This is a genomic window from Hymenobacter coalescens (assembly GCF_054783195.1).
This window is the reverse complement of the sequence record NZ_BAAGRA010000014.1, coordinates 337,735-453,077: the sequence shown is the minus strand read 5'-3', so window position 1 is coordinate 453,077 and position 115,343 is coordinate 337,735. Positions and strand designations below refer to the sequence as shown.

The 115,343-nt window shown below is 66.7% G+C and carries 88 protein-coding genes and 1 pseudogene (1 of these 89 running past the window's edge); 38 read left to right on the top strand and 51 right to left on the bottom strand.

Features of this window, described 5'->3' with window-relative positions; genetic code table 11:
- The first annotated feature begins 621 nt into the window (after positions 1-621).
- Positions 622-1,959, top strand: a complete 1,338-nt coding sequence (locus ACYVKQ_RS11135; protein WP_460578239.1) for an aspartate kinase — start codon at positions 622-624, stop codon at positions 1,957-1,959.
- Positions 1,960-2,077: 118 nt separating this feature from the next.
- A complete protein-coding gene (gene lysA, locus ACYVKQ_RS11130; protein ID WP_460578238.1) occupies positions 2,078-3,220 on the top strand; it encodes a diaminopimelate decarboxylase in 1,143 nt (380 codons plus the stop codon).
- Positions 3,221-3,357: 137 nt separating this feature from the next.
- On the opposite strand, the gene ACYVKQ_RS11125 is transcribed toward lysA, so the two are convergent.
- Both ACYVKQ_RS11125 and ACYVKQ_RS11120 read right to left on the bottom strand, forming a co-directional pair.
- Positions 3,358-5,031, bottom strand: coding sequence for an ArnT family glycosyltransferase (locus tag ACYVKQ_RS11125; RefSeq protein WP_460578237.1), 1,674 nt, complete (start codon positions 5,029-5,031; stop codon positions 3,358-3,360).
- Positions 5,032-5,087: 56 nt separating this feature from the next.
- On the bottom strand, positions 5,088-5,450 hold the full coding sequence (locus tag ACYVKQ_RS11120) for a hypothetical protein (RefSeq protein ID WP_460578236.1): 363 nt from the start codon (positions 5,448-5,450) through the stop codon (positions 5,088-5,090).
- Positions 5,451-5,878: 428 nt separating this feature from the next.
- Here ACYVKQ_RS11120 and ACYVKQ_RS11115 point away from each other — a divergent pair, with 428 nt between their 5' ends.
- The 4 genes from ACYVKQ_RS11115 (at position 5,879) to ACYVKQ_RS11100 (ending at position 12,247) form a co-directional block, all read left to right on the top strand.
- On the top strand, positions 5,879-7,372 hold the full coding sequence (locus ACYVKQ_RS11115) for an SDR family oxidoreductase (RefSeq protein WP_460578235.1): 1,494 nt from the start codon (positions 5,879-5,881) through the stop codon (positions 7,370-7,372).
- A gap of 165 nt (positions 7,373-7,537) precedes the next feature.
- Positions 7,538-9,409: a prolipoprotein diacylglyceryl transferase family protein gene (locus ACYVKQ_RS11110; RefSeq protein WP_460578234.1), complete on the top strand. Its 1,872-nt coding sequence runs from the start codon at positions 7,538-7,540 to the stop codon at positions 9,407-9,409.
- 19 nt (positions 9,410-9,428) lie between these two features.
- A complete protein-coding gene (locus ACYVKQ_RS11105; RefSeq protein ID WP_460578233.1) occupies positions 9,429-10,160 on the top strand; it encodes a hypothetical protein in 732 nt (243 codons plus the stop codon).
- A 356-nt stretch (positions 10,161-10,516) separates the two neighbouring features.
- Positions 10,517-12,247 (top strand): NHL repeat-containing protein, encoded by a 1,731-nt coding sequence (locus ACYVKQ_RS11100; protein WP_460578232.1) that lies wholly within the window; start codon positions 10,517-10,519, stop codon positions 12,245-12,247.
- 9 nt (positions 12,248-12,256) lie between these two features.
- Here ACYVKQ_RS11100 and ACYVKQ_RS11095 read toward each other — a convergent pair whose 3' ends face one another.
- The 6 genes from ACYVKQ_RS11095 to ACYVKQ_RS11070 form a co-directional block, all read right to left on the bottom strand.
- On the bottom strand, positions 12,257-12,487 hold the full coding sequence (locus ACYVKQ_RS11095) for a DUF2905 domain-containing protein (protein ID WP_460578231.1): 231 nt from the start codon (positions 12,485-12,487) through the stop codon (positions 12,257-12,259).
- A 5-nt stretch (positions 12,488-12,492) separates the two neighbouring features.
- Entirely contained in the window at positions 12,493-13,449 is a 957-nt protein-coding gene (locus ACYVKQ_RS11090; RefSeq protein ID WP_460578230.1) for a DUF6438 domain-containing protein, read from the bottom strand.
- 36 nt (positions 13,450-13,485) lie between these two features.
- Positions 13,486-13,818, bottom strand: a complete 333-nt coding sequence (locus tag ACYVKQ_RS11085; RefSeq protein WP_460578229.1) for a hypothetical protein — start codon at positions 13,816-13,818, stop codon at positions 13,486-13,488.
- 11 nt (positions 13,819-13,829) lie between these two features.
- Positions 13,830-14,819 carry a hypothetical protein gene (locus ACYVKQ_RS11080; protein WP_460578228.1) on the bottom strand — a complete coding sequence of 330 codons (990 nt, stop codon included), beginning with the start codon at positions 14,817-14,819 and terminating at the stop codon, positions 13,830-13,832.
- Positions 14,820-14,835: 16 nt separating this feature from the next.
- The gene (locus ACYVKQ_RS11075; protein ID WP_460578227.1) at positions 14,836-15,627 is read right to left on the bottom strand and encodes a hypothetical protein; all 792 of its coding nucleotides are present in this window, start codon (positions 15,625-15,627) and stop codon (positions 14,836-14,838) included.
- A 128-nt stretch (positions 15,628-15,755) separates the two neighbouring features.
- Positions 15,756-18,314 (bottom strand): type IA DNA topoisomerase, encoded by a 2,559-nt coding sequence (locus ACYVKQ_RS11070; RefSeq protein WP_460578226.1) that lies wholly within the window; start codon positions 18,312-18,314, stop codon positions 15,756-15,758.
- Between the two features lie 485 nt (positions 18,315-18,799).
- On the opposite strand from ACYVKQ_RS11070, the gene ACYVKQ_RS11065 reads away from it, so the two are divergent.
- Positions 18,800-19,360 carry a hypothetical protein gene (locus ACYVKQ_RS11065; RefSeq protein WP_460578225.1) on the top strand — a complete coding sequence of 187 codons (561 nt, stop codon included), beginning with the start codon at positions 18,800-18,802 and terminating at the stop codon, positions 19,358-19,360.
- Here ACYVKQ_RS11065 and ACYVKQ_RS11060 read toward each other — a convergent pair.
- From ACYVKQ_RS11060 to ACYVKQ_RS11040, 5 genes are all read right to left on the bottom strand, one after another.
- Entirely contained in the window at positions 19,357-19,953 is a 597-nt protein-coding gene (locus ACYVKQ_RS11060) for a hypothetical protein (protein ID WP_460578224.1), read from the bottom strand. The genes ACYVKQ_RS11065 and ACYVKQ_RS11060 overlap by 4 nt on opposite strands.
- Positions 19,954-20,324: 371 nt before the next feature.
- On the bottom strand, positions 20,325-21,080 hold the full coding sequence (locus ACYVKQ_RS11055) for a carbonic anhydrase (protein WP_460578223.1): 756 nt from the start codon (positions 21,078-21,080) through the stop codon (positions 20,325-20,327).
- 125 nt (positions 21,081-21,205) lie between these two features.
- Positions 21,206-22,837, bottom strand: coding sequence for a SulP family inorganic anion transporter (locus ACYVKQ_RS11050; protein WP_460578222.1), 1,632 nt, complete (start codon positions 22,835-22,837; stop codon positions 21,206-21,208).
- A 215-nt stretch (positions 22,838-23,052) separates the two neighbouring features.
- A complete protein-coding gene (locus ACYVKQ_RS11045; RefSeq protein WP_460578221.1) occupies positions 23,053-24,438 on the bottom strand; it encodes a sensor histidine kinase in 1,386 nt (461 codons plus the stop codon).
- A 109-nt stretch (positions 24,439-24,547) separates the two neighbouring features.
- On the bottom strand, positions 24,548-25,225 hold the full coding sequence (locus ACYVKQ_RS11040) for a response regulator transcription factor (RefSeq protein ID WP_460578220.1): 678 nt from the start codon (positions 25,223-25,225) through the stop codon (positions 24,548-24,550).
- Positions 25,226-25,533: 308 nt separating this feature from the next.
- Between ACYVKQ_RS11040 and ACYVKQ_RS11035 the strand changes: the two genes are divergently transcribed.
- From ACYVKQ_RS11035 to ACYVKQ_RS10950, 18 genes are all read left to right on the top strand, one after another.
- Positions 25,534-26,322 carry a polysaccharide biosynthesis/export family protein gene (locus ACYVKQ_RS11035; protein ID WP_460578219.1) on the top strand — a complete coding sequence of 263 codons (789 nt, stop codon included), beginning with the start codon at positions 25,534-25,536 and terminating at the stop codon, positions 26,320-26,322.
- 51 nt (positions 26,323-26,373) lie between these two features.
- Positions 26,374-28,752, top strand: a complete 2,379-nt coding sequence (locus ACYVKQ_RS11030) for a polysaccharide biosynthesis tyrosine autokinase (RefSeq protein WP_460578218.1) — start codon at positions 26,374-26,376, stop codon at positions 28,750-28,752.
- Positions 28,753-28,815: 63 nt separating this feature from the next.
- Complete coding sequence (locus ACYVKQ_RS11025) at positions 28,816-30,393, top strand: lipopolysaccharide biosynthesis protein (protein ID WP_460578217.1); 1,578 nt, start codon at positions 28,816-28,818, stop codon at positions 30,391-30,393.
- Positions 30,390-31,679 carry an O-antigen ligase family protein gene (locus ACYVKQ_RS11020; RefSeq protein ID WP_460578216.1) on the top strand — a complete coding sequence of 430 codons (1,290 nt, stop codon included), beginning with the start codon at positions 30,390-30,392 and terminating at the stop codon, positions 31,677-31,679. Before ACYVKQ_RS11025 ends, ACYVKQ_RS11020 begins: the two co-directional genes overlap by 4 nt.
- Complete coding sequence (locus tag ACYVKQ_RS11015) at positions 31,666-32,934, top strand: glycosyltransferase family 4 protein (protein WP_460578215.1); 1,269 nt, start codon at positions 31,666-31,668, stop codon at positions 32,932-32,934. The genes ACYVKQ_RS11020 and ACYVKQ_RS11015 overlap by 14 nt, the downstream gene beginning before the upstream one ends.
- A 43-nt stretch (positions 32,935-32,977) precedes the next feature.
- On the top strand, positions 32,978-34,009 hold the full coding sequence (locus tag ACYVKQ_RS11010) for a nucleotide-diphospho-sugar transferase (RefSeq protein ID WP_460578214.1): 1,032 nt from the start codon (positions 32,978-32,980) through the stop codon (positions 34,007-34,009).
- Positions 34,006-35,298, top strand: coding sequence for a glycosyltransferase family 4 protein (locus ACYVKQ_RS11005; protein WP_460578213.1), 1,293 nt, complete (start codon positions 34,006-34,008; stop codon positions 35,296-35,298). Before ACYVKQ_RS11010 ends, ACYVKQ_RS11005 begins: the two co-directional genes overlap by 4 nt.
- Positions 35,299-35,360: 62 nt before the next feature.
- On the top strand, positions 35,361-36,200 hold the full coding sequence (locus ACYVKQ_RS11000) for a glycosyltransferase family 2 protein (protein ID WP_460578212.1): 840 nt from the start codon (positions 35,361-35,363) through the stop codon (positions 36,198-36,200).
- Positions 36,201-36,219: 19 nt separating this feature from the next.
- A complete protein-coding gene (locus ACYVKQ_RS10995; protein WP_460578211.1) occupies positions 36,220-37,128 on the top strand; it encodes an O-fucosyltransferase family protein in 909 nt (302 codons plus the stop codon).
- Positions 37,129-37,140: 12 nt separating this feature from the next.
- Positions 37,141-38,322, top strand: coding sequence for a glycosyl hydrolase (locus ACYVKQ_RS10990; RefSeq protein WP_460578210.1), 1,182 nt, complete (start codon positions 37,141-37,143; stop codon positions 38,320-38,322).
- Between the two features lie 678 nt (positions 38,323-39,000).
- On the top strand, positions 39,001-41,193 hold the full coding sequence (locus ACYVKQ_RS10985) for a hypothetical protein (RefSeq protein WP_460578209.1): 2,193 nt from the start codon (positions 39,001-39,003) through the stop codon (positions 41,191-41,193).
- Positions 41,194-41,543: 350 nt separating this feature from the next.
- Entirely contained in the window at positions 41,544-42,656 is a 1,113-nt protein-coding gene (gene gmd / locus ACYVKQ_RS10980; RefSeq protein ID WP_460578208.1) for a GDP-mannose 4,6-dehydratase, read from the top strand.
- A gap of 119 nt (positions 42,657-42,775) precedes the next feature.
- Entirely contained in the window at positions 42,776-43,741 is a 966-nt protein-coding gene (locus tag ACYVKQ_RS10975; protein ID WP_460578207.1) for a GDP-L-fucose synthase family protein, read from the top strand.
- Between the two features lie 34 nt (positions 43,742-43,775).
- A complete protein-coding gene (locus ACYVKQ_RS10970) occupies positions 43,776-45,020 on the top strand; it encodes a glycosyltransferase family 61 protein (protein WP_460578206.1) in 1,245 nt (414 codons plus the stop codon).
- 58 nt (positions 45,021-45,078) lie between these two features.
- The gene (locus ACYVKQ_RS10965; RefSeq protein WP_460578205.1) at positions 45,079-47,085 is read left to right on the top strand and encodes a glycosyltransferase family 2 protein; all 2,007 of its coding nucleotides are present in this window, start codon (positions 45,079-45,081) and stop codon (positions 47,083-47,085) included.
- A gap of 62 nt (positions 47,086-47,147) precedes the next feature.
- Positions 47,148-48,503, top strand: coding sequence for an NAD(P)H-dependent oxidoreductase (locus ACYVKQ_RS10960; protein ID WP_460578204.1), 1,356 nt, complete (start codon positions 47,148-47,150; stop codon positions 48,501-48,503).
- A 49-nt stretch (positions 48,504-48,552) separates the two neighbouring features.
- Positions 48,553-49,671 (top strand): NAD-dependent epimerase/dehydratase family protein, encoded by a 1,119-nt coding sequence (locus ACYVKQ_RS10955; RefSeq protein WP_460578203.1) that lies wholly within the window; start codon positions 48,553-48,555, stop codon positions 49,669-49,671.
- The gene (locus tag ACYVKQ_RS10950) at positions 49,668-50,963 is read left to right on the top strand and encodes a UDP-glucose dehydrogenase family protein (RefSeq protein WP_460578202.1); all 1,296 of its coding nucleotides are present in this window, start codon (positions 49,668-49,670) and stop codon (positions 50,961-50,963) included. The genes ACYVKQ_RS10955 and ACYVKQ_RS10950 overlap by 4 nt, the downstream gene beginning before the upstream one ends.
- A 211-nt stretch (positions 50,964-51,174) precedes the next feature.
- Here ACYVKQ_RS10950 and ACYVKQ_RS10945 read toward each other — a convergent pair whose 3' ends face one another.
- The 24 genes from ACYVKQ_RS10945 to uxuA all read right to left on the bottom strand — a co-directional run bounded on the left by ACYVKQ_RS10945 (position 51,175) and on the right by uxuA (position 88,606).
- Positions 51,175-52,569: a glutamate-1-semialdehyde 2,1-aminomutase gene (locus tag ACYVKQ_RS10945; RefSeq protein WP_460578201.1), complete on the bottom strand. Its 1,395-nt coding sequence runs from the start codon at positions 52,567-52,569 to the stop codon at positions 51,175-51,177.
- Between the two features lie 113 nt (positions 52,570-52,682).
- Positions 52,683-53,912 (bottom strand): class I SAM-dependent methyltransferase, encoded by a 1,230-nt coding sequence (locus ACYVKQ_RS10940; RefSeq protein WP_460578200.1) that lies wholly within the window; start codon positions 53,910-53,912, stop codon positions 52,683-52,685.
- A 38-nt stretch (positions 53,913-53,950) separates the two neighbouring features.
- Entirely contained in the window at positions 53,951-55,312 is a 1,362-nt protein-coding gene (locus tag ACYVKQ_RS10935; RefSeq protein WP_460578199.1) for a DUF4910 domain-containing protein, read from the bottom strand.
- Entirely contained in the window at positions 55,278-56,549 is a 1,272-nt protein-coding gene (locus ACYVKQ_RS10930) for a methyltransferase domain-containing protein (protein ID WP_460578198.1), read from the bottom strand. The genes ACYVKQ_RS10935 and ACYVKQ_RS10930 overlap by 35 nt, the downstream gene beginning before the upstream one ends.
- A gap of 90 nt (positions 56,550-56,639) precedes the next feature.
- Positions 56,640-57,293 (bottom strand): PIG-L deacetylase family protein, encoded by a 654-nt coding sequence (locus tag ACYVKQ_RS10925; RefSeq protein ID WP_460578197.1) that lies wholly within the window; start codon positions 57,291-57,293, stop codon positions 56,640-56,642.
- Between the two features lie 5 nt (positions 57,294-57,298).
- Positions 57,299-58,132 carry a sugar phosphate nucleotidyltransferase gene (locus tag ACYVKQ_RS10920; protein WP_460578196.1) on the bottom strand — a complete coding sequence of 278 codons (834 nt, stop codon included), beginning with the start codon at positions 58,130-58,132 and terminating at the stop codon, positions 57,299-57,301.
- A 61-nt stretch (positions 58,133-58,193) separates the two neighbouring features.
- The gene (locus ACYVKQ_RS10915) at positions 58,194-59,522 is read right to left on the bottom strand and encodes a methyltransferase domain-containing protein (RefSeq protein ID WP_460578195.1); all 1,329 of its coding nucleotides are present in this window, start codon (positions 59,520-59,522) and stop codon (positions 58,194-58,196) included.
- A 52-nt stretch (positions 59,523-59,574) separates the two neighbouring features.
- Positions 59,575-60,120 carry a dTDP-4-dehydrorhamnose 3,5-epimerase family protein gene (gene rfbC / locus ACYVKQ_RS10910; protein ID WP_460578194.1) on the bottom strand — a complete coding sequence of 182 codons (546 nt, stop codon included), beginning with the start codon at positions 60,118-60,120 and terminating at the stop codon, positions 59,575-59,577.
- Positions 60,121-60,172: 52 nt separating this feature from the next.
- Positions 60,173-61,270 (bottom strand): NAD-dependent epimerase/dehydratase family protein, encoded by a 1,098-nt coding sequence (locus ACYVKQ_RS10905; RefSeq protein WP_460578193.1) that lies wholly within the window; start codon positions 61,268-61,270, stop codon positions 60,173-60,175.
- A 94-nt stretch (positions 61,271-61,364) separates the two neighbouring features.
- Positions 61,365-62,255 carry a glucose-1-phosphate cytidylyltransferase gene (gene rfbF / locus ACYVKQ_RS10900; RefSeq protein ID WP_460578192.1) on the bottom strand — a complete coding sequence of 297 codons (891 nt, stop codon included), beginning with the start codon at positions 62,253-62,255 and terminating at the stop codon, positions 61,365-61,367.
- A gap of 187 nt (positions 62,256-62,442) precedes the next feature.
- Positions 62,443-63,234 carry a WecB/TagA/CpsF family glycosyltransferase gene (locus ACYVKQ_RS10895; protein ID WP_460578191.1) on the bottom strand — a complete coding sequence of 264 codons (792 nt, stop codon included), beginning with the start codon at positions 63,232-63,234 and terminating at the stop codon, positions 62,443-62,445.
- 231 nt (positions 63,235-63,465) lie between these two features.
- Entirely contained in the window at positions 63,466-64,863 is a 1,398-nt protein-coding gene (locus ACYVKQ_RS10890) for an exopolysaccharide biosynthesis polyprenyl glycosylphosphotransferase (protein WP_460578190.1), read from the bottom strand.
- A gap of 417 nt (positions 64,864-65,280) precedes the next feature.
- The gene (locus ACYVKQ_RS10885) at positions 65,281-67,935 is read right to left on the bottom strand and encodes a glycosyl hydrolase 115 family protein (protein ID WP_460578189.1); all 2,655 of its coding nucleotides are present in this window, start codon (positions 67,933-67,935) and stop codon (positions 65,281-65,283) included.
- A 191-nt stretch (positions 67,936-68,126) separates the two neighbouring features.
- The gene (locus ACYVKQ_RS10880) at positions 68,127-69,230 is read right to left on the bottom strand and encodes an endo-1,4-beta-xylanase (RefSeq protein WP_460578188.1); all 1,104 of its coding nucleotides are present in this window, start codon (positions 69,228-69,230) and stop codon (positions 68,127-68,129) included.
- 211 nt (positions 69,231-69,441) lie between these two features.
- Positions 69,442-70,959, bottom strand: coding sequence for an alpha-N-arabinofuranosidase (locus tag ACYVKQ_RS10875; RefSeq protein WP_460578187.1), 1,518 nt, complete (start codon positions 70,957-70,959; stop codon positions 69,442-69,444).
- A gap of 281 nt (positions 70,960-71,240) precedes the next feature.
- Positions 71,241-72,572, bottom strand: coding sequence for a xylose isomerase (xylA, locus tag ACYVKQ_RS10870; protein ID WP_460578185.1), 1,332 nt, complete (start codon positions 72,570-72,572; stop codon positions 71,241-71,243).
- Positions 72,573-72,657: 85 nt separating this feature from the next.
- Entirely contained in the window at positions 72,658-74,541 is a 1,884-nt protein-coding gene (locus tag ACYVKQ_RS10865; protein WP_460578184.1) for an endo-1,4-beta-xylanase, read from the bottom strand.
- Positions 74,542-74,637: 96 nt separating this feature from the next.
- Positions 74,638-76,842 (bottom strand): beta-D-xylosidase, encoded by a 2,205-nt coding sequence (locus tag ACYVKQ_RS10860; protein WP_460578183.1) that lies wholly within the window; start codon positions 76,840-76,842, stop codon positions 74,638-74,640.
- Between the two features lie 349 nt (positions 76,843-77,191).
- Positions 77,192-79,147 (bottom strand): sialate O-acetylesterase family protein, encoded by a 1,956-nt coding sequence (locus tag ACYVKQ_RS10855; RefSeq protein ID WP_460578182.1) that lies wholly within the window; start codon positions 79,145-79,147, stop codon positions 77,192-77,194.
- An 81-nt stretch (positions 79,148-79,228) separates the two neighbouring features.
- Positions 79,229-80,983, bottom strand: a complete 1,755-nt coding sequence (locus ACYVKQ_RS10850) for a RagB/SusD family nutrient uptake outer membrane protein (RefSeq protein WP_460578181.1) — start codon at positions 80,981-80,983, stop codon at positions 79,229-79,231.
- Positions 80,984-81,030: 47 nt separating this feature from the next.
- Entirely contained in the window at positions 81,031-84,183 is a 3,153-nt protein-coding gene (locus ACYVKQ_RS10845) for a SusC/RagA family TonB-linked outer membrane protein (protein WP_460578180.1), read from the bottom strand.
- A 61-nt stretch (positions 84,184-84,244) separates the two neighbouring features.
- On the bottom strand, positions 84,245-85,081 hold the full coding sequence (locus ACYVKQ_RS10840) for an SDR family NAD(P)-dependent oxidoreductase (RefSeq protein WP_460578179.1): 837 nt from the start codon (positions 85,079-85,081) through the stop codon (positions 84,245-84,247).
- A gap of 38 nt (positions 85,082-85,119) precedes the next feature.
- Complete coding sequence (locus ACYVKQ_RS10835; RefSeq protein ID WP_460578178.1) at positions 85,120-87,240, bottom strand: alpha-glucuronidase family glycosyl hydrolase; 2,121 nt, start codon at positions 87,238-87,240, stop codon at positions 85,120-85,122.
- A 100-nt stretch (positions 87,241-87,340) separates the two neighbouring features.
- Positions 87,341-88,606, bottom strand: a complete 1,266-nt coding sequence (gene uxuA / locus ACYVKQ_RS10830; protein ID WP_460578177.1) for a mannonate dehydratase — start codon at positions 88,604-88,606, stop codon at positions 87,341-87,343.
- A gap of 338 nt (positions 88,607-88,944) precedes the next feature.
- Here uxuA and ACYVKQ_RS10825 point away from each other — a divergent pair, with 338 nt between their 5' ends.
- Together ACYVKQ_RS10825 and ACYVKQ_RS10820 are read left to right on the top strand one after the other, a co-directional pair.
- The gene (locus ACYVKQ_RS10825) at positions 88,945-90,123 is read left to right on the top strand and encodes a LacI family DNA-binding transcriptional regulator (protein ID WP_460578176.1); all 1,179 of its coding nucleotides are present in this window, start codon (positions 88,945-88,947) and stop codon (positions 90,121-90,123) included.
- A 174-nt stretch (positions 90,124-90,297) separates the two neighbouring features.
- Complete coding sequence (locus tag ACYVKQ_RS10820; RefSeq protein WP_460578175.1) at positions 90,298-91,224, top strand: pirin family protein; 927 nt, start codon at positions 90,298-90,300, stop codon at positions 91,222-91,224.
- An 84-nt stretch (positions 91,225-91,308) separates the two neighbouring features.
- On the opposite strand, the gene ACYVKQ_RS10815 is transcribed toward ACYVKQ_RS10820, so the two are convergent.
- The gene (locus ACYVKQ_RS10815; protein WP_460578174.1) at positions 91,309-91,695 is read right to left on the bottom strand and encodes a DUF3037 domain-containing protein; all 387 of its coding nucleotides are present in this window, start codon (positions 91,693-91,695) and stop codon (positions 91,309-91,311) included.
- Positions 91,673-92,464, bottom strand: a complete 792-nt coding sequence (locus ACYVKQ_RS10810) for a HipA family kinase (protein ID WP_460578173.1) — start codon at positions 92,462-92,464, stop codon at positions 91,673-91,675. Before ACYVKQ_RS10810 ends, ACYVKQ_RS10815 begins: the two co-directional genes overlap by 23 nt.
- Positions 92,465-92,880: 416 nt before the next feature.
- Between ACYVKQ_RS10810 and ACYVKQ_RS10805 the strand changes: the two genes are divergently transcribed.
- Both ACYVKQ_RS10805 and ACYVKQ_RS10800 read left to right on the top strand, forming a co-directional pair.
- Entirely contained in the window at positions 92,881-93,618 is a 738-nt protein-coding gene (locus ACYVKQ_RS10805; protein WP_460578172.1) for an SDR family NAD(P)-dependent oxidoreductase, read from the top strand.
- A gap of 53 nt (positions 93,619-93,671) precedes the next feature.
- Complete coding sequence (locus tag ACYVKQ_RS10800) at positions 93,672-94,502, top strand: hypothetical protein (protein WP_460578171.1); 831 nt, start codon at positions 93,672-93,674, stop codon at positions 94,500-94,502.
- Positions 94,503-94,526: 24 nt separating this feature from the next.
- Here the strand turns inward: ACYVKQ_RS10800 and ACYVKQ_RS10795 are convergent, their stop codons facing one another.
- Entirely contained in the window at positions 94,527-95,336 is an 810-nt protein-coding gene (locus ACYVKQ_RS10795; RefSeq protein WP_460578170.1) for a universal stress protein, read from the bottom strand.
- Between the two features lie 208 nt (positions 95,337-95,544).
- On the opposite strand from ACYVKQ_RS10795, the gene ACYVKQ_RS10790 reads away from it, so the two are divergent.
- The 7 genes and pseudogenes from ACYVKQ_RS10790 to ACYVKQ_RS10760 all read left to right on the top strand — a co-directional run bounded on the left by ACYVKQ_RS10790 (position 95,545) and on the right by ACYVKQ_RS10760 (position 103,221).
- The gene (locus ACYVKQ_RS10790; RefSeq protein WP_460578169.1) at positions 95,545-97,086 is read left to right on the top strand and encodes an MBL fold metallo-hydrolase RNA specificity domain-containing protein; all 1,542 of its coding nucleotides are present in this window, start codon (positions 95,545-95,547) and stop codon (positions 97,084-97,086) included.
- 18 nt (positions 97,087-97,104) lie between these two features.
- Positions 97,105-97,851 (top strand): DUF1003 domain-containing protein, encoded by a 747-nt coding sequence (locus ACYVKQ_RS10785; RefSeq protein ID WP_460578168.1) that lies wholly within the window; start codon positions 97,105-97,107, stop codon positions 97,849-97,851.
- A gap of 11 nt (positions 97,852-97,862) precedes the next feature.
- Positions 97,863-98,879, top strand: coding sequence for a 2-hydroxyacid dehydrogenase (locus tag ACYVKQ_RS10780; RefSeq protein WP_460578167.1), 1,017 nt, complete (start codon positions 97,863-97,865; stop codon positions 98,877-98,879).
- Between the two features lie 56 nt (positions 98,880-98,935).
- The gene (locus ACYVKQ_RS10775; RefSeq protein ID WP_460578166.1) at positions 98,936-100,687 is read left to right on the top strand and encodes a T9SS type A sorting domain-containing protein; all 1,752 of its coding nucleotides are present in this window, start codon (positions 98,936-98,938) and stop codon (positions 100,685-100,687) included.
- A gap of 14 nt (positions 100,688-100,701) precedes the next feature.
- Positions 100,702-101,247: pseudogene (locus ACYVKQ_RS10770) on the top strand (L,D-transpeptidase scaffold domain-containing protein); the annotation flags it as partial.
- Between the two features lie 38 nt (positions 101,248-101,285).
- Positions 101,286-102,164: a L,D-transpeptidase family protein gene (locus ACYVKQ_RS10765; RefSeq protein WP_460578165.1), complete on the top strand. Its 879-nt coding sequence runs from the start codon at positions 101,286-101,288 to the stop codon at positions 102,162-102,164.
- 187 nt (positions 102,165-102,351) lie between these two features.
- Positions 102,352-103,221 (top strand): universal stress protein, encoded by an 870-nt coding sequence (locus tag ACYVKQ_RS10760; RefSeq protein ID WP_460578164.1) that lies wholly within the window; start codon positions 102,352-102,354, stop codon positions 103,219-103,221.
- Positions 103,222-103,803: 582 nt separating this feature from the next.
- Here the strand turns inward: ACYVKQ_RS10760 and ACYVKQ_RS10755 are convergent.
- Positions 103,804-103,971, bottom strand: a complete 168-nt coding sequence (locus ACYVKQ_RS10755; RefSeq protein ID WP_460578163.1) for a hypothetical protein — start codon at positions 103,969-103,971, stop codon at positions 103,804-103,806.
- Between ACYVKQ_RS10755 and ACYVKQ_RS10750 the strand changes: the two genes are divergently transcribed.
- Both ACYVKQ_RS10750 and ACYVKQ_RS10745 read left to right on the top strand, forming a co-directional pair.
- A complete protein-coding gene (locus ACYVKQ_RS10750) occupies positions 103,970-104,179 on the top strand; it encodes a YgaP family membrane protein (protein WP_460578162.1) in 210 nt (69 codons plus the stop codon). The genes ACYVKQ_RS10755 and ACYVKQ_RS10750 overlap by 2 nt on opposite strands.
- 399 nt (positions 104,180-104,578) lie before the next feature.
- Positions 104,579-105,403: a universal stress protein gene (locus tag ACYVKQ_RS10745; protein ID WP_460578161.1), complete on the top strand. Its 825-nt coding sequence runs from the start codon at positions 104,579-104,581 to the stop codon at positions 105,401-105,403.
- 52 nt (positions 105,404-105,455) lie between these two features.
- On the opposite strand, the gene ACYVKQ_RS10740 is transcribed toward ACYVKQ_RS10745, so the two are convergent.
- The 10 genes from ACYVKQ_RS10740 to ACYVKQ_RS10695 form a co-directional block, all read right to left on the bottom strand.
- Entirely contained in the window at positions 105,456-106,451 is a 996-nt protein-coding gene (locus ACYVKQ_RS10740) for an MlaD family protein (RefSeq protein ID WP_460578160.1), read from the bottom strand.
- Between the two features lie 26 nt (positions 106,452-106,477).
- Positions 106,478-107,263, bottom strand: coding sequence for an ABC transporter ATP-binding protein (locus ACYVKQ_RS10735; RefSeq protein WP_460578159.1), 786 nt, complete (start codon positions 107,261-107,263; stop codon positions 106,478-106,480).
- Between the two features lie 31 nt (positions 107,264-107,294).
- On the bottom strand, positions 107,295-107,633 hold the full coding sequence (locus tag ACYVKQ_RS10730; RefSeq protein ID WP_460578158.1) for a hypothetical protein: 339 nt from the start codon (positions 107,631-107,633) through the stop codon (positions 107,295-107,297).
- 132 nt (positions 107,634-107,765) lie between these two features.
- Positions 107,766-108,524: an MlaE family ABC transporter permease gene (locus tag ACYVKQ_RS10725; RefSeq protein ID WP_460578157.1), complete on the bottom strand. Its 759-nt coding sequence runs from the start codon at positions 108,522-108,524 to the stop codon at positions 107,766-107,768.
- Positions 108,525-108,605: 81 nt separating this feature from the next.
- Positions 108,606-111,029, bottom strand: coding sequence for a phosphoenolpyruvate synthase (gene ppsA, locus ACYVKQ_RS10720; protein ID WP_460578156.1), 2,424 nt, complete (start codon positions 111,027-111,029; stop codon positions 108,606-108,608).
- A gap of 48 nt (positions 111,030-111,077) precedes the next feature.
- Complete coding sequence (locus tag ACYVKQ_RS10715; RefSeq protein WP_460578155.1) at positions 111,078-111,965, bottom strand: universal stress protein; 888 nt, start codon at positions 111,963-111,965, stop codon at positions 111,078-111,080.
- Positions 111,966-112,292: 327 nt separating this feature from the next.
- A complete protein-coding gene (locus ACYVKQ_RS10710) occupies positions 112,293-113,189 on the bottom strand; it encodes a universal stress protein (RefSeq protein ID WP_460578154.1) in 897 nt (298 codons plus the stop codon).
- A 46-nt stretch (positions 113,190-113,235) separates the two neighbouring features.
- Positions 113,236-114,060: a universal stress protein gene (locus ACYVKQ_RS10705; protein WP_460578153.1), complete on the bottom strand. Its 825-nt coding sequence runs from the start codon at positions 114,058-114,060 to the stop codon at positions 113,236-113,238.
- Positions 114,061-114,083: 23 nt separating this feature from the next.
- On the bottom strand, positions 114,084-114,302 hold the full coding sequence (locus ACYVKQ_RS10700; RefSeq protein WP_460578152.1) for a hypothetical protein: 219 nt from the start codon (positions 114,300-114,302) through the stop codon (positions 114,084-114,086).
- Between the two features lie 81 nt (positions 114,303-114,383).
- Positions 114,384-115,343, bottom strand: partial view of a BON domain-containing protein gene (locus tag ACYVKQ_RS10695; protein WP_460578151.1) — the 3' portion only. The gene runs 468 nt beyond the window's last position; 960 of the gene's 1,428 nt are visible here — the last part of the coding sequence; its start codon lies off the right edge, out of view; it ends in the stop codon at positions 114,384-114,386.

Sequence of the window (115,343 nt, the reverse complement as noted above, 5' to 3'; positions counted from 1 at the left end):
TCGTCAGGCTGGCATTGCCTTCCGGCGCCTGCAATGGGCTTCCACGTGTCCTTGCCTTTCGTAACCAGCCGGTTCGATGGCTGGCTGCGCCGCATGCGCGCGCCCTGGTTATCGGGCCACCGTCGTGGCAGCCCGAGGCTTCTGCAGCGGCACGCGCCGCGTGACGGCGCCTGCCACCGGTCAGCCGCACGGCAAATCAGCTGTCCTGAAGTCCCTGCAAACCGCAGCCACGAGTGCCCAGGTCACAAAAAGCCGGCCGGGCCGATTCCGATTTGCCGAAATATGTCCGTACTTGCGGCCGCAACGCCGTACGGCCCTTGTCGGGCTTGCACGGCTTGGTTTCTAGTATGCTAGCGTTGACCCCGCGTTTTTCGGCTTTTTCTGCTCCGGCAGCCCTCTTCGCCCCGGCGACGAAGGGCAGCCTGTGTCTGGTAAGCAAGAAATGCAAGGGCGCCAAACGGGTGAAATGTACCCGCAGCTGACCGTCGCCCATTGTTGCTTGTCTTCCCGACTTTCAAGTAGCCAGCGCCGGTTTCCAACCGGCGCTTTTTTTATGCGTTTCACTTTGCAGCCGCCCGCGTCGGCGGTTGCGCACACTGACCTCTCACTTTCGCTGATTCCATGAAAGTTCTCAAGTTCGGCGGCACGTCCGTCGGGACGGCCGAGCGGATGCGGGCCGTAGCCGGGCTGATCCAGGCCCCCATCGGGCCGCGCATCGTGGTGCTCTCGGCCATGTCGGGCACCACCAACGCGCTGGTCAACATTGCCAAGCTCCTGTTCGAGGGCGACCTGACGGCCGGCTCCCTGCAAATCGAGGTGCTGCGCCAGCACTACCACATCGTCACGCGCGAACTGCTGCCCGACGAGGAAGCGGCCGCCGAGGGCCTGAAGCTGGTCGACGACTCGTTTAAGGCCATCTTCAACCTCACGCGCCAGCCGCTCTCGCCGGCCGGCGAGAAGGTCATCCTGGCCCAGGGCGAGCTGCTGAGCACGCGCCTGTTTCACCTCTACCTGACGCGCATCCGCGGCGAGCGGGCCGTGCTGCTGCCCGCGCTGGAGTTCATGCGCCTCGACCAGGACGAAGAGCCCGACGCGGCGTACATCCGGGAGCACCTGGCCGCGCAGCTGGCCCAGCACCCGGGTGAGCAGCTGTTCATCACGCAGGGCTACATCTGCCGCAACCAGCAGGGCTCCATCGACAACCTCAAGCGCGGCGGCTCGGATTACTCCGCCTCGCTGATCGGGGCGGCGGTGGGCGCCACCGAAATCCAGATCTGGACCGACATCGACGGGCTGCACAACAACGACCCGCGCGTGGTGGAGGGCACCTACCCCATTCGCGAGCTGTCGTTCGACGAGGCGGCCGAGCTGGCGTACTTCGGCGCCAAGATCCTGCATCCCAGCTCGGTACTGCCGGCGCGGGAGCACGGCATTCCGGTGCGCCTGCTCAACACCATGCAGCCCGAGGCCCCTGGCACGCTGATTTCGGCCCGCACCGGCGCGGAGGCCATCAAGGCCGTGGCCGCCAAGGACGGGCTGACGGCCATCCGCATCAAGAGCAGCCGCATGCTGCTGGCTTTCGGCTTTCTACGCAGCATTTTCGACGTGTTTGAGCGTTACCGCACGCCCATCGACATGGTCACGACCTCGGAAGTAGCCGTGTCCCTGACCATCGACGACGCGGCGCACCTGCCCGACATCCTGGAGGAGCTGCGCCGCTTCGGCACGGTGGAGGTGGATACCGACCTGACCATCATCTGCCTGGTGGGCAACCTGGTGCAGGAGCAGCACGGCGCCGCCGGGCAGGTATTCGACACGCTGCGCGACGTGCCGCTGCGCATGATCAGCTACGGCGGCTCGCCCAACAACATCAGCATCCTCATCAACACCGCCGACAAAACCCGCTCGCTGCACGCGCTCAACAACGGCCTGTTTCGCTCCGCCACCGTAACTCCGTAGCCGCGCCACCCCCACGTAGCGCGGGCTAAAGCCCGCGCCCCCGGGATAGTACCCTTCCTTACCGAGAGCTTACTATCTGACCTACGCGGGCTGAAGCCCGCGCTACCGCTTTTCCTCTATGCCCCTGCAACTTCCGGCCGACCTCTCGACCCGGCCCACGCCCTTCTACCTCTACGACCTGGCCCTGCTCGGCCAGACGCTGACGGCTGCCCGCACCGCCGCCCAAGCGCACGACATTCAGGTGCACTACGCCCTGAAGGCCAACGCCAACGACCCCATTCTGCAGCTGGTGCGCGAGCATGGCTTCGGGGCCGACTGCGTGAGCGGCAACGAGGTGCGGCGCGCCCTCGACGCGGGCTTCGCGCCCGACCACGTGGTGTTTGCCGGCGTGGGCAAGTCCGACGCCGAAATCAACCGCGCCCTGGCGGCCGACATCTGGTGCTTCAACGTGGAATCGGCCCCCGAGCTGGCCATCATTGATGAGCTGGCCGGGGCGCAGGGCCGCCGCGCCCGGGTGGCGCTGCGCCTGAACCCGAATGTGGACGCGCGCACCCACCACTACATCACCACCGGCCTGGAAGCCAACAAGTTCGGCATCAGCATGGGCGACCTGCCGCAGGTCATCGAGCTGCTGGAGCGCCTGCCGCACGTGGAGCTGGTGGGCCTGCACGTGCACATCGGCTCCCAAATCACCGACTTGGGCGTGTTTGAGACGCTGGCCCACCGCGTGAACGAGCTGCAGCGCTGGTTTGAAAGCCGGGGCCTGCGCCTGCCGCACCTGAACGTGGGCGGCGGCCTGGGCGTGGATTACCACGAGCCGGACGCGCACCTGGTGCCCGACTTTGCCAGTTACTTCGGCCTGTTTGGCCGCCTGCTGCAGCGGCGGCCGGGCCAGCAGGTACACGTGGAACTGGGCCGTGCCCTGGTGGCGCAGTGCGGCACGCTGGTGAGCCGGGTGCTGTACGTGAAGGAAAGCCAGCAGACGCACTTCGCCATTCTCGACGCGGGCATGACCGAGCTGATCCGCCCGGCCCTCTACCAAAGCTACCACCGCATCGAAAACCTCACGAGCCAGGCCCCGGAGCGCGCCTACGACGTGGTGGGGCCCATCTGCGAGTCGTCGGACACCTTCGGCCGCAAGGTGCTGCTGCCCGAAACCCGCCGCGGCGACGTGGTGGTGCTGCGCACGGCCGGCGCCTACGGCGAGGTGATGTCGTCGCACTACAACCTGCGCGACAAGGCCGAGGCCGTGTACGTGTAGCAGCCCCTGGCCGCGTCGTTGTTACCTAAATGAACAGCGCCCGAAACTCCTGGTGAGTTTCGGGCGCTGTCTGTTGATAGAATGGCGGGTTGTTTTGCCCGCTGATGCTGCCAACCGGGGCGCGTGCTCGTGCCCCCTTACCAGCCGCCGTAGTAAATCGTCCAGGGGCCGACGTGCTCGTGCTCGGGCAGTCCTTGCACCAGCCACCGGCGCTCGGCGGGCAGCTCGCCTTTTACCAGGAGCACCGGGTGTTGCCGCAGCAGAGGGCCCAGCACGGTGGTGTCGGCGGGGTTTTGCAGGTTGATCAGGTTCTGGTGCCACGCCTCCCCTGCTTCAAACTGCGTTTCGCGCTGCAGGGCGTGGTTGCCATCGTAGAGCGAGACGGGCAGGCGCTGCTGCTCAAAGGCCAAGGAGGGCAGCAGCTCGTTGTAGACGAGCACCGGGCGGTCGGTCAGCTGCAGTTCGGCCAGTCGCCGGGCTACCGGGCGGCTGCCGTTGGCGCGGGCCTCGATCTGGCCCAGAATGGGCTTGGCCGCCGCCAGCAGGCCCACCGTGAAGAGCACGGCCAGCACCAGCAGACGCGGGGCGATGCGCACTTCTTCCCAGAACATGTGCACGAACAGCAGCAGCAGAATGCCCCCGGCGGGCCACAGCGCGTTGACGGGCTTGATGTTCAGGCCAAAATCGGCGCCGAGCAGCGGCAGCAGGCACAGCCCGCCGAGCAGCAGCCCAAACAGCGCCGTGAAGCCCACGTACCAGCGCAGCAGCACGGCATCGGTGCGGCGGCCGAGCAGCTCCACCGTCAGCAGGGCCACGCCGGGGAAGATGGGCAGCACGTAGAGCAGCAGCTTCGACTTGGAGAGCGAGAAAAACAGCAGCGGCACCAGCACCCACCACAGCAACACCTGCTGCCAGCGCCGCCCGAGGCCGCGCCAGCCCGTGCGCACCAGCTCGGCCAGCAGCGCCGCCGACCACGGCAACGAGCCCAGCGGGGCCAGTACCAAGTAAAACCACCAGGGCTTGCTGCGGTTGAAGGTGGCCGCGTTGGCGAAGCGCTCCACCGTATGCTCGAAAAGAAAGTAGCGGACGAATGCGGGGTTGTCGGCCATCAGCACGAGGTACCAGCTCAGGCCTACCAGCGCAAACAGCACCCCGGCCAGCAAATGGTGCGCGCTCCACGCGCGGCGGGCTGTGCCCTTGGTCAGGTGCAGGCTGATAACGGCCATGGCGGGCAATACCACCGCCACCGGCCCCTTGGTCAGAAAGCCCAGCCCCAGGGCCACCCAGCCCAGGTACAGCCAGCGCGCCGCGGGGCGAGGCGGCGGCGTGCAGTGGTAGCGTACGAAGGAGTAGGCGGCCAGCAGCTCCAGCGTGGCCAGGTAGGCATCGGTGGTCACGTTCAGGGCCGAAATCAGCACCACCGGCAGCGTGCCGTACACCACGGCCGTCGCCAGGGCCCGGCGCCGGTCGCCGCTGAACATGAGCAGGGCCAGGGCGTACATCAGCGCCACCTGCGCCAGCACGGCCAGCACCGGCAGCACCCGTACGGCTCCGGCCGAGCCGCCGAACAGGCCCAGGCCCGCGGCCGTGAGCCAGTAGGTGAGCGGTGGCTTGTGAAAGTGCTGGATGCCAAGCAGCCGCGGGTGCAGCCAGTCGCCGCCCACGAGCATTTCGCGGCCGATTTCGGCGTAGCGGGCCTCGCTGCTTTCGAGCACGCCCCAGGCGTTCAGGTTCAGCAGAAACGCCCCGCCGAGCGCGGCGAGCAGCAACCATAACCACAGGCGCGAGGACATCGGAGGCAAAGCAGGCATAAGCGGAGTGCGGGTGAAGCGGGGCAAAAATAGCCCAAAACCGGCCGTTCCGGCGCTTAGCGCACCCGGTCCCAGACTTCGCCCGTCACCGACTCCATGCGCACGATGCCGTACTGCCGGTCGTAGTACAGACGGTTGATGCGCTTGGTCCCGGCGCAAAACGAGCATACGCTACCCGAGCTGGCTAGAGTAAGAACTTCCCCGTATGCCTGCCCCCGTACCAGCAATGCCCCCGTCGGCGGGTGGGTTGCCCCAAACGTGAAACCGGGAGTAAACAAGTCGTCCAGGTTGGTTCCCAACAAGTCGTCGCCCTGCACCTGTACGCCGAGTACGCTGCCCTGCTGCGGTGGATTGGTTTTATCGATGCCGGCAGGCAAATCCCGCCTGAACCGAATCTGCAGGTACTCCAGCGAATCCACGCGGGCCCAAAGAAGCTCCCGTTGGTCGTAATAGTAACGTACCGTTGCACCGAGCGGCCCGAAGTTTCCCGTGGAATATACCTGCTTCGTTTCCGTCGTTTCCCGCAGCCGATAACGCCGTTGCCGGCCCTGCGCATTTTCGAATACCCATTCAGCGCCGGCTCCGCCCAAGAACCACGCCCGGTCATCAGCGGTGAACTGATAATAGGGTTTGCCAGGCGTCGGCTCCTCCTGCGCACAACTGCTCAGGGCCCATAGCCCGACCACGGCTAACGAATAGGAATGAGGCTGCTGCATAGTCAGTAACCTACCACCGTGGATGCTGGGTTACTATCCGATTTTGTGAATTTTCAGACTTTATCCGGCCATTGTTTTATCGGTCTCGTTTTCAGATAACCCGATTGTCATCAGCGAATAACGACTTCCGCATGCGCATCCTGCTCACCGGCGCCACCGGCTACATCGGCCAACGCCTGCTGCCGCTGCTGGTGGCGGCCGGCCACGAGGTCACCTGCCTCGTGCGCGACCCGCGCCGCTTTGCGCTGCCGGCCCCGCTGCAGGGCCGCGGGGTGCGCATTGTGCAGGCCGATCTGCGCCAGCCCGATACCCTGGCCCAACTTCCCACCGACTTCGACGCGGCGTACTACCTGGTGCACTCCATGAGCACCAACGGCCGGGACTTCGCGCGGGCCGAGCAGGAATCCGCGCGCCACTTCGTGCAATACCTCGACCGCACCCCGGTGCGGCAGGTGGTCTACCTCTCGGGCATCGTCAACGACGAGCACCTCTCGGAGCACCTCCGTTCGCGGCGCGGCGTGGAGGACGAGCTGCGGCGCGCGGCGCGGGCGCAGGCCACGGTGCTGCGCGCCAGCATCGTCATCGGCTCGGGGTCGGCATCGTTTGAAATCATCCGTGACCTGGTGGAAAAGCTGCCCGTGATGGTGGGGCCGCGCTGGCTGAACTCGCGCTGCCAGCCCATCGGCGTGCGCGACGTGATGCACTACCTGCTGCAGGTGCTCGACCACCCGGCCTGTCTGGGTCAGAGCTTCGACATCGGCGGGCCCGACGTGCTCACCTACCGCGCGATGCTGGCGGGCTTTGCCCGCCAGCGCGGCTTCCGGCGGCGCATCGTTACCGTGCCGGTGCTCACGCCGCGGCTCTCCTCGCTGTGGCTGTTTCTGGTCACGCGCACCTCGTTTTCGCTGGCCCGCAGCCTGGTGGACTCGCTGCGCAACGATACCGTGGTCAGCCCGGCCCGCAGCATCGGGCGGGTGCTGCCGCACCGGTGCATGACGTACCCGGAGGCGCTGGCGCTGGCGTTTCAGCGCATCGAGCAGAACGAGGTGGTCAGCAGCTGGAAGGACGCGGCCAGCAGCGGCGTGGCCGACCAGAACTACATGGATTACGTGCAGATTCCGCAGCACGGCATGTTTTTCGACCGGCAGACGCTGCGCTTTACCCGCCCGGCCGACGAGGTGCTCGACAACGTGTGGCGCATCGGTGGGCGGCGCGGCTGGTACAAGGTGGACTGGCTCTGGCGCATCCGCGGCGTGCTCGATAAGCTGGCGGGCGGCGTGGGGCTGCGCCGCGGCCGCCGCTCCCCCTTCGACCTGCGCCCCGGCGACCCGCTGGACTTCTGGCGGGTGCTGGTGGCCGACCGCGCCGGGCGGCGGCTGCTGCTCTACGCCGAAATGAAGCTGCCCGGCGAGGCCTGGCTGCAGTTTCGCATCACCGACCACGACGACGGTTCGCACACGCTGGAACAGCTGGCCGCCTTCCGGCCCGACGGGCTGGCCGGCCGCCTGTACTGGTACGCATTGGTGCCCTTCCACTTCGTCATCTTCCGGGGCATGATTGAGAACATTGTACAGTACCCGCGGCAGATGGCGCCGCAGCCCGCGCCGGGGCCGGGCCTCCGATAATATCCTCCGCCATCAACGACTATGCCTTTTCAATCAAGCAATTACCCGTATGAATCCACTATAAAAAAGTCTGATTCGGGGCAAATTTAGTGGTAGGGCGAAGCAGCCGCGCGGCTATCTTGAATAGCTGCGCGGCCACTGCTGGCGTGTGCCGCCCCGCTGCCTATGCCCCACCTCGACGCCTTGCTGCTTCCCTCCCCGGTGGGGCATGCTTATTACACCACCTGCTACGTCCTGGCCTTTCTCTTGAACCAGGTGTTGCTGCTGTGGGAAGGCCACCGGCGCGGCTACCCGCTGCGCCCCTGGCTGCTGCTGACCACTGGCAGCACCTTGGCGTTCATTGTGGGCACCAAGCTGATAGCCATGTCGGCACCCGAGTGGGCCGCGCTCTGGCAGCAGGGCGAGTGGCCATCCCACACGGCGCGCTCGGTGCTGGGCGGCGCCGTCGGGGGCACGCTCGCGGGGCTGGTGCTGCGGCGCTGGCTGGGCTTCGGCTGGCACGCGTTTGATGCTTTTGCCCTGCCCATGTGCGCGGCCTACGCCCTGCAATGCGTGGGTTGTCTGCTCACCGGCTGCTGCTTTGGCCACCTGGCCCCCGCCGGTTTCTGGGGCGTGCAGTACGCGCCCGGCACTTTGCCCTACCTCGCGCAGCTGCACCAGGGCTTGATAGCGCCATCCGCCGCGCACTCCCTGCCGGTGCTGCCCACCCAGCTGTACACGGGCCTCACGGCGCTGCTCACCGGCGCCATTCTCTGGCTGACGCGCCACCGCCCCTGGCCGGGTGGCAGCTGGCGCCTGCTGCATCTGGCGCTGCTGCTGGCCGCGCGCTTTCTCATCGAGTTTGGGCGCGACCCAGCCGGCGAGCAAGTGGGCGCGGCCCTGCGCCCGATGGCGGACCTGCCACTCAAGCAGGTACAATGGGCTCTGCTGCCCTTGGTGCTGCTCGCGGTTGGCTGGTGGCTGTGGCGTACGCGCGCACGGCCAGGGCGCGTGCCCCCCCCCGAAATCATTCCGCCCAGCCGCCCGCTACGCAACCTGCTGGCGGTAGCGAGTTTGCTGGCGGCTACTGCCCTGCTCGGTCCCGGTGCCCTCACCCTGCCCGAAATGTTGGTGGTGAAAGCAGCCCTGACGGTCGTGCTGGTGCTGGAAGTAGCGGCGCTGCTGCACCGGGGCACCGCCCAGCCCCGCCGGCTGGGGCTGCCGCTGGGCCTGGCTTCGGCCGTGCTGCTATTGACCAACCAAGCTCCGCCACCAGCTGATAGCGCCCGCGCCCGCCATTCCCTGACCCTGAGCGTAGGCAGCAGCGGCGGCGCCTACGACGAGGACCGCGTGGTGACCCCACCAACGGGCTGCTCGGGCTCGGGCGGAGCGCCGGAGCGCCGGGCCTACTACCACCGCTACGCCGTTCACGGCGGCTCAGCGGAGCTGACCATCGACAATCCGCGCAAAGCCGTGAGCGGCGTGGGGCTGGGCGTGTGGCTGGGGCCGGAGCAGCAGGGCGTCCGCACCCTGGTCCCGGGCGGGCCCTTCCTCACCGGCAGCCCCGACAGCAGCAGCACCCGGCGCCTGTTCTCGCTCAATCCCTACGTCGCCTTCCACGAAGCCGACGGCATCGGCCGCTTGTACCTGGATTACCGCCTGGGCCTGCACCTGGGCCAGCTGGCCTATCCGCACCACCGCGACAAGTCCTTTGCGGTGGGCCGCGTGCCGGTGCTGCCCGATATGCTGCTGCGCATCGGCAAGCCCGGCGGGGCGTTCGGGCAGTTTGAAACGGGCTACGGCCCGGCGGCCGTGGGCAATTACTCAGCCCGCCTGGGCGTGGGCTGGGGGCTGCGCGACGCCCGTAGCAGCTACGTGCTGGCGGGCGTCGGCCTCGCCAATCACCACCCGCACGCGGCTATGGGCTTCGTCAGCGGGCGGGTGCAACTGGGCCGTTCGGGCTTTGCGCTGGAGCCGTACGCGGCCACCAACTTCGGCCGGTTGTACCAGCTCAGCGGGCGGCTTTTCTACAGCATTCCGCTGCAGCGCGGCCGCTAGCCGCTCGTAGCTTTGCGGCATGACGCGCCTACGCCTCGGCTTCCTGCTTGCCACGAGTTGGCTGCCCCTGTACGGGGTGGCCCAATCCACCACCCCGGGCCGCACCGTGGAACGCCTGTCCGTAGCGCAGGCGCACGCCTTGTGGGGCAAGCTGCCGGGCACTTTCCCGGACACTTACCGGGCATTGGGCGCCACAGTGGCCTACCGCAACCGCTGGCGCGAGGCCGATGCGGATTACGACACGGACGTCACCATCGGCCTGCGCTTTGGATTGGGCAAGAGCACCCGCACGGGCTACGCGCCCGGCAACCGCTCGGTGGAAACGAGTTTGCGCGGCCTCAATCCCTTCGTGGCGGCCGATGGGCGCTACTTCGGCGCGGCGCTCGGCGCGTGGCTGGGCAAGCTGGGGCGGTTTCGGGGCTCCGGCACCGTGCATGTGGTGCCGCAGGTGCGGGTGCGCGCCGGCCGCCTCGACGGCTGGCACGCCCAAATCGACTACGCCGAGGAGTTGCTGGGCTTCGGCAACCCGCCCGCCCGGCTCGGCGGCGGCACGCGCCTGCCGGGCACGCCGCTCACCGTGCTGGTGGGCGCGGCTATTCCGACGGCCGCGGCCGAGGGCAGCGAAGTACAAGCCTTTGCGCGCGTGGGGCTGCGGCTCGGGCGTACGTTTGAGGCCAGCAGCTACGCGCAGCCGCGCTTCAGCGCGGCCGCCCCGACGCAGCTTGGCTTCTCCTTGGGCTACGTGCCGTGAAACATCCTTTTGCAGGTGCCTCCGCAGACGCACCAGCCCGTTTAACGGCACATCCATGCACCGCGTCGGGTGACGAGGGCGTAGCAGCAGAAGCGGGGTTGTTCGGTGCGGCACCTCAGCACCGGCGGCCCGACCCGAAGAGGAATTAACCATCAGTAACCGTAATCTTCCAGGCGGCCCAGGGTTCGACTGTGCTCAACCGGACGTTCTTTTTTCGATACGACTACTGACCAGCTCTTCGGGAGCCATACGTCGCCCCACCGCTCCCCCGGCCATTACCCGGCTTGGGGCCACTTTCGGCGCGGGTACGTATCTTGAGCCTACACCCATTTTGCTCACCTTAGCCTTTTCTGCATATGCGCCCTTCGCTACTCCTTTTCCTGTTCTGGCTGCTGACTGGTAGCGCTTGGGCGCAGGCGCCCACATTTCAATGGAGCGTAGCGGCCGGCGGCACGCTGGCTGACGAAGCCCGCGGCCTGGTAGCCGACGCGCAGGGCAACAGCTACGTGGCGGGCATCTTCCGCGGCACGGCGAGCTTTGGCACGGGCACGGCGGCGGTGCAATTGGTGGCCACCCCCAGCGGCGGCACGGCCTCCACTTCCGATGTGTTTCTGGCCAAATACAACGCCGGCGGCGGGCTGGTATGGGCCCAGCGCCACGGCGGCTCCGGCAACGACGAGGCCCTGGGGCTGGCCACCGATCCGCAGGGCAACCTGCTGGTGGTGGGCACCTTCACCGGCACGGCTACCTTCGGGGCGGGCGCGGGTGCCGTGGCGCTGGCCTCGGCCGGGGCCGACGACGTGTTCCTGAGCAAGTTCGACCCCAATGGCGCCTTGCTCTGGGCCCGCCGCTTGGGCAGCGCCAGCACCAGCGCCGAAAACGGCTACGCCGTAGCCACCGACTCGCTCGGCCACGTGGTCATTACCGGCGACTACCGCGACGGGGCTACCATTGATGGCTCGACCACCACGCTGGCGGGCGGGGGCGGCTCGGATGTATTCATCGTGAAGTTCGACGCGGCGGGGGCGCTGCTCTGGGCCCGCCGCGGTACCAGCGCCGGCACCACCGACGCGGGCCGCGCCGTGGCCATCGATCGAGCCGGCAACGTGCTGGTGACCGGCTCGTTCCGCGAAACCATGACCTTCGACGGCGGCAGCAGCCCCGCCCTACGCCTTCGCTCGCGGGCTTCCGCCGACCTGTTCGTGGTGAAGTACGACCGCAATGGCGCCGCCCTGTGGGCCCGCCTGGGCACGGGCGGCGCTTCGGAAATCGGGCGGGCCCTAGCTACCGACCGCCGCGGCAATGCTTATTTGCTCACCTCCTACCGCGACTCGGCCTACTTCCTGGGCGCGGCCAACGATTCCGTGCGCGTACGTAACCCCGCCGGCAACGGCGACGACATTGCCCTGGTGCAGTACTCGCGCGCCGGGGCCGTGCAGTGGATCCGCAGCGACGGCGGCGCCGGTTCCGACGAGTCCATCGCCCTGGCTACCGACGAACAAAACAACGTGTACGCGGTGAGCTACTTTCAACTTACGGCCCGTTACGGTCCGGCCGGCACGGGTGTCACGTTCACCTCGGCCGGTACCTCCGACGTAGCCGTGGCCAGCTACACCAGCGGCGGCGCCTTCCGTTGGGCCCAGCGCCTGGGCGGCCCTTCGAACGACATCGGCTACGCCGCCGCCGTGGACGGCACCGGCCAATTGGCCGTGGCCGGCTATTTCACGGCCGGACCCTTCACGGCGGGTGCCGGACAGTTTCCGTTGTTCAGCCAGCCCAGCACCACCCGCGACATCTTCGTGGCCAAAACCACCCGCGTTACCACCGCGGCCCGCCCCGGCGCCGCAGCTACCCGGCCCGTGGGCCTGTACCCAAATCCTGCGACCGGTTCCGTGCGGGTAAGCCCGGCCGGCGCGGCCGCCTCCCTGCTGCTGCTCGACGGCGTGGGCCGCCTGGTGCGGACGGCCTCCGTACCGGCGACGGGCTTCACCCTGAGCACCGCTGGGCTGCCGGCCGGCCGCTACACGGTGCTGCTGCGCTGGGCCGATGGCCAGCAACAGGCGGCTCCGCTGCTGGTGCTGCCCTAGCGCCCGCCGCTATCCGCCCAGCCGCCGCCACAGCCACAGCAGCGCGCTCAGCAGCAGGCTGATGAGCAGCATCGAAACGATGGGCGCGTAGAAGCGGAAGCCCGGCCGCTCCACGCGGATGTCGCCAGGCAGGCGACCAAACCAGCTGAACAGCGAGCCGCCGCCCAGCCAGATGATGGCGCCGAGCACGGCCAGGCCAAGGCCGAGGAGTACGAGAAGCTTACCGAGTTGGGAAGGCATAAGCGTTAGCGGGCGGTAGTGGGTTGCCATTGCTGGGAAAGGCGCAGCTGGTACAGCTTGTCGTAGAGCAGGCGCAGGCCAGCCGACGCAGCCAGGCCGTAGTCTACTACGCTCGTCTGCTGCCCCCCGTCGTAGGTTATGGTCAGCAGCACGGTGGGGTGGTCGGTAGCAGGTACGGCGTAGCGGCCCGTCAGGCTGGGCAACGGCAGGTAGTCGATCAGGGCCGTCAGCTCCTTCCAGGAGGCTGCGTCGATGCTGGCTGCAAACCAGCCGGGCGGCCCCGGACGGGCGCCTGATTCCTCTAGAAGATGGTAGCGGGCCTGGCCTGGCGCATCGATTTCCAGGGTGAACACCGGGCAGGACCCGTAACAGGAGCCGGCCGCAAAACTAATTCGCTCGATGCGGCGCCGCACCGGCCGGGCATTGTACTCGATCAGGCCGCCGTGGCGGAACACCAGTGTGTCGCGCTGCGGCTGCAGCGGCGCATCCGATTCCCGGCCGTTGCGCGGCGTCACGTGGTGGTACAGCACGATGGCCGGCCGGCCCTCCACCCGCGTCACGACGGGCAGCTGGCAGGCCCCCAACCCGCGACTGGTAAACCCCAACGGCTGGTAGCGCTGCGGCCCCACGGCCATGAGCAACTGCGCGCTCGGGCAGTTGCGCGCTTTGCCCAGCACCAGCAAATCGGTGTAACCGTTGCCGTCAACATCCGCCGCGACCCAGGGCTGGGGCCTGCCAGCTACGGTCAGGGGGGCAAAATACCTGGCCGGGTAGCGGACCGCGGTGTCGACTTCGAAAGGTGGATAAGACGGATAGGCCTGGGTCCGCCGGACCAACGCCGTGACCTGCGCGGCGGTGCGCAGCTCGTCGACCTCGTTGGGAATACGCGCCGGTACTACCAGCGGGGTTAATTGCGCCTGGACGGGTGTTCCGGGCAGACAGAGCAGCCCAGCTGCCAGCAAGGCCTTCTTTCCGCGGTTGCTAAAGCTCGCCATCCGCTATGCCACCCACCCGAGGTAAACGGCCGTGATAACCACTACCAGCAGGCTATACGCGCCCAAGGCCAGCCATTCGGCGCGCTGTTTGAAATCGTAGGGAAAGCGTTGCCGGATGCGCTGCTGCACCCACACCGACGCCATGAAGCCCACCAACACGATGGCCAGCGCCACCGAAGCGGGCAGCACCTGCCGAAACAGCAGCAGCAGGGCCAGCAGCGGCACCAGGCCCACGAGGTAGCCCAGCAGCCGGGCGCGGAACAGCGCAGCGGGGCGGACTTTGGGAGGTGGAGCGGGCGTGGGTGTTGGGCGGCGTTGGATGGGTTTCTTAGGCATGCGTCTTGCAATTACTTAATGGGTTGCCACTGCTGTGTTTTGTGCAGTTGGGCCAGCAGTGCGTACAGCCGCATGAGTCCGAAAGTACCCTTCTCCCCATAGTCGAACACTTTCTTTCTGCGCCCATCGTGGTAAGATAAGGTCAGGTAGGTGTAAGGATTGTGATTCATATATACCCGATACTCCGGCTTGAGCTTATCCGGGACGATATACCCAAGCAGCCCATTGATTTCGGCCATAGCAGGGTCGGCTACCTGCGTTTTCTTATGCACGAAGGTCTTTTTCCGCTCATCCGGCACCGGGTATTCGCAGGAACGATATTCTGCCTGCCCCAGCGCAGTCAGCGTCAGTTTCTGCATCAGTACATCGTCGTAGGCGAAATCGGAGGTGTACGTGAGGCTGTCTATGCGCAAGCCGGGGTCAGGCCGTTCATTATACTCCACAAACCCACCAAACTTGTACGTCAGCAGAAACGTCTGCTCGTCTCGTAGGCTATCTATGTAAAGAATCGGCGGCGCGAAATCGTGATACTGCAACAGCGGCCGCCCTTGTCGGTACACCACACGGGCTATTGGGCCGTACCGCTCGTATTCCCGGTTCAGGTTATCGAGCACCAGTGAGTCGCCCATATCCAGCAGGCACACGACCTGACTGGTTTCCGGGTAAGGGGCACCGTAGTCCAGCCAGCCGGTTACTACTACGTCCGTCCGGTCATTGCCGTCCAGATCAGCTTTGTACCAGGCTTTGATACCGGCCTGCCGGTAGCGCCGCTCTACCCGCTTGTCTTGTAGTCGCAGCACGGTATCGATGGTGAACTGATTGTACAGCGTATCGACGCTTCGCAGCAACTGCTGCAGCTGGGCCGCCGTCTGCGCAGCTTCGATTTTGCTGGGTACGCTGAGAGCCTTGTGGTCTGACTGACAGCCGGTGCTGCACCAACTTGCCAGTACTGCCAGCACCAGGCACCCGCTCACGCCTCTTCCCCTAATAGCTGCGTTCATATCGAAAGGCTGCTACTTACTGCTCTATAACTTGCCAGCGCAGCGAATTACGCAGGCCCAGGATGTTTTCATACAGCAGCTCCAGCCCCATCGAGCCTTCGCCGCCGCCGTCATCTATCTGCTTGTAGCCACCTTCGTACGCTACCGTCAGGTAATAATGCGGGTGGTGGTTGCCGCTGCGGGTATATACCGACCGGCGGCGGGCCACTGCCGCGTAGTTTACCAGTGCGGCCAATGCTTCAAATTCCTCCTTCGTCAGCATAGCCACGCGGTTTTTCACCACGCCATCGGTTTCCTCCCGGCAAACGACAAACCCGGCATCGGTGAGGGTCATATCCAGTTTTACCTTCTGGTGGTAGGACATGAAGTACGACAGGGCAATGCTTTCGACCCGCCGGACACCGGGCCGGGTGTTGTATTCCACCAATCCACCGTATTTATAGACCAATCGGTACTGCCTGGACTGCCCGAGCTGACCGCCGAATTTGCGCCGATAGGCTTTGACGGCCAGCAAAGGTTGGCCCCCTTTCCTGATTAGCGTTGGCAGAAAGCAGTACTTGCTGCCGTAGTTCGCCCTCTTGACGGTATACCGTTCGCCGCCGAACGCCATCATCAGCATCACTTCCTGCCGATTATCATCGCCGATAGCCAGCAAATCGGTGTAGCCGTTCCCGTCGAAATCCGCCTTTGTCCAGGGTTGTACCCCCCGCTTGCGGGCTTGGCATTTACAGGCTCGGTTCCGGATGGAAAGCGTATCCGAAATGGTCACGCGGGCAAAATGGCCCGCCGTGTCGGCGGCGTGGAGCAAGGCTGCGGCTTCCTGAGCGGTCTTGATATTATCAATCCGGTTGAGCCCAGGTTGCTGCGCGTATCCACGCACGAGCCCCCACCCGAGCACGAGTAGCCCGACCAGACAGGGAATCTTGCCTAGCCGCCTCACGCCTTCTTCTCAAACACGAACTTCACCTCGCCCTCGGCCGTGACTTCCAGCGCGGCCTCGAACTTCTGCCCCGTGCGCTGCGAGGTGAAGCCGCGAATCACGTCGGACTTGCCCCGGCGTAGGAGCTTGGCCACCTGCGCGTCGGTGAGCTGGCGGCCGCACAGCTCCAGCGGCACGCGGAACTGGCAGTCTTCGCGGAAGCGGGAGCAGCCCCAGGCGGTTTTGCCTTTGAGCATGGTGCCCAGGCGGCACACCGGGCAGGGAATCTGCTGGGGCTTGTCGTCAACGGCGGGCTTGCTTTCGGCGGCGCGCAGCAGCTCCGGCTCGTGGCGCGCGTTCAGGGCAATGGCCGCGTCGAACTTCTGCCCTACGTCGTCCACAAAGCCCTTGATGACGGGCGTGCGGCCCTTGGTGAAAAGGGCGCCGAGCTGCTTATCGGTGAATTTCTTGCCCTCGAACACCAGCGGCAGGCGAAACTTGCAGCCGTCCTTCCAGCCCGAGCAGCCGTAGGCCGTCTTGCCCTTGAGCACGTGACCTTTGCCGCAGGCCGGGCAGAGGCCCAACGCCCCTTCCGGGCCGGGCGCGGCGCCAGCGGCCGGCTTGGCAACGGCTTTGGCCGGGGCCTTGCTGCCGCCGTTCTTGGCCGCCGACGAAGCGGCTTCGGTGGCCGTGGGCGGCAGGGCCACCATGCGGGCGCGGTCCTGCTTCACCTCCTGCACCATTTCCTGCACCAGCGCCTTCAGCTCGGCCAGGAACACGTCGGACTCCAGGTTGCCGGCCTCAATCTGGCGCAGCTTCCGCTCCCACTGCCCGGTCAACTCGGCCGATTTCAGAGTGGGGTTGCGGATCAGCCCGATCAGCTCCACGCCGGTGGGCGTGGGCACGATGCGCTTTTTCTCGCGCTGGATGTAGCCGCGCTTAAACAGCGTTTCGATGATGGCGGCGCGGGTGGACGGCCGGCCGATGCCGTTTTCCTTCATAGCCTGGCGCAGTTCCTCGTCGTCCACGTTGCGGCCGGCGGTTTCCATGCCGCGCAGCAGCATGGCCTCGGTGTACTCGCGCGGGGGCTGGGTTACTTTCTGGTCGAGCTTGGGCTTGTGCGGGCCCGATTCGTCCTTCACGAAGCTAGGCAGCACGGTGTTCACCACGTCGTCGTCGCCCTCGCCGGCTTTGGCGGTGCTGGGGGCCTGCTGCTGCATGGGGTCGCCGTAGACGACGCGCCAGCCCGGGCTCAGAATCTGCCGGCCGCGCACGCGGAAGGGGTAGCCGGCCGCCGCGGCCGTCACCGTCGTGTTCGAGACTTCGCAGTCGGGGTAAAACGCGGCCAGGAAGCGGCGCACGATGATGTCGTACACGTTCGACTCCCAGGTGCTCAGCCCGCCGGGCGCCGCACCAGTGGGAATGATGGCGTGGTGGTCGGTGACTTTGTTGTTGTTGAAGACCTTGGTCGACTTGCGGATTTTCTGGCCCAGCAGCGGCTGTACCAAGCTGTGGTACGGCCCGCTGATGCCCTGCAGGATGCCCGGAATCTTAGGGTACTGGTCGTCGGGCAGGAAGGTGGTGTCCACGCGCGGGTAGCTGACGACCTTCTTCTCGTAGAGCGCCTGCACGGTTTTGAGCGTGTCCTCGGCCGAGAGGCCCAGCTGGTTGTTGCACTGCACCTGCAGGGAGGTCAGGTCGAACAGCGACGGCGGCGACTCCAGGGCCTTCTTGATTTCGACGCCGGTAATAACCAGCGGCACGTCCTTGACGGCGGCCATGGCCTTGTCCGCTTCTTCCTGCGTCACGAAGTAGCCGCGGGCCTTCAGGCGGGCCTTTTCGTCGGGCTCATCGTCCTCGGCCTTGCCCTTCTTGGGCGGGGCCACGTGGCTGAACATGGTGCCGCGGTATTCGGTGCGCAAGACCCAGTAGGGCTCGGGCTTGAAGTTCTGGATTTCGTGGTAGCGGTCCACCAGCAGGGCCAGCGTGGGCGTCTGCACCCGGCCCAGGCTGAGCACCTGCCCGCGGCCCTGGGCGTACTTGAGCGTGAAGAGGCGCGTGGCGTTCAGGCCCAGCAGCCAGTCGCCGATGGCGCGGCTCTTGCCGGCCATGTAGAGGCGGTCGAATTCCTTGCCGTCGCGCAGGTTGGCGAAGCCCTGGCGGATGGCCTCCTCGGTCAGGGACGAAATCCAGAGGCGCTTGAAGGGCTTGCGGTACTTGGCCTCGGTGAGCACCCAGCGCTGAATCACCTCTCCTTCCTGCCCGGCGTCGCCGCAGTTGATGACTTCCTCCGCGTCGGCCAGCAGCCGCTTGATGGTGGCAAACTGCTTGCGCACCCCATCGTCCTGCATGAGCTTGATGCCGAACTGCTCGGGCAGCATGGGCAAATCGTGGATACTCCAGCGCTTCCACTCGGGGTGGTAGTCCTGGGGCTCCTTCAGGGTGCAGAAGTGGCCGAAGGTCCAGGTGACCTGGTAGCCGTTGCCCTCGAAGTAACCGTCCATGCGCAGGCGGGCGCCGAGCACGTTGGCAATTTCGCGGGCCACGCTGGGCTTTTCGGCAATGCAGACTTTCATGACCGCAGATGGGCTGTGATGAGAAACGGATAACTATGAGGAGGCATAGTCAGGCGTTGAATCAACAAAGATAAGGCGAGAAAAAGTCGGTTAAAGCGAGGGAAGTTGGGGCAATACGCTCCGGCCGGCCTTTCTGCCGGGAGCGGCAAAAACGGCTATATTTATTGACTATTCACATCCTGTTAGATATGTCGTATCACTGGCTGCTTGCCTTCTTGATTATAGCCACTGCCTGCGGTCAGGAGGCGGCCCACACCCCAGCAGCCACCGCCCCGTCCCCCGCCGAACCATTACCCCGCCTTCGCCCGGCAGCAGGCCCCGCGCCGGATACGCTGCCCCCGGCGAGGGGCCTGGCCGCGCCCCGTTCCGGCCCGGAAACCAGCACAAAACCGGATGACCTAAGCTAGCCCGTCGATTCGGCGGTTTACGCCTGCCAGTTGCTGCCGGCAGACGAGAGCCGCCAGGATGCTTTCCTTAAGGCCTATTTGGCGCGCCTCATGCACATCGTGGAGGCGCGCGACGTGCGCGGGCTGCTGTCCTTGGTCGATACCCAGACCGTTTCCAGCTACGGTGGGGGCGAAATGGGACGCCATGCTTTTGCCAAAACCTGGAAGCTGCACCGCGGCAAGGCTTCGCCCATCTGGCCGGAACTGCGCCGCATTCTGGCGCTGGGCGGTGTATTCAGCACCGGCGACGAGGGCCGCGAGTTTCGCCTGCCCTACGCCCAGGCCACAGAGCGCATCAGTTGCGAGCTGGAAGACGCCGATTGGTATTCCGTGGCCATCTGCCTGAAGCCCGCCACGGAAGCACACGTTCGGCCTTCGGCCGAATCGACGGTGCGGGTACGCCTGCCGTACAGCGTGGTAAACGTAAATGAGGAGCAGGATGCGGGCAGCGCACCCTGGGTGCGCGTTTCGGATATGCAGGGCCACGCCTTGGGCTACGTTCGCACGGATGACCTGTGCTTCACGGCCGATTACAAGCTGATTTTGACGCCTAAGTCACCGGGCCACTGGCGCATGGCCGCCTACGCGCCCTACGACTAAGCCTTAGACCGGGACAACTTCAGTCGCTCGGCTTCCCCGGTCACCAGGGCCACTTTCAGCTGCTCCATGCTCCCGATGACGCCCGAAAACTGTGCGGCCGCAAACCGCTCGTGGTACTGGTGGTACTGGCGCAGCAGCTTGTCGAGCACGTACTGGGTTTCCTCGGCGTAGCCCTGCTGGCCCACGCACAGCAGCGCGTCGAAAATCAGGGCCTTGATGTAGTCCAGCCGCTGCACCGACCAGGCCAGGCACAGGGCGGTAATGACCTCGCGGCGGAAGCCCGGGGCGCGGGCCATGCGGCGCTTCCACTCGTTGTGCTGCACCTTGTGCGTCATGTACACCACCGCGTCGTTTTCGCCTTGGAAAGCTTTGTTGAGCGTGCCCTGGGCCGAGCGCCAGTCCTTGTACTGGGCTGTGAGGTAGCTCACCAACGGAATGAGCACGGCCAGTAGCGGCGCGTAGCTCCGAAACAACGCCCAGCCCGTGGTTTCGGCGGGCGGGGCCGCGGCGTATCGTTGCCCAAACCCATTGGCGGCTATAAACAGCAGGGGCACGGTCGGCAAGCGGGCGATGATAGCAGTACTGGAAGGCATTAGTCAGACCAAGGCCGCGCAGGGCCGGCTACGTCATAAAACCGGAAGATACAAGCTGCACCCGAAGCTGCCACGCCTGAGGGGCGGTCAACGGACCACAAGCCCGTGCTGAGCCAAGCCAGCCGAAAGAATGGCGGGGCAGCCGTGGGCTTCACGTGACCTTGCTTTTCGCACTTGCGGCAGTGAGTGGATGGCCCGGAAACGTACTGCGGCGGAGCGGGGTCGAACTGCAGGCCGCCCGGGCACAGCGACTGTTACTTGAGCACCTGCGCCCGGCCGGCCACGGGTGGGCACAAAAAAACCTCCGCGCCAAAGGCAGCGGAGGTTTATGGGCGGGTGGGCGAGCTATAGAACCCACTCCGACCCACGGATTAGGCGGTACGCGTAGCTTCTTTTTTGCCTTTTTCTTCGTTGGGGGCCGCTGCCGGAGCCGGCTCGGCCGGGTTGTTGGTCTGCGTTTCCTGCAGTTGCTCCAGCAGTACCTGGGTGCCCGCCGTGAGCACGGGCCGGTCGCGCAGATAGATGTGGCTGAATTCGTCCACCTCATTGGTGTCTACCTCCAGGTCTTTCAGAATGCCCTCGCGGATATCGTAGACCATGCCATGAATCATAGGCGGGTTGGGCCGCTTGCGGGCGTTCTGGATGATGTTGGTCTTGGCCAGGTTGCGCACCTGCTCAATGACGTTCAGCTCCACGAGCCGGCGCACCCGCTCGTCTTCGTCCTTGATGCGCAGCAGCTCGGTTTCGTGCAGTCGGATGACGTCGCGGATGTTCGTCAGCCAGTTGTCGATCAGGCCGTATTGCTTGTTCGACGCGGCGGCGGCTACGCCCCCGCAGCCGTAGTGGCCCACCACCAGGATGATTTCCACCTCCAGCACCTCCACCGCGTACTGCAGCACCGACAGCATGTTCATATCGGTGCTCACCACCAAGTTGGCGATGTTGCGGTGGGTAAACATTTCGCCCGGCATGGTGCCGGTGATGGCCGAGCCGGGCACGCGCGAGTCGGAACAGCCGATGAAGAGGTAGCGGGGCTTCTGGCCCATCGACAGCTTTTCAAAGTACTGCGGGTCTTTGGCGAGTTGCTCTTTTACCCAGCGGCGGTTGCCTTCGAGAATTCGTTTCATATCGGGAGTGGGGGTGTTCGTGGAAGAAGGGGCTACAGCAATGCAGGGGTGATAAGTTGGGAAACGCCGGCAGCAGCTACTGCTACTCTACGCAAATCCCAACAATCGTATCACCCAGAATCCGCTTAGTGGCCCAGTACATGGACCTGCGGAATGTCGCGCAGCTCCACGTTGATGCCGCGTTCGGCGGCACCCTGGCGGAAGCTTTCAATAGCTTCCAGCACGTCGTAATCGATGGTAACCGAATCGGAGCCGTCTAGAATCACGCGCGTGCCGGGGTGAAAGCGGTCGAGAGTGGTGGCAATGGCCGCCTTGTTCAGGAACGTCACGTGCTCCGATAGCTTCAGGTGCACGGTGCCGGGCACGTGGTCGGGCTCGTAGTGGAAGAAGTACGCGGATTCGGCGTGGTCCTTCAGGATGATAAAAGCGGCCACGGCCAGACCGATACCGACTCCTTTGAGCAAGTCGGTGAAGAGAATGAGCACTACCGTGACGAGGAAGGGCACGAACTGCTTCCAGCCCAGCTTCCACTGCGACGCGTACAGGGCGGGCTTGGTGAGCTTATAACCTACCAGCAGCAGCACGGCAGCCAGCGCCGACAACGGAATCAGGTTCAGGACTTGGCCCATGAACAGTACCGCGGCCGCCAGCAGCAAGCCGTGGAAGAAGGCCGAGATGCGCGTTTGACCGCCGGCGTTGATGTTGGCCGACGAGCGCACGATAACCGCCGTGAGGGGCAAACCACCAATCAGGCCGGAAAGCAGGTTGCCCGTACCCTGGGCCAGCAATTCCCGGTTGGTGGGCGTGCGGCGCTTGAGCGGATCCAGTTTATCCACGGCTTCCACGCTCAGCAGCGACTCCAGCGAAGCCACCACGGCAATGGTCAGGGCCAGCGTGTATACGTGCGGATTGGTGGTCAGCACGCTCCAGTCAGGGAAGCGCAACGCCCCAAGCACATCGTCGAAGTTCTTGATGGGCGGCAACTTCACCAGATGCGAAGTCGCTACTTGCCACTCGGGGCGGACGCTGCCCAGCACGGTGTTGATCAGAATGGCCAATGCCACCACAATCAGGGCTCCCGGCACCAAGTTGAGCACTCTGTTGCGCTTGATGAAACCCTGCTCCCAGAGCACAAGGACCAGCATTGATACGCAGCCAATGAGCAAGGCCCCCGGCTGCAGCCCCGCCACGGCCCGGCCAATGGCCGAGAACGTGTTCAAGCCGTCGGGCTGAAAGAAGTTCAGGTCTTCAAAAAAGTCCTCGTCACCACCCAGGAAGTGCGGTATCTGCTTCAAAATCAAGATCAGGCCAATGGCAGCTAACATTCCCCGGATAACCGAGGTAGGGAAGTACATGCCAATAATACCGGCCTTGAGCAGCCCGAGGGCCATCTGCACTACCCCAGCCAGCACCACGGCCACCAGAAAGGCCTCGTAGCTGCCCATCTCGGTGATGCCTGCCAGCACGATGGTCGTCAGGCCGGCGGCCGGGCCGCTTACGCTGAGCGCGGAGCCGCTTACCCAGCTCACTACCAGCCCGCCGACAATACCCGCAATCAGGCCGGAAAGCAACGGGGCCCCGGAAGCCAGGGAAATGCCCAAGCACAGCGGCAACGCCACCAGGAACACGACCAGCCCGGCAGGCAAATCCTTGCCCAGGGTGTTCCCCTTCGGAAGCTGTGGCGCGGCGCTACCCGAACCTGCCGGCTGGGCATGGGTCGGGGAAGGCGACGAAGTAAGAACGGTGGATGATTCCATGCAGTATAATTGCCAAACCATACGCAGGTGTTGCTTGCATTGGTGCAAACGTGACACACTACCTGATTTCGAGTCTAATCTCCCTGTTTGGTCTTAACCTCCGGTTAAAAGCGAATTAAAACGGCATTAAAAGGTCAAAATAAAATGCCTTTCGTAAAAATGGGAGCCTGACGCCGGATTAACTTGGGATTTCTATTACGCCTAGAGTAGCAATTCTACGCGCGGGGCAGTTCCAGCACCACCTGCGTGCCTTTGCCCAGTTCGCTTTCCACCCACACGGCCCCGCCGTGCAACTCCATGATTTTATGGGTGAGCGGCAGCCCGATGCCGTGCCCCGGCACGCCGCGGGCGTTATCGGCCCGGAAAAAGGGCACAAACACTTGTTGGCGGTCGGCTTCCGTCATGCCTACCCCCCGGTCGCGCACTTCCAGCTGCACCCGGCCGTAGGCGCCCCGCAGCGTGGCCAGCACCGGCTGGGCCGACCCTTGTGAAAACTTGCAGGCGTTTTCGAGCACGTTGAGCACCGCCGAAAGCAGCAGGGCCTCGTTGCCGCGCACCAGCGGGTCTGGGGCCTCGGGCGGTAGCTGAAAGTCCAGGTCGATGCGGCAGGTGGGATGGCGGCGCTGCACTTCCTCGTGGGCCTGCAGCAGCAGTTCGTCGAGGTGCAAGGGCTTGAGCGGCACTTGCGAGGGGTCGTCGGAAGCACGCGCAATCTGCAGCAAGCCGTTCGTGAGGTCTTTGAGCAGGCGGGCCGCGTCCAGCGTGTTGCGCAGCACCTGCTGGTAGCCCTCGGTGGTGCGCGACTGCAGCAAGGCCACTTCCAGCTCCCCGATGATGACCGTGAGCGGCGTGCGCAGCTCGTGCGAGGCGTCACGCACGAAGGTGCGCTGGCCCACGAAAGCGGTTTCGAGGCGGTCGAGCAGGCTGTTGAAGGTGCTGGCCAACTGCGACACCTCGTCCTGCCCATCGGCGCCGGAAAGCCGGCGGTGCATGTCCGAAGCGGTGATACTCCCCATTTCCTGCACGGCGCGCCGCATGGGGCGCAGCGCCTGCCCCGCAAATACCCACCCGCCAATACCCGTGAGCACCAAGGCCACAAATAGGCCCACGCCCAGCACGCCGCGCAGGGTGCGCAGCTGCCGCTGGCTGTCCGAATCGACGGACCAGGCGACGACCAAGAAGCGGCCGCGGCCCGGCACATCATAATGAATGCCCACGGTGTAGCGCAAATCGGGGCTGCGCTGCAGCAGCAGCCCGCTGGTGGTGCCCAACCATTCGGCGGGCACGCGGCGGCGGGTGGTTTGCCCCTCCCGAAACAGCACACGTCCGCTGGGGGAATAAATACGCACTTCCTCGTCAGGCAGGGTGCGGTACAGCTGGCGCAGGTAGCGGCTGTAAGCCGCGCTCTGCCGCTCGTCGTTGCGCGGGTGTTGCGCGTCGAAGTACACGTGGGCCACCACCTGCGCGCGGTTGCGGAGGCTGTTGGTGAAGAACTGCCCGCGCGAGTAGTACGTGAAAACGTAAATCAGCGCAGAAAACAGCACCAGTGTAATGGCCACGATGGCCGCAAACTGCAGCGCCAGCCGCAGACGAATGGACATGCTATGGAATGGCTAAATGGTTAAATGGTTAAATGGTTAAATGGCTGATCGTTCGGACGCCCCGTTGAACGGCTAACCATTTGACCATCCAGCCATTTAGCCATGCAAATCACTCGTTGACTTTGGCCACGTAACCCATGCCCACCAGGGTATGGATGAGCTTGGGCGTAAAGTCTTTGTCGATTTTCTTGCGCAGGAAGTTGATGTACACGTCGATGACGTTGGAGCCGGTATCGAAGCTGGTTTCCCAGACGTGCTCCAGGATGTCTACCCGCGACACGACGCGCCCCTGGTTGCGCAGCAGGTAATGGAGCAGCGCAAACTCACGGGCCGTAAGCTGCACCGGCTGGCCCGCCCGCGTCACCACCTTGCTCGACGGGTCCAGCGTGAGGTCGGCCAGGCGCAGTTTCGGCTGGCTCGGGGCATCCTGCCGGCGGCGCGCCAGCGCCCGGATGCGGGCCAGCAGCTCCTGGAACGCGAAGGGCTTCACGAGGTAGTCGTCGGCGCCCGCGTCGAGGCCGCGAATTTTGTCGTCTGTTTCCCCCAGCGCCGTGAGCATCAGGATGGGCACAGCGGAGTTTTGAGCCCGTACTTGCCGGCACACTTCCAGGCCGCTAAGGCCCGGCAGCAGCTGATCCAGAATGATCAGGTCGTAGGGCGTCGACAAAGCTTGGCGCAGCCCCAGCAACCCGTCGGCTGCCACATCAACGGCGTGGGTTTGCTCGCTCAGCCCTTTTTGTAAGAAAGCAGCCACTTTGGGCTCGTCTTCAACCAAGAGAATCTTCATACACGCAGGGAATACGCAGCCGAAGATAGGCAGTTGCCCCGGGTTGCTGGCCGGCTTCGGCGCATTTAACGTGGCTTTAATACCACTCCGGCCCACCCTTACAACAAAAACTATTACAAATATTTATGAGAATAATTTAAGATTAACTTGACTAATAGAAATAAGTCCTATATGTTTATAGAAAAATTCTATCAACACGATCCTCCACCGCTTCCCGTGCTGATTTACTCTTTTGGACCGTCCAGCTGCGCCACCAGCTTTTGGACTGATTGAGCAAACCGGCGGTTAAGCCAAATGCCTCCACCACCATGGCTTACCTGTTGATTCGCCGCTTGCGGCTGGCCTTGCTGTGCCTGCCCTTGCTGCTGGCGTCCTGCATTGCGCAGCGCCGTCTGCCCTACCTGCAGGGCAACGAATACTCGACCCGCACCCCCGTGGCCGTCCCGAATGAACTGCAGCCTTACCGCCTTCAGCCCAACGATGTCCTCTCCGTCCGTGTGCAAAGCGTGCAGCCCGCCCTGAACGACATGTTCAACGTGACGGATTCGCGCAACATCATGGGCGGCGACCCGGGCAACATGTTCCTGGCCGGCTACAACGTGGACGCCGGCGGCACCATCAACCTGCCCACCGTGGGCAAGGTGAAGGTGCAGGGCCTGACCATCGACGAGGCCCAAAGCCTGGTGCAGCAGCAGGTGAGTCGTTACGTGCGCGACGCCAACGTGCTGGTTAAGCTCCTGTCCTTCAAAATTACCGTGCTCGGCGAGGTCAGAAGCCCCGGCCGTTATTTCGTGTACAACGGGCAGGCCACCGTGCTCGAGGCGCTGGGCCTCGCCGGCGACCTAACGGAGTTCGGCAACCGTCAGAACATCAAGCTCATACGGCCGACCAGCACGGGCAACCAAGTCGTGCTGCTGGACCTCACCGACCCGCAGCTGCTGGCTTCGCCCTATTTCTACCTGCTGCCCAACGATGCCCTGTACGTGGAGCCGCTGGCGGCCCGCACCAACCGCGCCAACGCCGGCAACCTGGCCCTGCTTTTCTCGGGCGTTTCGGCAATCGTGCTGATTCTGAATTACATCAAGATTACCAACTAGGGCCCTGCGGGGAGCTGCCTTCCCCGCAAGGCTCCGCAATCTGCTCCGGCCATGGAACCACGCACCGCCCATTCCGATGAACTCGACCTTCACCTGCTCTTCTTCAAGCTGCGGGCCCGCTGGCCCCTGTTTCTGATCGGGTTGCTGGTGGCCGGGGCCGTCGCGTTCCTCTACTTGCAAGTAAAAGCGCCGGTCTACGATTTCCGCGCCACCATGCTGCTGGGCGACCAAAGCTCGGGCTCGAAGCGGGCCCAGGAGCTGCTGGATCTGCTCGAGGTAAAGGACAACGGCATCAAGATGGAAGACGAAATCGGACTGATCAGCTCGGCCGGTATGGTGCGCCAAGCCGTGCAGCGCCTGCCCGAGTTCCAGGTCAGCTATTTCGCGGCTCCGGACAACTGGCTCAACCAGCTCCGGCCCCTGCAGGTGCGCGAGCGGCCTGCCGGCTCGGTTCCCTTCCGCATCGTGCCGGATGCCGCAGCGGCCCAGCTTAGCGGCGTGCGGGTGCAGGTGCAGCCCCTGCCCGACGGGCGCTTTCGCTTGCAGGCCCGGGCCAAAGAGGGCCAGCTGACCAGCCTGCCCACCGGCGAGCTGGTGCGCGAGGTGCTCGGCGTGGACATCGACCAGACGGTGCGGGCCGGCGAGACGCTGCGCCACCCGCTGCTGACGCTGACGGTGCAGGCCGAGCCCGGCGTGCCCGCCGACCCGCACGAGCACTACTACTTTGTGCTGAACGACCTCGGCAGCGTGGCCGGCGACTACCAGGGCCGCTTGCAGGTGCGCTCCATCGACCACGAGTCGCGCATCATCGAGCTGACAACCAAGGGCACGGTGCCGGCCAAGGAACGGCAGTTTCTCGACACGCTCATGCGCGTGTTTATCGACGCGGACCTGCGCGAGAAAAACGTGACCGGCCAGAAAACGGTGGCCTTCCTCGACAGCGAAATCAACAAGCTCAACCAGGCCCGCCAGCAATCGGCGGCGGCGCTGAGCACCTTCCGCGCCACCCGCGGCGTGGTGGACGTCACGGCCCAGTCGTCGGCGGGCATCCAGCAGGCGGCCAGCCTGGAGCTGGAGCGCAGCCGCCTGACCTCGCAGCGCAGCTACTACCAGAACCTGCTGGCCCAGCTGCGGGCCGACCGCACCGTGACGGCCGCCTCGGCCTCGGGCGTGCAGGACGGCGTGCTCAGCTCCCTGATTCTGCAGCTGGCTGACCTCTCCAACCAGAAAGCCGGCTTGGTGGTGAATGCCAGCGTGAACAACCCCTTGGTGACGGTGCTCGATGAGCGCATCAAAACCACTAAGGCTTCGCTGGAGCAGAACCTGGCCAGCATGATCCGCAACATGGACATCCAGATGGCCGACATGGGCGGGCAGCTGGGCCGCCTGCGCACCGACATGAGCCGCATGCCCGAAAACGAGCGGCAGCTGGCCGTGCTCAAGGGCAAGTCGGACTTCAACGACAAGAATTACAACTTCCTGGTGGAAAAACGGGCCGAGGCCGCCATTACGCTGGCCACCAACTCCACCGATAAGAAGGTTATCGACAGCGCGGCCATGAACGGCGACGGGCCCTCCGCGCCCCGGCCCATGTTTGTGGGGCTGATGGCGGTGTTGGCCGGCCTGCTCGGGCCGCTGGGCCTGGCGCTGCTGCTTGACAAGGCCAACCGCCGCATCCAGAGCAAGGAAGACCTGACGCGCGTGACCGACATTCCGATGCTGGGCGTGGTGGCCCACGGCAGCAAGGCCGAGCGCGCCGGCATGCTCAACAACCCCAAGGGCCCCATCGCCGAGTCGTTCCGCTCCATCCGGGTGAACCTGCAGTACCTCTCGGCCGGCCTCGACAAGAAGGTACTGGGCGTCACGTCGTCGGTGCCGGGCGAGGGCAAAAGCTTTTGTGCCGTGAACCTAGCCGTGGAGCTGGCCCACTCGGGCCGCCGGGTGGTGCTGGTGGAAACCGACCTGCGCCGCCCCACCATCGCCGGTTACTTCGACCTGGACCGCGAGGCCCCGGGCCTGGCCAGCTACCTCACCGACCAGGCGCCGCTGGGCCAGTGCCTGCGGGCCAGCTCGGTGCCTCACTTGGATGTACTGATTTGCGGCCCGATTCCCGTGAACCCAACCGAGCTGCTGGAAAGCCCGCGCATGGCCGCGCTGCTGGAGCAGCTGCGCGCCGAGTACGACTACGTGCTGCTGGATACCCCGCCGGTGGGCTACGTGTCGGAGTACTTCGTGCTGCTGCGCTACCTCGACGCGAACATCTACGTGGTGCGCCAGAACTATACCGACCGCTCCTTCATCGCGCAGATCAACGAGCTGCATGCCGAAGGCAAGATCAAGCACGTGTACATGGTCATCAACGACATGCACTTCAACAAAACCTACGAGTACCGCTACAAGAAACAGGCTTATACCTACGGCTACAGCTAACCGCCCCGTCTTTTCCTGCCCTCCCACCGCGCCCTCTCCTCCACCGCCTTTTACCCCGCGCGTATGGCTACTACTGCTACTTCTCCTGCTCCGGCCGAACAAAGCCTGACGGCGGCGGCCGTCCACGGCATGAAGTGGACCACGGCCGCCACCCTGACCACGTCGTTGCTCCAGGTCGGCTACACGGCTGTGATGGCCCGGCTGCTTTCGCCCGCCGATTTCGGCCTGGTAGCCCTGGCCGGCATCCTGCTGCGCTTTGGCTCTTACTTCGCCCAAATGGGCATGGAGCAGGCCATCATCCAGAAGGCCGAGCTGACCGACCGCGACGTGCGTGCCGCCTTTACCTCCTCCGTGGGGCTGAGCGTGGTGTTCGGAGGGCTGCTGGTGCTGCTGGCCCCGGTCGGCGGCCACCTGCTGGAGCAGCCGACGGTGGTGCCGGTGGTGCGTGCCCTGGCGGGCGGCCTGCTGCTCACGGGCCTGCACGCCACGGCCATCAGCCTGCTGCGGCGCCACATGCGCTTCCGCACGCTGGCCGCGGTGGAAGTCACGGCCTTCCTGACGGGCTACGCGGGCGTGGGCATCGTGCTGGCGTGGCGGGGCTACGGCGTGTGGAGCCTGGTGGGCGCGCAACTGGCCCAGGCCACGGTGCTCACGGTGCTGGCCTACGCGGCCACCCGCCACCCGGCCCGGCTGCTGTTTCACTGGCCTACGTACCGCCCGCTGGTGCACTACGGGGGCTGGTCGTCGGTTATCAGTTTCTGCGAGTACATGACCGGCGAGCTGGACAAGCTCAGCATCAGCCGCCTGTGGGGCGCGGCCGCCGTGGGCCTTTACTCGCGGGCCTGGATGCTCATCGGCCTGCCCATCTACACGCTTTCCTCCAGCGTGGCGCGGGTGGCGCTGCCCTCCTTCAGCCAGGTGCAGCACGACCGGCCGCGGCTGCGGGCGGCCTACCTGCGCAGCCTCGTGCTCATCGGCAGCGTGATTCCGCCTATTTGCCTGGGGGCCGCGGCCGCCGCGCCGGAGGTGGTGCGCGTGATGCTCGGCGACAAGTGGCTGGAGGCCGTGCCGGTGTTTCGGCTGGTGTGCGGGGTGTACGCCCTGAGCATGATGAACATGTTCGCCGCGACCGTGGCCGACGCCACCGCCACGCTCACGCGCAAGTTCTGGCTGACGCTGGCCCACGCGGCGGCGCTGCTGGTGCTGTTTGCGGCCCTGCGCGGGTTCGGGCTGCTAGGAGTGGCCCTCGGCGTGCTGCTGGGCGAGGCGCTGCGCACGGTGTTCTACGTGCTGCTGATGCGCCGCGTGCTCGAGGTGCGCCCCCTGGCCGTGCTGCAGTGCTACGTGCCGGCCCTGGTGCTGGGCGCGGGCGTGGCCGCCAGCATCGGGGGAGTGGCGTGGCTGGGCGCGCAGCTGCACTGGCCGCTGGCCCTCACCTTCAGTGCCGAGCTGGCCGTCGGTGGTCTGACCCTCCTGGTCCTGGCCCTGCTGCTGCCGCTGCGGCAGCTGCAGACCGAGGTAGCCTGGCACCTGGGGCACCTGCGGGTACCGGGCACCGATGGGCTGCAGTCTTGGCTGCGCCGCCGCGAGCCCGCCGTCGCGGCTACTTCGCAAACTTCTTCTAGCGTGCTGGCGTCATGAAAATCAACCTTCGCTTCCTGCTGCTGCCGGCCATTGTGTTGGTGCTTTTCATGGACCGCGCCTTCACGCAGCTGTTCTTCGAGCTCGAAGAAGACCCAGCCCTCGGCCAGTACATGTACCTGCTGACGGGGCTGAGCTTGGCGGGCGGGGTGCTGTACCTGCGCGCCATGGAGCCGCTGATGCGCACGTGGTTTGTGCTGGAGCTGGCCTGCCTGGGCGCACTGGCGCTGGAATCGTACCACGGCTGGGGCCGCTGGGCCGTGTACCCGCACGTGTTCAGCAAGCTCACGATGCTGCTGCCGCTGTTTGCCATCTATGGCTACTACCGGCGGCGCGGCCTACCGCCGCTGCGCCCGTTGGTGTGGCTGATTCTGCTGGGCCTGTTCATCAACCTGGCGTTTTTCAACGTCGATGCCCTGTCCCTGAACTCGTTTCTGGACAATGAGCGGGGCTTCACCGCCACTTCGGCCTGGCTGCTGCTGCCCTGTGCGCTGCTGGCCCTGAACTGGTACCTGGCCCGCGGCAGCTGGCTCTGGATGCTCACTTTTCTGGTGTGCGTGGCGCTGATCGTGTTCCTGCAGCACCGCACCGTATGGATTGCCACCACGGTAGCTCTCACGCTCAACGGGTTGCTGCTCTGGCGTAAGGTGCCGGGCGCCAGCCTGGGGCTGCACCGGCTCGGGCCGCTGGTGCTGGTGCCCATCATTGCGTTGTCGACCGGCGGCTTGGCCGCGGCCCTCGACAACCCCAACGTCGTCAAGAAGCTCATCAAGGGCATTGAAGACATTCAGAACCCGACCAAGCAGGGTACCGGCAGCTGGCGCATGCAGCAAATGGAAGTATACGCGCCTTTCGTGGAGAAGCGGCCACTGCTGGGCTGGCGCCTGGAGGGCTTCGAGCTGCCGGTGCAGTTCTACAGCACCGATACCGACGCGCCCATCTGGCGCAACGGCACCGGCCACCACTTCCACAGCTTTTACCTCGACCGGCTTTTCTACTTCGGCGTGGCGGGCCTGCTGCTGGTGGTGCTGGTGCCGCTGGTACTGGCCGTGCGCCGGATAGCCCACCCCGCCCCCCTCACGCCCGAAACCGCGGCCCTGCTGGCCTACGCCGCCAGCGGCCTCAGCTACGGCATTTCCTACGACTGGCCCGTGGCCCACTACGGCCTGCTCGGCCTGGTGCTGGCCGCCATTGCCCAACCGGTAGCCCAGCCCGCGGCGGCCCCACGCCGCCCCGTGCCCGGTGTTCCCGTTCATTCTCCCCTTCTCCCCCATGTATCCGCCTGACGCTGCCCAAACCCTGACGCTGCACCCTCCGCGGGCGGTGCAGGTGCCCGCGCCCCCACCCGCCCCCGCAGCCCGTCCGCTGCGGGTGCTGTGGCTGGCGCCCTACCCCTACGCGTACGGCCCGGCTACGCACCCGGTGCCGTGGGTGGTAGCCCTGGCCCGGCAGCTCGCCGCCCGCCCGGCTGAAGTCGACCTGACCATCGTGAACTGGGACGAAACCATGGCCACCGAAGAGGAACACTACTCCCAGGACGGCCTGCACTTCGTCTTCCTGAAGGTGCCCCGCACCCGCCACGACATCCTGACGCTGTACCGTTGGCGGGTGGAAATCGTGGCCCGCTGGCTGCGCCGCCACTACCGGCAGTACGACGTGATTCACCTGCACGGCTCCGAGCTGCAGCTGCCCGCCGTGGTGGCCCAGCTGCCCACCGACGAGGTTCCGGTGATTCTGTCGGTGCAGGGCATCGTGTCGGAGTGCGTGAAGTACGTGCCGGAGCTGTCGTGGTACAAGGTGCTCTGGACGCTGGCCGGCTACTACGAGCGCCGCTACGTGCCCCACATCCACCACTTCCTGTGCCGCACGCACTGGGATGCGGCCCACATGCAGCGGCTGAGCCCCGGCGCCCGCATCCACCACAACTGGGAAATGCTGCGGCCGGAGTTCTACGAGGCCGCCGCGCTGCCCCTGCTCCTGCCCGACGTAGCGCCGCACCCGCAGATGCTCTTCGTGGGCGGGCACCAGGTAATGAAGGGCTTCCGCGAAACGCTGGCCGCCTACGCCCTGCTGCGCCGGCAGGTTCCGGGCCTGCAGCTCATCGTGGCGGGCTACGTGGGCGAGCGGGAATGGGCCGAGGAGACGCGCCGCGCCGGCCTCACCGACCTGCAGCCCCACGACATTCAGCGCGTGGGCAACCTCACGGCCGCGGAGCTGGTGACCTGGGGCCGCCGCTGCTTCTGCCTGCTGCACCCCTCCTACATCGACAACAGCCCCAACAGCGTGTGCGAGGCCCAGCTGATGGGCCTGCCGGTGGTGGCCTCCGACGTGGGCGGCGTCAGCTCGCTCGTGGCCGACGGCGTCACCGGCCTGCTCAGCTCCCTGCAGCCCGCCGAGCTGGCCACGCAGGTGCTGCGCCTCTACCACGACGCCGACCTGCGCCACGGCCTAGCCGCCGCTGCCCAGGCCGAGGCCCGGCGCCGCCACGACCCGGCCACCATCGTGCAGCGCACCCTCGACGTGTACCGCTCCCTGCGCTGATTTCCCTGCCGCGACGCTCCTCCGCCTTCTTTCGCCGATTGCCATGCGCCCCGCCTCCGACTCCTTTGCAACCCCCGTCCTGCTGCTGGTTTTCAACCGCCCCGAGCCCACGCGCCGGGTGCTGGAGGCCCTGCGCCAGGTGCGCCCGCGCCACCTGTACGTGGCCGCCGACGGCCCCCGCGCCCACCGCCCCGACGACGCGGCGCTCTGCGAGCAGGTACGCGCGCTGGTGCAGGCCGCCGTGGACTGGCCCTGCGAGCTGCGCACCCTCTTCCGCGACACCAACCTGAACTGCGGGGTAGGCCCGGCCACGGCCATCAGCTGGTTTTTCGGGCACGAATCGGAAGGCATCATCCTCGAAGACGACTGCGTACCGACGCCCGACTTCTTCCCCTTCTGCCAGGAAATGCTGGCCCGCTACCGCCACGACGAGCGCGTGATGCACGTGGGCGGCAACAACTTCGGCCGGGAAGCCCGCCAACCCCTGGCCGCCGGTGCCGACTCCTACTTCTTTTCCGGGCAGGTGAACAGCTGGGGCTGGGCCAGCTGGCGCCGCGCCTGGCACCTCTACGACTTCCACCTGAGCCTGTGGCCCGAGCTGCAACGCCGCGGCCTGCTGCGGCAGCTGTACCCCTCGGCGCTGGAGCGGCGCTACTGGCTGCCCAAATTCCGCGCCCTGCACGGCGCTCCGCAGCCGCCCGACATCTGGGATTACCAGTGGCACTTTGCGGTGGCCGCGCACTCCGGGCTGACCATCGTGCCGGCCGTGAACTTGGTGCGCAACATCGGCTTCGGCGACGACGCCACCCACACCTTCGACGCGGCCGACGCCCACGCCGACGTGGCCACGGCCGAGTTGAGCTGGCCGCTGCGGCACCCCGTGGCCGTGCTCCGCGACCGGCCCCGCGACCGGCGCCGCTTCCGGGAGTTTATGCTCAGCCGCCTCGTGGCCCAGCTGCTGCGCCTGCCCGCCCGCCTGCTGCCCGCCCGCCCGCAAGCCGCGCCGGTGGCACTGCCTGCGGCCACCGCGCCCGCCGCCGGGCTCTCCTCCACCGCCAACCTCGCCCGCTCATGAACGTGCTCCTTTCGGCCTACGCCTGCAACCCCCAGCAGGGCGGCGAGGGCGGCAACGGCTTCCACTGGGCCTGGGAGCTGGCCACGCAGGGCCACCGCGTGTGGTGCCTCACCACGGAGTTTGAGCGCAAGGACCTGACGCCCTACCTGGCCGCCCGCGCCACCGACCCGACGGCCGCCCGCATCGAAGTGGTGTATGTGGCGGTGGCGGCCTGGGTGCAGTTCCTGTACCGCTGGCAGTTCGGCGTGTACCTGCACTACCTGGTGTGGCAGTACCAAGCTTGGCGCACCGCCCGCGTGCTCGACCGCACCGCCGACTTCAGCCTGGTGCACCACGCCACCTACGGCAGCCTGCAGATGGGCTCGTGGCTGTGGCGGCTGGGTAAGCCGCTGGTGTTCGGGCCGGTGGGCGGCGGGCAACGGGCCCCCAAAGCGTTCCGGCGCTACATGCCGGGCTGGTTCAAGACCGAAACCCTGCGCGACTTCATCGGCTGGGCCCTGATCAGCTTCGACCCGAACGTGCGCCAAACCATGCGCCACGCCGCCGTGGTGCTGGCCGGCAACCGCGAAACGGCGCAGATGGCCCGCCGCCTGGGCGCCCGCCGCGTGGAGCTGTTTCTCGACACGGGCCTGCCCGAGTCGTTTTACGGGCAGCACTTCCAGGAGCGCGGCGCCCACCCCGAGCTGCGCCTGCTGTGGCTGGCCCGGCTCTACCCGCGCAAGGCCCTGCCGCTGGTGCTGGAAGCGCTGGCGCAGGTGGCCCCCGCAGTGCGCTTTCACCTCACCGTCATTGGCAATGGCCCCATGGGGCCGTTGGTGCCGGGCTGGATCCGCCAATACGGGCTGGAAGACCGGGTAACCTGGCGTGGCGAAGTGCCCTGGACGCAAATCCGCGAGGAGCTGCTCAGCCACGACGTGTTCCTTTTCGGCAGCCTGCGCGACTCCTTCGCCTCGCAGTTTCTGGAGGCCATGGCCTGCGGCCTGCCCATCATCACCCTCGACCACCAGGGTGCCCGCGACTTCATCCCCTTGTCGGCGGCGGTAAAAGTGCCGGTGACTTCACCCGAAGAAACCTCGGCCGCCCTGGCCCGGGCCGTGGAGCAGCTGGCGGCCAGCCCCATCCGCCGCGCGGCCATGGGCCGGGCCGCCTACCAGTTTGCCCTCACCCAGACCTGGCCAGCCCGCGGCGCCCGCTTCCGCGCCTTGCTCGACTCGCTGGCGCTGCGCCGCCCCGCCACCACGCGCCGGCCTTCGCCCGGGCCGCCGGCTCCGGTACTGGCCGCCAGTTGAGCCCGCCGCCAACGCGCCCCGTCTGCTTACTGCTAATTCCACCACTGCTTACTCCTTGCCCGATGCTGTACATCGTTATTCCCGTTTTCAACCGCCTGCGCTACACCCGGGCCTGCCTCGACGCGCTGCGCCGCCAGACGGTGCAGCAGTTTCGCACGGTGGTGGTCGACGACGGCTCCACCGACGGCACCGCCGAGGTGCTGGTCCGCGACTACCCCGAGGTGACCGTGCTGCCCGGCACGGGCCAGCTGTTCTGGACGGCCGGCGTGAACCTGGGCCTGCGCCACGCCCTGAACCAGGGCGCCGACCGCCTCATGACCATGAACAACGACGTGGAGGCCGCGCCCGACTTCGTGGCCCGTATGCTCTACTGGGCCGCCCGCCAGCCCGAGGCCCTGCTGGGCGCCCTGGAGCTGGACATCAGCACCGGGCAGCCGGTGTACGGGGGCGAGCAGTTCAGCTGGCTTACCCACCGCAGCCGCGACGTGCTGCCGCAGCTGGCCCCCGAGCAGCAGCGCGGGCTGCACGCCGTGAGCTACCTGCCCGGCCGCGGCCTGCTGATTCCGGCCGCGGTGGTAGCCGCCATCGGCCTCTTCGACGAAAAGCGCCTGCCGCACTACCTGGCCGACTACGACTACACGACCGTGGCCCGCCGCCACGGCTTCCCGGTGTACCTGAACTACGACGCGCGCCTGCTCACCTACCCCGAAGAAAGCGGGCAGGAGCAAACCCGCCGCCAGCGCAGCCTGCGCGGCTACACCGAGCACCTGTTCGGCATCCGCGGGGGCGGCAACCTGCGCAACTTCACGCACTTCGCCCTCAAAAACTGCCCGCCCCTGCTGCTGCCCACTTTTCTTCTGAACGGCTACGCCCGCCGCCTGGGTGGCTATTTCCTCCGCTAATTCTACCTGCTCCCCTGCCATGGTAATCATCGTCAAACGCTACGGCGCGCTCGGCAACCGCCTGTTTCTCTTCGCTCACCTCATTGCCAACGCCGTCGAGCACGGCTACAGCCTGGCCAACCCCAGTTTCAACGGCTACGCCCGCTACTTTCAGGCCCCGGCCACCAACGACTTCGGCGGCCTGCCCATCCGCCTGAACGTGCTGCCCGACGCGCCTTATTCCGAACGCTGGCTGGGCCGCGTGTTCGATCTGGTGCAGCGCGACTCGCTGTTTGCCACCCTGGGCCGCGTGCGCCGCTCCCTGCCCGCCCCGGCCCTGCCCCAGCTGGTGTACCTGCCCAACGAAGATGGCTACGACCTGACCCAGCCCGACTACCTGCGCATGGCCCAGGGCCCGCACCCGGTGCTGCTGCACGGCTGGCGCTTCCGCGACCGGCCCAGCCTGCGCAAGCACGCCAAGCTCATCCGCGAGCTGTTTGCCCTCGTGGAGCCGCACCGCTCGGCCGTGGCGGCCGTGCTGAAACGGGCCCGCCAGAACGCCGACGTGCTCGTGGGCGTGCACGTGCGCCGCGGCGACTACGCCACCTGGCACGGCGGCCAGTATTTCTACGACGACGATACCTACGCGGGCTTCATGCGCCGCATCGAGGCCCAGTTTCCGGCCGGCACGCGCGTGGCCTTTCTGATTTCCTCCAACTTCCCGCCGCCCCCCGAGCCGTTCGCGGGGCTGCAGATTCACTACGCCGACAAGCACGACATCGAGGACATGTACGCGCTGGCCGGCTGCGACTACCTGATCGGCCCCCCCAGCACCTACTCCATGTGGGCTTCCTTCTACGGCGAAGTGCCGCTGCTCCACCTCACCTCGGATACGCACCCGGTGCCGCTGGCCGAGTTTCAGGTGTACCGCGACCAGTACGAAGGCTAGTCCCCGTTTCCTATGCTGCGCCTGCTCGTGACGCTCTTAGTAGCCGGCTGCCTGGTGCTGCCCGCCGCCCGCACGGGCCAGGGCCCCGGCGCCCCCACCCTGATAGTCCGGCGCGGCGGCACGTACACGGGCACGTTTCGCAGCCCCGACGCGGGCAGCCCGTGCGTGCGCATCCTCACGGATGAGCCCGTGGTGCTCGACGGCTGCACGCTCGAGGGACCAGGTACCCTCATCGAGTGCCTTACGCCCGGCGCCCAACTGACGGTGCGCCGGTGCGTGGGGCGCGGCCTGGCGCCGATGCAGGACCAAACCGCCCGCGGTCCGTTTCTGGCGGCCGAAGAAGCCCGCTCGGTGCGCGTGGAGCAGTGCCGGCTGGAGCACACCACGGGCATCTACATCTACAAGTGGAGCGGCGACGGCAGCCCCGGCCAAACGCTGAAAATCCTGGGCAACGTGGTGCGCAACATCGACGGGCGCTACCGCGACGGGGGCGGCACGACGGCCAGCTTCGTGGGGCTGAACCGCGTGCACGGCGTGGCAGGCATCGAAATTGCCTGGAACGAGGTCGTCAACGAGCCCGACCGCTCCATGGTGGAGGACAACATCAACCTCTACAACTCCTCGGGCACGCCTGCCGCGCCCATTCGCGTGCACGACAACTACGTGCAGGGCGCCTACCCCTACCCGGCGACCGGTGAAAAGTTCTCGGGCACGGGCATGACCACCGACGGCGACGGCAGTTCGGCCCTGACCACCACGGCCTACGTGGAGGCCTACAGTAACCAGTTCGTGTCGATCTGCAACTCGGCCATGAACATCGCCGCCGGCCACGACGTGCGCTTCTACAACAACCGCATCGTCACCAGCGGCCTGCTCCCCGACGGGCGCAAGCTCCGCGCCACCTACTGCGGCGTGTCGGTGTTCAACCACTACGAAAAGCCGGCTTCGGTATTCTTCGCCAACCGCATCGACGGCAACGTCATCGGGTACGTGCGCTGGGGCTACCAGCTGCCCTTTCCGGACCGCCACGACCTGAGCGACGGCAACTGCGCCACGTGCCCGGATAACCAGCACTTACCCAACCCGATAACCTTGGACTCGGAGCGGGAGGAGTGGCAGCGGTGGCAGCGCAAAATGCGGTCCTCCAAACCCGGCAAACGGCTGGTAACCGGGACTTTCCGCGCCGTTCAGTAATTTTTTTTCCTATCTCGGCTTTCTCGGCCCCTTGCCAGATGTCGCGCTCAGCGGCTGGCAAGGGGCTTTTTAGCTTCACCCCTACTATTGTCGATTAAAATAGTGCAATAAAAAAAATATCGTCAGTTCGATTGTTGATTATGTTTTTTTATACATTTGCATCGAACACTTGGCACTGGTTTATGACTTTTCCCAGTCACCCAGTCAAGATTCTTCGCCTGATACTTGCTGAAGCTGCGGTGGCCGAATGCATCAGATACAGGCAAGAAGCTGAGCGAGGCGGTTGTTATCAGAGCAACGCCTGATGATGTTGGCACGGTGTGATGGGTACGCTCAATCTTGAATTTCAGCTTACTACCAAACAAAATTGTTTTTCTTCGGGCCGTTGCGGCATAACTGGGTTGCGCTGGCCGCTCCCACTCCGTGGCAACGGGCAACGGCCCCAAAGTTGAACAATAACGCGGAAAAGCTGGAAAAAGGAACCAAAGCACCTTTTTGAACAAAAACAACTCTGACGCCGGGAACGAAATTGACTTTGTTCGCGGTTGCGGGGTAACATTAAACAATAGAGATTTTTCTCTAAACCATTTCAGAATGCAAAAAACCTCTGGAACCTGCTCGCGGAGCTTCCGCCCCAGCCCATCCTCTGGTGCACGCTTTCTGCCAGTGTTGGCGTTCGTGCTTCTCGTACTAGGTCTGCGCCCGGCGCCGACCCTGGCCCAAGCGCCAAACGTTTCCTACAGCGGACCGCTTACCATCACGCAGGGCGGTACCTACTCGGGTAACTTCCGCAGCAACGACTCGGACGTGCCGGTTATCCGCATCGCGACGTCGGACCCGGTCATCATCGAAAACAGCATCCTGGTGGGTGCTGGCGACATCATCTGGGCCAACAACGGCGGGGCCAACCTGACCGTGCGCAACAACCAGGCGTTCGGCACGACGCCGACCGTGGACAACCGCGCCCGGGGCCGCTTCCTGGCGGCTTCGTCGGCCCGCAACCTGCAGGTTAGCAGCAACTACCTCGAAAACACCACCGGCTTCGCCATCTACCAGTGGACCGGCGACGGTTCGGCCTCGCAGACGGTAAAGATCCTGCGCAACAAGGTGAAGAACCTGGACGGTCGTCACCGCAACGGGGGCTTCACGATGGTGAACTTTGTGGGCCTGAACTCGGTGCGCAACGTAGGCAACATCGAAATTGCCTGGAACCAGGTCATCAACGAGCCCGACCACAGCTCGGTGGAAGACAACATCAACTTCTACAACTCGGGCGGTACGAGCAGCAGCATCGCCCGCGTGCACGACAACTACATTCAGGGTGCCTACCCCGTGAATGCCACTGACCCTAACTTCTCGGGCACGGGCATGACCACGGACGGCGACGGCAACACGGCCGCCACGGCCACGGCCTTCCTGGAGGCCTACAACAACCAGTTCGTGTCGACCTGCAACTCGGCCATGAACATCGCCGCCGGCCACGACGTGCGCTTCTACAACAACCGCATCGTCACCAGCGGCCTGCTCCCCGACGGGCGCAAGCTCTACGCCACCTACTGCGGCGTGTCGATCTTCAACGCCTACCAGCAGCCGAGCTCGGTGATGTACAACAACACGATTGACAACAACGTGGTGGGCTACGTGCGCTGGGGCTACAGCTCGCCCTACCAGGACCGCCACGACCACAGCAACGGCAACTGCGGCAACTGCGTGAACACCACCCACCTGCCGAACCCGGTGACCATTCAGACCGAACAGAACGAGTGGACGCTGTGGAACCAGAAGCTGAGCCAGAACGGCATCACGCTGGGTGTAGGCGGCAGCGGCGGCACGACTTCGCCCGCTCCGGCTCCCGCCCCCGCCCCGGCCCCGGCTCCTACGCCGGCTCCCGCTCCGACCCCGGCCCCCAGCCCGGCTGACGCGACGTTCTTCCGCGGCATCAACATCGGCGGCGCGGGCCTGACGCTGGACGGCCACGCCTGGGTGGCGGAAAGCGCCGGCAACGTGACCATGAACGGGACGGCCACCACGGCCCCCTCGCTGACGCTGGCCCCGGCCACGGACGCGGCCCGCGCCGGCATGATCCGCGACTTCAAGTACTCCAACGCCTTCAACGTGGCCGTGGGCGGCGTGAGCAGCGGCACCTACAGCGTGTACCTCTACGTGCTGGAGAACATGAACGCGAAGACCTACAGCATCTCGGTGGAGGGCCAAACGGCCCAGAGCAACTACAACAGCGGCGAGCCGGGCACCTGGCGCCGGTTGGGCCCCTTCACGGCCAACGTCGCCGACGGCACGCTCAACATCGGCACCACGGGCGACTACGCCAACCTGGCCGGCATCGAAATCTGGAAGAGCGGCTCCACCACCACCGCCCCGGCCCCCGCGCCCGCTCCCGCCCCCGCCCCCGCTCCGGCTACCACTACCTTCTACCGCGGCATTAACATTGGCGGCTCGGCCGTGACCCTGGATGGCAATGCCTGGGTAGCCTCCGCTGGTGCCGCCAACCTGCGGGTAACCGGTAACGTCTTCTCCAACACGCGCACGGTGCTTTCGCCGGCTACCGACGCCACCCGCGCCAGCATGCTGACCACGGCCGTGGGCGGCAACAAGGTAGGAGCTACGCTGACCAACGTACCCAACGGCACCTACAGCGTGTACGCTCACGTGTGGGAAGACAACTTCTCGGAAACCACCAACTTCCTGATCAACGGCACGACGGTGCGCACGGGCTACCAGACCGGCAGCGCCGGCCACTGGGAAAAGCTCGGCCCGTTCCAGGTGAACGTGACGAACGGCACCATCGACCTGACCTCGTCGGGTGGCCACCCCAACCTTTCGGGGGTGGAAGTGTGGAAGCACAACCAATAGCAAGTAGCCTGCGGGGCTTCCCGGTACACCCATAACTCCTGAGCAACAGCGCCCGACCATCTGGTCGGGCGCTGTTTTTTTATTTCTACCGCAGTTGCACTGCTTTGGGCCGAGCAGACCCGCCCCGTAGGTCGGCTGCGCGGGTGGTAGTTGGCGAGGTCAATATCTAGTGCCCGGGGCTACTGCCCCGGGCTTTTTTGTGCTTCACCCTTACATATATGATTATTCTTTTTGATAAAATAATTTTTCCTACAGCAACCATTGTTTTTACCAAATCAAATACAATTATTTGCTGGCAAAGTTCTAAGGCATCAGATTTTGCCTCTCCACCACTTCACACTTTCATGACCATGAAGCGTGCCCTCATCACCGGCATCACCGGCCAGGACGGAGCCTACTTGGCCGAACTCCTCCTCAGCAAAGGCTACGAGGTTCACGGCATCAAGCGCCGCTCCTCCTTGTTCAATACCGACCGCGTCGACCACCTCTACCAGGACCCGCACGAAGCCGACATTCGCTTCAAGCTGCACTACGGCGACCTGACGGATTCGACCAACCTGATCCGCATCGTGCAGGAAGTGCAGCCCGACGAGATTTACAACCTCGGCGCCATGTCGCACGTGAAGGTGTCCTTCGACACGCCCGAGTACACGGCCGAGGTCGATGGCGTGGGCACGCTGCGCCTGCTGGAGGCGGTGCGCATCCTGGGCCTCACCCACAAAACGCGCATCTACCAGGCCTCGACCTCGGAACTGTACGGGCTGGTGCAGGAAGTACCGCAGCGCGAGACGACGCCCTTCTACCCCCGCTCGCCCTACGCCGTGGCCAAGCTCTACGGCTACTGGATTACGGTGAACTACCGCGAGGCCTACGGCATGTACGCCTGCAACGGCATCCTGTTCAACCACGAGTCGCCCCTGCGCGGCGAGACCTTTGTGACCCGCAAAATCACCCGCGGCGCCGCCCGCATCGGGCTGGGGCTGCAGGACAAAATCTACCTGGGCAACCTGGACGCGCGCCGCGACTGGGGCCACGCCAAGGACTACGTGGAAGCCATGTGGCGCATGCTGCAGCAGGATACCCCGGAGGACTTCGTCATTGCCACCGGCGTGACGACCACCGTGCGCGACTTCGTGCGCATGGCCTTCGGCGAGCTGGGCGTGGAGTTGACCTTCTTCGGCGAAGGGGCTGACGAAACGGGCCACGTGGTGGCCTGCCACAACCCCGAGTTTCAGCTGCCGCTGGGCAAGGAAGTAGTGGCCGTGGACCCCACCTACTACCGCCCCACCGAGGTGGAGCTGCTCATCGGCGACCCCACCAAGGCCCAGCAAAAGCTCGGCTGGATGCCGCGCTACGACCTGCCGGCCCTGGTGCAGGACATGATGCAGGCCGACCTGGACGTGTTCCGGCGCGATGCGGTGCTGCGCGAAGCCGGCCACCGCGTGCTCAATTATTATGAATAGGGTGTGCGGGTAAGGGGGTATGCGGGCAGGAGTTCACTGAACAACAACTCCGGCCTCCTGCCCCCCCTACGCGGCCAGACTCACACCTTTCGACACTCTTACCCTCATCCCCTGACTTTATGGACCTCAACGCCAAAATATACGTGGCCGGTCACCGGGGCATGGCCGGCTCGGCGTTCGTGCGGCGGCTGCGCCGGGCGGGTTATACCAACCTGGTGATGCGCACCTCGCAGGAGCTGGACTTGCGTGACCAGGCCGCTGTGGCTGCTTTTTTTGCCCAGGAAAAGCCCGAGTACGTGCTGCTGGCCGCCGCCAAGGTGGGCGGCATCCACGCCAACAACACCTACCGCGCCGATTTTCTGTACGACAACCTCATGATTGAGGGCAACGTGCTCGATCAGGCCTGCCGCCACCACGTCAAGAAGCTCCTGTACATGGGCTCCTCGTGCATCTACCCCAAGATGGCCCCCCAGCCCATTCGGGAGGAATATCTGATGACCGGCCCGCTGGAGCCCACCAACGAGCCCTACGCCATTTCGAAAATTGCCGGCCTGAAGATGTGCGAGGCCTACCGCGACCAGCACGGCTGCAACTTCATCACGGTGATGCCCACCAACCTCTACGGCCCCCACGACAACTACGACCCGGAAAACTCGCACGTGATGGCCGCCCTGCTGCGCAAGTTCGGCGAGGCCGTGAGCCTGAACCTGCCCCGCGTGACGGTGTGGGGCTCGGGCACCCCGCGCCGCGAGTTTCTGCACGTCGACGACCTGGCCGACGCCTGCCTGCACCTGATGCTCACCTACGATGGCCGCGAACCCGTGAACGTGGGCACCGGCGAAGACCTGACCATCCGCGAGCTGGCCGAGCTGGTGGGCGAGCTGTCGGGCTTCCACGGCGAGCTGGTGTTCGACGCGTCCCGCCCCGACGGCACCCCGCGCAAGCTGCTCGACGTGTCGCGCCTGCACGCGCTGGGCTGGCGGCACTCCATCGGGCTGCGCGAGGGCCTGCAGCGCGTCATTGCCGCGGCCGAATGGCGCGCCGCGCCGCGCCCCCCGCAACCGGTGCCGCTCCTGGCCGCATAATAAGGACGGTTTCCACTACTTCTCCACCATCCGTATGCACCAGTTTCTTCACCGGGCCCAGCGCCGCGCCGGCCGCCTGCTGCGCGAGTGGCTGCCCCGCAACCAGCACTACCGGCCCGTGGGCGTGCACGCCGATAGCCGGGCCCTGGCCAGCCAAGCCGCTGCGGGCGCTACGTACCATGAAGTGGTGGCGGCGTACACCTCCTACTGCCACTTTCCGAACGCCTTTTACGAAGCAGCTTCCGCGTACAGCGGCCACCTGCACAGCAAGCCTCCCCGCAGCGAGGAGGTACCCGCCGCCTTTGTGCTGGAGCTGCGGCGCGGCCGTCTGTATGCCGACAACCACGACTCCGTGGCCATCATCGCCGCCGATGGCTGCCTGGTGGGCGACGTGTCGTTTCAGTACACGAGCAAGACCTGGGAAACCATCGAGCCAGCCGACAACAACATCTTTCGGCAGCGCTACTTCCTGGAACCCGTGCCCGTAGCCGGCACCGTCTGCACGCTGCTGGCGGGCGGCGGCGCGGCCATCGGCAACTTTTACCACTGGCTGGTCGATTCCTTGCCGCGCCTGCACCTGCTGAAAGCCTCCGGGCTGCTGGCCGAGGTGGACTACTTTCTGGTGTACGACCGCCACTGGGACCTGGTGCGGCAGGCGCTGGCGCCCCTGGGCATTCGCCCCAGCCAGCTCATTGATGTGCGTACCCACCGCCACCTTGTGGCCGACCGCCTGCTGGTGACCTCGCCGGTGCGCGGCACCGGGGCGCACACCCCCCAGTGGGCCTGCGACTTCCTGCGCACCACCTACCTGCCCCCCGACCCGGCGCTGGTGAAGGCCCGCCAGTTCAGCCCCTACGTGTACATCAGCCGCCGCGACGCCGAGGCCCGCCACGTGCTGAACGAGGCCGCCGTGGAAGACCTGCTACGGCCCTTCGGCTTCCGCAGCTACGTGCTCAGCCAGCTTAGCCTGGCCGAAAAGGTGACCCTGTTTGCGGGGGCCCGGGCCGTCATCGGGCCGGTGGGCGCGGGGCTGAGCAACCTGGTGTTTTGCGCGCCCGGCACGGCCGTGCTGGAGCTGCTTCCCCAAGGCTTCGTCATGCCCGACTTCCTCGAGCTGTCGTACCGCGTCGATCTGCGCTACGACTGGCTGGTGTGCCCCAACGCGCACCCCTCCACCAACATGGGCGACGCCCGCCGCGAAGACCTGACGGTGGACCTGCACGCGCTACGGCCGCGCCTGGCCCGGCTGCTCGGGCAGCCCGCCGCCCTTTCTGCCTGACCTGCGCGCCCGGCCGCCACGCCGGGCCGCTATCCTCGTCGCCTGACCTCCGCCAGTCATGGGTGTTACTTCCCCTTCCGTTCTGCTGTCCATCGTCACCTGGAACAGCGCCGCCAGCATCGAGGCGTGCCTGCGCTCCGTGTTGGCGCAGAGCTACCGTGATTTTACCGTCTGGGTGGTCGATAATGCCTCCGCCGACGACACCTGCGCCCGCGTGGCGGCCCTGGCCGCCTCCGACGGCCGGGTGGCGCTGCACAAGCTGCCCGAAAACACCGGTTTCTGCGGGGGCCACAATTATGCCATCGACCGCACGCGCATGCCCTACGTGCTGCTGGTGAACCCGGACGTGGAGCTGGCCCCCGATTACCTGGCCCGGGCCCTCACGGCCATGGCCCGCGAACCGCGCATCGGCATGGTATGCGGGCTGCTGGTGCAGAGCCCCGAGCCAGACCCCATCATCGATTCGGCGGGGCTGACGGCCCTGCCGGGCGGCCGCTACGGACTGCGCCTGCACGGGCAGCGCCTGAGCACGGCGCCCGTCGTGTCGGGTTGGGTAGACGGCGCCGACGGCGCGCTGCCGCTGCTGCGCCGCCGCTTCATCGACGACCTGCGGGTGCAGGGCCAATTCTTCGACGAGCGGTTCTTTGCCCACAAAGAGGACTGGGACGTGGCGTGGCGCGGGCAGCTGTACGGCTGGCGCACGTGGCTGGAAACCGGCTGCCGCGCTGTGCATCCGCGGGTGTTTCGTCCCGGCAACCTGGCCCTGCGCCAACGCTTGGCGGGCGCCATCAAAACCGACGCGGTGAAAAACCAGCTGCTGCTACTGCTCAAGAACGCGCCGGCCGGGCAGGTGCTGCGCCATTGGCTGCAGGCCCTGCCCCGGCAGCTGGCCATTTTGCTGTACATCCTGGTGCGGGAGCCCCGCTCGTTGCGGGCTTATGCGTACGTGTGGCGGCACCGCCGGGCCGTGCTGGCCACGCGCCGGCGGGTGCAGGCCCGGGCGCGGGGCGGCTGGCAGCCCCCGGCGGCGCCCCCGCCCGGCACCACGCCGCTGCTGAGCATCTGTGTGCCCTGCTACCACCGCCCCGATCTGCTGCGCCGGGCCCTGGGTTCCGTGGGCCCTTTGCCGCCCGAGGTGGAAGTAATCGTATCGGACAACTCCACCGCCAACGACCAATGCGAAGAAGTGGCCCGGCTGCTGCTGGAGCCCCAACCGGCCGCGCAATGGCGCTACTACCGCAATCCGGCCGGGAGCACGGCCGTCGACAACTTCAACTTCTGCCTGCAGCGGGCCCGCGGCCGCTACATCCTGCACCTGCACGACGACGACTACCTGCTGCCCGAGGGACTGGAGCAGATCCTGGCCACGCTGCGCCGCCTGCCACCGGCCCACGCGGCGGTGCTTTTTGGAGTGGAGCTGGTGGACCTGCAGGAACGGGTGCTGCGCCGCCAGTTGGCCCCGCGCGAAACCTACCTGCCCCCGGCCGAAGCCGTAGAACAACTGCTGACCAACTCCTCCTTCGTGCGCATCCCGGCCATCGTGGTCAGCCGCGCCGCGTACCAGGCCACCGGCGGCCTCGATCCGGCGCAGGGCAGCACCGGCGACACCGACCTGTGGGCCCGCATCTTCGGCGTACACGGCGTGCTCCAGGTACCCGCGCTGGTGGCGGCGTACACCATTCACGCGGGCGCCATCACGGCCCACACGTTCAACGAGCTGGCCATCAACCAGCTGCTGGGCGTCTTTCACCGAACGCAAGAAACCGGCCTGCTCAGCCCGGGGCAGCTTCGCCGCGCCAAAGCACGGTTTTTTCACCAGTTCATATTGGCCGGTTCGTACCGCAGCCTGCAGCTGCACAACGTGGCCGTGGCCCGGCAGGTACTGGGCTTGCTGCAGCTGCCGGCTTTGCGGCCGCTCCCCATGCCCGCGCGCTGGGCACCCGCCCGCCTGGGCCTGACGGCCTTACTGAACGCCGCCGATTGGCTACCCCATGCCCGCGCTGCCGCCCCGGCGGCCGGTGCGGACCTGAACGTGGCGCACGCGTCGTCGTCTTCTTCGCCCTGATCCTGCCGCGCCGCTTTGCCAAACCGCCCTGGTTGGCTTTCCGCCTTTTCTCCACCACCCCATTGCCCACTGACATGGTTATCATCGACAAACAGCTGGAGGCCCGCCAGCGTGCCGGGAGGCCCATACGGGTAGGTCTCTGGGGCGCCGGCGAAATGGCGCAGGGCCTGGTCAATCAGGTGATGCGCTACACGCCTGGCATGGAGGTAGCCGTGGTGGCCAACCGCACCCTGCGCAAGGCCCACCAGGCCTATGCCTACACCGGCCACACGGCCCAGGAGTGCCCCGACCGGGAATCGTTGCAGGCCTGCCTCGACGCGGGCGGGCGGGCCGTGACCGACAACGGCGAGCTGCTGTGCGAGGTCCGGGGCCTGGACCTGCTGGTGGAGTGCACGGGCACCATCCACTACGCCGCCGACCTCATCATGCGGGCCATTGCGCACGGGCAACACGTCTTGCTATTCAACCCCGAGGTAGACGCCCTGATCGGCCCCATTCTGAAGGTGTACGCCGACCGGGCCGGGGTGATGCTCAGCGGCTGCTCGGGCGACCAGCCCGGCTGCATCATGGACCTGTACCGCTTCGTGAAGGGCATGGGCCTCACGCCGCTGCTGTGCGGCAACATCAAGGGCCTGCAGGATTATTACCGCAACCCCACCACCCAGGCCGGTTTCGCGGCCCAGTGGCACCTCACGCCGGAGATGGTCACCAGCTTTGCCGACGGCACCAAAATCAGCATTGAGCAGGCCTGCGTGGCCAACGCCACGGGCATGGGCGTGGCCAAGCGCGGCATGCTCGGCTACCGCCACGACGGCCACGTGGACGACATGACTACCTGGTACGACGTGGAGGAACTGAAGCGGCTGGGCGGCATCGTGGATTACGTGGTGGGGCCCAAGCCCGGCCCCGGCGTGTTCGTGTACGCCACTACCGACGACCCTAAGTCGCAGCACTACTTGGCTTACGGCAAGCTGGGGCCGGGCCCCCTGTATTCCTTTTATCAACCCTACCACCTCATTTACGCCGAAATTCCGAACTCCATTGCCCGAATGGTGCTGTTTCAGGACGTCACCATGGCCCCGCTCGGCGCGCCGGTGGTGGAGGTTATTACCCTGACCAAGACTGCACTGCCGGCCGGTCACCGCCTCGACGGCCTCGGCGGCTACGACACCTACGGGCAGTGCGAAAATGCCCGCACCGCACGCCTCGAAAACCTGCTGCCCGTGGGCCTGGCCGAGGGCTGCGTGCTCAAGCGCGCCGTGCCGCGCGACACGGTGCTCACCTTCGACGACGTGGAGCTGCCCGCCGACAACCTCGTGCAACGCCTCTGGCGCGAACAAACGGCGCTGTTTTTCCCGCATCTGCAGCCACCGGCCGCGGCCCAGCAACCCGCCGCCGTTTCGGCCCTCCTGGTCTAACCGGCGGCGCGGCTGATTCGGGCTTCTCTCCACCTTTTTGCAGCCCACCATGACGCCCTCTGTAGCCACCCGCCCCGTCAACCGCGTGCTGCAGGAAGACCTGGCAGCCGTATACGCCACCCTTTCCGAGGCCGAAAAAACCAAGCTGCGCGGCGCCACCGTGCTGCTGACCGGCTGCGGCGGCTTTTTGGGGCACTTCTTCCTGCACTTCTTCGCCGCGTACGCCCGGGAGCTGTCCTTGCGCCGCGTGGTGGCCCTCGACAATTTCCTTACCGGCACGCGGGACTGGCTGGCGGAACTGGCCGCCCGCCACGCCGGGCTGATCGAGCTGCGCACGTTCGACGTGATTACCGACTCGGTGGCCGACGTGCCCGGTGCCGACCAGGCCGACTTGGTTCTGCACCTGGCTTCCATCGCCTCCCCCAGCTTCTACCGCCGCTACCCCATCCAGACGGTGGACGCCAACACCACCGGCCTGCGCCGGCTGCTCGATTACTACGCCGAACGGCCGCTGCGGGGCTTCCTATTTTTTTCGAGCAGCGAAATCTACGGCGACCCGCCGCCCGCCTGCATTCCCACGCCCGAGGACTACCGCGGCAACGTGGCCACCATCGGCCCGCGCGCCTGCTACGACGAAGCCAAGCGCTTCGGCGAAACGCTGTGCTACCTCTTCGCCCAGCAGTACGGCATGCCCATCGGCATTGCGCGGCCCTTCAACAACTACGGCCCGGGCCTGAGCCTGCACGACCAGCGGCTGCCGGCCGACTTTGCCAAGGCCGTGGTGGAAGGCCGCGACCTGGAAATTTTCTCCGACGGCTCGCCCACGCGCACGTTCTGCTACATCTCCGACGCCATCAGTGGCTACCTGAAGGTGCTGCTGCACGGCCGGTTCGACGTGTTCAACATCGGGCAGGACCAACCGGAGCTGTCCGTGCGCGAGTACGCGGAGCTGTTTACCGAGGCGGGGCGCGCCATTTTCGGCTACCCAGGCCGCATTTCCTTTCGAACTTCTGCTGACAAAGACTATCTTACCGATAACCCGAACCGTCGTTGCCCCGACCTGACGAAGGCCCGCGCCGTGCTTGGGTACGCGCCCACTGTGGACGTGGCCACCGGCATCCGCCGCTACCTCCAGTTCCTTTACCATTCTACCCGCAGCGCCTTATGATTACGGTAGTCGGACTGGGGTTTGTCGGCTTGACCACGGCCCTGGGCTTCAGCAAGAAGGGCTTCAAAGTCTACGGCGTCGACGTGGACCCGGCGCGGATGGCCAGCCTCCGCCGGTACGAGGTGCCTTTTTACGAGCCGCACCTGCAAGCCGCGCTGCGCGAAGAGCTGAACCGGAATTTTGTGGTGGATGCCCCGCTGCGGGACGCCGTCAACGACAGCCGCGTCGTCATCCTCTGCGTGGGCACACCGGGCCTGCCCGACGGCCGCGCCGACCTCACAGCCCTTTTCGACGCGATACGCCAGGTGTTTGACGTGTCCGACGCGCAGTACCGGGTACTGGTCGTCAAATCCACGGTGCCGCCCTCCACATTGGCCGAGCAAGTACAGCCCTACGTGACCGAGCTGGCCCGGCGACACGAGCGGACGATAGGCCTGGCTTCCAACCCGGAATTTCTGCGCGAAGGCCGTGCCTGGGACGACTTCATGCACCCCGACCGGGTGGTGATAGGCGTGGACGACGAGGCTGCCCGCAGCGTGCTCAGTGACCTGTACCTACCCTTCAACGCGCCGGTACATTACGTCAACTTCAGCACGGCGGAATTCATCAAATCCCTTTCCAACGCGCTGCTCTCCACGCTCATCAGCTTCGCCAACGAGATGTCCATGATTGCCGACCACATCGGCGGCATCGACGTGCCGGCGGCTTTCCGCATCCTGCACCAGGACCGGCGCTGGAGCGGCTCACCGGCTCCCATGGCCAGCTACGTATTCCCGGGCTGCGGCTACGGCGGCTATTGCCTGCCCAAAGACACAGCCGCGCTCAACAGCATCGCGCAGGCGCACGGCTACGAGCCGCGGATGCTGCCCGCCAACCTGCAGATCAACGAGGACATCCAGGAGGTAGTGGCCGATAAGATCCTGGCCAGCGTGCCCGCCCACCACCGCATTGGTATCCTGGGCCTCTCCTTCAAGAGCGGCTCCGACGACGTACGCCGGAGCCCGAGCCGGGCCATCATCGAAAAGCTGCTGGCCCGCGGCCGCACCCGCTTGGTCGCCTACGATCCGGTGGCCAACGCGGTATTTGCCCGCGAAACGCGCTTGCCCATCGCCTACGCCAACTCCCTGCCCGAGCTGCTCGCCCAAGCCGACGAGCTGGTGCTGCTCACCAGCTGGCCCGAGTTTCGCGAGCAGCACCAGTTGCTGGCTAGCAAGCCCCTGCACGACTTCCGCTACGCCCTCACCGACCTGTGCAAGCCGCAGGCGATGGTGCTGCCGTTTGCCACCCGCTAAAACCACCACCCGGCGGGGCCTCAAAAACTTCTTTTTCACCGAACCAGCGGCGCTGTAAGGGGCCGGCCGTGCGCCAGCAGCCCTACGCATCGTCCCGCTCCGATACCGGCTGCTCTGGCTTTCTTCCTCCCTGCTGCATTCAAATAACAACGCCGCCGGCCTCTTGCGAGACCGACGGCGCGGCACCTAGGCGACGAAACTGCTCCACCTTTCAGTTTCGGGCCCGGTACACGGGTTGCACGGCGCGGCCGTGCAGGTGTTGGTCCAGCCCCTCGTCGAGGGCGCGGCGGTAGATGGCCAGCGCGTCGTGGATGCGCGCGGCGGTGAGTTCGATATCGGCGGGCTGGTGGGCGTAGCTCACGATGAGCGAGGGCAGCAGCAGGCCGCGGCGCAGCGTTTCCTGTAGAAACAGAGTGCGGTAGCCTTGCGAAGGTTGCTTGTCGGCGTCGCGGGTGGCGTAAGTGAGGCACTGCGGCGGCCCCTGCACGCTGAAATAGCCGGTAAGGCCGTGCTCGGCAATGGACTGGGCCAGCAAACGGCGTAGGTAGTCGCCCGCCTGACGCAGGTGCTCAATCACCGGCTCGCGGCGGTACGTGGCCAGCACGGCGCGCATGGCCGCCAGCCCATGGCTCTCGGCGCCGTAGGTGGTCGAGAGCAGGAACACGCGCTCCTGGGCGTGCTGCAGGCCGCCAAGCTCCATCAGCTCGCGCCGGCCCGTGAGGGCCGCCACGCTGAAGCCGTTGCCGAGGGCCTTGGCCCAGGTGCTCAGGTCGGGGCGCACGCCGTGCACGGCCTGGGCGCCGCCCACGTGCCAGCGCAGGCCGGTAATGATTTCGTCGAAGATGAGCACCGCGCCGTGCGCGTCGCAGAGGCGGCGCAGGCCCGGCAGAAAGCCGGGCGCGGGCGGCACATCTTTCTCCACCTCCAGCACCAGGCAGGCAATCTGGCCCGGATGGTCCCGAAACAGTTGCTCGGCCGACGCCAGGTCGTTGTAGCGGAAGCCCAGCGTGAGCTGCCGCACGGCCGCCGGAATGCCGGCGCGCACCGCCGTGGTGCCGATAAACCAGTCGTCGGTGGAGAAAAACGGGTGGTCCTGGCAGAGGGCCACCAGGTCGCGGCCGGTAGCGGCGCGGGCCAGCTTCACGGCGGCAGTGGTGGCATCAGACCCGTTCTTGGCAAACTTCACCATGTCGCCGGCCCCGGTGGTTTCCAGAAAATCCTCGGCGGCGCGCAGCTCCAGCATGGTCGGCCGGCCCACGTTGGTGGTGCCGCGCAGCATCTCGCGCTGGGCGGCGCGCAGCACCGGGCCGTAGGCGTGGCCCAGCGTCACGGCCCGCAGGCCCATGCCGTATTCCAGGTATTCGCGCCGGCTGGTGTCCCACACGCGGCAGCCCCGGGCGCGCACCAGGTACGGCGCCATGGCTTCGGGAAACTGGTCGTCGCCTTTGGCATAGGTATGGCTGCCGCCGGGAATAGCCGCGTGGAAGCGGGCGGTCAGCTCGGCGTGCGGAGCGGCTTCAGCCCCGGGCGCCTCTGGCAAAACCAGGGGCTCCGCGGCGAGCGTGGACGCGGGCGGTGAATCGGCAGCGAGTACGGCGGAAGTCATGGCTAGCATTGGAAATGGTGGAGGAAAGCAGGCGTTGGGGCCGAAGGAGGCAAGCGGAGCAGGAAAAGATGAAGGCTGGTTTTCTTGGTTGAAGAGCAAGCTCAGCCGCGGTATCAGAGCACGAGGAAGTCGCCCTGAAAACCGAGCTGGCGGGCCTGGGTCTTGATTTCGTCGGCGTAGGTCGGGTTGGTAATCAGCAGCACGTCGGGCCGGTAGCCGGCCATGTCCTCCGGGGCAATGACCGGGTGCGCCGTCAGGGGCAGAAACTGACCCTGGCGGCGCGGGTTGATGTCGACCACGGCCAGCAGGGTGTCGGCCAGATCGAAGGTGTTCAGGAAGGTGATGGCGCGCGAGCCGGCCCCCCAGCCCACCACGCGCTTGCCGCTGCAGCGCAGCGCGTCTACCCGCTCCTGCCACTGCTCCATCACGGCGCGGGCCGAAGTGCCGAAGGCTCGCACGGCGGCGGGCGTCGTGGGGTCGTCGGTGGGTGCGAGCGTGGCCGCAGCGGGCACGGCCACGGGGCGGGCCGTGAGGCCCAGGTACTCGCCGTGCCAGCAGGGCTGCACGTCCAGCACCTCGAAGCCGGCGCTGCGAAACAGGTACGAAAGGGACGCGGGCGTAAACCAGGAGGCGTGCTCGTTGACGATGTTCCACACCACCTGCTCCCCAATGTCGTAGAGGGCGTTGGGCACTTCCACGTACACCAGCGGCGCGGTGCCGGCCGGAATGGCGGCCCGCAAATCGTGCACGAACTGCGTGACGTGGCTGGCCAGCACGTTGAGCATGTGCCGGCAGCTGATGAAGGTGGCCCCTTCCAGCACCTGCGCCGTGGCCGGCCCGAAGTAGTCTTTCACGAAGGTTACGCCCAGCGCCTCGTTGGTGCCGGCGGGCAGGCCGGGCGGCGAGGCGTAGCCCGGGTCGATGCCCAGGCCGGAGTTGTGGCCCAGGCGGCAGAGCGTGCGCAGGAAGTCCCCGTCGCCGCAGCCGATGTCCACGATGCGCCCGTTGCGCAGGTGGTAGCGCTCGATCAGCTCGGTGGCCAGCCCCAGGGTGAAGGCCCGGAACGAGGGCGAAAACTCCAGGGAGAAGTCGTTGCGGGTGTGGGTGATTTTGCTGGCCTCGTACGCCTCGTTGTGGATGTAGTGGCAATGCGGGCAGAACGCCAGCCGGATGTCGGTGGTGGGCGCCTGCCGGGCCGCATCGGCCGTCGGCCAAAGGATGCCCGACTGCGTGGGCACGTCCTGAACCTCAAAAAACACTTCGCCCGCGGCGGAGCCACACACCGGGCAGGGCTGGGTGGCCGCGGCCAGGGCCGGGGCAGTTGCGAGCAGTTCGGTTTCCATGGGAGTCTGGTGGACAGTAGTGGTGGAGAAAAAGTCCGTTAGGCGGCCGCCGGTAGCGGGGCTAAGAGGTCGGCGGCCACGAGCTGATCGGCCGCGCGGCGGATGCTGGCAAAGGGCAGGCCGCTGCGCTCGGCAATGTGGAGCAAATCGTGCTGCCCGTCGGAGTAGCTGAGCACCCAGAGCAGGGCCATTTCGGCCTCGCGGGGGTTGCCGTGGCCCTTCACGGCGCCGTAGAGGCCGCGGCGGCCCAGCTGCGGCTCGCCGTAGGGCTGCCGGTTCTGGTAACGGCCGTTGCCTTCGAGCACCGTCAGCACCTGCTCGTACAGGGCCAGCGAGTCGGCCAGCTGCGCGGGCTGCACGAAGGCGCAGTTGTCGGCCGAGGTGTGGTACTCCGGAAACTCGCCGTGCGGGGTGCGCGAGAGGCAGCCCACCGGCAGGTCGAAGCCCGGCGAGCAGTACTGCCGCTCGTCGTAGCCGTAGGGCACGTAGTCGCGCAGCTCGTGCGGCTGGCCGCCGCTGCCCAGCACGTAGGCCACCACCCGGTCGATGTCGGCGCGGCCCAGGCGGGTGCGCTTGTAGGTGAAGGCGCCGGGCCCGCCCAATAGGGTGGCCACCAGCCCGTGCCGGATGCGCGCCAGAGCGGCGGGCGTTTGCCGGCTCAGCCAGGTAATCGGCCCGATGGTGCCGGGGCTGAACACGAAGCGGTACGACAGGCGGTGTGGGCGCTGGCTGAGCTGCCGGGCCAGCGTGGCCGCCACCACCAGCCCCGAGAGGTTGTCGTTGGCCAGCGAGGGGTGGCAGATGTGGCAGGAAATAAGCACCTCCTCCTCCACCTCGCCCGGCAGCAGCAGCTCGCCGTACGTCAGGCTGCCGCCAGAGTCCAGCTCCGAGTCGATGCAGACCTCGTAGAGCGGCTCGTCGAGGGCTTCCAACTGCCGCTGCGTGAGGCAGAAGCCCCAGTTGGCGTGGTAATACGAGGTGCGGTACGGAATCAGGTCGGGCTGCTCGGGCAGCGCGTGCAGGTGCGGGCGCAACTCGTCTAGCGTCAGCCAGCTGTGCACGGGCGTGCTGTAGCCGAGCACGTGCAGGTTGTGTTGGTGAAAGTCAATTACACGCTCCCCGCTGGCCGTGCAGATGTACGCGTCGCGGATGCGCCACTCCGGCGGCACCGTCCAGTCGAGCACGGGCGTGCCGCTGGGCACCTCGTGCACGCGCAGGCCGGGCAGCAGGCGCTGCTGCACCAGGCGCAGCGTCTGGCGCACCCCGTCGCCGGTGAGCGAGCGGGGCAGCGGGTACAGCTCCGTCAGCAGCGCGTGCAGGGCCGCGCCGCGTTCCGGGGCGGCAGCCGGCGGGGCCGGCGCCGCCTTAGCAGACGGGGGCGGTGCGGGCGCGGCTTGCATGGACTTCGCTAAAGATGTGCAGGCTCGGAATGGCCGTCACGAACTGCCCGCCCCAGGTGCGGATGTAACTCAGGTTGTCGGCCACTTCCGCGCTGATGTTCCAGGGCAGAATCACCACGAAATCGGGCTGCTCCTCCCGGATGGCCTCCGGCGAAAGCACCGGAATGTGGCTACCGGGCAGGTACTTGCCCTGCTTGTAGGGCGAGGCGTCGACGACCACCGGCATGAGGTCGGTGCCCTGGATGCCGCAGTAGTTGAGCAGGGTGTTGCCCTTGGCGGCGGCCCCGTAGCCCACCACCTTCTTGCCGAGGCGGCGCTGCTCCAGCAAAAACTCCAGGAACTCGGCCCGCACCGATTCCACGCGCGGCTGAAAATCCTGGTAGTACTCCAGGGTGAGCATGCCCGCGGCCCGCTCCCGGGCCAGCAGCTCGCGCACGGCCTCCGTCACGGGCTTGGTGTGGTCAGCCGTGTGGCGGGCGAAGATGCGTAGCGACCCGCCGTGCGTGGGCAGCTCCTGCACGTCGAAAATGGTCAGGCCCTGGGCCGCAAACACGCGGGCCACGGTGCTCAGCGAGAGGTAGCTGAAGTGCTCGTGGTAGATGGTATCGAACTGGCAATCCGTCACCAGGTTCAGCAGGTGCGGAAACTCCAGGGTGGCCACGCCCTCGGGCTTGAGCACCTGCTGAATGCCGCTCACGAAGTCGTTCATGTCGGGCACGTGGGCCAGCACGTTGTTGCCGATCAGCAGGTCGGCCTGCTGCCCCTGGCCCACCAGCTCGCGGGCCAGCTGGGCGGTGAAGAAATCCACCACCGTGCGCACGCCGCGGTCGGCCGCAATGCGGGCCGTGTTGGCCGTGGGGTCGATGCCGAGCACCGGCACGCCCTGCCGGTGGAAGTACTGCAGCAGGTAGCCGTCGTTGCTGGCCGCTTCCATCACCAGGGAGTCTTCGCCGAAACCGAAGCGCGTCATCATCATCTCGACGTAGCGGCGGGCGTGCTCCAGCCAGGAAGTAGAGTACGAGGAGAAGTAGGTGTACTCCTCGCCGAAAATCTCCACAGCCTTTTTCACTTCCCCGATCTGCACGAGCCAGCAGCTGTCGCAGACGTACGTTTTGAGGGGGTAATTCAGCTCGGGCTCCTCCAGCTGGGCCGCGGAGAGCATGGAGTTGGAAGGCGGGCAGTGACCGAGGTCGGCAAACACGTGGACCAGTTCAGTTCCGCAGTGACGGCAGTTCATGGTGGTTATCTTTAAAAGGCGGAGAGGTCAGGCAGAAGGCAAGCGAGGGCGGAGCGAGTCCACCGAGGGGGTTAAAGCAGATTGTCGATGCTAAAGCAGCAGCTTGGAAGCGTAAAAGGCCTCGGCATAGCCCCCGGGGCAGGCGGCCTGCAAGCCACGCAGCCGAGGCAGTGCCCGGAAAGTTTGCGCGTCAAACCAATGCTTGCTCGCTTGGGAGGGAAAGTGCGTCAGGAGCAGCTCCACTTTGCGCTCGAGCACCGCCCCGGGCAGTTCCACGAAGAAGCCTGGATTGCCCAGGTCCCCGTCGTACTTAGGAATCTCGTATTCGAGCACCATGTGGCTGCGAAACGTGTTCCACGTCAGCTCCGCGAGCAGGCGGTGGTCTTGGTGCTGATCGTAGCGGTGGTGGGTCAAAATCAGGTCGGGGTTGAAAGCTTTGAGCTGCTCGAAAGTGGCTTTGATAGCGGTGGTCAGTTGGGGCAGCACGCCATCCTGAAAAGCCAAGATGCGGATGTCGCAGCTGGCCTCAGCTGGTGCCTCGGCCAGAAAAGCTTTGGCGCTGGCCCGGGCTTCGAAGGCCCGGGCCGGAGTGCTGCTGAACACCACCCAGCACACGGCCGCTACGCGTTGTTCGGCGAGCAACCGCAGCAGCGTGCCGCCGGCCCCAATCTCGATGTCGTCGGCATGGGCTCCGAGGCAGAGCACCCGCAGGCCGGCGCTTCCGGCGGGCGCAGCGAGCCGCATCCGCATCATGCCGCTAGCTCCGGCGCTTGGTGTTGGTTGAACCGCATTTTCTGTTGGGCTTCCGGTAGTCGCCACACCTCCCAGGGCGCGGGCCCGTGAGCGTGGAGCTCATCCAGCGTTTGCTTGTCTTTAAACGTATCCATGGCGGCCCAAAAACCCTCGTGCCGGTGGGCTAGCAGGCGGTCCTGGGCAATCAGGCGCTGAAATGGTTCTTCCACGAGCTCCTCCCCGTCGTAGAGGTAGTCGAAGATCTGGGCCCGAAGGACGAAGTAGCCGGCGTTGATCCACAGTCCCGACTTGGCGATGGGGCTGATGGATTCCACCCGTGAGTCCTCGCCCAGGGTTACCACGTGAAAGCTCTGCGTGGGCTGGTAGGCCATGAAGCTGGCCACGGCGTTAGAGCACCGCAGGTTCTCCACCATCACGTTCACATCGAGGTCGGTCAGGCCATCGGCATAGTTGGCGAGAAACATTTCCTCGTCTTCCAGCAGGTGACGTACCGCCAGCAGACGTTGTCCGATGCAGGACGTCAGGCCCGTGTCCACGAAGGTGATGTTCCAGTTGTCGATGTCGGTGCTCATAGGCTTCACATCCTTGCCGCCATTCGAAAACACGAAGTCGTTCGAGAGGCATTCGTTGTAGTTCATGAAGTACTGCTTGATGGCGTCGGCTTTGTAGCCCAGGCAAAGGATGAAATCCGTGTGGCCGAAGTGCGCGTAGTAGCGCATGACGTGCCAAAGTATCGGGCGGTAGCCCAGCGGAACCATGGGCTTGGCGGTCGATTCGGAAAACTCGCGCAGGCGCATTCCAAAACCGCCGCAGAACAACACAACTTTCATGGCAAGGGGGAAGTCTAAGGAGGCAGCATAGCTCAGCAGCTGGTTTAGAGCGGAAATGGGGTCATCCGAGAATGGTAACCTTGGGAATGGGCACCACGAAACGGCCGCCCCAGGCCCGGATATCGGCCATCTGCTGGCAGATTTCGGCGCTTAGGTTCCAGGGCAGGATCAGCACAAAGTCGGGCTGCGTTTGGCGGATGCGGTCGGGGGCGTAAATCGGGATGCGGGTGCCGGGCAGAAACAGCCCGTGCTTGTGGGGGTTGGCATCCACCGTGTAGTCAAGAAAATCGGTGCGAATGCCGCAGTAGTTGAGCAGGGTATTGCCCTTGCCGGGGGCTCCGTAGCCCACCACCACCTTGCCGGCGTTCTTGGCCTCGATGAGAAATTGCAGCAGTTGGCGCTTGGTCTGCTTTACCGCCTCGCCAAAGCCCGTGTAAAAGGCCCGGGTGCACACGCCAGCCTCGATTTCGCGCCGGAGCAACTCCCCTACTCGCTCGCTGACGGGCTTGGTGCGGTCGGCCGTGTGGCAGGCGAAGATGCGCAAGGAGCCGCCGTGCGTAGGGAGTTCCTGCACGTCGAAGAGCGTGAGGCCGTGGTGGGCAAATACGCGCTCCGCGGTGTAAAACGAGAGGTAGCTGAAGTGCTCGTGGTAGATGGTATCGAACTGACGGCCTTCGATCAGGCGCAGCAGGTGCGGAAACTCCAGGGTGATGATGCCGCCCGCCTTGAGCAGGATCTTGAGTCCGCCCACAAAGTCGTTGAGGTCGGGCACGTGGGCCAGCACGTTGTTGCCGATCAGCAGGTCGGCTTGGCCATGGCTAAGCGTCACTTTGCGGGCCGTTTTGCGGCCGAAGAACTTGCTGATGGTTTCAATGCCCCGCGCCCGGGCGGCCTCGGCCACATTGCCGGCGGGTTCTACGCCGAGCACCGGTATGCCTTTCTCCAGGAAGTACTGCAGCAGGTAGCCGTCGTTCGAGGCCACTTCCACCACCAGTTGCTCGGGGCCGATGCCAAAGCGCGCAACCATTTCGTCGGTATAGCGGCGGGCGTGCTCCAGCCAGGTGGTGGAGTACGAGGAAAAATACGGGTACTCGTCGCGGAAAATGTCTTCGGGCCGCACAAAGTCGCCAACCTGCACTAGAAAGCAGTTGTCGCAGACGCGGGCGTGCAACGGGTACACCGGCTCGGCGCGGTTAAAGTGCTCGGGGCGCACCAGGTCTTCGCACAGCGGCGAGGTGCCCAGGTCCACCAGCGTGGTGTGCAGCGCGTGTCCGCAAAAGCGGCAGCGCGGCTTGCCCGCCGACGCGGCCCGGTGGGGCAGCAGGCGGCGCGCCTTGGGCGGCAGCATGGTCTGGGCCCGCGCAGAAGCTGATGGGAAAAGCGAAGACATGTAGCGCGGGGTGGCGGCGGTGAAGGAGAGGAAGAACGGCCTTGCGGCGACTTCAGGAGTGGGGCACGAGCAGCCGGAAGTCGGGGTGCCGGCGGTCTTTGTCGGAAATGACGACCGGCTGCAGGGGCCACTCGATGCCGATGGCCGGATCGTTCCAGCGTAGGCCCCGCTCGTAGCCCGGGGCGTACTTGGCCGACACCTGGTAGCACACGTCCGAGTCGTCTTTCAGGGTGATGAAACCGTGGGCGAAGCGGGCCGGCACGAACACCATGCGGAAGCTTTCGGCCGTCAGCTCCACGCCCAGCCACTGCCCGTACGTGGGCGACTCCTCGCGCAAGTCCACGATGACGTCGTAGATGGCGCCGCGGGTGCAGCGCACCAGCTTGGTTTCGCCGAAGGGCTCCAGCTGGTAGTGCATACCGCGCAAGGTGCCGCGGCGCGGATTGGAGGAGAGGTTGGCCTGGAGCGGGGGTGTCAGGATGCCGTGGGCGGCGAATTCGTCTTCGCACCAGGAACGGGCAAAGAAGCCCCGTTCATCGGACATGCGCTCCACGTCGATGATGAAGGCGCCGGCGAGTTCGGTTTCGGTGAAGATCATGGGAACGTAGCGGTGGTGTGGAAGGAGGCGGAAACAGAGCGGAGCACACGGCTCAGGCCACCAGCTCCGCATCGGCCACCAGCGGCCGGGCGGGCACGGCCGTGCGCTGCCACTCGAGGTTTTCGTTCAGGCGGCCCGCTTCGCGCAGGGCCGTGAGCACCCGCAGGCGCATTAGCTGCGAGGCCCGGAAGTCGGCGTCGTGGAACCCCATGCCGACTAGGTTGTCGCGCAGCTCGGCGATGGTGTCGGGCAGGGTGCGCTGCGGCTGGTGAAAAGGCGCCAGCCGGCGAAACAGGCTGAAGTCGACCCGGTACGAGCGTTTGTCGGGGGCCGCTTCGGGGTTGAGGGTTACTTGGGTACCGGGCACGGCAGCGGCCACGGCGGCGGCCAGCTCGTGTACCTGGTAATTCCAAGCGTCGGAGCCCACGTTCACGGCCAGAAAAGCGCCGCCGTTGGCGGCCGGGCGCTCCACGGCCCACTCGATGGCGCGGGCCATGTCCTGCACGTGGATGAGGGGGCGCCAGGGCGTGCCGTCGCTCAGGATGTTGATGCGGCCGGTGGCCACGGCTCCGGCCACGAAGTCGTTGACAACTAGGTCGAGGCGCAACCGCTCGCTCCAGCCGCAGGCCGTGGCGAACCGCAGGCAGGTCACGCGGAAGTGCTCATCGGCCAGCGGCGCCAGGTCCTGCTCGCTGAGCACCTTGGAGCGGGCGTAGGCCGTCAGCGGGTTGAGCGACGCGTTTTCGGCGCGGGGAGCATCGGCCCCGGCCCCGTACATGCTGCAGGAGCTGGCGAAGATGAACGTGCGCACGCCGGCTACCTTGGCGCGCCGGGCCAGCTCGATGCCGGCGCGGTGGTTCACGGCCAGCGTCACGTTTTCGTACATGTGGCCCATCGGGTCGTTGCTGATGGCGGCCAGGTGCACGACGGCATCCACCCCGCTGAGCAAATCGAGGGGCAGGTGGCGCACGTCGCCGAACAGCTGGGCATTCAGCCGCGTTTCGGGCAGGCAGTCGGCCCCGGTGAGGCAGTGCGCGAAGAAGCCCAGGTCGTAGCCGATCAGCTCGGCTGCCGGAAAGGCCTGCCGCAGCCGGCGTACCACGCCCGGCCCCACGTAGCCCATGTTGCCGGTAATAAGAATTCGTTTCATAGAGGTGGAGGGAGTAAGGCAGTTGCCAGGGGTCGGTTGGCAGTTGTCGGGGCAGCCGTCAGCACGAGCTGACGTTCTGCAACCCACAACTTCTTTAGTCGAGCGGCATCAGGGTGGGTCCGGCCACGCGCTGGCCCTCCGGGGCCTGCACCGGGGAGGTCAGGATGTCGGCCAGCACCGGGTCCTGCTGAACGAGGGCCGGATCGTCGGACCACATTTTCCAGCTGGCCTTACCGCTCTGCCACAGGTCTTCCAGCAGGTTCCGGTCGCGCAATGTGTCCATGGGCTGCCAGAAGCCCTGGTGCCGGTAGGCGGCCAACTGCCCGGCCGCGGCCAGGCGCTCCAGCGGGGCCTTCTCCCAAGTGGTGTGGTCGCCCTCGAGGAAGTCGAACACGCCGGGCTCCAGCACGAAGAAGCCGCCGTTGATCCAAGGCGTCTCGCCGCCCTCGGGCTTCTCGGTGAAGGCGCTGACGTGGCCCGAGCCTTCCGCCAGGTTGAACACCCCGAAGCGGCCGGGTTGGCGCACGGCGGTCAGCGTGGCCAGTTTGCCCTGCTCCCGGTGAAAGCGAATGGATTCGCGAATGTTCACGTCGCCCACGCCGTCGCCGTAGGTCATGCAGAACGTCTCGTCGCCAACGTATTCTCGCACGCGGCGCAGGCGGCCGCCGGTCATGGTTTCCTGCCCTGTGTCCACCAGCGTTACCGTCCAGGGTTCGGCGTGGTGGCGGTGCACCTGCATTTCGTTGCGGTCCATGCGGAACGTCACGTCGGCGCTGTGCAGGAAATAATCGGCGAAGTACTGCTTGATCAGGTGCCCCTTGTAGCCGCAGCATACCACAAAGTCGCGGATACCGTGGTGGGCGTAGATCTTCATGATGTGCCAGAGGATGGGCCGGCCGCCGATTTCGACCATGGGCTTGGGCCGAATCCCGCTTTCTTCGCTGATGCGGGTGCCGTAGCCCCCTGCCAGTAATACTGCTTTCATCGCGCAGAATTGGAAATGGTGGAGAAAAATTCGAACCTGCCAGAAGGCTTGATATCGGTGGTGCAGTCCCGCGCTTCGTCCCACACTCATTATGACTAAAGGTATTTTTAATTATAATTTATCAACAACTAATAGTTCTATTTATTTTCAATAGTCTAATTTGAATGGGAATAGTTATAAATATTCATTATTCGGCATATCTATCCTGGGGCAGGCTTACCGCGCCCGGGCTACGGAGCTGCTGCAGGGCGTGGCCCAGCACGAGCCATACGAAGCGCGAGTTGGTGACCAGGTAGCGGCGCCACAGCCGGCGCGGCTCCAGCCACAGCCGGTAGGCCCATTCCAGCCACAGGCGACGTGCCCACGGGGGCAGGCGCCGCTCCAGGCCGGCGTACGTCATGAAGGCCTGTCCGACGCCCAGCATGCAAGCGTGGATGCGGCCCTGGTGGGCGGCCATCCACTGCTCCTGCCGCGGGCAACCCAGGGCCACAAACACCAGGTCGGGGTCCGCCGCGTTGATGCGGGCCACGTCGGCGGCGTCTTCCTCGGGGGTCAGCGGGCGAAACGGGGGGGCGTGCAGGCCGGCCACGCGCAGGGCGGGCAGTTCCCGGCGGATGCGGGCTTCTATGGCGCCGAGCACCTCCGGCGTGGTGCCGTAGAAATACACCGATTGGCCGCGGCGCTCCGCTTCGGCCAGCAGCAGCGGCAGGGCGTCCATGCCCGCCACGCGCGACTGCGCGGGGCCGCCAAACCAGCGCACGGCGGCGGCCACGGGGCTGCCGTCGGGTGCCACCACGGCGGCGCGGTTTACCACGGCCCCGAACTCGGGCTGGCGGTGGGCTTCCACCACCATGTGCACGTTGGCGAAACACACGTACGACGAGGTGCGCGCGGCGCCCAACCGCAGTACTACATCAACAAAGGCGGCGGGCGGACCCGTCGAAATCCAAGAGGCCAGAACAGGGTAACGAGGTAGCACGGCGCAGGCGGTGGAGTGGCAGGGAAACGGGGGCGCCGGGGTTCAAAGCCCTGACGCAACGCGGCCTCGGCAGAGCCGAGCGGTTGGCCAAGACTTTGACACCCCGGTCCACCTCCGGGGTAGCTTGCGGTGAGGTGGCGAAATGGCGAATTGGCGAGTGTCGTTCTACCAGCGCAATGCTGGCTTCCTGAACAGTAAACTCACCCTTTTACCATCTCCCTAATTCACCGTTTAATAGGCGTTTTTCTCGCCGCGAACCATGTTCCAGACGGTCTGCCCGATAATTTTCATATCGAGGCCGAACGACCAGTTTTCCATGTATTTCAGGTCGTATTCCACGCGTTTCTCCATGGTACCGGCCTCGCGGGTTTCGCCGCGGTAGCCGTTGACCTGGGCGTAGCCGGTGATGCCGGGCGTCACGGCGTGGCGCAGGTGGTACTGGCTGATGTGCTTGGAATATTCCTCGAGCTGCGAAATCATGTTGGGCCGCGGCCCCACCACCGACATGTGCCCGAGCAGCACGTTGAAGAACTGCGGCAGCTCGTCGAGGTTGTACTTGCGCAGGTAGGTCCCGATGCGGGTAATGCGCACGTCGTTTTTGGTGGCCTGCAGCTCCGTGCGGCCGTGGTCGGTGCGCATGGTGCGCAGCTTGTAGCAGGGAAAGAGCTGGTTGCGCTTGCCCGGCCGCATCTGCTTGAAGAACACCGGCCCGGGCGAATCCAGCTTGATGAGCAGCGCCAAGATGGGCATGATGATCGGGAACACCGTGCAGATAACCGTCAGCGAGAAGCCAATGTCGAACAGGCGTTTCAGCAGCTGGTTCGTGCGGATGCCCAACGGCTCGTGCCGGATGGTGAGAATGGGCAGGTGGTCGTAGAAGTACACGCTCACGTCCTTGCGCACGGTGCCGCTGAAATCGGGCACGATGCGAAACGAGAGGAAGTGCTGGTCGGCAAATTCGGAGAGGTCCTCGATCAGGTCGCGCCGGTCCAGCGGCATCGAGAAGTAGATTTCATCGATGCGGTTGCGGTGGCAGTACTCCTTCATTTCGGCCAGGGTACCCCGCACGAGGTGGCGCAGGTTGCTGGGCACGGGCTCGTCGGCGAAGAAGCCGGCAAACTCATTGCCATCCGGGTCGTGCGACATCAGGAAGCGGTACAGGCTCTGTCCGCTTTCCCCCGTCCCGACGATGACGTAGCGGCTGCTGGGCCGGGCCAGGTACTTCACGTACCGGCGGTAGGTGAAAGCCAGTACAAATCGCCCGGCCACCACGGACAGCGCCGACAAAGTGTAGGCCGACAGCAGGAAGCGGGCGGGCACCCAGTACTGCTCCAGCAGCACCGCGACGCTCAGCAGCAGCACCGCGTGCAGCAGGAAGGTGCGCACCACGTACAGCAGCTTCTCGGGGTACGTAATGAGCTTGTCGACGCGGTAGATGTTGGCGTAGCGCCCGGACAGAATCCACCAGAGCAAAGCAAATACTGCGTAAAAAGCCGGATACAGCCCGTTGAACGACCATAGGCCGGTGGTCACGTAACCAGCGAAGCGGAAGGCGCCCAATATGAGCAGCACATCCACCAAGGGGAGCACGACGCCGGAGGCGTCGGAATAGTGGCGGTAGCGTTCCATAAGGTGGCGGAGAGGAGCTACAGGGTACAGGACACAGCTGACGGCTTGCTGCCCGTCAGCTTTCATGAGCAAGGAACAAACTTTTATGGTTTAAGCAATATTTATTTACACTTATTTTATACATAATCTTATACACTCCCCTATTGTCCAATTCTACGGCGGCAGCCGCAGGCCTGCGGGGATGGGTCCACATGGGTCCACCCCCTTACTACGCAAGCGGGCCACGACTGAAAAGCCGTGGCCCGCTTGCGTATAACTATCAGAAAATCTGAATCTTGCCTTCAACCCCAGCGCATGTAGCAATACGCTGAACCCTTATCCGCAGGGTACGCACAGCCACCAGGCCAACCCGCCCTTGATTATCAACCTGCCCGACCAACCAGACACCCGGTTGGATTGGCTTGCGGATGCAAGCACCTAGGGATTTTTCGCGGCGCTGCGGGCACTTTCCGGCGGGCCAAAGTAGCTTGGTTTCAGCCCGCCGCAGTCGATGACGAGCTTTTCGAGTACCACGCCGGGGTCGACGCGCCAGAACTTGAGCACATGCTCGCCGGGCTTGGTCAGGGTGTGCTTGGAGGCTTTGATGAGGATGTTCTGGGCCACGGCCTGCTCCCAGGGCCGGTTGCCGTTGTCGGCCACCAGCCCGGTGTGCAGGTTGACGATTTGCGGGGCTTCGTCGTCGAACGACACAGCGTAGCGCAGCCCCTGCCCGCCGGTAAAGTCCAGCGTCGGGGCCAGAAAGGCCTGCACCGTGACGGGGCCGCTGCTGCTGAGCTGCACCCGGTACTGCAGGTGCGGCGTAGCGGCCGCGGGCAGCTGCGCCGGCGCCGTGACCGGGAAGCTGCTCACCGCCGAAAGCGTGCGGCCCAGGTCGGGAATGATCTGCCACTTCACCGCGGCTCCGTCCACGGCCTGGTCGAAGTGCTCGGCCTCGATGCTCACGTAGCCCTCGGCCTCCACGAAGGCCCCGCCCCCCGCTGCGGCTTGCGGCCGGGCCGGGCCGGCCGGCGCCTTGCCGGCGACCACCGTAACGCCGGGCGCGACCAAGGCCGCGAGTTTATCCGTCGGTATGGTCACCACGTCGGGCATCTTATCCGCGGGCGGCTGCTGCCAGTTGGTGTAGCCGATGTGCGTCTGGTCCATCATGTGGTTCCACTTGCCGCCGGCCAGGGCGTGGTAGCGGGCCTTGATTTCGGCGTCGCGGGCAAACAGGGCTTTGGCCTGGTCGGCCAAGCCGTTGGTGGTATTCCAGTTATTTTTCGCGGCCTGCCGGTTCTGGGCCACGGTGTAGTACAGCTCGTTGAGGTTGGCGCTGGCCTGCACCGGGTGCAGCACCAGCTGGTAGTAGGCGTCGCGGTGCGCGGCGGGCAGTTGCTTTTCCAGCTGCTCGGCCTGGGTGCGCAGCTGCTGCCAGTCGGCTACCACCGTCGCCCACTCGCCGTAATTGGTCAGGCTGTAGGTATCGGCGTCCAGCAGCTCGGGTTTGCGGCGGGCGTTGTACTTGGCGTACCGGGCCAGCATCTCGGCAATGGCGGGCGCGTGCTTGGCCCCAAACTGGCCGGCGGCCCACTGCTGGTGGTACTGGCCAAGGCTGGTGGCGGGCCACTTGCTAGGGCGCCAGGCGTAGTCGAGGAAGAAGCTGATGGGAAATTCCATGGGCTTCAGGTCGCCCACGTTCACAATCCAGATCTGGTTGGCGCCGTACGCGTGCGCCAGGTGCATCTGCTCCCAGATGCGCGGCAGCGGGTTCGTGTTCAGCCACTTGTAGTTGCGCGGACCGCCCACGTAGTCGAAGTGGTAGTAGATGCCGTAGCCGCCGGGGCGGGGCTTCTCCCCTGCTTTGGGCAGCTTGCGGATGTTGCCCCAGTTGTCGTCGCAGAGCAGCAGGGTCACGTCGTCGGGCACGCGCATGCCGCGGTCGTAGTAGTCCTGCACTTCCTTGTAGAGGGCCCAGAGCTGGGGCGTCTGCGCGGCGGGCTTGCCGGTGGTTTCGGCAATGATCTGGCGCTGATCGGCCACGATGCGCTCCAGCAGGGCAATGTTGCTTTCCTCGCTCATGGGCTCGTCGCCGTCGCCGCGCATGCCGATGCTCACGATGTTTTCGCGCGTGCCCATGCGCTCCATGCCGCCACGCCAGAACGCGCGCAGCTGCTCGGCGTTGGTCTGGTAGTTCCAGGGGCCCTTGCCGAAGCGGCGCCACTCGTCGTGGGCGCGGGTGAGCGGCTCGTGGTGGGAGGTGCCCATCACGATGCCGTACTCGTCGGCCAGCGCGGGGTTTTGCGGGTCGTCGGCGCTGAAGGCGTTGCCCCACATGGCTGGCCAGAGGTAGTTGGCTTTCAGGCGCAGCAGCAGCTCAAACATGTGCCCGTACATCTTGGAGTTGACGCCGCCAAACTTCTCCTGGGCCCAGCCCTGCAGGGCCGGTGCCTCGTCGTTGATGAAGATGCCGCGGTACTTCACCGTCGGCTCGCCCAGGGTGTAGCGGCCCGGCAGCACATACAGCGCTTTTTGCGGGGCCACGGGCACGTCGGCCCACCAGTACCAGGGCGACACGCCCATCTGCTGCGACAAATCATAGATGCCGAAGATGGTGCCGCGCTTGTCGCTGCCGGCCACCACCAGGGCGCGGTCGACGCCGGGCAAGGGCTTATCGATGGTCTGTACCACGAAGGTTTCCCACTTGCCGGCCAGCCCGCTCGCGTCCAGTTTTTTCTCCCGGATCAGCTGATCAATCAGTGGGCTTTTGCCCACCGTGCCGATGATGACCGCCGCTGTGCCGGCGGGGGCCTTGTCGATGGTCAGCGTGGGCTGAATGCTGGTAACGCGCCGGATGTCGGCCTGCAGGTCGCGGGCGGCACGCAGTACGCCGGGCCAGTCCTGGGCGCTGGCAAACAGCGGCGCGCCCTTGCCGCCGGCCACCAGCGGAAAACGATCCTTGCCCTTGTCGGGCACCACGTAGGCCTCAGAGCCGGGCACCGCGGGCGCGGCCAGCCCGAAGCGGGTGCCCAGCAGCCACAGCAGCAACGGCAGCCAGCGCAGGCGGAGAAAGTATTCGGAGCGGGAAAACATCATGGGAATGCGGGGTAAGCAGGAGCTGCAGCGGCTCATCGAAGGTGGCCGCCAGCTCCCGGCAAAGGAAAGCCTGGGGAGGCTGAAAGGCCGAAGCGGGGCAACCTCCGGCCGACGAGCCCGGCCCCCGGCCCTCCTCGGCCGGGGTGGGGAATAGCCGCCGGCCGTTGGCACGGGTCCGGCGGGCAGCGCTGTTAGAAATTCACGACTTCCTGAAAAGCCTTTTTGGGCTTCAGGTTCTGGTCGAAAAGCAGCGGGTAGTTTTTGCGGCCGGCCACGGGGTAGGTATCCAGCCACGAGTACTTATCCGACACGTTCCAGAACGTGACGCCGGTGAGTACCTTTTTGTAGTCGCGGAATACGCGGAAGAACATCTTGTACTGCGCCGCCTGCTGCTGTTCCAGCGCGGGCGTGTAAGCATCCGACTCGTCGGGACGCCGGGCGCGGCGCTCCTTTTCCCAGGGGTAGATAGACACGTCCAGCTCGGTAATCTGTACCTGCAGGCCCAGCGAGGCGTACTGCTCGATGGCCTGGCGCAGTTCGGCCTCGGTGGGCTCCTGCAACGACCAGTGCCCCTGCAGCCCTACCCCGTGAATGGGCACCTTGGCGTCCTTGAGCTGCTTGAGCAGCTTGTAGATCCGCTCCCGCTTCTCCGGGCGCTCGGTGTTGTAGTCGTTGTAGAAGAGCACGGCCTTGGGGTCGGCGGCGTGCGCGTACTCGAAGGCCTTGGCGATGAACTCGTCGCCGCAGATCTGGTACCACTCCGAGCGGCGCAAAAACTCCTGCGGGTTGTCGCTGATGGCTTCGTTGACCACGTCCCAGGCGTAAATCTGGCCCTTGTAGCGCTTCACCACCGTGTCGATATGGTCCTTGAGGCGCTTGAGCAGCACGTCCTTGCTGACCGGCTTGCCCTGCGCATCCTTGAACAGCCACTTGGGCGTCTGCTCGTGCCAGAGCAGGTTATGGCCGCGCACCCGCAGCTTGTTGGCCCGAGCGAAGCGCACGATGGCGTCGGCGTCCTGCCAGTAGTAGCGGTTTTCCTCCGGGTGGATCGGGCCCATCTTCATGGCGTTTTCCGGGGTCACGCTGTTGAATTGCGCCTTGATCAGGGCCGCCTCCTCCCCTTGCAGGGACTGCGGCCCCACGGCCACGCCGACGGGGAAATAATCCTTGTAGTAGTCCTTCAGGCCTTTGTCGGCGGCGGGGCGCTGGCTGCTGAGCAGGGTGGTGGTGGCCAGCAGCAGGCCGCCGATAAGCAGGCGGCGGCCACGGCGAGCGGGCGGAGGGAAGATGGTCATATGATCAAAGAGGATTGTCCGGTTGCGCCTGTCAGACCAAGAGGTCGGCGCTAGCCAAGCAGCCCTACCGCTTCGTCGGATACCATTCACTCACCAAATGCATCTGATGTCGACAGCAGAGATGCTTGGCTAACGCCGACTTCCCGGTTCGGCAGGCTCAGCAGGATGCTCCAATGGGGTTTCGTGGTGGCAGGGCCAGGGAGGGGCCCGGTTAGTTCAGCGTGAGCACCACCACCGATTTCGGCGGCAGCTGCACGACGAGCCGGTCGCCGCGCTTGCTGGCCCCGCGGAAGTCGGCCAGCTTCACCCGGTCGGGCTTGTCGAAGGTGTTGTGGTCGTTTACGTTAGCGGAGGTCAGCACCTGGCCGCTCACCGCCTTCCAGCTTACGCCGGGCAGGCGGGTTTCCAGCGGCAGCGCGCGTTTCGCGTCGAGGTTCACCAGCGAGATGTGCACCACGCCGTTCTGGTCGCGGGAGGCTGAGGCGTTCAGCGCCGGGACTTTCTCGTTGCCCACGGCGTACGCGGGGCTCTCGAACTGCACCGGCAGCCATGTGGCGTCCTGGTGCACCTGGTAGAGGTCGAAGACGTGGTAGGTGGGCGTGAGCAGCATCCGCTCCTTGTCGGTGAGGATGAGGGCCTGCAGCACGTTCACGGCCTGCGCCAGGTTGGCCCCGCGCACCCGGTCGCAGTGGTTGTTGAAGATGTTGAGCGTGGTGCCGGCCACCAGCGCGTCGCGCAGAGAGTTCTGCTGGTACAGAAAGCCGGGATTGGTGCCCGGCTCCACGTCGGTCCACACGCCCCACTCGTCCACCAGCAGGGCCACCTTTTTCTCGGGGTCGTGCTGGTCCATGATGGCCGCGTGCTTGCTGACCACCGTTTCCATCTTCAGGCAGTTGCGCACCGTGTTGAAGTACTGCTGCTCGTCGAAGCCCGTGGCGGCGCCCTTGCTGCCGGTCCAGCTGCCGGTGGGCAGCGTGTACTGGTGCAGCGTGAGGCCCCACATCAGGCTCAGCGGGATGCGCTTCATGCACGTTTCGGTCCAGTGCGGGTCGTCGCCGTTGGCCCCGCTCACGATGCGCTTCAGCGGCGGCGAGCCGGGGTAGTTGTGGGCGAAGGTGGCGTAGCGCTTGTACACGTCGGTGTAGTACTCGGCCGTCATGTTGCCGCCGCAGCCCCAGCTTTCGTTGCCGATGCCCCACCACGTCACCTGGTACGGGTCGGGGCGGCCGTTGCGGCGGCGCTCCTGGGTGAGCGGCGTGTCGGCGTTGGAGTTCAGGTACTCCATCCAGCCGGCCATTTCCTGCACCGTGCCGCTGCCCACGTTGGCCGCCAGGTAAGGCTCGGCCCCGATGAGCCGGCACAGCTCCAGAAACTCGTGCGTGCCGAAGGAGTTGTCTTCCACCGCGTCGCCCCACCACGTGTTGATGGTGCGCGGGCGCTGGGCGGCGGGCCCCACGCCGTCGCGCCAGTGGTAGGCATCGGCAAAGCAGCCGCCGGGCCAGCGCAGGTTGGGCACCTTGATGCGCCGCAGCGCCTCCACAATGTCGAGCCGCAGGCGGCCCTGCTTGGGCACGTTCAGCGCCGGGTCGGCCCAGAAGCCGTCGTAGATGCAGCGGCCCAGGTGCTCAGCAAAGTGCCCGTAGATGTGCCGGCTGATGACCGGCCCATTGGCCGGGGCCGGCTGCACGGTCAGCTGCACGGTTTGGGCGGGCAGGGAAGTCGCGGCCATGGCTACCAGAACGATGGTGGAGCTGAGTTGACGCAGCCGGCGGCCGGAGTGTTGCGCAATGGAGCGCAGCCATGCCGGACCAGAACGGCCATGCAGAGCACTGCGAACCGAAGGAAAGGGTAAGCCAGGCATTTCGCGCGCGGCCGCCGAGCCACGCTCCTCCCCCGGCCTTGCAGAGAGGGGCCGGGGCAGGGGTGCTCCAACGAAGCGGCAGGGATGCTCGGCTACCACCGACCGGCAGCTCGACAGGCTCGGCATGACGTTCAGGCTCAAAGGCAATGTTAGATGTACTGGTTGATGATGTTTTCCAGCCACTCCTGCTTGCCGCTGCGCGGCGTCGGTTCGCCCTGCTCGTGGGCAATGCGGCGCAAATCTTCCAGGGTCAGCTGGCCCTTTTCGAAGGCTGCGCCGTCGCCGGCGTCAAACGAGGCGTAGCGCTCCTGCCGGAACTTGCGGTAGGGCGACTTCTGCAGGATGTTGTCGGCCGTCACGAGGGCGCGGGCGAAGGCGTCCATGCCGCCGATGTGGGCCACGAAGATGTCCTCCAGGTCGGTGGAGTTGCGGCGGGTCTTGGCGTCGAAGTTGATGCCGCCGTGCTTAAAGCCGCCGTGCTCCAGGATGATGAGCATGCTCTCCGTCAGCTCGTTCAGGTTCACTGGGAACTGGTCGGTGTCCCAGCCGTTCTGGTAGTCGCCGCGGTTGGCGTCCATGGAGCCGAGCATGTTCGCATCAGCGGCCACCTGCAGCTCGTGCTCGAAGGTGTGGCCAGCCAGCGTGGCGTGGTTCACCTCCAGGTTGAGCATGAAGTCGTCCTGCAGGCCGTACTCCTTCAGGAAGCCGATGACGGTGGCCGCGTCGAAGTCGTACTGGTGCTTGGTGGGCTCGGCCGGCTTGGGCTCGATGAAAAACTTGCCGGTGAAGCCCTGCTTGCGGGCGTAGTCGCGGGCCATCGTCAGGAAGCGGCCCATGTGCGCCAGCTCGCGCTTCATGTTGGTGTTGAGCAGGGTCATGTAGCCTTCGCGGCCGCCCCAGAACACGTAGTTCTCGCCGCCCAGCGCGATGGTCGCGTCCAGCGCGTTGAGCACCTGGGTGCCGGCGTGGGCCACCACCTGAAAGTCGGGGTTGGTGGAGGCGCCGTTCATGTAGCGCGGGTTCGAAAACACGTTGGCCGTGCCCCAGAGCAGCTTCACGTCGGTCTCCTGCTGCTTTTGCTTGGCATATTCCACGATGCGCTGCAGGTTGCTTTCGTACTCGCGCAGCGAGGAGCCCTCGTCCACCAAATCGATGTCGTGGAAGCAGTAGTAAGGCGTGCCGATCTTGGTGAAGAACTCGAAGGCGGCGTCCATCTTGTCGTGGGCGCGGCCCAGGATGTCGCCCTGCTGGTCCCAGGCAAACTGCTTGGTGCCGGGGCCGAACGGGTCGCCGCCGGTGCCGGTGAAGGTGTGCCAGTAGGCCGTGGCAAAGCGCAGGTGCTCCTTCATGGTTTTGCCGGCCACCACGCGGTTTTCGTCGTACCATTTAAAAGCCAGCGGGTTGTCCGACTCGCGGCCCTCGAACTTGATGGGCTGAATGCCCTTGAAATACTCGGTTTGGGAAAGCGTGCTCAGCGACATGGCGTTGCGGGTAAAAGGAAAAAGGGGTAAGGAAAAGGGCAACGGCTCCGGCCAGCCAGCCGGCCGGGGCCGTTGCGGAAAGGCGTTATTCGACCAGCAGCTTGCTGGTTACCAGGCTGCCGTCGCGGTCGGTGAGCTGCACGGCGTACAGCCCGGCGGGCAGCCGCAGCTGCAGGGCCACGGTGGGCTGCTGCCGCAGCGCCTGCTCATGCACCACGCGGCCCTGCAGATCGGTGATGCACAGGCGGGTGATGTCGGCGGTGCCGGTGAAGGTCACGCGGCCGTCGGCGGCCGGGTTCGGGTACATCCGAATGGCCGTGTGGCGCAGGTCTTTGGCGGCCAGCACGGTGCTGCGCACGTAGTTCTGCAGCCACACCAGGGCCGCGCGCTCGGTGTTGTCGGCGTTGGCCAGGTACGCGCCCTGGGTGGTACGCCAGTGGCCGGGGCGGTAGCCCCAGAGCGTGATGCCGCGCACGGCTGGGTGCTCCCACAGCGCGGGAAACACGCGCTGGTACTCGGCTAGCTGCACCGCGTCGTCGAGCTGGTTGGAGCTGTTCACGCCGTCGATATCCAGCTCGGTGATGTACAAGGGCTTACCGGCCGAGGCCAGCGTCGTGAGGTTGGCCGCCAGCGTGGTGGCCGGAATACCCCGCGTCTCGAAGGCGTGGCCCTGAATCCCGACGCCGTCGACCAGATTGCGGGCCGTCAGCAGGTTCACCAGCGTGAGGTAGCGCTGGGCGTTGGTGTTGTTGGTGATGACGCCGTAGTCGTTGATGAGCAGCTGGGCGTTGGGGAAGTATTGCCGCGCCAGTTGGAACGAGGTAATGACCCAGTCCCAGCCCGTAGTACCGGCCCCGCCGAGGGCGTTGTAGTAGTTGCCGGCCCCGCTGCCGGGAGTGTTCGGGCCGTTGTTGCCGGTCGAGCCGTTCAGGGGCAAATCGTTCAGGGCCTCGTTTACCACCTCAATCTGGTCGATGTTGGGGTAGCGTTGGGCCACGGCCTGAAACCACTCCCGGATTTCGGTCAGCTGCTCGGCGTCCGACAGCGTCTCAATCCAGATTGGCTGCTGCTGGGCCCAGATCAGCGTGTGCATCTTGAAGGGGAAGCCGTTGCGGCGCGCCAGGTTGTAGGCCGAGTCCAGCTCGGCCCAGTTCATCTGGTTCCGGGTGGCTTCCACCGAGCCCCACTTGCCCGCGTTTTCGGGCGTCACCTGGTTGAAGTAGCGGTTGAAGAACGGTTTCTGCGGGGTGCTGTACACGCCGCCCAGGAACTTGGGCTTGCCCTGCGCCATGGGCGGGCCGGCGGGCGTAAACGTGACGGGCGGGGTGCTGGTGCCCTGCTGGTTGTTGTCGAGCTGGGCGGGCGTGAAGTAGAGCCCGGTCTGGCCAAACACCAGCTTGTCGATGTCGAGGCCGTCTTCGCGCGCTCCGATCTGGAAGGTCTGGGTAAGGGCACCGGCAGCTACGGTGAAGCTGATGGGCGGCTCGCCGCCGTTGAACTTCGAGAGGTTGATCCACTTCCACACACCTGTGCCAGCCCCGCCGGCGCCCTCCACGGCCACGTTGCCGCTGCCGCTGGCGTAGCCCACCGCGTTGAGCTGGTTGACGGTAATCCAGTTCGTGTCGTCGGCCGGCAGCTTCGTGCCGAAGCCGTTACCGTAGTAAAAGCTGTCGTCGTTGGCCCCGCCGCTGTTCACCCGCACGCGGGCGTACAGGTCGTAGCTGCCGGCGCCGGGAAACGTCACCGCGTACGTGATGACGCGCGCCGCCGTGCCGGGGTTTTGGGCGTTGATGGTGGCCGTGGGCGTGATGGTCACGTACTGCACGCCGGCCTGGGCCGGCGGCGTGGTCCAGTCGGCGCCCAGCGTGCCGCTCTCGGCCTGTTGCAGTACGGGCGCGTTCTGCGCCTGCGCGGCGCCGAAGCTGAGCAGCCCCAGCAGGCCTAAAAATAAGGTAGAGGTGTTTTTCATGGGTTGTGGTTGGGAAAGGCAGGCCGCGCAGGGCCCGGGTAATTGGAAATAGGTACCGGAAAGCGCGAAGAATTGCTGCTTAGTGGCCAGGCCGGGCTAGCGCACCGTCAGCCGGGCCGTGGCGGCTGGCCCGAGGCCCAGCTGCTGGCTCCGGGCCGAGGGCAACGAGCCGCCCACCGACACCGTCACCGGGCCGCCGGGCGCCACGGCCCGCCCCTGCGCGTCGATGCGGGCCAGCTGTTGGGGCGTGAGCGTGAACTTCACCGTCTGGCTGGCGCCCGGGGCGAGCTGCACGCGGCGGAAGCTTTTCAGCGTGTAGAGCGGCGTCTGGCTGCCTTTGGGCGCGGTGTGCGTCAGGTACAGCTGCACCACTTCCTCGCCCGCCACCTTGCCGGTGTTGGTCACGGTGGCCTGCACCTCCACGGGCCGGTTCTTGGCCGCTTTGTTGGGCAGCTTCAGGCCCGAGTAGGCGAAGGTGGCGTAGCTCAGGCCGTAGCCGAAGGGGTACATGGGCTCGGCGGCCTGGTAGCGGTAGGTACGGCCCTGCATGCCGTAGGCGTCGTAGGCCGGCAGCTGGTCCAGCGACTTGGGGAAGGTTATCGGCAGCTTGCCCGAGGGCGACACCTTGCCGAACACGATGTCGGCCACCGCGTGGCCGCCTTCCTCGCCGGGGTACCAGGCCAGCAGCACGGCGTCGGCCAGCTCGTGCACTTCCTGCAGGTTCATGGGCGAGCCGCCGGTAATTACCGCCACGATGGGCCGGGTGTTGCCCTGGCGCAGCTTGCGCAGGAAATCAATCTGGTTCTGGGGCAGGTTGTAGTCGAGCCGGTCGCCGGCGTGGGCCGAGGCAATGGACTCGCCTTCCTCCCCTTCGATCTGCCCGGTGATGCCGAGCACCACGATGGTCGCGTCCGACTTTTTGGCGTCGCCCGTGGTCCAGTCGGCGGGGTTCACGTTGGGCCGGTCCAGCAGGATGCCGGGCTTATACTGCATCTGGCTGCCCGGCTCGATGGCGCCCACCAGCCCTTCTAGGATGGTGGTCATGCGCGGGTTCACGCCGTAGTAGTTGCCGATGAGCGCGTCCACGCTCGTCGCGTTCGGGCCGCACACGTAGTACTTGGCCAGGTCGTTGCGCAGCGGCAGCGCGCCGTTGTTTTTCAGCAGCACCACCGATTTGTGCGCCACCTCGCGGGCCAGCGCGCGGTGCGCGTCGCTGTTGACCACCGAGACCGGAATGTTGTCGTAGGGCGAAGCGCCTTTGGGGTCGAAGAGGCCCAGCTTGAAGCGGGTGCGCAGCAGAATGGCCAGCGCGCTGTCGACCTGGGCTTCCGTGACGAGGCCCTGCTTGACGGCCTCGGCCAGGTTGCGGTACTCGGTGCCGCAGTTCAGGCTCACGCCGCTTTTCACCGCCATGGCCGAGGCCTCGGCGGCGTTTTTGGCTACGTGGTGACCCGAGGCCGAAAAGTAGTCTTCCAGCGCGCCGCAGTCCGTCACCACGTGGCCGCGGAAGCCCCACTCCTTGCGCAGCACGTCCTGCAGCAGAAACTTATTGGAGCAGCACGGCTCGCCGTTGGTAGCATTGTAGGCGCACATCACGGCCTCCACGCCGGCCTCCTGCACCAGCGCCTGGAAGGCGGGCAGGTAGGTTTCGCGCAGGTCCTGGGGCGAGGCCACGGCGTTGAACTCGTGGCGCAGCTTTTCGGGGCCGCTGTGCACGGCGTAGTGCTTGGCGCAGGCCGCCACCTTCAGGTAGCGCGGGTCGTTGCCCTGCAGCCCCTTCACGAAGGCCACGCCGATGCGCGAGGTCAGGAACGGGTCTTCGCCGTAGGTTTCCTGCCCGCGGCCCCAGCGCGGGTCGCGGAAGATGTTCACGTTGGGCGTCCAGAACGACAGCCCGCCGTATTTCAGCCGGTAGTCTTTGGCCACGGCCGCGTTGTACATGGCGCGGGCCTCGTCGGCAATGGCCGAGGACATGCGCAGGGCCAGGTCTTCATCGAAGGTGGCGCCGAGGGCAATGGCCTGCGGAAACACCGTGGCCGCGCCCGAGCGGCCCACGCCGTGTAGGGCCTCGTTCCACCAGTTGTAGGTCGGTATGTTCAGGCGCGGAATGGCCGCGCTGTAATCCATCATTTGGCTGGCCTTTTCCTCCAGCGTCAGCTTGGCCATCAGGTCCTGCACGCGCAGGTTCAGCGGCTGGCGGGGGTCGAGGTAGAGCGGGGCCGCCGTTTGGGGGGCTTGGGCGCGAGCCCCCGCGTGGAGGCTCAGCAGCAGGACAGCGCTCAGTAGGCTCTTGGTGGTCATGGATGCGGGCAAAAAGTTCGTCGGGGTAAGCGGCGGGCGGCCGCGCAGGCAAGGCCGGCAGCCTTCGCCCGGCAGCTCCACGGCTGCGGGCGAAGGCTGCCGCCTGCCAGCACGGGTCTCTCAGGCCCTGCTGTTGAGCGGCCTCATCCGGGCTCCCGTCGGGGCCACCTCAGCGGTGGCCCGACTGCACACTCCCCTTGGCCCGGCGCCAACGCGCCGGCTGTGCGTCCGGCACACGTTCCCACGCGTGTGCCGAACCGGGTAGCCCGGATGGGTCGGCCGCTCGCCGGCCCCCTCACGGACCGGATACTGGCGGAGGCGGCCGCGGCAAGCGGAGCCTCCAGGCGGATTACTGGGAATCGGTGCGAAAGGGCGAGGCCGGCAGCCCCGCCTTGTTGTAGAGGTTGGCGCCCTGCGGATTGTCGGCCCAGGCGTAGCGCACGGCCACGGGCGTGGCCACTTGCTCGCTCCAGACCACCACGTTGTCGCCTTCGATGCGGGCCTGGGCCCACACCCACTGCTGATCGGGACCGGCCACGGCGAAGTGCTTCAGCGCTCCGTCGCCTTTGGCCACGAGCCCCCCTCCCACGTTGCGGAAGGACAGCGTGGCCTTGTTGCCGGTGATTTTCATGCTTTGGTACAGCGGCCCGGAGGCCACCACGCTGGTTTCGCCGTAGGCTTCGCGCTGGGCCTGCAGGGCCAGGCGGTGGCCCACGGTTTCCTTATCGAGCGGGTGAATGTCGTTCCACTCGCCCGCGTCGATGGCCACGGCCATGCCGGTGTGCGGCACGGCGTTCAGCGTGCGGCGCTGGGCCTCGCGCAGCTCGGCCCAGCTACTTTCCACGGGCTGGTCCTTGGCCTGCATGAAGTTGGCCAGCTGCACGTAGAGGAAGGGCATTTGGGGCTGCTGCCAGGCCCGGCGCCAGTCGCCAATCAGCGCCGAGAACAGCGGCAGGTACTCCCGGGGCTGCCGCGAGGCGTTCGATTCGCCCTGGTACCAGATGACGCCCTTTACGGCGTAGGGCGCGATGGGCGCCACCATGCCGTTGTAGAGCACGCCGGGCTGCCACTGAAAAAACGTGGGCGCGGCCAGCGGCGCGGCCGTGGTGCCAAGCTGGTACTGCCAGGCCCCGCGCAAATCCAGCCGCTGCCCGGCGGCCTGCAGCTCGTAGGTTTTGTCGGGCGTGAAGCCGCCGCGGCCCGCGCTGTTGATGACGCGCACCACCAGCACGTTCTTGCCCGGCTTGAGGGCCGTGGCCGGCAGGTTGTACTTGCGCGGCGGGTACTGGTACGACGTCGTGCCCACGAACTGCCCGTTCAGGTACACCGAGTCGGCATCCACGATGGTGCCCAGCTCCAGCCGGGCGGGCTGCCCCACCATGGCGGCCGGCACGTCGATTTCCCGGCGAAACCACACCACCCCGTTGACGGCGCCCAGGCCCTGATCGGCCCAGTAGCCCGGAATGTTCATGATTTTCCAGCCCGACGCGTCGTAGCCGGGTGCGGTCCACGGGGCCTGGCCTTTGGCGAAGCCCCGGTCCTGCTCGCGCAGGCGGCGGTACCAGGCGTTGCTGGCCGCCTGCTCCTGCTGCTGCACGGCGGCCACCTGCGTGGCGCTGTCCTGGAGCTGCGTGGCGCGCTGCTGGTAGGCCGGAAAAGCCTTCAGCGCGTCGGCACTCAGCCACGACTCGGCCGGCGAGCCGCCCACGGCCGCCCGGATCAGCCCGATGGGCACCTTGTACCGGGCGTACAGCTCGCGGGCGAAGAAGTAGCCCACGGCCGTAAACTGCAGCACCGACCGGGGGTCGGCGGCCGTCCAGCGCCCCGACGGCAAGTCGCGCTGCGGCCCCCGCACGGCGTAGCGCGTGGGCGCGTCAAACTGGCGGATCTGCGGGTTGGTGGCCTGGGCCACCACGTCGGGGTACTTGTCCCGCACGCGCGCCATCGGCAGCTCCATGTTCGACTGGCCCGAGCACAGCCACACGTCGCCCACCAGGATGTCGCGCACGGTGAGCTGGTTGCTCCCCTTGAGCGTCATCTCGTAAGGGCCGCCGGCTTTGAGGGCGGGCAGCTGCACGCGCCAGCGGCCATCGGGGCCGGCGGTGGCGCGGTAGGTTTTGCCCTGGAAGCTCACCGCCACGGCCTCGCCCTTGTCGGCCCAGCCCCACACCGGCACCGGCACGCCGCGTTGCAGCACCATGCCGTCGCCGATGAGGCGGGGCAGGCGCACGGCGGCCTCAGTGGCCGGAGCCATCAGCAAGGGCAGGCCCGCGGCGGTAAAGAGCAGCGGCAAGGGTAGTTTCATGGTGGATTTAGAGAGTGGAAAAGAGCGGATAACGGCACGGCGAAGCCGGCGCCGGTGTTGAAGCCGCCGCCGGCTTACCGCTTAGTTGTAGCCCGGGTTCTGAATGATTTTACCGCCGGTGCGGTCGATTTCGGTTTGCGGAATCGGGCGCAGCACGTGGAAGTCCTTGATGTTGCGGGCGGCATCGGAGCCGTAGGGCCCTGCGGGAGCCGTCGTCACGCTGCTGCTCGGGGGCACCTTGGCGCGCACGCGCTCCACCAGTTTGTTGGTACGCACCAGGTCGAAGTAGCGCATCTGTTCGCCGCACAGCTCGCGGGCCCGCTCGTCGAGGATGAAGTCGATGTTGAGCTGCGAAGCGGTGATGTCCATCTGCGTTTTGCGGCCCACGGCCCCGGCCCGCTCGCGCAGCGTGTTGATTTGGCTCACGGCCGGGCCGGTGTTGCCCAGGTACATGTTGGCTTCGGCCGCAATGAGGTAGGTTTCGGCGAAGCGGTACACGATCAGCGGACGGTCGGAGGGGTTGTTCACGGCCGTGCGCGTCACGTCGTCGAACTTGTTCATCACCGGCGAGAACAGGTTGCTGTAACCGGCGGGCTCGATGACGGTAAACGGTCCGTTGGGGCGGGCCGCAATGCGGCTCTTTTCGGCTGCCGCGAGCGGCCGGCCGGTGTACCAAGCGGCGGTATCGCCGAGCACGGCGTTGGCGCGGCCGCCGTTGGCGGCGCCGGGGCCAGTCGAATTCACGCGGTACACGGTGGTAAACCACTTGCTGTAGCGCGTATCGGTGCTGCGCAGGCTGCGGCCCGTTTCGCCCGGCAGGATATAGGAGTCGAGCAGGAAGGGCGTGGGGCAGAAGCGGCCGTAGGGGCGGCCGTTCGGAATGTCGCGCGCCATGTTGGGCAGCAGGTCGTAGCGGCTGCGGAAAAAGAAGTTCGTCTGGTTGGCGCCGGTGGGCGAGAACGGGTCCTGACCGGTAAAGGTGGGGTCGGTGTTGAACTGCACGTTCATCAGCACTTCCTTGCCGTTTTCGTTGCCTTCGCGGAACACGTCGGCCACGTCGGCTTCCAGGTCGACGCCGTAGCGGGCCCGGTTGTTAATCAGGTCCTCCGCGTACTGCTTGGCCTTGGCGTAGTCGTCGCCCTGGCGGGCGGTGGAGGTGGCGCGCGTCAGGTGCACCTTGGCCAGCAGATGCAGGGCCGTGGCGCGGGTCACGCGGCCGGTGCCGGTGGCCGCGTAGCCGGTGGTGCGGTCGGGCAGGCTGTTGAGCGCGTCGGTCAGGTCCGCGATGATGGCGTTGTACACGTCCGCCTTCGGGGCGCGCGTGATGTCCTTGGTAGGCGCGTCCACGAAGCTGAGCATCAGGGGCACGTCGCCGAAGTACTGCACCAGCATGAAGTAGAAATTGGCGCGCAGCAGCTTGGCCTGCCCCACCACCTGGCTGATGGTGGCCGGGGGCAGCCCTTGCACGGTGCCGGCGTACTGAATCACGCCGTTGGCCCCGTTGATGTAGCGGTAGATGATGGCCCACTGGTTGGTCACGGCCGAGTTCTGCGAGTTCAGCAGCGCCTGGCTGTAGTCCTCGTAGCCCTGGGTGGCGGCAAAGCCGCGCATCCACTCGTCGGTGCCCTGCACGGCCATGTATTCGGCTTCTTCGTTGCCGTACACGTTGCGCAGGCCCGAGTACACGCCCGTCAGGCCGGCCTGCACGCCCTCGGGAGTGCCCAGGAACGAGGGCACCAGGATGGAGCGCGGGTTTTCGTCCAGCAGGTCCTTGTCGCAGCCGGCCACGGCCATGAGCAGCGCCAGTGCCGAACCAGTTAACAATACTTTTTTCATCGTCGAATGCGGGCGTCGGGCGCCCCGGGAAAGTTGAGGGAGAGGAATTAGAAGCCCAGGTTCAGGCCCACGATAAAGGCGCGGGTGGCGGGGTAGTTCACGCCGCGGCCGGCAGTAGTGCTGTTCACGTTGCCGTTCAGGTCGCCCTCGGCGAAGGCAATGCCGCTGGGGCCCGAGGCGGAGAAGCGCGTGGAGTAGGACAGCGCGTCGACGTCAATGGCTTTGTTTTTCTGGTAGAATTCCAGCGGCGACCAGATCAGCGGGTTCTGCACCTGCACGTAGAGGCGGGCGTTGCTCACGCGCACTTTCTCGGCCCAGCTGGCGGGCAGCGAGTAGCCCAGGTCGATGCTGCGCACCTTGATGAACGTGCCGCTCACGTAGGCCAGCGTCTGGCTGTAGGGCGGGAAGTCGCCGTTGCCTTGGCGGGGCTGCGGGAAGGCGTTGGTCGGGTTCTGGGGCGTCCAGTAGTCGAGGTTGATCTGGTTGCGGCGGCCTTCGAAGGTGGTGAAGTAGGAGTTGCCGAACAGCAGCGGATCGACGATGGTGGCCCCCACGCGCGTCAGGCCCACGGCGGTCAGGTCGAAGCCCTTGAAGCGCAGGCGCTGGGTCATGCCGGCCTCAAACTTGGGCTGGCGCGAGCCGATGATTTGCCGGTCGCCCGGGTCGATGGTGCCGTTGTTGTTGGTGTCCTGAATCTTGATCTGGCCGACTCGGGAATTGTAGCGGGCCGCGTCGGCGGCTTCGTTGGTCTGCCAGATGCCGCTTTTCTTGTAGTCGTAAATCACGTACAGCGGCTGGCCGATGAAGCGCTGGTTGCCGATGTCGCTCTTGGGGTTGCCGTTTTCGTCGTTGCCCAGGCCCAGGTCGAGCACCTTTTCGCGGTTCACCGTGAAGTTCCAGTCGGTGCTCCACTCAAAGCCGCTCGCCGTGCGCACGTTCACCGTGGTCAGGCTGATTTCCAGGCCGCGGTTCTGCGTCTGGCCGATGTTGCGCGTGAAGGCGCTGTAGCCGCTGGCGGTCGGCAGCGCGTCGGGCAGCAGCAGGTCGGAGGTGCGCTGCTGGTACACCTCCACCGAGCCGGCCACCCGGTTGTCAAAGAAGCCGAAGTCCAGGCCGAAGTTGGTGGTGGTGGTGTATTCCCAGCCCAGGTTCGGGTTCGGAATGGTGGCCGGCACCACCCCGATCAGGCCCGTGCCGCCGGAGTTGTAGTAGCCGTTGCCCAGCGCCGACTGCAGGGAACCCAGCGTCTGGTAGGGGTTGACGGCGGTGCTGCCCACCCGGCCCAGGCTGGCGCGCAGCTTCAGGGCGCTAACCCAGCCCCGGTCGCGCAGGAAGCTTTCGTTGGCCAGGTTCCAGGCCACGGCCGCCGAGGGAAAAGCCTTGTACTTGTTGCCCGGAGCCAAGCGCGAGGAACCATCGACGCGCACCGTACCGGTCAGGGAGTAGCGGTTGTCGAACGAGTAGTTGACGCGGCCCATGTACGAAATGATGTCGAACTGGCTCTGGTAGCTGTTCGGGGCCGTGGGCGTGCCCGCGCCGAGGTTGTTGTTGAGCTGGTAGTTGGTGGGCAGGTTTTGCGAGCCGGCCCCGAAGCCCTCCGCCCGGTATTCCTGGGCGCTGTAGAGGGCCGTCAGGTTCAGGTCGTGCTTATCGGCGAAGGTGCGGTTGTAAGTCAGGATGTTTTCGGCCAGCAGGTTGAAGGCCAGGTTCTGCGAGCGGGAGGCCGCGTTCTGTCCGCCGCCGCGGGCCGGGGTCTGCGAGGCGAAGTACGAGTCGTTGTTCTCCGAGCGCCCGTCCAGGCCGATGTTGAGGCGGTAGTCCAGCCCTTTCAGGATGTTAACCTGCCCGTACAGGCTGTTGAACGTGCGCAGGCGGCGGCGCTTGTCCAGGTGCGCGTCGGGAGTGTAGAAGGCCAGCGGGTTGCCCAGGGCCGTGTCATCGTTCGGAAAAAGCAGCGGAATGCCGTTCGCGTCGTAGGGCGAGGCCAGCGGGCTGCCCGTCAGGATGCCGTTGATGATGTTCAGCGTCGGGTCGTCCTGGTCGGTGTAGCTGTTGAGCGTGTTCAGGCCGATCTTGACGCGCTTGCCGATCTGCTGGTCCAAGGTGGCGCGCAGCGAGTAGCGCTGCAGGCGCTGCACCGGCACGATGCCGGTTTCGTCGTAGTAGCCGAGCGAGGCCGAGTACTGCGTCTGCTCCGTGCCGCCCGACACCCCCAGCGAGTGGTTCTGGATGTGGCCGTTCTGGAACAGCAGGTCCTGGTAGTCGGTGGTGCGGCCGGCGGCCAGGTTCTCCCGCTCGCTCTGGTTCAGGAAGCCCGGCGTGTTGTCCGGGTTGGCAATGCCGTTGGCCAGGTAGGCCTGCCGGCGGAAGTTGTAGTACTCCTGCCCGTCTTGCAGGTCGAAGAGGCCGTACGCGCGCTTCGTGCCGTAATAGGCGTTGTAGGTGGCGCGCGGGGCGCCCGCCTTGCCGCGCTTGGTCGTAATCAGGATGACGCCGTTGGCGCCGCGGGCCCCGTAAATGGCCGTCGAGGAAGCGTCCTTGAGCACCTCCAGCGAGGTGATGTCGTCCGGGTTCAGGTCGTTCAGGTTGCCGTCGTAGGGCACGCCGTCCACCACCAGCAGCGGGTCGTTGGAGCCGGCGAAGGAGCGGTTGCCGCGGATGCGGATGACCGGGTTCTGGCCCGGCGAAGAGCTGGCGCTGGAGATGTTCACGCCCGCCGCGCGGCCCTGCAGGGCCTGCCCGATGTTGGCCACCGGCACGTCGCGCAGCGCCTTTTCGTCCACCGAGGAAATAGCCCCCGTCACCTGGCTTTTCCGCTGCGTACCGTAGCCCACCACCACCACTTCGTTGATGTTCTGCACGTCCTCCAGCAGCCGCACGTCGACGGTGCTGCGGCCCCCTACCGCCACGCGCTGCGAGGCGTAGCCCACGAAAGAGTAGGTGAGCGTGGCCCCGCCCGGTACGCCCTGCAGGTTGTAGACGCCTTCGGAGTTGGTGGTGGTGCCCTGCGAGGTGCCGGCCACCACCACGCTCACGCCGGGCAGCCCCGAGCCGTCGGCCGCCGTCACGCGCCCCGACACGTTTTGAGTCGTTTGGGCCTGGGCGCTCTGCGGCGCCACGGCCAGGGTCAGCGGCAAGGCGGCCGCCGAAAGCAGCGGCCAGCTTAGCAGCAGCGCCGTTCTGCGTAAAGGTGTAGACATGGAAGTGAGAGTGGGAATTGTGGAAAGGTAGATCGGTTTGGGCTTGGGCGGCCGCAGCGCGCTAGAAGCCGATGGAGTTGCCGCCGTCGACGGGCAGCGAGACGCCGGTGATGTAGCGGGCCGCGTCGGAGGAGAGGAACACGGCCGCGTGGCCGATGTCCTCGGGCTTGCCGAAGGAGCCCATGGGCGTGCGGCGCAAGGCGCGGCTTTTGCGGTCCGGGTCGGAGTTCATGGCCGTGCGGCTCATCTCCGTTTCGATGAAGCCCGGCGCAATGGCGTTGACGCGCACGTTGTCGCCCGAAAACTCCGAGGCCAGCACCTTCACCATGCCCTCCACGGCCGACTTCGAGGCCGCGTAGGCCACCACGCGGTCGATGCCGTAGTAGGCCGCCATCGAAGAAATCATGAGGATGACGCCGCGGCGCCGCGCCACCATGCGCTGGGCGCAGGCCCGCGTCAGCGAAAACACCGCGTTCAGGTTGGTGTGGATGATGCGCGTGAATTCCTCGTCGGTGACCTGCAGCGCGGGCTTTTTCATGTTGATGCCGGCGTTGTTCACCAGCACGTCGATGGGTCCGTACGTGGCCTCGATGTGCGCCACCAACCCGTCGAGGGAAGGCAGGTCGCAGATGTCGTTGACGAGGTATTCTGCCCGTTCGCCCAGGGCTTTTTTGGCGTCCAGGAGCACGGCCTCCCGGCGGCCGGTGATGACCACCGTTGCGCCGGCCTGCACCATGCACCGCGCTATTTCCAGCCCGATGCCGCTGCCGCCCCCGGTCACCAGCGCCAGCCGGCCTTCCAGCGAAAACACCTGCTGGTGCGTCGGGTGGCCGGCCGGTCGCGGGCCTTCCTGCTCGGGCCGTCCGTTCGGGCTGATGAGTTCAACAAAGTTCTCCATGCGTAAGCGGTAAAGGGTGATGAATTCCGGGAAGGAGGTTAGCGCAGCTGGTAGAGCTCCACGAGGCGCTTGACGTCGGCCAGGCTGCGGGCGGGCGGGGCAAACGGCGCCGGAATGGGCCGCCGCGCCCAGGTCTGGAAGTAGAGCACGCACGCGTCGCGCCACCAGAGGGCTTCCTTGTGCTGGGTCTGCAGGCGGGCGGCCACGTCGGCGTGCAGGGCGGCATCTACCTGCGGCTGCACCTGCGCCCACTGTTGCTGTAGCCACCGCACCGAGTCGGCGCCGGTGTAGTAGCGGGTGCACAGCTCGTCCCAAAGGGTGCGGCCGGTGCTCAGCCGCTGGCGCCAGGGCACGTGATGAAACCACAGCAGGTAGTCCGGCGCAATCGTTTGCGCATTGCCCCACAATTGTTGCACTTCGGGCTTGTACAAGGCCAGCGCGTTGCTTCCCCGGGCCGTGCGGTCGAAGCCCAGGCCCACGGAGTCGGCGCGGTGGTAGTAGATGGACGTCCAGTCGGGGCGGGCGCTGCGCTCCAGCCAGGGCTGCGGGCCGTAATGGATGCTTTCGCCCATGATGTGGTGCAGGCCCAGCGGCGTGGTGTAGCGCACGTAGATGCTGCGCGTCTGCTGCAGCAGGCCGGCAATGGTCTGCACGGCGGCGGGCTCAGCGGTCAGCGTCTGCCGGGCCCATTCCTCGGCAATGGCCTTGGAGTCAAGCGTGTGGTCCCAGGCCAGGCGGCCGTAGGCGTACCAGTTGGCCTGCCCGACGGGGTGGCCGGTCCAGTTGCGGTCGGCGCCGATGTTGGCCACGCCCGCCATGCCGCTTACCGCGTGCCGGTCCACCGAGCCGTCGACCACGCGGGCCACCGTCGAGCCCTGGCCCTTGGCGTAGGTGTCCGCGTCGAGGCACTCCTTGATGAGCGGGGCCAGGTACACGGCGTGGGTAGCAAAGCCCAGGTACTCCTGCGTGAGCTGCACCTCCAGCATCAGCGGGGTGCGCGGCATGCTGCCGAACAGCGGGTGAAACGGCTCGCGGGCCTGAAAGTCAATCGGCCCGTTCTTGACCTGCACCAGCACTTTCGGCGCAAACTTGCCGTCCAGGGGCAGAAACTCCTCCGAGGCCGCCTTGAACCGGTCGCCTTTCGGATCGGCTTTGTACACGAAGGCCCGCCACATCACCAGCCCGTCGTGGCCCTGCAGGGCGGAGGCCAGCATGTTGGCGCCGTCGGCGTGGTTGCGGCCGTAGTCCTGCGGGCCCGGCTCCCCTTCCGAGTTGGCCTTCACCAGGAAGCCGCCGAAGTCGGGGATGATCCGGTAAATCTCGTCGGTTTTGGCCTTCCACCACTGCTGCACCTTGGGGTCGAGCGGATCGGAAGTGGGCAGCCCGCCGATGACCTTGGGCGCGGCCCAGAACACCGACAAATACACCCGGATGCCGTAAGGCCGCAGCACGCCGGCCACGGCGGCTACTTTGTGCAGGTACTCGGCCGTGAGCAGGCGCGGCGAAGCGTTGACGTTGTTGAGCACGGCCCCGTTGATGCCCACCGAGGCATTGGCGCGGGCGTAGTCGCGGTAGCGCGGGTCCACCACCTCCGGCAGCTCGTACCACTTCCAGATGGAAGAGCCCGCGTAGCCGCGCTCCACCGTGCCGTTGGGGTTGTCCCAGTGGTTGAGCAGGCGGCGCTGAATCTTCGGCACGCTGCTGATTTTCAGCCCGTCGAGCGGCTGCCGCGTCTGCACCTGCCGCAGCAGGGCAAAGGCGCCGTAGAGCACGGCCACGTCGCGGCGGCCGGTGATGACGAGGTTGTTTTTCTCGGAGTAGATGCGGTAGCCCTCCTCCCCCAGCCCGGCGTTGTCGGCCGCGGCGGCGTCTACTTTCAGGATGATGCCGCCCTTTTTGCCTTTGGCGTCGGCCAGCACGGGCACTGCCCGGCCCAGCAGGCCGCTCAGGCCGGTTTGCAGCTCTTCGGCCGCCACCTTTAGCGTGGCCGACTGCCCCGCGGCGCTGATAAACTGCGCCGCCTGCTGGTATTGCTTGCGTTGCCCGGCCTCCTGAATCAGGTCGTACTTCAGCCACAGCCGGTAGCCGTCGTCGGCCACGCCGCGGGTGGCGGCGCTGACGAATAGGCACAGCAAGAGCAGGCTGGTACGCAGGAACATAAGGGTGTGGGAATGCGGGGAGGGAAAGCGGAGGCAGGGCGCCGGCACCAGGCCGGCGGGAGTTCCGCGCAGCGGCGCGGGCGCAACAGTTCGGGGGAGCTTAGTTCAGCAGCCGGGCCGCGGCGTGGGCGGCCACGGCCGCATCGGCCGGCGCGGTGGGCGCCGCGTCGATGTCGAGGGAGCGGCGGATGCCCAGCTCCAGGCCGCGCAGCTCGGCCAGGCCGCGCAGGCGCCCGATGGCGGAGTAGCCGGGGTAGGCTTTCTTTTGCAGGTCGTCGAGCATCTGGTGGCCGTGGTCGGGGCGCATGGGCAGTTGGGGCTGCCCGAAGCCCTTGCGGTGGCGGCGCTGCTCCTGCAGCACCAGCTCGCGCACCACGGCGTACATGTCCACGTCGCCGGCGAGGTGGTCGGCCTCGTGGAAGTTGCGCGGGTTCTGCTCGCGCTTGGTGGCGCGCAAATGCACAAAGTGGATGCGGTGCCCCAGCCGGCGCACAATGCCCGGCAGGTCGTTGTCGGGGCGCACGCCCAAGGAGCCGGTGCAGTAGGTGATGCCGTTGCTGGGGTGGTCGTAAGCGGCCATCAGGGCCGTCAGGTCGGCTTCGGTGCTCACCACGCGGGGCAGGCCCAGCAGCGGGTAGGGCGGGTCGTCGGGGTGAATGCAAAGGTTTACGCCCACTTCGGCGGCCACCGGCCCCACCTGCTGAATGAAGTAGTGCAGGTTCTGGCGCAGCGCGTCGGCGTCGATGGCGGCGTACTGGTCGAGCAGCTGCTGAAAGCCCGCCAGCTCAAACGCTTCCTCCGAGCCGGGCAGGCCCAGCAGCACCGTGTTGGTGAGTTGCTGGCGCTCCGCGTCGCTCATGCGGGCGTACTGGTCGCGGGCCGCGGCAATGACCTGCGGCTCGTAATCGGCCGCGGCGCCGGGCCGGCGCAGGATGCACAGGTCGAACACGGCGAAGTCCTGCCACACGAAGCGCAGGGCGCGCGAGCCGTCGGGCATCTCGAAGCTCAGGTTGGTGCGCGACCAGTCGAGCACCGGCATGAAGTTGTAGCACACCGTGCGGATGCCGCAGGCCGCCAGGTGGCGCAGGCTTTGCTGGTAGTGCCGGATGTACTGCTCGCGGGCGGGCAAGCCTTTCTTGATGGCTTCGTGCACCGGCAGGCTTTCCACTACCAGCCAGTGCAGCGGTGAGTACTCACTATTGTCAGCCTCGATGAGCTGCTGCCGGGCCTGGATGGCTTCCACCGGCCACACCTCTCCTACCGGAATCTGGTGCAGAGCCGTGACGACCCCCGTGCAGCCAGCCTGGCGCAGCGCAAATAGGGAAACCGGATCGGACGGACCGAACCAGCGCATGGTGGGAAGCATACGCGTGCTTTGAAAAAATACAATTACCTAGCCACCTACCCATCTTACTACCGCAACTCAACGGGAAGCGTTGCGGGGGTGGGTGAGTGCTGACTTCTGTTCGAAGATAGGCGAACGTTTTTCGGAAAATCCAGTGATTAAACCGCTCATACACGCTGATTTCGAAATAAAAATACCGAAACCGTTTCCGCAAACGGTTTCGATAGGTATCTTTAGTTGCGGATGGGATAATTTTTTTTCCTCAGATTATCTTCAAATAATGAAAGGCTTCCCGCAAGCCTGCTCGCTCCTTCTGCCCACCGGATTTTTGAAAAATCCCATTCCCATTCCTACCCCTTATGATGAAGTGCAGCAAGTGCAACTCCCCCGATGGAGTGCAGCGCGCCGGCTTTATCCGCGGCCGTCAGCGGTTTTTCTGTAAGCTCTGCGACTACCACTTTATCGACCAGCAGGTGCCGCGCGTGCCCGAGCGGCGCCGCCACCAGACCACCATCAGCGACGTGGCCAAGGTGCTCGGCGTGGCCCCGTCCACGGTGTCGCGCGCGCTCAACGGCCACACCGACATCAACACCAACACGCGCTCGGCCATTCTGGAAGTGGCCCGGCAGCTCGACTACCAGCCCAACCTGCTGGCCCAGAGCCTAAAAAGCAGCGCCACGCACACCATCGGCGTGGTGATTCCCGACATCGAGCGGCCGTTTTTTGCCACCTGCGTGAGCGGCATTCAGCAGGTAGCGGCCGAGGCGGGCTACCGCGTGATGATTTGCCAGTCGAAGGAGTCCTACGAGATGGAAGTCAGCAACGTGCAGGCCCTGGTGGCCTCGCGCGTCGACGGGCTGCTGATCTGCCACTCCCGCGACACGGAAAACTTCGACCACGTCAAGCAGCACGCCAGCAAGGGCGTGCCCATCGTGCACTTCGACCGCGTGTGCGACGAGGTGAACAGCGCCCAGGTGGTGCTCGACGACTGGGGCGGCGCCTTCGCCGTCACCGAACACCTGATTCAGGAGGGCTGCCGCCGCATTGCCATCCTGGCCGGCCCCGAGTCGTTGCTGATCAGCCGGCAGCGCCTGGGCGGCTACCTCAACGCGCTGCACCACTACAAGCTGCCCATCGACGAGGCGCTGCAGGTGCACAGCAACTTCCAGCCCGAAGCAGCGCTGGCTGCCCTCGACCAGTGGCTGGCCCTGCCCGAGCCGCCCGACGCCATTTTTGCCATCAACTACCGCAACGCCTTCGACATCATCATGGCCCTGAAGCAGCGCGGCCTGCGCGTGCCCGACGACATTGCCGTGGTCGGCTACGGCGACGAGTTCCTGGCGGCCATGGTGGAGCCGGGCCTGACCACCGTCAACCTGCACCCCTACCGCCTGGGCCAGCAGGCGGCGCGGCTGTTTCTGGAACAGGTGGAACAGAAGGAGCGGTTTCAGCCCCGCACCTTCGTGGTCACCGGCGACCTGGTCATCCGGCAGTCTTCGCTGAAGGGCCGCGGCGGCGTCTTCTCGCTGGGCATCTGAGCGGCTGCTGGGCCTGGGCGTGGGCACCGCTTGCCGGCCTAGCGCCCGTGAGGTAAAGCAGGACTGCCCGGCCCGGAAACCGGGCCGCAGCCCTGTGGTATCCGAAGCTTTGCGTTCTTCGCGTTATCGGGCCGGCGCCCTGCGGCAGCCCCTCACTTACTTTCTCGTAGCTCAATGCTGGACTTGGTTATCGACGCGCGCCAGGCGGCCCTGGCGCCCGGTTTTGATGTGCGGCGCATTTTGCCGTTTCGCCAGCGGCGCATGGTCGGGCCGTTCATTTTCATGGACCACGCCGGCCCGGTTTCGCTCACCGCCGAGCAGGTGCCCGCCATGGACGTGCTCCCCCACCCCCACATCGGGCTGTCGACGGTCAGCTACTTGTTTGGCGGGCAGGTTACGCACCGCGACAGCCTGGGCGTGGAGCAGATCATCCGGCCAGGCGAGGTGAACTGGATGACCGCCGGCCGCGGCATTGCGCACTCCGAGCGGTTCGAGGACCCGGCGGCGCTGGTGGGCGGCGCGCTGGAAATGATCCAGACCTGGGTGGCGCTGCCCGAGGCCGACGAGGAAAGCGCCCCTGCCTTTACCAACTACCAGCCCCACGAGCTGCCCGTCTTCACCGACCACGGCGTGTGGATGCGCCTGATTGCCGGCGACGCCTTCGGGCTGCGCAACGACGTCAAAACCCACTCGCCGCTGTTTTACCTGCACGTGGTGCTGCAACCCGGGGCGCGCTTTGGGCTGCCGCGGGGCCACCAGGAGCGGGGCGCTTACGTGGCCAAGGGCCGCGTGGAAGTCGGCGGCCACCGCTACACGGCCGGGCAGCTGCTGGTGTTCACGCCCGGCCTCGACCCGGTGCTGCTGGCCCTGGAGCCGAGCACGCTGATGCTGCTGGGGGGCGAGCCGCTAGGCGAGCGGTTTATCTGGTGGAACTTCGTGTCCTCGCGCCGCGAGCGAATCGAGCAGGCCAAGGCCGACTGGGAGGCCGGTCGCATCGCGCTGCCCCCCAACGACAACGCCGAGTTTGTGCCCCTGCCGCAGGACCGTTCGCGCCCCGCCGGCTCGGGCGGCACGCCTCCGCAGCCCCAGGCGCTTTCCTGAACTGCCCCCAGGACCCGGCCACCTGCTATTGGCGGCCGGGTCCTGGGGGCAGTCACCATTCTGCCGGGGCTGAACTGGCAGGCGCTACAGCACCAGCTGCACGTGCAGGCGGTCGAGGGCGGCGGCGGCATCGGCGCAGAGGCCGGGGTGCACGGGCGAAGTCTGCAGCACGGTGCTGCGCTGGGCGGTAAGCCAGCGAAACCGCTCGGCGGCGCCTAGCCGGCCGATGGCGCCGCCCTCGGGCCGGCCGCGGCAGATCTGCTCGAAGGCCCGCAGGCGCAGCGCCAACTCTTCCAGGTCCAGCGCGGCGCCGGCAAAGGCCCGCAGCCGGGCCTCCGAGAGCTGGAAACGACACTGCAGAAAGCCCTGCGCGCGGCAGTAGAGCACCACGCCCACGTTCAGAAACTCCTCGCGCTCCACGCGCGGCACCACGCGCAGAACGGCGTACTCAAATAAGTGCTTGTCGGGCATGCTCGGCTTCCTCCACAAAGGTTTCTGATGCCCGGAGGCGGTCTTCCAGGAATTGGACGTAGGCGGCGCGCTGCTCCTCGGCCGATTTATCGGGCTCCAGCAGCCACTCGTCGGGCACCAGGGCCACGATGGCGCGCAGCACCTCGGGCGTGAGGCGGGCGCGGCTTTCGGCGTCGACGGTGGCCAGCTCGGTGGCGCGGGGCAGCAGCACGTGGTCCTTGATCTGCGGAAACACCCGCCGCCGCGGCTCGGCCCAGCCCGGGCCGCTGTGGTGCACGTACAGCGCCGCCCCGTGGTCGATGAGCCACAGCTCGCGGTGCCACAGCAGCAGGTTGGTGTTGCGCACGGTGCGGTCCACGTTCAGGGTCAGCGCGTCGAGCCAGACTACCTGCGAGGCCAGGCGCGGCGCCACGGGGGCCACCAGCGGGTCGTAGGTGCTGGCGCCGGCCAGGAAGTGCAGCGCCAGGTTCAGGCCGGTGCTGGCGCGCAGCAGGTCCTGGATTTCCTCGTCCGGCTCGGTGCGCCCGAAGGCCTCGTCCAGGCCGATGAACACCAGCTCGGGCACGCGCAGGCCGAGCACCCGGGCCAGCTCGCCCACGATCAGCTCGGCCACCAGCGCCTTGGGGCCCTGGCCCGCGCCGCGGAACTTCACCACGTACAAAAAGCCGTCGTCGGCCTCCACGAGGGCCGGCAGCGAACCGCCTTCGCGCAGCGGGGTGACGTAGCGCGTCACGTCGACGGTTCTCAAAGAAAGAGCACTTACCTGCATATGAAGCCGGAAAATTAAGGAATCGGCGGCGCACCCGCCGGCCGGTGCTTCCCGCATACGGCGGAGCTGGCGCAGGCAGCCGTCCGGCTGGCCGCATAACTGTGCGCGTGGCACACGTATACGCGAGAAAAACCAGCCTACTGCCATGCGTCCCAGCCGTCCGCGCCGCCTGCTTCCCCCGGCCAACTCGAAATACGTCATCATTGTCCTGGTCATCGCGCTGATCTTGATCTGGCTGGCCGAGCGTTTCGGCTGAGCTGCCCGGAACTGCGCGGCGCAGGCGACCATTTCGGCCGCTGGCGCGGGGCCGGGCAACGCCGGCCCTGGGAATGGAGTATTGCGCAGACGCCGGGCTGCCGGCTCCTGTGCTTATTTAGGCCCGGCCGGTGTGGCTGGGCCGCATTCCTCGCTGCCGCATGAGATTTAAGAATAAAGTTGCCATCGTCACGGGCGGATCGGGCGGTATTGGGCTGGCCATAGCCCAGCGGCTGGCCACCGAGGGCGCCCGCGTGGTGCTCATTGGGCAGGATACCGACAAGCTCGAGGAAGCGGCCGCGGCTACGCGACAGGCCGGAGCCCCGGAGGCCTGGGCCCGCGTGTGCGACGTGGCCGACGAGGCCCAGGTAGAGGCCACCGTGGCGGAAACGCTGCAGCGCTTCGGCCGCCTCGACGTCATCGTGAACAACGCCGGCCGGATGGACTTCAAGCCGCTGGAAGAGCTGAGCGGCGCCGACTGGCTGGGCACCCTGAACGTGGACCTGCTCGGGGCTTTTTACTTTATCAAGCAGGGCTTCCGGCACCTGCCGCCGGGCGGCAGCATCGTCAACGTGTCGAGCATCCACGCGGTGGTAACCAGTCCGCTGGTGGCGCCCTACGCGGCGGCCAAGGCGGCGCTCAACTCCCTCACCCGCAGCGCCGCGCTGGAGGGCAAGGCCAAGGGCTTGCGCATCAACGCCGTGCTGCCCGGCGCCATCGACACGCCCATGCTCTGGGAAAATCCCAATGTGAAAAGCGGCGCCGAGCCGCTGGACCCCGCCGATGTGGGCCGGCCCGACGACGTGGCCGCCGCCGTGGCCTTTCTGGCCTCCGACGAGGCAGCCTTCGTGCAGGGCGCCGAAATCCGCGTCGACGGCGGGCGGCTCGCGCGGCTTTAGCCCGCCGCCTGCGTAGGTTAGGGCCCTCCGCCTCACTTCATTTCCTTTATGCCATGCTCCCCTTCCCTTTCCGTGCCGTGCGGCTGCCGCACCATGTTGGTTTTCTGGCGCTGCTGGCCGTGGGGCTGACGGCCGCGCCGGCCTGGGCGCAGCAGCCCGCGCGCCGCGCCGCCGTGGCCTCCTACCCCGCCGGACCGGGCTTCAACGCCGCCGGCTCCGATGCCCGCGCCATCGGCCTGGCCGACACCGTGATGCAGGCCATGGGTGGCTACCAGAACTGGCAGCAGACGCGCTTTCTGGCCTGGGAATTCTTCGGCGAACAGTACCAGGTGTGGGACAAGCACACGGGCGACTTTCATTGGCAGAAGGGCGACCTGTCGGTCAACTACAACCTGAACACGCGCACCGGCAAGGCCTACAAGGCCGGGCAGGACATCAGCGCGACCGAGGAAGGCCAGAAGCTGCTCACCAGCATGTACGCCGTGTGGGCCAACAACTCCTGGTGGCTGATCATGCCCTTTAAGCTCAAGGATTCCGGCGTGACGCTGACCTACAAGGGCCCGGCCCAAACGCAGATCGGCGCGCCGGCGCAGGTGCTGCAGCTCACCTTCGAGAAGGTGGGTGTGACGCCCGAGAACCGCTACGAAATCCTGGTGAACCCCAAGACCGGGCTGGTGGAAGAGTGGGCGTTTTTTCGCAAGGCCAGCGACCCGGCCCCGTCGTTTCGCCGGCAGTGGACCGATTACCGCCGCTACGGGCAGATCGTGCTTGCCGCCGACCGCACCGACGGCAAGGACGGGCGCCGGCTGCAGCACCTGGCGGCCCGGCAGACCGTGCCCGCGGGCCTGATGCAAAGCCCGACGCCCGTGGCGAAGCTGGAGTAGCCCGCGCCAGGGCGGCTTCCAGCCTCAGCCGGCGGCGGGCAGCACCAGCACCGGCAGCGGGCTTTCGAGCAGCACCTGGGCCGTGACGCTGCGGTGAAACAGCCGCCCGCAGAAGCTGCGGCCGCGGGCCACGACGGCCACCGCGTCGAAATCAGCCGGCTGGGCCGCTTCCAGGATGGCCGCTACCGGATCGGCGGCCACCACGCAGCGGGTGCGCACGCCCGGCAGGTCGATGGCCAGGCCCGTGCGCAGTACCGAATCTTCGATGGACGCCAACGCCGACGGGGAGTGGGTGACGGGCGAGCTGTGCAGCAACGTTATTTCGGCTTGCAGGGCGCTGAGCAGGTGCCGGGCCGTACCGGCGTGCTCCCCCAGGGAAAACGGCTCTCCGTCGACGGCCAGCAGGATGCGCCGCGGGCGTGTAGGCCGGGCCACGTTTGCCGGCACCACCAGCATGGGGTAAGGCGCCGTGCGCAGCAGCAGCGCGGCCGTGTCCGTCACGGGCTCGTCATCGGGCTTGGCCTCGGCGGTGCGGCCGAGCACGAGCAGGGCCGGGTGGTGGCGGCGCAGCGCGTCGGGCACGACGGCCGGCAGCGGGCCGTAACCGACCTCCGCCACCACCGGCACGGGCAACTCGCGCGTGAGGCAATTCAGGGCCAGGGTCAGCGCTTCGGGGCTCAGGTTGGTTAGCGACGGGGTTTCGTGGCCGGCCTGCTCGCGCACGTGCATGAGCACCAGCCGCGCGTGCAGGGGCACGGCCAGGTTGGTGGCATAATCCAGGGCGCGGTCGGCCGCGCGGAAGAAATCGGTGAGAACCAGCAAGGACAGAGGCATGGGCGACAGCAGGAGGCGTGTGGGCACTGCCCGTGTAAGGTAAGCAAGGCCTCGGCGAAAAAAGACGTCGACGGTCTTCGCCGGCAGTGACATATATCATGTTTTGGGCCTGCTCGGCCCGGTATACTTGCCCCATGGAAAGCGCGACCGGCCCGCGAGGCCTGCCGCGCCGGCTTCGTTTCGCCTCACGCCCGCTTGCTTTTTCGCTATGCCAACGCCCGCCCGCTACTGCACTCCCCCGCCCCACGCCTGGCTTTCCCGGCCGCTCACGGCCACGGCGGCCCCCGCCGCGCCGCGCCGACCGGCCGCCGATGCCGACGCGGCGCAGCAGGCCCTGGCCGAGCGGCTGCCGCTGGACGTGCACCTGACCTTTCTGGGCGCCGCCGGCTGCGTGACGGGCTCGAAGTACGCCCTCACGCTGAGCAGCGGCCCGCGCCGGCAGCAGTTGCTCGTCGACTGCGGGCTGTTTCAGGGCCTGAAGGAGCTGCGCCTCCGCAACCGCGAGGAACTGCCGCTGGAACCCGCCGACCTGGCCGCCGTGGTGCTCACCCACGCCCATATCGACCACAGCGGGTACCTGCCCAAGCTGGTGCGCGACGGTTTCGGCGGCCCCATCTACTGCACGGCGGCCACGGCCGATTTGCTCGCCATCCTGCTGCTCGACTCGGCCCGGCTGCAGGAGGAGGAAGCCGCCTTCGCCAACGAGGAAGGCTACTCCAGGCACCATCCGGCCACTCCGCTCTACACCGTGGCCGACGCCGAGCGGGTGCTGCCGCTGCTGCGCGCGGTGCCCTACAACCAGCCGGTGGACGTGGCCGAGCGCGTGCGCGTCACGTTCCGCGACGCGGGCCACATCCTGGGCTCGGCCCTGGTGGAAATGACGGTGCAGGGCGCTACCCAAGCCAAGAAACTCGTGTTTTCCGGCGACCTGGGCCGCTACGACAACCCGGTGCTCTTCGACCCGACGCCGGTGGCGGAGGCCGATGTGCTGGTGGTTGAATCTACGTACGGCGACCGGCAGACGCGCCTGCAGGACCCCGCCGCCGAGCTGGCCCGGGTAGTCAACGAGGCCGTGGGGCGCGGGGGCGTGCTGCTCATCGCGGCCTTTGCGGTGGGCCGCACCCAAACGCTGCTGCACTACCTGCGCCAGCTGCGCCGCGAGGGCCGCGTGCCGGCGGTGCCGGTGTACGTCGACAGCCCGATGGGCGTGCGCGTGACCCACCTGTTTCGCCACCACCCGGCCGCCCACCGCCTCGGCTTGGGAAGTCCCTTCGACTTCGACGGGCTCACCTTCGTCACCGACCAGCAGCAGTCCAAGGCCCTGAACCGGCTGCCGGGGCCGGCCATCATCCTATCGGCCAGCGGCATGTGCACCGGCGGGCGCATCGTGCACCACCTGCACCACCGCCTGCCCCGCGCCCAAGACACCCTGCTGCTGGTGGGCTACCAGGCCGAGGGCACGCGCGGCCGCAGCCTGCAGGAGGGGCAGAAACAAATCAAGATGTTCGGCGACTGGGTGCCGGTGCACTGCCACGTGGCCGAGCTCGACGGCTTTTCGGCCCACGCCGACCGCGGGGAGCTGCTGCGCTGGCTGCGGGGTTTCGAGCGGGCCCCCAAGCGCACCTTTGTGGTGCACGGCGAGCCGGCCGCGGCCGCCAGCCTGGCCCAGACGCTGCGCACCGAGCGCGGCTGGCACAACGTGGTGGTGCCCGAATACCTGGAATCCGACGTGCTGTTCACCGGCCTCTAAGCCGCTGCTGCTTTTCCCGTGCGCCACTCCGCCGCCGCTCACCCCGCGCCCTCCACGTTTGTCAGCGCCTGCTCCGGCCGCGAGTTTCCGCTGAGCGAACGGGTGAGCGGCCGCAGCCTGCGCGCCACCCTGCTGGCCCTGGTGCAGCAGCAACACCCGCAGTTCGGGCCCGACGACGCGCTGGCCGTGAGCGAGCTGAACCACTTCCGCCGCCAGTACCTGCAGAACTACCTGCTGCGCGAGGTCGGCGACCTGACGGAGCTGGAGCAAACCGTGCTCGACCACCTGCAGGCCCGCAGCACCCTGACCGACAAGCTCGAAGACGACGCGGACCCGCTCACCCTGGGCCAGCGCCTGGCCGACCGCATCGCCGATTTTGGCGGCAGCTGGCCCTTTATCCTGTCGTTTTTCGGGGTGCTGCTCACTTGGATCGGGCTGAACGCCTGGGTGCTGCGCAACCGCGGCTTCGACCCCTACCCGTTTATCCTGCTGAACCTGCTACTCTCCTGCCTGGCCGCGCTGCAAGCACCCGTCATCATGATGAGCCAGAACCGGCAGGAGGAAAAGGACCGGCAGCGCGCCAAGAAAGATTACATGATCAACCTGAAGGCCGAGCTGGAAATTCGCATGCTGCACGAAAAGCTCGACCACTTGCTGCTGCACCAGCAGCAGGACATGCTCGAAATCCAGCGCATTCAGGTAGACATGATGAACGACATCCTGGCCCGGATGGAGGCGCTGCGCCCCCATGTCCGCGCCTCCTAACCCTCCGCCCCATGCACGTCACCGTTTTCAGCGCCCACGCCTTCGAGCTGCCCTACCTGCAGGCGGCCGCCCACAGCCAGCACACCCTCCGCCTGGTAACGGCTCCGCTCTCCGCGGCCACCGCCGCCCAGGCCGCCGACAGCCAGGCCGTGGCCATTTTCACCAGCGACGATGCTTCTGCCCCGGTGCTGGAGCAGCTGGCGGCTTTGGGCGTGCGCTACGTGGCCGTGCGCGCCGCCGGCCACGACAACGTGGACCTGGCCGCCGCTGCCCGCCTGGGCCTGCGCGTGGCCAACGTACCCGAGTATTCGCCCTACGCCGTTGCCGAACACGCCGTGACGCTCATGCTGGCGCTGAACCGGCAGCTGCGCCGCGCCGACGAGCAACTGCGCCGCCGCGATTACCGGCTCGACGGGCTGGTGGGCTTCGACCTGCACGCCAAAACGGTGGGCATCGTCGGCTGCGGGCGCATCGGCGGCGTAGTGGCCGACATCCTGCGGGGCTTCGGCTGCCGGCTGCTGGGCTACGACGTGCAGCCCGACGCGGCGCTGAGTGCCCGCACCGGCCTGCGCTACGTGCCGCTGGCCGAGCTGTGCGCCCAGGCCGACATCATTTCGGTGCACGCCCCGCTCACGCCCGCCACGCGCTACCTCATCGGGGCCGAGCTGCTGGCCGGCCTGAAGCCGGGCGCGATGCTCATCAACACCGGCCGCGGGGCCGTGCTCGATACCCGCGCGGCCCTGGCGGCCCTGCGGTCCGGGCAGCTGGGCTACCTGGGCCTCGACGTGTACGAGCACGAAAAAGGGCTGTTTTTTCAGGACCACTCCCAGGAGCCGGCCGCGGATGCGCTGCTCGAGGAACTGCTGGCCGAGCCCAACGTGCTGGTAACCGGCCACCAAGCCTTTTTGACGCGGGAAGCCCTGACGGGCATTGCCACCACCACCGTCGACAACCTGAACGCGTGGGCGGCCCGGCAGCCCGCCGCCCACGAGCTGCAGCCCGCGGCGCCCCACCTGCTGCCGGCCTGAGCCAGCGCTGGCACTTGCGGGGGACCCGGAACAACGCCAATCAACCCTTCCTTCCCATGACGTACGCTGCTTCTTTGTTCCGCCCAGGTGCCCGGTGGCAGCTGCGGCTGCTGGTCTGGGTGCTGATGCTGGGCTGGCAGCGGGAGGCCGTGGCACAGGCATCCACCCCCGGCTGGCAGCTGGCCATGCCCACCCCCGGCCAAGTCACGGCTACGGCCGCCGGGCCCCTCGGCGACGTGTACCTAACGGGCTGGTTTCAGGGCTCGGCCAGCTTCGGCAACACCACCCTGACGAGTACCGGCGGCTTTCCGGACGTGTTCGTGGCGAAGTGGAACGCGGCCGCGGGGCGCTTCGACTGGGCCTTGCAAGGCGTCGGAGCCCACGCCGACCGGCCCGCGGATGTGGTTGTGAGCGGCAACAACGTGTATGTATACGGGGAGTTTTTCAGCCCCGACCTCAACTTTGGCGGCCAAAACCTGCACAACGCCAGCTCAATGGGGGCGCCCGCCCCGTCCATCAGCAGCGACCTATTCGTCGTCAAGCTCTCGGATGCGGGCAGCAGCGCCAGCGTGGTCTGGGCCGAGCGCGCCGGCAGCGGCTGGGATGACTACGCGACGGCCCTGAGCGTCAGCGGCAGCAACGTGTACGCCACCGGGTATTTCAGCGGGCTGTACACGTTGCTGGGCACCAGCCGCCTGTTCAACGCCGGCGCGCTGGCCAACCCCGACGGCTTCGTGGCGAAGCTCCTCGACGCGGGCAGCAGCGGCCGCTTTGCCTGGGGCCTGTCCTTCGGCGGCCCCGACTACGAAGAGAGCCTGGACGTGGCCGTCGGCAGCAGCGCCGTGTACGTGGTCGGCACCTTCACCAGTCCGAGCCTGACTTGGGGCACCACCACCCTCACGCGTTTGGGCAGCGACGACAGCTTCGTGGCGAAAATCGTGGACGCGGGGACCGGCGGCAGCCCGGGCTGGGTGCAGCGGCTGGGCGGTACCAGTTCCGACGTCGCCGCCGCCGTAGCCGCCAGCGGCAACCACCTTTACGTGGCCGGCAGCTTCACCAGCGCCTCGCTGGTGCTGGGGGGCACCACGCTGTCCAACGCCGGCGCGACCAACACGGCCGAAGTGTTCGTGACCAAGCTCACCGATGCAGGCAGTACGGCGGCTTTCGCCTGGGCTCACCGCGCTGGTGGCGCCAGCAGCGAATTTGTACGGGGAATAGCTCTCAACGGGGCCGGCGTGTACCTCACGGGGGTCCTGGGCGGTGCGGCCGCCGATTTTGGCAGCACGACGCTTGTTAGCGCGGGGGGCACCGCCGATGTGTTCGTGACCCGTCTCACCGACGCGGGTAGCACGGCGGCCTTTGCCTGGGCCGCTTCGGCGGGCGGCAGCAGTGTCGACCACCCCAGCAGCGTGGCCGCGGCGGGGACCCGCGTGTACGTGTGCGGCGTCGCGGTAGCCCCGGCCCTCTTCGCCCCGCTGACCCTAACGTCCTCGGGCGGTTTTCTCGCCGCCGTGGCCGATCCGGTGCTGGCCGCAGCCCCAGCCCGGCGGCCGGCGACCGTGGCGGTGTATCCAAACCCGGCCCGGGAATACATCGACGTAGCCCTACCCGACTGGCCAGCCGGGACGCGGCCGCCCACGCTGCTGCTGCACGCGGCCGACGGCCGCGTGGTGCGCACGGCCACGCTCCCGCGGCAGCCCGGTCAGCGGCCGTTTCGCCAGCCGCTGGCTGGGCTGCCGCCCGGCCTGTACCTGCTGCAGGTGACAACCGGGACCGTACACCTCACGCAGCACGTACGCGTACACTAACCAAACTACCGGCGGTGCGGCCATTCGCGTTCTTTCTGACCCTTGCTCTGCTGCTGCCCCACCCGTGCTCGGAGCGGCCGCGGGCCCAGTGGCGGGCGGCGCATGCGGCGGCTCACCAAACGCCCGCAGACCCGGTAGGCAGCCGCATTCGCCGCCTGCTCCAAGCAGCCGACCCCGGTTCAGCGGGTGCGGGCCAGCCTTGGCAAAACCTGCCGGAAGTTCAGGCATTTTACCAGCGCGACTCCACGCCGGCCTGGACCCGCGCCGCCGGGCCTACGCCCGCGGCCCGCGGCCTGCTCGCGCTGCCGGCGCAGGCCTCTGCCTACGGCCTGCAGCCGACGCACTACGCCCAGGCCGCGCTGCAGGCCACCCACGATTCGCTGACCGCGCCGGGTGCTTCCGCCGACAGTGCCCGGGCGGCCTGCCGGGCCCGCTTCGACGTGGCCCTGAGCGACGCCGTGCTCACCTTCATGCGCGACCTGCACCGCGGACGGCTACGCCCGGCCGTGCCCTCGCCGCTGGAGCAAGGCCGGGGCGGCGCGTTTCGGCCCGCCCAACGGCTGCGCCAGGGCCTGGCGGCGGGGGGGCGGCCGCGGCCGTGCTGGCCTGCCAGCCACCGCACCGCGAATACCGCCAGCTGCAGGCGGCCCTGGCCCGGTGGTTGCGCCGGCCCGTGCCGCCCGATTCGGCCGCGGCCTTCCGCACCCGTTACGAGCAGGTGGCGCTCAACCTGGAACGCTGGCGCTGGGAAGCCATTCCCGATTCCGAGTACGTGCTCGTCAACCTGCCCGCCTACGAGCTCTACGTGGTACGCGCCGACAGCGTACACCGGCGCCACCGCGTGGTAGTGGGCAAACCCGAAACGCCTACCCCCACGCTCAGCAGCCGCATCCGGTATTTCACGCTGGCCCCCGACTGGCACGTGCCGCGCTCCATCGCCACCCGGGAGATTCTGCCGCACCTGCGGGCCCACCCCGGCTATCTGGCCCGCCACCACTACCTCCTCTACGACCAGCAGGGCCACCTGCTCGACCCGTACCGAATCAACTGGGCGCAGGTATCGGCGCGCGCCTTTCCCTACACCATCCGCCAGTCGGCCGGCTGCGACAACGCCTTGGGCAACGTGGTGTTTCGCTTCACCAACCCTTATGCGGTGTACCTGCACGACACGCCCATGCGGCAATTCTTCGAGCAGCCGCGCCGCGCTTTTAGCCACGGCTGCATACGGTTGGAGCGGCCTCTGCAGCTGGCGGCTTACCTGCTGCAGCGCGAAGGCCGCGCGGTGCGCCTTCCTTCGGAAACGGAGTGCGCCCGGCAGTCCCGGCCCCGCCACGTGGCGCTGCAGCGGCCCATGCCGCTGCACGTACGCTACAGCACGTGCGCGGCCGAAAACGGGCAGCTACGCTTCTACCCCGATGTGTACCAGCGCGATGCGCACCTGCGCCGCGTCCTGTTCGCCCGGCGCCCGCCCTTCTGAGTCTGGCACGGACCGGGGCGGCTGATTCCTGCCAAATGTGGCCGCAACGGGTGACGTAAATCATTGTCGGCGCCCCCCGGGGATGCCACTTTTGCTCAGCGACTGGCCGAGCCGGCAACGTTCTGCACAGCCCAAAGCTCGCCTTTGGCCGCCGCGTCTTTCGTCTTACTTTCTTCTTTCCGCAGTCATGACCCAAAACCGCCTTCAACCGCTGCCCACGCCGGTACCCGCCGCAGAAAACCCGGCTTTTTCGTTGATCGTGCTGGCCAATTTCCTACCGGCTTCGCACCGGGCCATCCGCTATGCCGCCGAACTGGCGGCTCCCCTGGGGGCGCAGCTGGTGCTGCTGCACGTGCAGGAGGTGTCGGAGCTGGAAGGCGAGCTGCTGCCCCAGTCGGAGGAGCGCGACGGCGACCTGCTGGTGGCCGTGCAGGCCCTGGCCGACGAGGCTTACGTGCCCACCAGCGTGGAACTGGTGCCCGATCTGCAACTGGCCACCGCCGCGCAACTGGCCAAGCGCTACGCCCCGGCGCTGTTCGTGCTCGGCCACGCCGCGGACCCCGCCGCGGAGGGCGAAGTCAGTGCGGCCGTGCTGCAGGTGCTGCGCAGCGGGGAGTTTCCGCTGCTGATAATTCCCCAGACCTACCAAGGCCCCGTCACCCCGACCCGCGTGCTGGTGGCCGCCGACGGCGAGCCGTTTGCCCTGGCCAAACCCACAGCCGCCCTGCAACTGCTCGGGGCCCTGGAACCCCGTATAACGGTGGTGACGGTATCGGCCGTGGAAGACGACCAAGTATGCGCCGCCGCGCTGCAGCAAGTCAAGGACAGCGGCCTGGCCGACGTGGCCGCCCATGTGGTGCCGGAGGCCATCCACCACGCGTACCCCGTCGAGGGCTTGCTACAAGCCGTGGCGCTGACCAACGCCGACCTCGTCGTGCTCATTGCCCGGCCCCGCAGCTTCCTCAGCGCCATGTTCCACCGCAGCGTCACCAACCGGCTGCTCGACCGCTGCCCGGTGCCCATGCTGCTGCTGCCCGGCGCCGATGCCACCAGCTGAACCGGCCCGCGCTACGCCGGCGACGCCGTTCGGCCCACCCCAGGGCGGCCAACCAGATAAGTAGCCGGCAGTAACCGTAGTCTTCCGGGCGTCCTGCTGAGCTCCGCACAGCAGGACGTTTTTTCTTCCCGATCATGGCTGCATCATCCCTTAATGCTCGGCCCAAAACAACCGCAGCCTACCGGCCGTCCTGCTGAGCCCCGCGAAGCATCTCTACCGCTTGGCCGGGCTCGTTCAACGAAGCGGTGCAGGTGCCTGGCTGGCGCCTGGGTCGGCCAGCGGACGCCTTACGAAGCAAGGTGTGCGCTACGGTGTACTTGTTTGTGCGCAAGCGCTCAATTCGCACGATTATCCTTCACGTTCAATGACATAAGTCATCGAACCCAGCTTATACTTATCATTTTTATACTGGCGTATTAGCCGCAAGTTTGGCTTGCGCTTCGGCTCGCCCATGCGGGTCCTCCGCCGCTGCGTGGCACTCGTGTTCCAGCGCAGGTTTGCGCTCCGCGCGGCGGGCATCCGCCGCTCCCGGTTCCGCCGGCCGCAGTTGACAGCCGCCTTCACGGGCCTCTATCTGGCGGGCTAGCCCCAGCCTATTACCAACCGGGGCACTTGATCATTTTCGGGCGGCACGCCGGCTTCGGCGTCCGTGATTTTGGCCGCCACCGCGGCGCTCCTGCCCGGCCACGCCGCCGCGGCGGCCTCTTCCCGGCCGGCCGTTTTTTCACCCTCAACTTCCTTGTCACTCATGGCCCAGAATGTAGGTTCCTATGACCGCGTAATTCGCATTGTGCTGGCGGCCGTGCTGGCCAGCGTACTGCTGGAGCAAGACCTGAGCGGCCCCGTGCTCCTGGCCTGGCTGGTACTACCGCTGGTGTTGCTGATTACGGGCGTCGTCGGGTATTGCCCGATATACGGCTTGCTCGGCTTCAGCACCCACCGCCCCTGGCAAAGCTGAGGCGCCGCGGCGGGGCCAACCACCCGGACCCGCCGCGGCGTCTTCGCGGCCACGCCCCACTTTCCGGCCCGCCTGGCATGGCCACTTGCCGTGTAACCGCTGCGGTCCGATGGGCCCGCTACCGCGGCCAACGAGCACCAGCTTGCCCGCATGCGGGGCATTGCCGCGACGCGACTCGATGTGGCAACGCAGGAGGCGTCGCGCGGGCCCTCGCGGATTTCACCGACACCTTGCTCTCCCTCGACCGCGCCGCGAAACTGACCCAGACCGCGCGCGCGGTGGTCCACGAGCTGGGAATCCATCCGCCGGAAATGCCGATCTGCGCCGCAACGCCAGCGGGGCTGCGTGTTTTCCTTGTTTCACCGCGCCGGCCGCGCCGGCTCAACCAATTGTCTTGTGATGGAACCGTCCTTCGTAGTGCTTACTGACCTCTCGCGCGGCGCCGAAGCGGCCCTGACGTATACCACTCGCCTGGCCGCCTTGCTAGCCGGCCGCCTCGTGCTGCTGCACGTGTACCAAGATCCGTTTCTGGAGCCCGAAGCCATGATGGTGGCCATGCCGGCCGTGCTGGAAAGCCGCCAGCAAATCAAAACCGACCTGGCGCAGCGGGCCCGGCAACTGCCGGTGCCAGCCGACACCGAACTCTCTGTGGACACCCTCACGGGGGCTGTGGCCGATGCGGTGCAGCGCCACCACCCCTTGCTGTTGGTGCTGGGCCGAGAACAACCCGAATACCTGCTCGACCGCCTGCTGCCCCACCACGCCGCGGCCGTGCTGCAGGAGGCGCGCTACCCCCTGCTGCTCGTGCCGGCCAGCTGGCCGGAGCAGGAACTGCCCCGCCGCGTGCTCGTGGCCTCCGACGAACATGGCTTCTGGCTCACGGCCCCGGCCCTGGCGTTGGCCGACCTGCTGCGCGCCCTGCAAGCCACCACCACCGTGGTGCACGTGGCCCCGGCCGACGGGCCCTCGCGGGCCGACGTGGGGCTGGCCGCGGTGCAGCGCACCGGCCTGTTTGGCCCGCTCACTGCCAACAGCCTCTACGAGGTGCGCGGCGAAGCGCCCGTGGAGGGCATCCTGCACGCGGCCGCCGAGCTGCGCAGTCAGCTGATCGTGGTGGTGGCCCGGCAGCACAGCCTGCTGGGCGGGCTGCTGCACCGCAGCGTCACGGGGCAGCTGCTGCACCGCAGCCCGGTGCCGGTGCTGGTGCTGCCCACCACCACCTGACGGCGCGGCCGCAGCGGGGCCGCGCTTCGCCGGCCCGCTGCACACCGGCGTGCTAGCGGGCCGGCTCGTAGGCTGCGCGGGTTTGCTTGGCGCGGGCCTGCTTTTTCTGCTGGCGCTTGAGGTAGCCGCGCACCAGGAAGTTGTGCTGCAGGGCCTCCATGCTCTGGCTGAAGCCCGCCGTGCCCTGCTCCACGTGGTGCATGCTCTGGCGCAGCTGCCGGGCAAAGGCGGTGTCGGCCAGCAGTGTATTGAGCGGGCCGTTGCCGGTCTGCACCTGCTGCTTCAGGCTGCCCAGCGTGGCCGCCAGCGTATCGGAGGTGCTGGCCAGGCGCCGGGAAGCGTGCCCGAGCCGGCCGGCAAAGGCGGTGTCGGTGAGCAGGTAGCCGGCCGGCCCGTGGCCCTGCCGCACGCCGCGCGTGAGCAGCTGCACGTCGCGGGACGCGGCCTGCAGCCGGGCGGTGGCCTCGTTGGCCTGCCGCAGGCTCTGGCGCACGTCGGCCGTGAGCTGCTCGTCGTTGAGCAGGCGCCAGAGCGGGTCGCTGCCGTTGAGCTTGCTGGTTATCTGCCGCAGGTCCTGGGTGATGCCGATCAGGTTGCGGTTCGACACGTTCAGCGTGCTCAGCATCTCGTCGATGCCTACCGGTGAAACGGTGCGCAGCACGTCGCCGGGGGCCACGGGCGGGGCGGGCGCGGGCTGTGCGTTGAGGTTCACGATGGTGTTGCCCACCAGCCCGTCGGTGCCGATGGCGGCCACCGCGTTTTTGCGCACGAAGGGCTGTACGTCGCGGTTCAGGTTCATCACCACCCGCACGGTCGTGTCGTTCAGGATCTGGATGCGGCGTACGGTGCCCACCGGGATGCCGCCCAGGCGCACGTTGTTGCCGGTGAGCAGGCCGGAAACGTTGCGAAAATCGGCCTGCACCTCCAGGCTGCGGCTGAATAGGTTCTGTTGGCGGCCCAGCAGAAACAAAACGGCAATCAGGCAGCTCAGGCCGAGGAGTACGAAGAGGCCGAGGCGGACGTGGTTGCTGGTGGTGCGCTGGGTCATGGCGAAGGGGGCCGGGTGGGCGGCGGTCAGGCAAAAAATTCGTGGATGCGCGGGTCGTCGCGGCGCTGCAGCTCCTCGTAGCTTCCCTCGGCGTAGCAGCGCCCGTCGATGAGCACGGCCACGCGGTCGGCGGTGAGGCGCACGCAGTTCATGTCGTGGGAAATAATCAGGGCCGAGGTGGCGTACTTCTGCTGCACCTCGCGGATGAGGTGGCTGATTTCGCGGGCCGTCACCGGGTCGAGGCCGGTGGTGGGCTCGTCGTAGAGGATGATGTCGGGGCGCAGGATGAGCGTGCGGGCCAGCGCGATGCGCTTGCGCATGCCCCCCGACAGCTCGGCGGGCATCATGTCGGCCGTGTGGGCCAGGCCTACGTCCTCCAGCGCCTGGCCGACCAGCTCGGCTTCCTCGGCCCGGCGGTGGGCCAGCCAGTGGCGGCGCAGCGGAAACAGCAGGTTTTCGCGCACGGTCATCGAGTCGTACAGCGCGTTGCTCTGAAACAGGAAGCCCACGCGGGCCCGCAGCTGGTCCATGGCCTCGTGGTCGAGCTCGGTCACGTCCTGGCCCAACACCGTGATGCGGCCCGCGTCGGGCCGCAGCAGGCCGATGATGCACTTGATGAGCACCGACTTGCCCGACCCGGACTTGCCGAGCACCACCACGTTCTGGCCTCGGTGCAGCGTGAGCGAGAAGTCCCGCAGCACGTGGTTGTCGCCGAAGGACTTGTCTACGTGCGCCACCGTCACCACCGGCTCGGCCGGAGCAGCTGGGGCAGCCGGGGCGGCCGTGGGGGCGGAAAGCGGTTCGGGCAACATGGCGAGGGCGGGACAGGGGCTCAGGGGTGGGCTAGTGCAGCAGCCGGTACACGGTCACGGCGGCCGCCACCAGCACCAGGGTCGTGTAAATGCGCTGGGTGTGTCGGGCCAGCCAGTTGGGCAGGTAGATGTCGAAGTTGTCGGTGCGAGCATCGGTATAGCGCCGCGCCAGCAGGGTGAGCGGGCAGGCAAATCCGAAGCCCAGCAGCACCAGGCCCTCGGCGGCCACTAGTCCAAAGCCCACCCACAGCCACAGGCCCAGGCGGCCGCTGATGGCCGCGTACAGCAGGTAAAAAATGACCGCGTTGAAAAACAGCCAGACCAATGTATGCAGCGTCTTGATGAGCGTAAGCGACCAGTGCAGGCTCATGGCTTCGGTTGATTGGTGGTTGCTGATGGTTGATTGATGGTGGCTAATTGTTGATTATCAAGTCCGTTGTTCAGGTAAAATCCGAGAACTGTCAACCACCAATCAACTACCAAGCCCCACCAATCAACCACCTCAGTTCAGGCCCAGCAGGCCGGTAATTTGCACGGCCACCAGATCGAGGATAAAGATGACCAACGACGAAACGACCACGGCCGAGTTGGCGGCCTGGCCCACGCCCTCGGTGCCCTTGTCGGAGTAATAGCCCTTGTAGCAGCCGATCAGCCCGATGGCAAAGCCAAAGAAAAAGGTTTTGAGGAAGGCCGGCAGCACGTCGCCGAACGTGAGGCGCGAGAGGATGTTGTTCACGAACAGCGCCAGCGTGGTCACGCCGCGCATGTTCAGGCCGAGGTAGGAAGCGTACAAGGCAATGGCGTCGGCCAGCACGGTGAGCACCGGCAGCATGAGCGTGGTGGCCAGCACGCGCGTCACCACCAGGTACTTGAAGGGATTCGTGCCCGACACTTCCATCGCGTCAATCTGCTCGGTCACGCGCATGGAGCCCAGTTCGGCCCCGATGCTGGAGCCGATCTTGCCGGCGAAGATGAGCGCCGTGATGATGGGTCCCATCTCGCGGATGATGGTCAGCCCCACCATGGCCGGTATCCACGACTCGGCCCCGAACTGCGCCATGGTCGGGCGGCTCTGCAGGGTCAGCACGATGCCCATGATGAAGCCCGTCACGCCCACCAGCGGCAGCGACTGGTAGCCGATGACGTAGCATTGGTAGAGCAGCTCCTGCACCTCGTAGCGCGGCCGCAGCCCTTCGCGAAAAAACCGCCCGGCGAAGTTCGCTATGCCGCCCGTTTGGGCCAGGAAGGAATGGTTGGGCACGGTGGTCGGGGTTGGAGCCAGGGAAAGAAATCAGGAATTGTCGGGGCCGGCGCGGTTCGCAGGCCCGCCGAGGCGCGTGGTTCAGGCGGGCACGGCCGGGGCCGGCTGCGCCGCCAGGGCCTGCTCGGCCTCCACCATGTTGGCCATGCCGGTGAGCAGCGCGTCCGGGGTGAAGGAAATGCTGTCGATGCCCTGCTCCACCAGGAAGCGGGCGAAATCGGGGTAGTCGCTGGGGGCCTGCCCGCACAAACCGATGGGCCGCCCGCAGGCCCGGGCCGTGCGGATGACCTGGGCCAGCAGGCGCGTCACGGCCGGGTTGCGCTCGTCGAACAGCGGGCTGACGATGGCCGAGTCGCGGTCGATGCCGAGCGTGAGCTGCGTCAGGTCGTTGGAGCCGATGCTGAACCCGTCGAACACCTGGGCGAAGTCCTCGGCCAGGATAACGTTGCTCGGAATTTCGGCCATCACGTAGATTTCCAGGCCTTCGGCGCCACCGCGCGGCAGGCCGTATTCGGCCATCAGCGCCACCACCTTCTGCCCCTCCGCCACGGTGCGGCAGAAAGGCACCATGGCTTTCACGTTGGTCAGGCCCATGTCGCGGTGCACCCGTTTCAGGGCTTCGCACTCCAGCCGAAACCCCTCACGGTACTCCGGGCTGTAGTAGCGCGCGGCCCCGCGGAAGCCGAGCATGGGGTTTTCCTCAGCGGGCTCGAACTGCCGGCCGCCCAGCAGGCCGGCGTACTCGTTGGTTTTGAAGTCGCTCAGGCGCACAATCACCGGCCGCGGGTGGAAGGCGGCCGCCACGAAGCCAATGGCCTGGGCCAGCTGGTCGACGAAGTATTCGGGCTTGCTGGAGTAGTGCGCCGTCAGCTGCTCGATGGCACGGCGGGCGGCCGCGTCCTGCAGCTGATCGAAAGCGACCAAGGCCATGGGGTGAATGCGGATGGCGTTGTTGATGACGAACTCCATGCGCATCAGCCCCACGCCCTGGCTGGGGTAGCGCGCCAGCTGCAGCGCCCGGCCGGGGTCGGCCAGGATGAGCAGCGGCTTGGTGCGCGGCAGCGCCACGCGCGTCAGGTCGAGGTCGGTTTCCTGCCAGCTGAGGCGGCCGGCGTACACGCGGCCCTCGTCGCCCTCGGCGCAGGACACGGTGATGAGCTGCCCGTCCTGAATTTTGTCGGTGGCGTCGAGGGTGCCCACCACGGCCGAAAGGCCCAGCTCGCGGGCCACGATGGCCGCGTGGCTGGTGCGCCCGCCCTTGTTGGTCACGATGACGGCGGCCTTACGCAGCACCACGTTCCAGTCGGGGCTAGTGCTGTCGGTCACCAGGATTTCGCCCGGCTGCAGGCGGTGCCCCTCGGCCGGCGAGTGAATGATGCGCGCCACCCCGGCCGCAATCTGGCTGCCCACGGCCTTGCCGGTGGCCAGCACCGGCCCGGTGCCGGTGAGCTGGTACTCGTGCAGGCGCAGCGCCTGCCGGCCGTGGTGGATGGTTTCGGGGCGGGCCTGCACGATGAACAGCTCTTGGGTAACGCCGTCTTTGGCCCACTCGATGTCCATGGGCATGCCGTAGTGCTCCTCGATGCGCAGGCACCAGCGCCCCAGCAGCTGCGCTTCCTCGTCGCTGAGCACAAACACGGCCTGCTTTTCGGGCGGCGTAGCGGTATTTTCGATGCCGGTAGCCGCCCCGTGGGCGTCCTGGGCGTAGCGCATGGTTTGGGCCTTGTCGCCGAGCTTGCGCGTAACCAGCGCGCGGTGGCCCTGGCGCAGGGCGGGCTTGAAGAGATAGAACTCGTCGGGGTTGACGGCGCCCTGCACCACGTTTTCGCCCAGGCCCCAGCTGCCGGTGAGGTAGATGAAGTTGTCGTGGCCGGTTTCGGGCTCGATGGTGAAGGCCACCCCGGCCGAAGCCAAATCGGAGCGCACCATGGCCTGCACCCCCACCGACAGGGCCACGTGCAGGTGCTCGAAGCCGTTCTGGATGCGGTACTTGATGGCGCGGTCGTTGAACAGCGACACGTAGCAGCGCTGGCAGGCCTGCAGCACGGCCTGCTCGCCGCGCACGTTCAGAAACGAGTCGTGCTGGCCGGCGAAGCTGGCGGTGGGCAGGTCCTCGGCGGTAGCACTGCTGCGCGCCGCCACCTGCAAGGGCTCGGGATAACCAGCACACAGCTCCCGGTAGGCCCGCACAATGGCTTCGGCCACGGGCGGCGGCAGGGTGGCCTGCTCCAGCAGCGCCCGGGCCTGGGCGCCCAGCTCGCGCAGGTTGCCGAACTCCTCCCGGTCTACCTGCCGCAGCAGGGCGGCGAGCGGCTCGCGCAGCTGGTTGTCGTCCAGGAACCGCCAGTACGCGGCGGCCGTCGTGGCGAAGCCGTTGGGGACGCGGATGCCGGCCGGCGCGAGCCGGTTGAATAGCTCGCCCAAGGAAGCATTCTTGCCGCCCACCACGGCCACCTGGTCGTTGTTGAGCTGCCGAAAGAACAGGGTATAGGGTTCGTGTGCCATAAGAGGAGAAAAATAAGGAAACAGCAGCCCGGCGCAGGCCATGGTCGCTCAGTACAGCAGGCCGTCCACGGCCTGCCGTTCGGGGGCACCGGCCGCCGAGTCGGCGGCGGGCAGGAGCAGCAGCGGAATGGAACTCAGGCGCATCACTTCCCCCGTGACGCGGCAGGGAAACAGGCTCCGCAGCAAGCTGCGCGGGCGGGCTACCAGCACCAGCAAATCGGCCTGGATATCGGCAGCGGCCTGCACGATACCCGCGCTGCGCGAGGCCTGCCGCACTTGGTAAGAGCCGCCCGGCGCCCCGGCCGGCACCGCGCCGCCGCGGCGGGCCGCCGCCAAGGCCCGCTGCATGGCGGGCTGTCCCGCGGCCTGCGGTTCGGCCACGTGCACCACGGTGTAGGTGGGGTGCCAGCGGCCGAGGGCCGCGACGAGGTGCCGGGCCTCGGGGGTCAGTTCAAAAGCGTCCCCATCCACGGCCACGGCCAGCTGCCGGGGCAGCGCGGGGTCTTGAGCAGCGGCGGCCGGCACGAGCAGCAGCGGCAGGTGCGTGTCGCGCAGCGCCGGCAGCACGTGGTTGCGCAGCAGCTGGTCGAGCAGATCGTGCTCGGGCGCCAGCCCCAGGGCCAGGAGCTGGAGCGGCCGCCGCTGCTGCAGCGCCTGCAGGGCATCGTGCACGCCGCCGGCCGCGCGGTACACGGTGGCCGGCACCGGCAGACGCTCAGCCACCGCGGCCAGCGCGGCTTCGGTATCGTGCTCCTGCAGCAGTTCATCGGCGGGCGTGAGCACCAAGCCCAGCTCGGGCTCCAGCACCGGCGGTATCGGCAGGTGTAGCAGCACCAGGTCGGCCCCCACGGCCCCGGCCAGCAGCGCCGTCAGGTAGGCGGCCCGGTGGGCTTGGGGCGATAAATCCGTCAGAGCGACAAACGTAGAGGACACCATCGAAACGGGCGGTAAACTGCGGCGGCAACGACGGACCCGACCGGACAAGCGGCTGATTCAGAAGCCGGGTACCGGGGGTATTCCGCGTTTGCTGCGTAAAAATGCAGGCCGGGGGTCAGCCGCAGAATGACTAATACCAGCCTCGCCAGTGACTTTTGTCACATTTGCCGCCGGCCCCGCTTCGACCACCCCGCCCCGCGCAGCAGCGGTAAGTGGGCCCGAAAACCCAGCGGCGCTGCCACCGGCTAACGCACGGCGCCGGCCCGCCATCCGGCCCGGTACCGGGCCGGATGGCGGGCCGGCGAAGCCCACTCCTGCAGACGCGCGCTACAGATCGGGCCAGAGCAAGCCGTCGTCGACGGCGCGACGCGCGGCGGGCCGGCCCGCCGCGGGCTCCACCACCGGCACGGCCAGCACGGGCACCTGGCTGCGCGCCACGACCTGGGCCGTAACGCTGCGGTGGAACAACTCGCCCAAGTAGCTGCGCGCCCGCACCTGCAGCACCACCAGCTCGGCCTGCGTCGCGTCGATGGCCTCGAGCACCCCGAGCGTGGGGTTGGCGTGCAGGTAGCCCTGCAACTCCACGCGGGCCGAGCCGGCCGCCAGCCCGCTGCGCTGCACCGCCTCCAGGGCCATGGTACAGCCGGCATCGTCCTCCACCGGCGAAACGTAGGCGACCGTGAGAGCGGCCCCGAGGCCGCGCAGCAGCAGCTCCACCGCGCGGGCCGAGCGGTCCAACCCGAAGGCTTCGCGGTCGGCCGCCACCAGCACGCGCCGGGGGGGGCAGGGCGGCTCCGGGCCGGCGGGCACCAGCAGCACGGGGAAGCGCGCGGCGCGCAGCAGCTCCAGGGCCGCGGTGGTTAGCTGGGCTGCGTCGCCGCCCTGGCCGGGCGCGGGCAGGCCGAGCACGAAGAGGGCCGGCTGGTGCCGCGTCACCAGGTCCTGCGCCACTTCAGGCAGCAGGTCGGTGGCCAGTTCCACGGTAGCCGGGCTCAGCAGCTGGTTGGCCAGCTGGGCCAGCAGCGCGCTGGTGGTGGCTTCCCGGTTCAGCTCTTCGCGGCGCCAGTCTTCGCCCACGAATACATACGGGTCGTAGAGGGAGGCGCGGTTCACGTGCAGCAGCACCAGCTGGGCCCCCAGGGCGCTGGCCAATGCGTCGGCGTAGTGCACGGCGCGCTGGCCGGGCTGGTAGAAATTGGTGAGGACGATCAGGGAAAGAGCCATAGCCAAGCAAAACAGGTAAAGGGTTTGGACGGCGCACGCGCGGGGCTTAGTCCAAGGCCGGCAGCAGCAGCACCGGAATCGGGCTTTCGCCGATGACCTGGGCCGTGACGCTGCGGTGAAACAGGCTGCTGAGCAGGTTGTGGCGGCGCGCCACGAGCACCAGCAGGTCGGCTTCCAATTCGGCCGCGCTCTGCAGGATGCCCTCGGCGCAGTTCACGTTGTAGACGATGTGCGGGCGGGCGGCGCCGTCCAGCAGTGGTGCCACCCCGCTGCGCAGCACGCTTTGCAGGGCGTCATGTCCGGCAGCAGCCCCGGGGTCCTTGCGGTCGGTGACGTGCACGATGTTGAGCGTGGCGGGCAACTGCTCCAGCAGTTGCTGCACGATGTGCTGGTTTTCGTAGAGCGAAAACGCGTCGCCGTCGACGGCCAGCGCCAAGCGGCGCGGCGGAAACGTATCCCAGCCGACGGTGGGCACAATCAGCAACGGGTAGGGCACGTGGCGCAGCAAATCCAGCGCGGCGCTGGTCACCACTTCCACCGGCATGGTGGCCGTGCCGGGGCGGCCCAGCACCAGCAGCTGCGGCTGGTGGTGGCGCACGGCCTCGGCCACGGCCTCCGGCAGGAAACCCTCCGACACCTCTACCTGCGTGGGCACGGGCTGCTCGCCGGCCAGCGCGTTCAGCGCCTGCCGGGTCTGCCGCTCGCTGGGCTCGGCGTGGCGGTATTCTTCGGGCGAGAGCAGCGCATCGTGGCGCACGTGCAGCAGCACCAGGTGGGCCTGCAGCGGCACGGCCAGCCCGGCCGCGTACGAGAGGGCGCGGTTGGAAACGGCGAAGAAGTCGGTGAGTACGACAATGGCGGGCGTGGTCATGGCAATAAAGGAAAACGAAGGGTTTAGAAAGAGCCCGCGTACGGTCCCAGCAAGTGTTTATTGCGGGCCAGGCCGCTGGCTTCGGTCAATTGGTCGTCGGCCCAGGCACACCCGGCGCCCCGCCCGGCGCCGGACAGCGACGCGGCCGCCGCGTAGTCGGCGGGCGGGCGGCGCGGCGCCACGCGGGCAGCGGGCACTTCGCGCGTCGGGAAAGCAAAGCGGGGGCGGGGGCGGCGGTTCATGGCAGCGGGTAAGCAGGTAGGTAAGCAGAAAAGCACGCGGGTGGGCGACGAGCCGGCACGCGGCCGCGGGGCGCGGCACCCTCAGTCGGCCGAACGCAGGCGCAGGTGGTTGTTCACGTCGCGGGCGCCGCAGGCGTAGGCTTCGGTGGCGGCGCACTGGCGGTCCAGCCGGGTGTCCACGGTGCCGGTGAGCGTCACGCGCCCTTCGTGCACGCCGATGCGGATGGGCTGATCGTGCAGCAGCGCCGACCAGTAATAGTGGTGGCGGATGCGCTGCTCCAGCACGTGGTCGGGCTCGGGACGCCCGGGAGTAGCCGACTCCGCGGTTGGCGCCGCGGTGAGGGGCTCCAGGTTGGGGTAGCACTGCACGTGGTTGGCCACGTCCAGCACGCCCGGCACGCCCGCGGCCACGTCGGCGGCCCACTCCTGGTCGGCGTGCGAGTCCACGGTGCCGTAGAGCTGCACTTTGCCGTTGCTCACGTTGATGGTGAAGTCGTAGTGGCCCACGAACGGGTCGCAGGCCAGCGCCGCCTTCACGTGCTCCTGGGTAGCGGCATCGGGGGCCGGGTAGTCGGCGCGCACCAGCAGCAGGTTGCGCACCTCGCGCACGCCCACCACGTTGGCCGCATCGGCCGCGGCAGCCAGCCGGGCCCGCAGGTGGCTGACGGTGCCGGCCAGCGTCACCACCCCGTCGCGCACGTGCACCGTGAGGCTGAAGGCGCGGCAGCGCGGATCGTAGCCGAGCACGTCGCGCACGGCGCGGGCAATGTCCGCGTCGGCCTTGGGGGCCAGCTTCTGGCGCCGCAGCTCCTTGTCCAGCGCCCAGGAGGCCACGAACAGGTCGTGGGCGTCCACCGAAGTGGCGCCGGCCGTGTATGCCAAGGCCACCACTTGGTCGCGTTCGGCCATGGTACCCACCGTGCCGGCCAGGTGCACCACGCCGCGCTCGGCGTGCACGGTCACCAGCTCGCTTTTCACGCGCAGGTCCCAGTCGAGCAGGGTTCGGATTTCGGCCGTGATTTCCGCGTCGGAGTTGGTCAC

Coding starts and splice junctions, on each gene's coding strand:
- ACYVKQ_RS11135 (WP_460578239.1), top strand. CDS start 622: ATGAAAGTTCTCAAGTTCGGCGGCACGTCCGTCGGGACGGCCGAGCGG.
- lysA (WP_460578238.1), top strand. CDS start 2,078: ATGCCCCTGCAACTTCCGGCCGACCTCTCGACCCGGCCCACGCCCTTC.
- ACYVKQ_RS11125 (WP_460578237.1), bottom strand. CDS start 5,031: ATGCCTGCTTTGCCTCCGATGTCCTCGCGCCTGTGGTTATGGTTGCTG.
- ACYVKQ_RS11115 (WP_460578235.1), top strand. CDS start 5,879: ATGCGCATCCTGCTCACCGGCGCCACCGGCTACATCGGCCAACGCCTG.
- ACYVKQ_RS11110 (WP_460578234.1), top strand. CDS start 7,538: ATGCCCCACCTCGACGCCTTGCTGCTTCCCTCCCCGGTGGGGCATGCT.
- ACYVKQ_RS11105 (WP_460578233.1), top strand. CDS start 9,429: ATGACGCGCCTACGCCTCGGCTTCCTGCTTGCCACGAGTTGGCTGCCC.
- ACYVKQ_RS11100 (WP_460578232.1), top strand. CDS start 10,517: ATGCGCCCTTCGCTACTCCTTTTCCTGTTCTGGCTGCTGACTGGTAGC.
- ACYVKQ_RS11095 (WP_460578231.1), bottom strand. CDS start 12,487: ATGCCTTCCCAACTCGGTAAGCTTCTCGTACTCCTCGGCCTTGGCCTG.
- ACYVKQ_RS11085 (WP_460578229.1), bottom strand. CDS start 13,818: ATGCCTAAGAAACCCATCCAACGCCGCCCAACACCCACGCCCGCTCCA.
- ACYVKQ_RS11080 (WP_460578228.1), bottom strand. CDS start 14,819: ATGAACGCAGCTATTAGGGGAAGAGGCGTGAGCGGGTGCCTGGTGCTG.
- ACYVKQ_RS11070 (WP_460578226.1), bottom strand. CDS start 18,314: ATGAAAGTCTGCATTGCCGAAAAGCCCAGCGTGGCCCGCGAAATTGCC.
- ACYVKQ_RS11060 (WP_460578224.1), bottom strand. CDS start 19,953: ATGCCTTCCAGTACTGCTATCATCGCCCGCTTGCCGACCGTGCCCCTG.
- ACYVKQ_RS11055 (WP_460578223.1), bottom strand. CDS start 21,080: ATGAAACGAATTCTCGAAGGCAACCGCCGCTGGGTAAAAGAGCAACTC.
- ACYVKQ_RS11050 (WP_460578222.1), bottom strand. CDS start 22,837: ATGGAATCATCCACCGTTCTTACTTCGTCGCCTTCCCCGACCCATGCC.
- ACYVKQ_RS11045 (WP_460578221.1), bottom strand. CDS start 24,438: ATGTCCATTCGTCTGCGGCTGGCGCTGCAGTTTGCGGCCATCGTGGCC.
- ACYVKQ_RS11040 (WP_460578220.1), bottom strand. CDS start 25,225: ATGAAGATTCTCTTGGTTGAAGACGAGCCCAAAGTGGCTGCTTTCTTA.
- ACYVKQ_RS11035 (WP_460578219.1), top strand. CDS start 25,534: ATGGCTTACCTGTTGATTCGCCGCTTGCGGCTGGCCTTGCTGTGCCTG.
- ACYVKQ_RS11030 (WP_460578218.1), top strand. CDS start 26,374: ATGGAACCACGCACCGCCCATTCCGATGAACTCGACCTTCACCTGCTC.
- ACYVKQ_RS11025 (WP_460578217.1), top strand. CDS start 28,816: ATGGCTACTACTGCTACTTCTCCTGCTCCGGCCGAACAAAGCCTGACG.
- ACYVKQ_RS11020 (WP_460578216.1), top strand. CDS start 30,390: ATGAAAATCAACCTTCGCTTCCTGCTGCTGCCGGCCATTGTGTTGGTG.
- ACYVKQ_RS11015 (WP_460578215.1), top strand. CDS start 31,666: ATGTATCCGCCTGACGCTGCCCAAACCCTGACGCTGCACCCTCCGCGG.
- ACYVKQ_RS11010 (WP_460578214.1), top strand. CDS start 32,978: ATGCGCCCCGCCTCCGACTCCTTTGCAACCCCCGTCCTGCTGCTGGTT.
- ACYVKQ_RS11005 (WP_460578213.1), top strand. CDS start 34,006: ATGAACGTGCTCCTTTCGGCCTACGCCTGCAACCCCCAGCAGGGCGGC.
- ACYVKQ_RS11000 (WP_460578212.1), top strand. CDS start 35,361: ATGCTGTACATCGTTATTCCCGTTTTCAACCGCCTGCGCTACACCCGG.
- ACYVKQ_RS10995 (WP_460578211.1), top strand. CDS start 36,220: ATGGTAATCATCGTCAAACGCTACGGCGCGCTCGGCAACCGCCTGTTT.
- ACYVKQ_RS10990 (WP_460578210.1), top strand. CDS start 37,141: ATGCTGCGCCTGCTCGTGACGCTCTTAGTAGCCGGCTGCCTGGTGCTG.
- gmd (WP_460578208.1), top strand. CDS start 41,544: ATGAAGCGTGCCCTCATCACCGGCATCACCGGCCAGGACGGAGCCTAC.
- ACYVKQ_RS10975 (WP_460578207.1), top strand. CDS start 42,776: ATGGACCTCAACGCCAAAATATACGTGGCCGGTCACCGGGGCATGGCC.
- ACYVKQ_RS10970 (WP_460578206.1), top strand. CDS start 43,776: ATGCACCAGTTTCTTCACCGGGCCCAGCGCCGCGCCGGCCGCCTGCTG.
- ACYVKQ_RS10965 (WP_460578205.1), top strand. CDS start 45,079: ATGGGTGTTACTTCCCCTTCCGTTCTGCTGTCCATCGTCACCTGGAAC.
- ACYVKQ_RS10955 (WP_460578203.1), top strand. CDS start 48,553: ATGACGCCCTCTGTAGCCACCCGCCCCGTCAACCGCGTGCTGCAGGAA.
- ACYVKQ_RS10950 (WP_460578202.1), top strand. CDS start 49,668: ATGATTACGGTAGTCGGACTGGGGTTTGTCGGCTTGACCACGGCCCTG.
- ACYVKQ_RS10945 (WP_460578201.1), bottom strand. CDS start 52,569: ATGACTTCCGCCGTACTCGCTGCCGATTCACCGCCCGCGTCCACGCTC.
- ACYVKQ_RS10940 (WP_460578200.1), bottom strand. CDS start 53,912: ATGGAAACCGAACTGCTCGCAACTGCCCCGGCCCTGGCCGCGGCCACC.
- ACYVKQ_RS10935 (WP_460578199.1), bottom strand. CDS start 55,312: ATGCAAGCCGCGCCCGCACCGCCCCCGTCTGCTAAGGCGGCGCCGGCC.
- ACYVKQ_RS10930 (WP_460578198.1), bottom strand. CDS start 56,549: ATGAACTGCCGTCACTGCGGAACTGAACTGGTCCACGTGTTTGCCGAC.
- ACYVKQ_RS10925 (WP_460578197.1), bottom strand. CDS start 57,293: ATGCGGCTCGCTGCGCCCGCCGGAAGCGCCGGCCTGCGGGTGCTCTGC.
- ACYVKQ_RS10920 (WP_460578196.1), bottom strand. CDS start 58,132: ATGAAAGTTGTGTTGTTCTGCGGCGGTTTTGGAATGCGCCTGCGCGAG.
- ACYVKQ_RS10915 (WP_460578195.1), bottom strand. CDS start 59,522: ATGTCTTCGCTTTTCCCATCAGCTTCTGCGCGGGCCCAGACCATGCTG.
- rfbC (WP_460578194.1), bottom strand. CDS start 60,120: ATGATCTTCACCGAAACCGAACTCGCCGGCGCCTTCATCATCGACGTG.
- ACYVKQ_RS10905 (WP_460578193.1), bottom strand. CDS start 61,270: ATGAAACGAATTCTTATTACCGGCAACATGGGCTACGTGGGGCCGGGC.
- rfbF (WP_460578192.1), bottom strand. CDS start 62,255: ATGAAAGCAGTATTACTGGCAGGGGGCTACGGCACCCGCATCAGCGAA.
- ACYVKQ_RS10890 (WP_460578190.1), bottom strand. CDS start 64,863: ATGGAACGCTACCGCCACTATTCCGACGCCTCCGGCGTCGTGCTCCCC.
- ACYVKQ_RS10885 (WP_460578189.1), bottom strand. CDS start 67,935: ATGATGTTTTCCCGCTCCGAATACTTTCTCCGCCTGCGCTGGCTGCCG.
- ACYVKQ_RS10880 (WP_460578188.1), bottom strand. CDS start 69,230: ATGACCATCTTCCCTCCGCCCGCTCGCCGTGGCCGCCGCCTGCTTATC.
- ACYVKQ_RS10875 (WP_460578187.1), bottom strand. CDS start 70,959: ATGGCCGCGACTTCCCTGCCCGCCCAAACCGTGCAGCTGACCGTGCAG.
- xylA (WP_460578185.1), bottom strand. CDS start 72,572: ATGTCGCTGAGCACGCTTTCCCAAACCGAGTATTTCAAGGGCATTCAG.
- ACYVKQ_RS10865 (WP_460578184.1), bottom strand. CDS start 74,541: ATGAAAAACACCTCTACCTTATTTTTAGGCCTGCTGGGGCTGCTCAGC.
- ACYVKQ_RS10860 (WP_460578183.1), bottom strand. CDS start 76,842: ATGACCACCAAGAGCCTACTGAGCGCTGTCCTGCTGCTGAGCCTCCAC.
- ACYVKQ_RS10855 (WP_460578182.1), bottom strand. CDS start 79,147: ATGAAACTACCCTTGCCGCTGCTCTTTACCGCCGCGGGCCTGCCCTTG.
- ACYVKQ_RS10850 (WP_460578181.1), bottom strand. CDS start 80,983: ATGAAAAAAGTATTGTTAACTGGTTCGGCACTGGCGCTGCTCATGGCC.
- ACYVKQ_RS10845 (WP_460578180.1), bottom strand. CDS start 84,183: ATGTCTACACCTTTACGCAGAACGGCGCTGCTGCTAAGCTGGCCGCTG.
- ACYVKQ_RS10840 (WP_460578179.1), bottom strand. CDS start 85,081: ATGGAGAACTTTGTTGAACTCATCAGCCCGAACGGACGGCCCGAGCAG.
- ACYVKQ_RS10835 (WP_460578178.1), bottom strand. CDS start 87,240: ATGTTCCTGCGTACCAGCCTGCTCTTGCTGTGCCTATTCGTCAGCGCC.
- uxuA (WP_460578177.1), bottom strand. CDS start 88,606: ATGCTTCCCACCATGCGCTGGTTCGGTCCGTCCGATCCGGTTTCCCTA.
- ACYVKQ_RS10825 (WP_460578176.1), top strand. CDS start 88,945: ATGATGAAGTGCAGCAAGTGCAACTCCCCCGATGGAGTGCAGCGCGCC.
- ACYVKQ_RS10820 (WP_460578175.1), top strand. CDS start 90,298: ATGCTGGACTTGGTTATCGACGCGCGCCAGGCGGCCCTGGCGCCCGGT.
- ACYVKQ_RS10815 (WP_460578174.1), bottom strand. CDS start 91,695: ATGCCCGACAAGCACTTATTTGAGTACGCCGTTCTGCGCGTGGTGCCG.
- ACYVKQ_RS10810 (WP_460578173.1), bottom strand. CDS start 92,464: ATGCAGGTAAGTGCTCTTTCTTTGAGAACCGTCGACGTGACGCGCTAC.
- ACYVKQ_RS10805 (WP_460578172.1), top strand. CDS start 92,881: ATGAGATTTAAGAATAAAGTTGCCATCGTCACGGGCGGATCGGGCGGT.
- ACYVKQ_RS10800 (WP_460578171.1), top strand. CDS start 93,672: ATGCTCCCCTTCCCTTTCCGTGCCGTGCGGCTGCCGCACCATGTTGGT.
- ACYVKQ_RS10795 (WP_460578170.1), bottom strand. CDS start 95,336: ATGCCTCTGTCCTTGCTGGTTCTCACCGATTTCTTCCGCGCGGCCGAC.
- ACYVKQ_RS10790 (WP_460578169.1), top strand. CDS start 95,545: ATGCCAACGCCCGCCCGCTACTGCACTCCCCCGCCCCACGCCTGGCTT.
- ACYVKQ_RS10780 (WP_460578167.1), top strand. CDS start 97,863: ATGCACGTCACCGTTTTCAGCGCCCACGCCTTCGAGCTGCCCTACCTG.
- ACYVKQ_RS10775 (WP_460578166.1), top strand. CDS start 98,936: ATGACGTACGCTGCTTCTTTGTTCCGCCCAGGTGCCCGGTGGCAGCTG.
- ACYVKQ_RS10760 (WP_460578164.1), top strand. CDS start 102,352: ATGACCCAAAACCGCCTTCAACCGCTGCCCACGCCGGTACCCGCCGCA.
- ACYVKQ_RS10750 (WP_460578162.1), top strand. CDS start 103,970: ATGGCCCAGAATGTAGGTTCCTATGACCGCGTAATTCGCATTGTGCTG.
- ACYVKQ_RS10755 (WP_460578163.1), bottom strand. CDS start 103,971: ATGAGTGACAAGGAAGTTGAGGGTGAAAAAACGGCCGGCCGGGAAGAG.
- ACYVKQ_RS10745 (WP_460578161.1), top strand. CDS start 104,579: ATGGAACCGTCCTTCGTAGTGCTTACTGACCTCTCGCGCGGCGCCGAA.
- ACYVKQ_RS10740 (WP_460578160.1), bottom strand. CDS start 106,451: ATGACCCAGCGCACCACCAGCAACCACGTCCGCCTCGGCCTCTTCGTA.
- ACYVKQ_RS10735 (WP_460578159.1), bottom strand. CDS start 107,263: ATGTTGCCCGAACCGCTTTCCGCCCCCACGGCCGCCCCGGCTGCCCCA.
- ACYVKQ_RS10730 (WP_460578158.1), bottom strand. CDS start 107,633: ATGAGCCTGCACTGGTCGCTTACGCTCATCAAGACGCTGCATACATTG.
- ppsA (WP_460578156.1), bottom strand. CDS start 111,029: ATGGCACACGAACCCTATACCCTGTTCTTTCGGCAGCTCAACAACGAC.
- ACYVKQ_RS10715 (WP_460578155.1), bottom strand. CDS start 111,965: ATGGTGTCCTCTACGTTTGTCGCTCTGACGGATTTATCGCCCCAAGCC.
- ACYVKQ_RS10710 (WP_460578154.1), bottom strand. CDS start 113,189: ATGGCTCTTTCCCTGATCGTCCTCACCAATTTCTACCAGCCCGGCCAG.
- ACYVKQ_RS10705 (WP_460578153.1), bottom strand. CDS start 114,060: ATGACCACGCCCGCCATTGTCGTACTCACCGACTTCTTCGCCGTTTCC.
- ACYVKQ_RS10700 (WP_460578152.1), bottom strand. CDS start 114,302: ATGAACCGCCGCCCCCGCCCCCGCTTTGCTTTCCCGACGCGCGAAGTG.